Source organism: Streptococcus sanguinis (assembly GCF_020729765.1).
Taxonomy (GTDB): domain Bacteria; phylum Bacillota; class Bacilli; order Lactobacillales; family Streptococcaceae; genus Streptococcus; species Streptococcus sanguinis_Q.
Map to the genome: position 1 here is coordinate 1 of NZ_JAJEPD010000023.1, position 115,343 is coordinate 115,343.

Below are 115,343 nucleotides of genomic sequence, written 5' to 3' on the forward strand. Positions count from 1 at the left end.
ATCTAAGGATTCAAAATGATTTCTTTGAACAACTAAGTTAAGAATCTCTTCATCAAATAAAGGACTTATCTCTGAGCTGTAATTTAGTTTGCCGTTAGAATAAGTAACGGGAACAGTCTCTTCTTTATCACCGATTGTTATTGTGTAATCACCCTTAATATCAGCTTGAGTAATATCTAAATCCACTGAATATTTTTTGACTTCGTCTCCATGTTCTATATAAACACGACTTATGTAACCTTTTAATCCAGTAAAATCCTTTTTTTCTTCTTCCAAAAATTTAAACATAGGATCAAATGTTTTCTCAAATTCGTACTGTTCTTTTGTTCTATTTTTGGGGATAGTGTAATCATCCAAACGCCAGCCATTTATCAATGTTATTGATAAAACGGCTACACCTCCAAGAATAATGAAAGTAATATATTTTTTAATCTTTTTCATTTCTTTTATAGACTTTCCGCTTTCATTTATCCCTCTATTATAACATAAGAGCCTTTTTGCTGAGAATGAAAAAAAGTTCCCGAAGGAACTTCTTTTAAAAACGAATATTCTCGCGTGTTYTTTCGTAGGATGTCACAAAACGCTCTGTCACGCCTGGCTCGACAAGATCCAAAGCTTTTGAAATGATTTCCAAGGATTGAGCGTAGTCGTAGTCATGTTCAAAGACATACAAGGACTTGTTGAAAGCTGCTTGTACGTTATCATCAAAGGAACGATAGCGGTTTGAATACTGCAGCAACTGCTCAGTCAAGGTAGCATCTTGGACGATACGATAGGTTTCTTCTTCCAATTGCTCCATATCATTCCCTAGAATTTCCAGCCAACGGTTAACTGATTCGATATTGACTCGTGTAGCTTCCAATTCCTTCACCAACTCTTCAATATTGTTGCTGGTTGAGAAGAAAATTTCTAAGAAAGAGTCTGGAATACCTGGCAAATTGCGTTTTTCCATATATCTCTTAATGGTATGCAATTTGTTGGCATAGATATTGACTTTTTGGCGAGCATTAGCATCATCTTTTTCAATCTCTGCAAGTGCTTCACCAAGAGAAATCTGCTCATCTTCGATTTCTTTCAAACGCTCTTGGATATCTTCCAACTCTTCCTGAACCACTGAATAAGCTTGCTTGGTTTCAGAAGAATCTTCTACCGCGCTAAGAACCACATCTTCCTGGGCAGAAAGTTCAGCCTGCAACTCCTTGACATGAGAAGTTTCCGTATCAGAGATAAGGAAGGTTTGAGATAAACGTTCTATCTCTTTTTGGAGTTGCTGGTTGTTTTCCTTTGTATGAGCCAAATAGCTTGGTAAATTTTTAATCAGCTTCTCCACTACTTTGTGGGCTTCAATTTCCCGCGTAAAAATTTCATAAAGAGCGTTAATCTCTTCTTGCGCCTGCTCATTTTCATACTCAGCATTATCCAGCTCTAGGGCTGAAATATTGGCTTCGTTGCGTTTGAGACTTGCATGAAGCTGCTGGAAACGAGACTCTATATCTGTTTCGATAAAGTGATAACCAGATTCCAAGAGCTTACGATGACCAGATTCTAAGTCTTCCAACTGATCTGGCAGTTTAACAGTCAACTCTTCGACAATGGCAGGAACTTTCTCAACGATATGTGTCAGAGCAAGGATATGATCCTCAGCTTTATCCAAGATTTCAGCCGCCTCAACCGGGTCACCTGAAGAATTAAGGGTCACAAACTGAGAAAACTCTGACTGGATATTTTCCAGTTGCTTCTCAATCTCAGCAAGGGCTTGCCCATACGAATCTGCATTCTCTGCGACCTGGGTTTGCAGTTTTTCAAACAAATCCAAGGCATGGAGCACACGACCGCTGTTTTTAGACTCTTGCTCTTTAAGATCTTCCAAGGCAGCACGAATCATCTTGATATCTTCTTCAATCAAATCAATCTGACTCTCAATATTGCCGATGGCATGCTTGGCTTTTATGAAACGGAAAGAATTATTGTAACCTTCTGCTTCAAATAGATTATTTTCGATATCAGCAAATGAATTTAAGGACAGGTCTACCCATTTTTGATTCCATTCACGGAAGGCTACCTGACTCTGCCCAATCAAATGCATATTTTTTACTTCTTCAACTTCATCATTTACCGGGAGATTATAGAGTGCTTCTTTTCTCTCCTCTAAATTTTGAAGTAAAGCTTCATTTCTCTTTCTCATCAGAACTGCAGTACCATAGCCGACAACCAAAAGCAGAGCTACCACAGCAACGAGAATAACTAGTCCAATAGACATATAGAACTCCTTCACATTGTTACTATAAAGCAAACATAATGATTATATCATATTTTTGCCCATAATGGTTGATTTTTCTGATTTTTTTAGACGTCGAGCGTACTGTATACAGCATTTTCTTCGATAAATTCACGACGAGGTTCAACGCGATCCCCCATCAGCATGTCAAAAATCTTGTCAGCTTCCGCTGCATCATCCACTGAAACTCGCGCCATCAAGCGATGTTCAGGATTCATAGTTGTCTCCCACAGCTGATGGTCATCCATCTCTCCAAGACCTTTATAGCGTTGAATGGTTGGCTTGGAGCGACCTTCACTGTAGCGAGCCAAAGCAGCTTGAAGCTCTTCTTCCTGATTAGCACCTGGCTGAATATATTCTTTGACTTCACTTCCGACCTTGACGCCATAAATTGGCGGCTGAGCGATGTAGACAAATCCAGCTTCCAGAACCGGCTTCATATAGCGGTAAATCAAGGTTAAGAGCAGGGTCCGAATGTGAGCACCATCTACATCGGCATCAGTCATGATGACTAATTTTTGGTAGCGAGCCTTGCTGACATCAAAGTCAGCACCGAAACCAGTTCCCATAGCAGTAAAGAGACTGCGGATTTCTTCATTGGCCAATATCTTGTCCATGCTGGCTTTTTCAACATTGAGAATCTTACCGCGAATTGGCAGAATGGCCTGAAATTCACGGTTACGGCCGGACTTAGCTGAACCACCCGCTGAATCCCCCTCCACGATGAAGAGTTCGGTTTCCTGTGGATCGTTGGACGAACAGTCAGCCAATTTTCCTGGCAGATTGGAGATTTCCAAGCCAGACTTCTTGCGGGTTACTTCCCGAGCTCGCTTGGCAGCAATTCTGGCCTTAGAAGCCAAAATCCCTTTTTCAACGATTTTTCGAGCCACCGCAGGATTTTCCAAAAGGAAATCTGAGAAAGCTTCACTAAAGAGGCGATTGGTAATCTTGACCACTTCGCTATTGCCCAGCTTGGTCTTGGTCTGACCTTCAAACTGAGGGTTAGGGTGCTTGACAGAGATGACCGCTGTCAGTCCCTCACGGACATCTTCTCCAGTCAGATTGTCCTCGTTTTCTTTGAGAAGCTTATTTTTCTTGGCATAGTCATTGATAACCCGAGTCAGGGCAGTCCGGAAACCTTGCTCATGCGTTCCACCCTCGTGGGTATGGATATTATTAGCAAAGCTCATGACTGTTTCGTGGTAGCCAGTCGTATACTGCATAGCCACTTCAACCGTAATGTCGTCCATTTCGCCGTCGGTATAAATCGGCGTTTCAAAGATTACATCCTTGTTTTCATTGATGTATTGGACATAGCTGGCAATCCCACCTTCATAGTGGTAATCCTTGACCTGCTCCATTCCATCTCGCTTATCAGTGATGGAAATTCTGAGACCACGATTGAGGAAAGCCAATTCTTGCACCCGCTTATTGAGCTTTTCAAAGTCAAATTCTACTGTTTCAGTGAAAATCTCTGGATCCGGTGTAAAGTGAACTGTCGTACCAGTACGGTCTGTCTCACCGATGATTTCTAGGTCCGCGACTACATGACCGCGACGGTATTCTTGGTAATGAATCTGGCCATTCTTATAAACGCGGACATCCAGCTGAGTGGACAGGGCATTTACAACGGAAGAGCCCACACCGTGCAGACCTCCTGATACCTTGTATCCCCCACCGCCGAATTTTCCTCCGGCATGGAGCACGGTAAAGACGGTTTCTACGGCCGGACGGCCTGTTTTCTCCTGAATATCAACGGGAATTCCCCGACCGTTATCCACTACTGTTATGGAATTATCTTTTTCGATAAAGACTTGAATGTGGCTGGCAAAACCAGCCAGCGCCTCATCAATCGAGTTGTCAACAATTTCCCATACTAAATGGTGAAGACCTTCCTTGGAGGTCGAACCGATATACATCCCTGGACGCATACGAACGGCTTCTAAGCCTTCTAAGACCTGAATCTGACTGGCATCATATTCCTGGGCCTGTATATCTTGCTGCTTTTCTTCTGTCATAGTGTTCCTTTTCTAATCAATATCTATAAATTCTTCAAGATGCTGCATATTATCAAAGAGATAGGTGTCAAAGCCAGCTGCCTGCCCTGCTTCAATATCCAGCGGACGGTCACCAATGACCAAGCCAGAGGCAATCTGATACTTGTCTTTTAGATAGAGCATGGAGTCTGGTGAGGGTTTCCTTGGAAAGCCATTCGCCGATGTCACCACTTCTGTAAATGCTGATGAAATGGCAGTCTTTTCCAAGATTTCCAGCACTTGGTTGTCCCGGTGGGAGACCAGAAAATTCCGACCGCCCTTGGCCACAATCCGCCTAAGCAACTCTGCCGCGCCGTCAAATAAGACAGGATGAGTCAACTCTTCTGCTTCATTGGCCTTATAAAACTTTAAAAAGTCTTTTTCTTGGGGAGCAAACTGCTGGACGGCATAGTCCGTAGACACCTTGAGGGCCTTATAAACTTCGTCGTGACCAGCTTGCATACCAAACTCTTTCAAGGTTTGAACAAAAGCTGCTGTCGAAGTTTCATAATTATCCAAGAGTGTTCCACCTAAATCCCAGATGTAATCTTGATAATTCATACCTTTCATTATACCATAATTTTCATGAAAAAGGGGCTAATATTTGCCCGAATCCAGCACTTTTCCGACTTTTTTCAACCCTTTTTCTAAACAAAATATCTTAAAGAATCTAAAATTTAAAAATGGATGATGGTTTCGTCCTTTCCAATATCCCTAAACCCGTTCCATATAGAGGAGCGCTAAGGTAAATTAGACTTCAAAAAAGCTGGGAAACATTATGAATCCCAGCATCTTCTTTATTTTCCAAATACATCTGTATAAAGCATAGCATCAGCCAACTGCTCGGCGTCCCCTCCCAGCTGACGAACCAGCTCATAGGCGAAAGCCAAGGCAGTCGATGGACCACGGCTAGTAATCAGCTTCCCATCAACAAGAACTGTTTCTTTACGGTAAGTTCCATTTTTAATATTGTCTTGCGCACCATCATAGCAAGTGAAATACTTACCAGTCAAGATACCTGCACGGTCAAGAGCAATGGGAGCAGCACAGATGGCAGCGATGAATTTGTCCGCCTGCTGAAAGTCCTGCAAAAGCTGCATCAGGCGGTCATCATCACGGAGATTAGCCGATCCTGGCATCCCTCCTGGCAAGATGACCATATCGTAGTCATCCAGCCGCCCCTTCCAGACCTGATCCGCTTGAACAGTGATGGCATGAGACCCAGTCACTGATTCATCAAAACCAATCATATTACAGACAAGACCTGCACGGCGCAAGACATCCACAACTGTCAAGGCCTCGATTTCTTCAAAACCGGGAGCTAAGAGTAAAGCTGCTTTTTTCATGAAAATATCCTTTCTGAGATGAGCCAGTCACAAAATCGCATCTGATTTGTGAGTCAAAAACTTGCTATCTGTTTATTTTATTTTAATTTCTTCAGTACGACTTTTTTTCGGACTGCAGGAATTCGCTCCTTCTTTTCATCCGTCAGGCTGTTCTGATAGGAGACAGATAGCAGGAGACCAACACCGATAAGATTACTGATGATGGAAGAGCCACCCTGTGAAATAAAGGGCAGTGGAATCCCTGTCAGAGGCAGAATCCCTGTCACCGCTCCAATATTTTCAAAGATATGGAAGAGCAGCATCATGATAAAGCCAGTTGAGATATAGGTATAAAACTGGTTGTTGGATTTAATCGTAATCTTGAGCATGCGATAAATCAGCAGTAAATAGAGCATGATAACCAAGGTTGAACCTAAGAAACCAAAATCTTCTGCAATAACGGTGAAAATCATATCACTTTCCCGAACAGGCACCAAGAGATTCGAAACATTAAAGCCTTGACCAGTCAGACCGCCGCTTCCGACAGCGATTTGTCCCTGTGCTTGCTGGAAGGTGGTCGTCTGAGCGTAGTCAAAAGGATGAAGCCAAGCCAAAATCCGATTGATTTGGTAGGTTGGCATGCCAAGATTATGCAGAAAGGCACGACCGCCATCGGAAATAAAGATAAAGAGAAATCCTCCCAACAGCAGGACTCCCGTCAGAAAGACCGGCAGGATAATCTTCCAAGAAACACCTGACAGTAGAACAATGCCGCCGTATATAGCAACAAAAACCAGAGCCGTCCCCAAATCACTCTGAAGGGTTAACAGAACCAGAACAGGCAAAGTGTAGAGCCCAAGCTTCAGAATTAGAAAAAAGTCTAAAGCCAAGGTTCGCTCATCCTGCTTGTGCTGCTGGAGAAAATGAACCACCAGCCGCGACAGCATGAGAATATATGAAATCTTCATGAACTCCGAGGGCTGAAAGAGGGTCACCCCACGAATAGCAATCCAGTTTTTAGCACCAGTAGAGGCTACAAGAGATTCACTGTAAAAAATCAGAGGCAAGACCATGAGGCCAAGACCAAAAACATAGAGATAAGGCGTAATTTTCCAGAGAAACTTGGTGTTAAAAAACATGAGGATAAAGCTGAGCAGGAAGCCCACCGCAATCCAGGCAATCTGCTGACCAACCATGGGCCAGGCATTGTCAGGATAATCATGACTAACAGCAATGTAAATAGCCACAACTCCGATTGAAAGCAACATCAAAACGGGCAAAATTAAACTATAATCAATCCGAGACTCAAACGTCCGTCTTTGATAGGGCATAGTCCCTCCTTTTTAGAAAAAATACTGGATAATCAAGCTAGAAACAGCGACGCAGAACCAAGCAAAGGCACCAGTCAGCAAAGGCGCTGCTCCTGCTTGCTTAAACTGCTTAAAGGAAACCTTGGCGCCAATAGCTGCCAAGGCCATAGCCATCAGCCACTGAGAAATGAATTTTGTATAGGGGATAACAGCAGCCGGAAGAAATCCCAGACTGCTGATAAGTGAAGCTAGGACAAACCAAGCTATAAACCAAGGAAAAATCTGTTTCAAGTTTGTCTTTTGCGACGACTTCTTAGACTTGATATAGCGATAAGCTGCGAAGATTAAGCAAGCCGGTACAATCATCAGGGCCCGACTAAGCTTGACAATGGTCGCCAAGTCTCCAGCTGACGGGCTAAATGTATAACCTGCCGCCACTACTGACGAAGTATCATTGATGGCTGTTCCAGCCCAAGTCCCGAAAAATGCATCCGACATCTGCAGCAAATGCCCTAAAAAAGGGAAAATGAATACTGCTAAAATATTGAAAAAGAAAATAGTGGAGATAGACAGAGCGATTTCCTCTTCATCAGCTTCCAAGATTGGTGAAGCAGCCGCTATGGCAGAGCCACCGCAGATGGCTGTTCCAAAACCAATTAAAATAGTCAAGACACGATTCATCTTAAAGAAACGGCCAGCCAGATAGGCCGCCAGAAAGGCTATCAGAATCGTAATAAGACTGATACGAAGAGAAGAAATCCCTGTCTCAGAAACCTGACCAATGGACATGGAAAATCCCAAAAAGATGATGGAATACTGCAGCAATTTCTTCCCTGAATAGCTGAGTCCTTCCTGAAAAGCAGCCGGCAGCTTCATGCTGTTGTTCAAAACAATCCCAAAGATAATAGCCAAAACACTAGAGCCTATCAAGGGAAGCAAACCGCCTAAAAAGATAGAAACAGCTGCTATGCCAAAGGATAACAGAATTCCTGGTAAATATTTTTTCACGAGCACTCCTTCTTTCTTATGCCTCTCATTATAACAAATTCTTTCCCAAAAATCTGAATGGAACTAAAAAATCAGCCAATAAAACTCAGCTGATTTCAGATAGTTTCAGTCAAAAAATTCTTGTAATTCCTGCATAATGGCTGCCTCTGGTAGGATATCTAAAGAAGCCAATTGTGATAGATGATGCTGAATCTGCTTTCCATAGCGTTTACTAGAAATGCGATTGTCCAAAAGAATAACAGCTGATTTCTGATGCTCATTGCGCCGAGTCCGGCCAATAGCCTGCTTAAGCCGTAAGATGGCAAGAGGCAGTTGATAATCATAAAAGGCATTCTTACCTTCTGCTTTCAGGCGGCTGTTAATCTTCTGCACAAAGAAATCCTTGGGATTGTCAAATGGAATCCGAGTAATCAGCTGAATAATCTGATTTTGCTCAGCAAAATCCGCCCCCTCCCAAAAGCTGCCAGAGCCCAAAAGGATACCTGCCTCTCCTCTATCAAAACGGCGTTTGATATTGCCGGCATCGCCATTTTTATATTGGGCTAAATGCGGCAGAGCCAGCAAGACCGAAACAGTCAAAAGCAAGTCTTTAGAAGTGAAGAGGACGACGATAGGCAGACCAAGTTTTGCCACTTCTTGCAGACAAGCAACAATCTCTTGGGCAAATTCCTCAGTTGACAAATCCACTACTGCTGGAAAACTTTCATCTAAAAAGAGCTTCTGCAGCGGCTTCTTCTTGCTTTTCAGCTTGTAAAAGTGATAACTTTCAAAGCCTAGCAACTGCGCCAGATTGACCTTTGAGCTGATTTCCAGAGTGGACGAAACCAAGATAACCTTAGCATTTTCAGGAAGGAAGTCAGTAAAATGCAGCAATTCTGAACGACCAGCATGCAGAGTCATCAAGCGATGATCTGCCAAAACTTCATCAACCAACCAATAATACTGGTATTTGCCACTGAACAAGTGCTGCAGCTCAGGCAATGAACTTGTCTTTAACTCGGACACATCCTGAAGCAGTCGGGAAATCTTTTCCGGACTTAGCTCTGATGCTTTCTTGCGATGCTTCTCTGCGGCATCAGCCAGCTCAAACTGAATGCTTTGCAAAAGCCGTTGCTGCAGAAGTTTCCCTTCTTCCTGAAGGAGATGATTTATCTGCTGCAGCGTTTTAGTTAGATTTATACTGGACTGAGAGAAGCTTTCCAAGGCGAAAAACATCTTCTGAGCTTCATCAACTACCAGAATACGATTGTCCAGCAAAGACTGGTCATCCTCTAAACGCGTCAGCAGGTATGCATGATTGGTAACCACGACTCGACTAGTAGCTGACTTGACCTGTCCCAACCGCCAAAAATCTTCCTCATAAAAAAGAGAATGTTTGCTTAGCTTGCCATCATGACGGATTTCATTAAAGTAGCTTGAGAAGCGATGAGCCTGTCCGATTTCATTCAAATCACCCGTTTTGGTTTCTGTCAGCCAAACCAAGAGTTGCAGTTTGCAGCGATTAACCAAACGGTTGTCATATTCCCTGTCCAGTGTCTGATAGAAATGGTCCAGCTTGAGATAATTCTCCGGACTCTTGAGACTGTGAAAGGAAATACCAAATACTTCCTCCAACAATCGCCCTTCCTTTTGCAGCAGCTGGTCCTGCAGGATCTTAGTCGGAACCGTCACTAGTACTTTTTCTTGACCTCTAGATAGAATAGGCAGCAAGTAGCCAAAAGTCTTGCCCAAGCCTGTCTGCGCCTCTAAAAAACTAGGCTCCTGCTGGTCCAGAGCTTCCTCCATAAAACGAGCAAATTTGAGCTGTTCAGACCGCTCTTCTAAGCCCAGCAGGTATAGATTGGTGAGGAAATCCTGCGACAGCTTCTTTTCCGAAGTCAGCTTTTGGGAACGTCGCAGGAAAATACCATGCCAGGATTGCAGTTCCTTATCTTGCTGATCCGGCATCGTCTGATAAACTTCCTCGATAGCCAAGCGCGACTCATAGATAATGCTGTCAGCCAAAGTTAGCATTTTCTCAACCAAGGCCTTGGGCAGGCTCTTGATTTTGTCTTGTATTTTTAAAAATAGCTGAGCCGTTGCTTGAGCATCTGCCAGAGCAGTATGGGCGTTTTCCAAAGAAATATCCAGTAAATTACAGAGATTGCCCAAGGAATATTTATCAAAGGTCGGGTAGAAGACCTGAGCCAACTCTACCGTGTCCACACGTGGTGTCAGCAAGTCAAACCCTTCCCAGAAAAGGGCCTCTGCTAGTAGATTAGCGTCAAACTTGACATTATGAGCGACAAAAATCGCATCCTGAATCAACTCATATACCTCAGCTGCTACCTGAGAAAACTCCGGTGCTCGGCCAAGCCGCTCATCATCCAAACCTGTCAGCTCTTTGATATGCTCATCCAGTTCCTCATGAGGATTGACATCTGTTTCATAAGTCTTGGTAATGATTCCATTCTCAATCAGAACAATGCCAATCTGGATAATCTTTGCACTACTGCCCGTTCCTGTAGCCTCCAAGTCCACAACGGCATACTTATAATCATTTTGTGTCATACTGCTATGATTATATCATAAAAGCCATTCTGAGACATCTGAAAATTTTCAGCCATAGTCTATGAAGCAATTCTGTGCAAAAAATTTTCTTTTCTGTTACACTCAATAGCAGAATACATTTTCCGAGGAAATCAAATGAAGATTCATAAAATTATCAACCTTGTTGCATTTGAAAATACCTATATCTTAGAGAACGATCAAGGCCTCCTAGTCGTCGATCCTGGCAGCGACTGGAAAAAGATTGAGCGCAAGCTGGAGGAACTCACCAAGCCTGTGATTGCTATTCTCCTAACCCACACCCATTATGACCACATTATGAGTTTAGAAAAGGTCCGGGAGCACTATGCTGCCCCACCTGTCTATGTGGCTGAGAGTGAAAGCAGCTGGCTCTACACACCGACAGATAACCTATCTGGTCTGGCGCGCCATGCTGATCTGGATGATATTATCTGTCGACCAGCAGAAGAGTTTTTCTCCTACGAAACAGACTATGATATTGGAGGCTTTCACTTCTATGTGCTTGCAACACCTGGCCACTCCATCGGAGGTGTCTCTCTAGTCTTTCCTAATGACTGCCTTGTTTTGACGGGCGATGCCCTCTTTCGAGAAAGCATCGGACGAACGGATCTGCCGACAGGAAACATGGAGCAATTGCTGACATCCATTCGCGAGAAACTTCTGGTATTACCTAAAGACTACGCTGTTTATCCTGGGCATGGTCATGATACCACTATTTCACATGAAAAAATCTTTAATCCATTTTTAGCTCAGTAGCCATTAAAGCAATTAACTATAACAAAAATAGAGTTTGAAATTCTTCAAACTCTGTTTTTTTATGATTTGTTAAATCTTCAAGAAGCGTCTCATAGAGATGATAGATCCCAATGATCCGATAAGAATTCCCAACACAAAGAGTGCTGCTATCATAATCGGACTAAAGAGTTTTGGATCAATCATAGAAAGTCCTTGACCTACCAAGCTCTTATTCATAGTCTGGTAGGCTATACCATATGTCAAATACACTACAAGTGACGGAACTGTTGCTCCTAACAAGCCAATCCATGCTCCTTCAAACAGAAATGGACCGCGGATATAGCTATTTTTGGCACCAACCAAGCGCATGATTTGAATCTCACGACTTCGGGAAATAATGGTAATCCGAATAGTATTGGAAATGAGAAGGATAGCAATGAAAATCAGAAGCGCTGTCCCAATCAATCCCCATGTTTGGATGAAATTAGAAAACGCAAAGAGATTTTTGGTATTGGTACCACCATTTTGAACCTCTGATACACCATCAATCTTACGAGCATCTTTTGTAACAGATTCTACATACTTAGGTGCCTTGGTCTCAACAATATAAGCATCGTAAAGAKGATTATTTTCTTCATCAAAAACATCCCACTCACTACCCATGGTCTCTGTTAGCTTATTATACTGCTCTTGCTTACTAGAAAAAGTAACCTTCTCTACATTTTTCATAGAAGTCAGAGCATCATAGACCTTGTGATAGTCTTCATTCTGAACTGTTTGACCTTCTTTTACAATCGTTTCGCTATTATCGAAAACATCCTTACGCATGTATACCATGACGCGGACATTATTGGAAATATCATTTGCCAACTTGGCTGTATTTAAAATTACTGAAGCAAAAACAGCCACTAAGCTCAAGGTAATCATAACCGAGCTGACAGCCGCTACAGTCATCCAACCATTCCGCGTAAGACTCTTAAGCGACTCAATCAAATGACGAAAAAATCTTCTAATCATCGTATCCGTATTCTCCTTCCGCTTCATCACGTACCACACGGCCATTTTCAATAGCAATAACGCGGTGACGCAGAGTATTTACAATCTGGCTGTTGTGGGTTGCCATCAGGACAGTTGTTCCCTGAAGGTTAATCCGCTCCAGCAGGTTCATAATCTCCCAAGAATTATCTGGGTCCAAGTTTCCTGTCGGCTCATCCGCAATCAGGACTTTAGGGTTGTTAGCAATAGCACGCGCAATGGCAATCCGCTGCTGCTCACCACCGGAAAGCTCATTAGGGAATGAGCGGACCTTGTGCTTAAGACCAACTAGGTCCAGCACTTCCATAACCCGCTTTTTAATATTGCGGCGGCGCTCACCGATAACTTCCATGGCGTAGGCAATATTCTCATACACCGTCTTTTTAGGAAGAAGTTTATAGTCCTGGAAGACGACTCCAACCTGACGGCGCAGCATTGGAACATCTCGCTTCTTAATCTTAGCCAAGTCAAAATCAGCTACTTTCAGACTTCCCTTATCCAGCTTTATCTCCCGGTAAAGCAAACGAATAAAGGTTGACTTCCCCGCTCCTGAAGGGCCTACAATATAGGCAAACTCCCCAGGTTCTACGTTAATAGACACACTACGCAGGGCAGTGGTCCCGTTGCCATACTTCTTGACAACATCTTTCATTTCAATTATTGACATCTATTGAAATTTCCTTTCAATCTAATTCTAATCTCTTGCATTTCCTAGTTCAAACGCCATTTCAAATAAGCGTCGATGAAACCATCCAAATCTCCATCCATCACCTTGTCCACCTGTGCTACTTCGTAACTGGTCCGATGGTCTTTGACCATAGTATAAGGCGTAAAGACATAGGAGCGGATTTGGCTGCCCCAGGAAATCTCCTTCTTATCTCCCTTGAGTGAATCGACTTCGGCTGCTTGTTTCTCTTGCTCTAGCTGATAAAGCTTAGCCTGCAGCATCTTCATCGCCCGATCACGATTTCCATACTGGGTCCGGTCAACGGTAGACTGCACCACGATTCCTGTCGGAATATGCGTCAGTCGCACACCAGTCGAAACTTTATTGACGTTCTGCCCGCCGGCTCCTCCCGAGCGGAAAGTGTCCATCTTAATATCGTCATCGCGAATTTCCACCTCAATGGTGTCATCCAGCTCTGGCATGACCTCTACTGAGGTAAAAGAAGTATGGCGACGCTTGGCTGAGTCAAATGGCGAAATTCGAACCAAACGGTGGACTCCCATTTCTGACTTGAGCAGACCATAAGCGTGCGGCCCTTCAAATGAAAGAGTCACTGACTTGATGCCTGCTTCATCACCAGCTTGATAGTCCAAGACCTCTACTTTGAAGCCCTTGGCATTGCCAAAGCGTGTATACATACGCAGCAGCATATCTCCCCAATCCTGGGCCTCTGTACCACCAGATCCCGGGTGAATTTCAAGGATAGCATTATTATTGTCATAAGGCTCAGATAGGAGCAGGGTCATTTCATAACTGGTCATCATTTTCTCAAGTTCTGCCAGCTTTTCTTCCAACTCACCCTGAACCGACTCATCTTCAGCCAGAAAATCAAGCAAGATTTCCGATTCATCAAAAAGCTCAGTCATTTGATGAAAATTTTCATAGGTTTGCTTGAGTTCATTTAGCTCTTGAGAAGTCTTCTGGGCTGCAATATTGTCATCCCAAAAGTCAGGTTCTGTCATCTTATTTTCTAAGATGGCAATTTCTTCTTCCAGACCTTCTAAGTCAAAGAGACCCCCTGAAAGAAGCTAATTTTTCACGATTTGCGTCAATCTTTTGACGAATTTCTGAAATGTCCATAAATACCTCTTTTCACATATCGTTTAATTATAACATAAATTAAACAGTTTGCCTAATCTCACATTCAGCAGCTTACATTTTATCGGATTTTCCCTAGCTAGGCAAGACAAGCGACTCCTTGTCACCTAATTGTTAGAAAAGTAATATAATGACATGGGGTTGGAAGAACTATTTCAAGACTTCCTAGCCTACATTCATGGATAAACGAAATACATGGTTACGATAATTTATGAGGTATTCAGATAAAAGGGAGACTCTCCATGGGGGCTTAAGCATTTCCAAGTTTTGAAAAATATGCTAGACTAAAACCATGACAAGAATCGGATTTATGAGCGACCTCCATCTGGACTCCAATCAGTTTGGGGATTTTGAGCAACAAGCTCTTCTCCAGCTTTTAAAAAATGAAGGGATTGACCACCTACACATTGCTGGGGACCTGTCCAACGACCTGACCAAGATCAGTTTTCCCTTTATTGAAACTTTGAAGCAAGAGATTCCCCTTTCTTTTAATCTAGGAAATCACGATATGCTGGGACTTTCTGAGCAAGAAATTTCAAACTATGATTTTCAGGTCCAGCAGTTCGGCCAAACCAAGCTCATCAGCTTTTCAGGCTGGTACGACTATAGCTTTGTTCCAGAAAAAAGCAAGGAAGAGCATCTGAGAACCAAGACTAATTTCTGGTTTGACCGCAGATTGGAGCGTCAACTCGACGATCCTAGCATTACAGCTCAGACACTGCAAGACTTAGAAAAACTGCTGGCGACTTTAGATGGTCCCATTATTGTTGCTCTGCATTTTGTCCCCCATCAAGACTTTCTATACGACCATCCCTACTTCCAGCGCTTCAACGCCTTCCTAGGAAGCCAAGCTTTTCATCGACTCTTTGTCAAATACAGGGTGAAAGAGGTGGTTTTCGGCCATCTCCATCACCGCCACCAAAGCCGTATCATCGAAGGTGTCCGCTACCATATGCGTCCTCTGGGCTACATTCGTGAATGGGAACTGACTCGGAACTTTTTTAATGATTTTCCTCAGTATAAGATTCCCCAGATGTACCGCCTGCACAAGCGTTATAATGCTGTTAAAGATTTAGCCGAATTTCAAGACTATAAGAAAAAACACCTGGCAGCTGAACTGCGAGATGCTTTAACAGTGATTGAAGTTCAGTAATGGAAATGTTGAATTGCAGCTCTCAGCTCATCTGAGAGCTGTTTTTTGCTGTCCAACTGCACATAGACTTCTAATAAACAGGAACGAAAATTGGAAAAAGCAATGAAGTCTTGGTTACTTTCCAATGGAAAACTCTGTGATTGAAGCCACAGTCTAAGTTCATGCTGCGACAGTTTTTTCTTTAAGACAGCTTGATAGAGCACCTGGGCTAAGCGCCAATCCTCATCATTTCCGAAACGGACTGAAACTCTTTTAAAAACTTGATGAATGACCTCTAAAACCTCTGGCATCCTACTGGAGGGAAAGTCCGGATGACAAGCCACTTCTGTCAATAAGTCTGCTCCATGAGCGAAGGCATGAACCCAACCGTATTTCCTGGAGTAACCCCTTGTGTCTCTTTCTCCTGACAAGTAGGTTAGCCCCTTATTTAGTAAGTATTTTCTTCCTTGCACTGATAAAGCCTGATAATACGAAGAGTTTGGATTGCCATCACAGTTTAAGAGATTTGCATAAAGTAAAGCCGTGAAGGAACGTGTTAAGGTAGCTTGACCATTTTTATCACTCATATAAAAAAGTCCTTGTCTTTTGACTGCTTCTTGAGCCAAGAAACGAAACTGTTCAGCTGAAAACAGGTCAGCCTGAAGTCCCCTCGCTAAGGACGAAAAGACTAACTCATCACGGATTGTCGCTTCTGGATGACCAATATGATCCAGTAACCATAAGATTTCTTCCTCATAATATAAAGGAGAAGCTTCTTCCAACTTCTTTCGTAAGTTTTGATACATACTTTCACCGTCCTTTCGAGTTGCTTTCTTTAAATGTGATTATACCGCCTTGTACGCAAAAAAGCCATCCGTAGATGACTTTTTACTGTTAAATAGCATTCTTATCCATACCTAATTTACGTTGGATGAACTTAACAATTTCAACAATAACAATCATGGCAAAGCTACCAATCAGAACAACTGTCCATTGTGACAAGTCCAGCTTGGTCACATGGAAAATCTTTTCCAGTGGATCAATTACAATAGTTGAAATCAATAGGATGAAAGAAACCAGGATAGACCAGTTAAAGGTCTTAGACTTAAATGGTCCAACTGTAAAGATAGATTGGTAAACAGATTTCACATTATAAGCATGGAAGAGCTGGATGAGGCCAAGAGTTGCAAAGGCCATTGTCAGAGCATCCGCATGGATAGTCTTGATATCACCGACATGGACGGGATTAGAGATAGCATAACCATAAACTGCCAGAACCAAAGCCCCTTGCAGGACACCCTGATAGATGATAGAGCTCATAACTCCACCTGAGAAGAAGCTAGACTTACGGCCACGAGGCTTATGACTCATGACACCTGGCTCAGCAGGCTCAACCCCCAGAGCAATGGCAGGGAAGGTATCCGTTACCAAGTTGATCCAGAGCAGATGAACTGGCTGTAACACATCCCATCCAAAGAGGGTTGCCAAGAAAATAGTCAGTACCTCAGCTGTATTAGCTGAAAGGAGATACTGGATAGTCTTTTGAATATTAGAGAAGACCTTGCGTCCTTCTTCCACGGCTACAATGATGGTCGCAAAGTTATCATCTGCCAGAATCATGTCAGAGGCACCCTTAGATACTTCTGTACCTGTAATACCCATACCGATACCGATATCAGCTGTCTTCAAAGCTGGTGCGTCATTGACACCATCACCTGTCATGGCTACGACCTTACCTTGGTTTTGCCACGCTTTGACAATCCGTACCTTATGCTCAGGCGAAACTCGGGCATAGACAGAGTATTGGCCAACAACCTTTTCGAATTCTGCATCAGAAAGCTCATTGAGTTCAGCACCAGTCAGGACATGGTCTTCAGTATCTCCTTCTTCGATGATTCCCAAGCGATTGGCGATAGCTTCTGCTGTATCCTGATGGTCACCGGTAATCATAATCGGACGAATACCAGCTTCCTTGGCTACGCGAACAGCTTCTGCTGCTTCTGCACGTTCTGGGTCAATCATACCGATTAAACCAGTAAAGATTAAATCATTTTCTAGATTTTTAGATGTCAGGTCAGTCGGAACTGCATCAATAATCTTGTAGGCACCAGCCAGCACGCGCAGAGCTTGGTGAGCCATGTCTGAGTTGTTAGACTTAATCAGCTGTGAAGTAGCATCATCAATCGCTGCAACATCTCCATCCTTATCACGGGCAACACAGCGTTTCAAGAGTTGATCTGGTGCTCCCTTGACTGCCACAAGGAATTTCCCATCTGGCAATGGATGGACAGTAGACATGAGCTTACGGTCTGAATCAAAGGGCAGCTCAGCTACACGAGGATATTTCTCTAAAAAGGCCTTCACATCGTAGCCCTTGTCCAAAGCATACTGGATAAAGGCTGTTTCCGTTGGGTCACCAATCAGCTTCCCTTCTTGGTCAATCTTGGTATCATTGGCCAAAACAACCGAACGTAAGAGCGGCAGCTCCAGTCCAAGTTCAATATCTTGTCCAGCTTCATTCAGGACTCCGTCGTAAAAGACTTTTTCGACCGTCATCTTATTCATGGTCAGGGTACCAGTCTTATCTGAAGCGATAATCTCAGTTGAACCCAAAGTCTCAACAGCAGGAAGCTTACGGACAATCGAATTCCGCTTAGCCAGAACCTGAGTTCCCAAAGCCAGCACGATGGTAACGATAGCTGGCAGACCTTCTGGAATAGCGGCAACTGCCAAGGCTACAGAGGTCATTAGCTCATCCAGTGGATTTTTACCTTGAATGAAGACACCGACTACAAAGGTCACTGCAGCGATTACTAAGATAGCATAGGTCAGAACCTTAGACAGACTATTAAGATTTTGCTTAAGAGGTGTGTCAGTTTCATCCGCATCCTGCAACATACCTGCGATGTGACCGACTTCCGTATACATCCCTGTATTGACAACCAATCCAACCCCTCGACCATAGGTCACATTTGAGTTTTGGAAGGCCATATTGACCCGGTCGCCAATACCAGCATCTGCAGCTACCTCAACAGTCAAATCTTTCTCAACCGGCACAGACTCACCTGTCAGAGCCGCTTCTTCTATTTTCAGTGAATTAGCTTCCAAAAGCCGCATATCTGCTGGGACAACATCACCGGCTTCCAATCTAACGATATCACCAGGTACCAACTCCTTAGAATCTACTTCTGTGACATGGCCATCACGCAGGACACGCGCAGCCGGGCTAGACATAGACTTGAGAGCCGCAATCGCTTCTTCAGCCTTGCCCTCCTGATAGACACCGAAAATAGCATTGATGATTACGACAGCTAAGATGATTAAAGCATCTGCGATGTCTTCACCACCTGATGTGACAACAGACAAGACAGCTGCTACCAACAAGATGATAATCATCAAATCCTTGAACTGCTCCAAAAACTTCATTAAGAGAGATTTTTTCTCCCCTTCATCCAGTTCATTGCGGCCATAATCAGCTAAACGCTTGGCTGCTTCTTGACTGGACAAACCTTGCTCTGAAGCGTCCAAAGTTTTGAAAATTTCCTCAGGACTCTGGGTGTAAAAAGCTTGGCGCTTTTGTTCTTTTGACAATGTATTCCTCCTCTTGGCCTCTTTTATTTCTGAAATTTTCTGACCACTAGGACTCATCATCTCAAGTCGCACCAGCCATATCCAAAAGTCAGAAACAAAAAAGAGACCTGTTTATTAACAAGTCTCGCTATTTCATACAAGGCCGGAAATTTCTTTCGTATTGACGACCTTGTAACGGTTATTCCGTTAGCTACTCCCTTGAGTAAAAACTATTATACCAAATTTTCAAGCTTTTGCAAGGGGAAACATTATGATTTTCAAGAGTTTTCTTGGAGAATAGCAATTAACCCCAGCTAATCTCCATTTCATAGCTGGCAAAAATCTGCTCTCCATCAACAGTTTTCAGCTGATAATGAAGTTGCAGAATTTGCTTGGTAAAATCAACCTTGTAGAAAGGAGTATCGGTCACAAACTGCTGCAAGCCCACAGGTGTATGGATGCCAACCAGCGCCTGCCCTTGACTGATGAAACGCATGATGGACTTAGGCTTAGAAAAGCGCGTCATAACCAACTCTTTATCGTGAAACTTCAGAACCACTTTCTCTCCTTCTTCATTTTTGTATAGCAGATAATGATAGTCTCCTTTTTGCGTCCAGTCCGTATTGTAGACCTGATCGATTAGCTCGGTATGCCCGTCCAGCTGGATGTGATTTTTTATTCTGATTTGCATCTTTATCTCGTTTCTCTTTTTCTTTCCCTATTTTACCAAAAAAAGGACAAAATTGCTCTTCTTTCAGTTGCAGCTTTGATTTTTTTCCTACTCTGATTTGTGGTATAATGATAACATGATTGAAAAAGTATTTCGGGACCCGGTTCATAATTATGTTCATGTGGACCATCAGGTTATCTATGATTTAATCAATACTAAAGAATTTCAACGGCTGCGCCGCATCAAACAGCTGGGTACTTCCGGCTATACTTTCCACGGCGGGGAGCACAGCCGTTTTTCGCATTGTCTGGGAGCTTATGAGATTGCCCGGCGCATCACCAAGATTTTCAATGAAAAATACCAAGCCAACTGGGACAGCCATGAAAGCCTGCTGACCATGACAGCAGCTCTCCTGCATGACTTGGGGCACGGAGCTTATTCACACACCTTTGAGCGCCTCTTTGATACCAATCACGAGGACATTACGCGGCAAATCATCACCAGTCCTGAAACAGAGATTCATCAGGTACTGGTGCAGGTTTCGCCGGATTTCCCTGAAAAGGTAGCTAGCGTCATTAACCATACCTATCCCAATAAGCAGGTGGTCCAGCTGATTTCCAGCCAGATTGATGTGGACCGGATGGATTATCTCTTGCGCGATTCCTTCTTTACTGGCGCTTCCTATGGGCAATTTGACTTAACCAGAATTTTACGAGTGATTTGTCCAGTAGAAAACGGCATCGCCTTCAAGCGCAATGGCATGCATGCGGTGGAAGACTACGTAGTCAGTCGCTACCAGATGTACATGCAGGTTTATTTCCACCCGGCTAGCCGTGCTATGGAAGTTCTGCTGCAAAATCTGCTCAAGCGAGCCAAGTTTCTCTATCCGGCTCAGAAGGATTACTTTGCGCTGTCATCGCCCAATCTCATTCCATTCTTTGAAAACAGAGTGACACTGCAGGATTATCTGGCCTTGGATGATGGTGTTATGAATACCTATTTCCAAGTTTGGATGACTAGTCCAGACAAGATTTTATCTGACCTGGCTCAGCGTTTTATCAACCGCAAGGTCTTTAAGTCTATCGTCTTCTCTCAGGAAAACGAAGCGCATTTGGATATCATGCGAGACCTAGTTGGACAGGTTGGTTTCGACCCTGATTACTATACTGCTATCCATCGTAATTTTGATTTGCCTTATGATTTCTACCGGCCTGACGTTGAAAAACCCCGGACCCAGATTGAAATTCTGCAAAAAGATGGCAGCCTAGCAGAACTGTCCAGCCTGTCTCCTATCGTTCATTCGCTAGCCGGGACCAGACAGGGTGATAATCGCTTCTACTTCCCCAAGGAAATGCTGGCAGAAACCGGACTTTTCAGCGAAAAAAACCAGACCTTTATGCACTATATCAAAAACGATCAATTTACTTACGGAGAATAATATGTCTATCAAATTAGTTGCCGTCGACATTGACGGCACCCTTTTAAATAACCAAAAAGAAATCACTCCTGAAGTCTTCAGTGCTGTTCAGGATGCCAAGGCTGCTGGTGTCAAGATCGTCATTGCAACCGGCCGTCCTATTGCAGGCGTTCAAAAGCTTCTCGAGGAGCTAGAGCTTAATCAGCCAGACAACTATGTCGTTACCTTCAACGGCGGACTAGTACAGGATACTGTTACTGGCGAAGAATTAATCAAAGAAACATTGACTTATGAGGACTATCTGGATATCGAACTGCTCGGGCGAAAATTAGGCGTCCACATGCATGCCATCACCAAGGACGGCATTTATACAGCCAATCGTAACATCGGCAAGTACACTGTTTACGAGTCCAATCTGGTCAGCATGCCTATCTTCTATCGCACACCTGAAGAAATGGTCAATAAAGAAATCGTTAAGTGCATGTATATTGATGAGCCAGAAATTCTGGATGCGGCCATTGCTAAGCTGCCACCAGAATTAGCCGAAAAATATACACTGGTTAAGTCAGCTCCTTTCTATCTGGAAATTGTCAAAAAAACTGTCAATAAAGGAGCTGCTATCCTTCATCTGGCTGAAAAACTTGGCTTAAGTAAGGAGCAGACCATGGCTATCGGTGATGAAGAAAACGACCGCGCCATGCTGGAAGCCGTCGGCTCTCCTGTTGTCATGAAAAACGGCAAGGAAGAACTCAAGAAAATCGCCAAATATATCACCAAATCGAACGACGAATCTGGCGTAGCGCACGCTATTAGAGAGTGGGTTTTAAAATAATGTTTAGTTACAAAATTGGAATTTCAGCTCAGGAACACGACGATTTTGTCACGGCTCATCCGCAGGCCAATCTCCTGCAGAGTTCAGCCTGGGCTCAGATCAAGGATAACTGGGCCAATGAGCGCTTGGGCTTCTATAAAGACGACCGCTTGGTTGCGGCAGCCAGTGTCCTAATTAAACCACTGCCCTTGGGGATGACCATGCTTTATATCCCGCGCGGTCCCATCATGGACTATAGTGACAAGGAGCTGCTGATCTTTGTTTTGGCCTCGCTCAAGAAATTTGCCAAGGAGAAAAAAGTGCTCTTTATCAAGTTTGACCCTAGCCTCTTTCTGGCAGAAAGCAAGATGGGCGGTGAATTGCAAGACAAAGCAGAAACGATTGAGCTGATTCAACAGTTACAGGAAGCAGGAGCTGTCTGGGTCGGACGGACTGAGTCTCTAGATGAAACCATCCAACCTCGCTTGCAGGCCAATATCCATAAAGAAGATTTCAACGAGGAGCTGCTTTCTAAGAGTACTCGGCAGGCCATTCGTACAGCCCGTAACAAAGGCATTCAAATCCAATTTGGTGGAGCAGAATTACTGGATGACTTTTCAGCCCTGATGAAGAAGACAGAAAACAGAAAAAACATCCACCTGCGTGGCAAAGACTATTATCAAAAACTCTTGGATACTTATCCTGAGCACTCCTATGTCACCTTGTCCAGTATTGATCTAAAGGCACGATTGGAAGACTTGCAGGCTCAGCTGACTAAGACACTCAAGGAAGCAGAGAAATTTACTGAGAAAACCAAGCCTGGCAAGATTGAGAATAACCAGCAAGAACAGAAACGCCTCCAGGAAGAGATTGACTTCCTACAGGACAAAATCAGCCAAGGGGCTACTGTCGTTCCCCTGTCTGGCACACTGGTCTTGGAATACGGCAAAACCTCTGAAAATATCTATGCCGGAATGGACGAGGAGTACCGCCGTTACCAGCCAGCCATTATCACTTGGTACGAAACGGCCAAACATGCTTTTGAGCGCGGAGCGGATTGGCAAAATATGGGCGGAATCGAAAACGATCTCAAGGGCGGTCTCTACAGCTTTAAATCCAAGTTCAATCCGACTATTGAGGAATTCGCTGGTGAGTTCAACCTGCCAACCAATCCTCTTTACCACCTCTCCAATCTGGCCTACACTATCAGAAAGAAACTGCGCAGCAAGCATTAACAGAAAGGAAGCCTATGACCTTTAAACTTCTCAGCCAAGAAGAATTCATCCAGCATACCTCAGCTAGCTCCCAACGCTCTTTCATGCAGACCGTAGAAATGGCAGAGCTGCTGAGCAAGCGTGGCTTCAGTACCCAGTATGTTGGCTACACTGACCCACAGGGACAGGTAGTGGTGTCTGCTGTCCTCTACAGTATGCCGATGACTGGCGGCCTCCATATGGAAATCAACTGCGGCCCTGTCTCTACTGATGCTCAATACTTGACTCCCTTCTATCAAGCTTTGCAATCCTATGCTAAAAAAGAAGGTGCTCTAGAGCTCATCATCAAGCCCTATGAAACTTATCAGGCCTTTGACAGCAATGGCCAGCCAACTTCTGATGAAAAAGGCGAGCTTATCCAGCAACTGACTGATTTGGGCTTTGACTTTGACGGCCTACAGACAGGCTATCCAGGCGGGGAGCCTGATTGGCATTATGTCAAAAACTTAGCTGGTCTGACGGAGAAAGACCTACTCAAATCCTTCAGTAAAAATGGAAAGGCGACCGTCAAAAAGGCGAATACCTTTGGCATCAAGCTAAAAAGGCTAGAACGTGACCAACTCAGCGTTTTCAAAGACATCACAGCTTCTACTTCTGACCGGCGGGAATATGATGACAAGCCACTAGACTACTATCAAGATTTTTATGATAGCTTTGGACATCAGGCGGACTTTATGACAGCCAGTCTCAACTTCAAGGACTATCTTCAGAACTTACAAAAAGACCAAGAGAAACTGGGCCAGAAAATCCAGAAACTGCAGGCGGACTTGGAAAACAATCCTCAATCTGAAAAGAAGCAAAATCAGCTGCGAGAGCTTTCCAGCCAGTTTGATAGCTTTGAAACCCGTAAAGCAGAAGCACAAGAACTGATTGATAAGTACGGCGACCAAGACCAAGTCCTGGCTGCCAGCCTCTTTATCTATACTCCTCAGGAAACAACCTATCTTTTCAGTGGCTCCTATCCTGAGTTCAACAAATTCTACGCGCCAGCCCTGCTGCAGGAATACGTTATGACCGAAAGCATCAAGAGAGGCATTCCATTTTATAATTTCCTCGGCATTATGGGAATTTTCGACGGTTCTGACGGTGTTCTGCGCTTCAAGCAGAACTTCAACGGCTTCATCGTCCGAAAAATGGGGACTTTCCGTTATTATCCTAACCCTCTCAAGTTTAAGCTGCTTCAGCTCATAAAGAAAATTCTAAGACGTTAAAAAAACCAAGTTTTCCCTTGGTTTTTTTGTATGTTTATCTATAACGAGGTGTCGCAAAACCACGGATATTTCCATGACCGATGCGGTAAGTATTGCGTTTAACTACGTTATTGCTGTTGCCTTCAATCGTGTGAATGATGCCATTTTCAACTTTTTCGACAATACCGATATGATCAGCCCAGCCATCATTTTGCTGGGTATCTTTGTCCCAGTTAAAGGTGATGATATCACCTGCGCTAGGAGTCGAATTACCATCTTCATTCCAGATACCTAGTCTTTGGAAAATATGAATATGGCGCTCTACACCGCACTCACGGCCGATAAGATCGCTCAAGCCTTCTCTTTGGAAAATAACCGTCGTGAAAATGTCGCACCAGTCATCTGTGTTTTTTACAGCGTAGCCAACTGGCAGCGGTCTGACACTGTTATAATCGTTGACCAAGCGCTGATGCTCAGCACTACCTCCCCTGACACCTACCATAGCAGCTGCCGCCGCAAGAACACGGTCTCGCTGACTAGCTGCCTGAGGACGGTTTACAGAGATAGAGGTCTTTTCTCCACCAGCTCCCTGCAGCTGATTTTGATTATTTAAGTAATACAAGTGAACATTGTACTCGCCTGCATTATTCTTATGGTCACGCGCATATACATGCTTACGATAAGTACCATCAGCCTGACGATCCGCTGTGTACCACTTGACATCATCTTGGCCATTCGCTTCTGACCAAGTCGGCAGGTAAACTGTCTTGAGACCTTCTGGTGCCACAATACCTGATACTACAATATCAAACTCTCCAGTATCATTATTCTTATTTTGAATACTGATTTTACCCTGCGGCTTACTGATAGAAACATTGGTCTTGATGCCGCCTGCTCCTACCAGCCTGCCATCATTTTGCACATAGTAGAGATGTACATTATATTCGCCCTGAACGTTGTTATGGTCGCTCGCACGAACTCGCTTACGATAGGTACCATCCGGCTGACGTTCCGCGTTGTACCACTTGATATCATCCTGACCGTTGGCCTCTGACCAGGTTGGCAGGGAAACAGTCTTGAGACCGCCTGGCGATACAATATCTGAAACCACAATATCAAAATCGCCAGTTTCGCTGTTGCGATTCTGAATGCTGATTTTGCCCTGTGGTTTAACTGCTGACACATTGGTTGTAGTACCACCAACACCGACTAACTGCCCGTCGTTACGGACATAGTAAAGATGGATATGATACTTACCAACTGAGTCTTTATGTTTACTAGATTCAACAGTAACTTTATAGGTACCATTAGCCTGCTGAGTAGCTGTATACCAGATAATATCGTCTTGACCGTTAGCTTCAGACCAAACCGGAACACTGACAGCAGACACTTCATAAGGGGCAGAAACGTTTGAAATCACAACATCAAAACTGCCGTTGACATTATTCTTATTTTGGATACTGATGTTGCCCTTTGGCTTACCTAGAGAAACATTGGTCTTGATGCCGCCTGCTCCTACCAGCCTGCCATCATTTTGCACATAGTAGAGATGTACATTATACTCGCCCTGAACGTTGTTATGTTCACGCGCATATACATGCTTACGATAAGTACCATCAGCCTGGCGATCCGCTGTGTACCATTGGACATCATCTTGGCCATTAGCCTCTGACCAAGTTGGCAGGTAAACTGTCTTAAGACCGCCCGGTGATACGATATCTGAAACTACAATATCAAAATCGCCGGTTTCGCTGTTGCGATTCTGGATGCTGATTTTGCCCTGCGGCTTGCTGATAGAAACGTTGGTCTTGATACCGCCTGCTCCTACTAACTTACCATCATTTCGCACATAGTAGAGATGCACATTATATTCGCCTTGGACATTGTTATGATCGCTCAGGCGAACTCGTTTCCGATAAGTACCATCAGCCTGACGTTCTGCATTGTACCACTTGATATCATCTTGGCCATTGGCCTCTGACCAAGTTGGTAGGGAAACTTCCTTCAGACCGCCTGGCGATACGATATCTGAAACCACAATATCAAAATCGCCAGTTTCGCTGTTGCGATTCTGAATACTGATTTTGCCTTGAACTTTTGGTTTTTCTATAGAAATAGTCGTTTTAGTGCCACTTACACCGACCAACTGGCCGTCATTCTGCACATAGTAAAGGTGCACGTTGTACTCACCCTCAACATTTTTGTGATCGCTCAGACGGACACGCTTACGATAGGTGCCATCAGCTTGACGCTCAGCGTTGTACCACTTGATATCATCTTGGCCGTTGGCCTCAGACCAAGTTGGCAGGGAAACTTCCTTCAGACCGCCCGGAGATGAAATACCTGAAACTACAATATCAAAATCGCCGGTTTCTTTATTTCGATTTTGAATACTGATGGTGCCCTTAGGTTTTCCAAGAGAAACGGTCGTTTTAGTGCCGCTTACACCAACCAAGCGGCCGTCATTTTGGACATAATAGAGATGGACGCTGTACTCGCCCTGCACATTATTGTGGTCGCTTATGCGTACTCGCTTACGATAAGTGCCGTCAGCCTGACGTTCAGCAGTATACCATTTGATATCATCTTGGCCGTTGGCCTCTGACCAAGTTGGCAGAGAGACAGTCTTAAGACCACCTGGGGATGAGATACCTGAAACCACAATATCGAAATCACCAGTTTCGCTGTTGCGATTCTGAATGCTAATTTTGCCCTGTGGCTTGATGACAGATACATTAGTCGTAGTACCGCCGACACCGACTAATTGACCGTCGTTGCGGACATAGTAGAGATGGACATTGTACTTGCCAACTGAATCCTTATGTCTGCTAGAATCAACAGAAACTTTATAAGTACCATTGGCCTGCTGAGTGGCTGTGTACCAGATAATATCGTCTTGACCATTAGCTTCTGACCACACTGGAACACTAACGACAGATACTCCATAAGGAGCAGAAACGTTTGAAATCACAACATCAAAGCTACCGTTGACATTATTCTTATTCTGAATACTGATGTTACCCTTTAAAGGCTGCTTAGCAAAAGCAGACTGCTGGGTAAATCTCCCAGTGTAATCTACGCTATGGTCAAATACATGTTTGCCAGCTAAAAGCTGAGCCTGAGCTGTAAACTGCCATGCTCCAGCGCCACTGTTGTATTTGAGAGATTTAGCTCCATCAAGATTTAAATTAGAAGACGGATACTGGGCCACCCAGAAGTTACTATATCCAAATTGCGATGTATTGACAGGTCCCTTGCTGCGAAGATTATTTTGATCCAGCCAGCTGGCACTAGTATAATACATCAGGTTGGAATAACCCAGTCTGCACATCTCATCCGCCCAAGCCTGGGTATGCTGGTTAATCCCATTTTGCATTTTGGGATCTTCCATGTCATTGACCATGACTGTGTTTTTAGGCAAACCTAGTCTATTAGCAAAGGCAGCGTAATAACGAGCTTCGGCTCTCGCTTCTTCATCGTTAGTATAGTGCGAGAAGGCATAGGTCGATACTTGTAAACCAGCTCCCTGAGCATTTCTCACTTGAGACTCAGCAAATGGATTCGTGTAATGAGTTCCTTCTGTCAGTTTGACAACGACACCGCCAACCCCTTGCTGGGCTAATTTACGATAGTCGTCTACGCTGATATGGCCATTGTGGCTGCTGACATCTACAAAGGAAGTACCTTTAATCTCTGCTTGGGAATTCCCGCGGGCTGCCTGAGCCTTTGACCCAGCATTATAAAATACAGTTTTCCCAGCATTACTAGCTTTTGGTACTGATGCTACAGCAGGACTAGCCTTGGGCTCTGAGGCAATAGCAGAATCTGCAACAGAAGAACTTGCTTTTGCTGACTGATCAGCGGCAGTTTCATTCTGATTAGAAGCATTTGCATCTGGCTGACTTTGCCCTTCTGGCTTAGCAGAAGCTACCTGAGTTTCTACAGGAACTGATTGAGCTGCTCCTCCAGACTCAACAGCTGTTCCTGTAGCGTTCGTTGCTTCCTCCTCTTGCTTAACAGCTTGAACTGACTGTTCTGCAGATGATACTGCTACAGTCGGCTGATTAGACGTTTGTGATGCGGTCGCATTCACTGTTTGATTCTGGGAACTAACAGACCTTTCTGTTTTTAAAACTTCTGACTCAGCGATAGTATGTTCCTCGGCTTTTGCAACATTGGCAGTCGCTGCCAGCAAAATAGCCGTACTCGCTAAATAAACTAATTCTTTCGATTTCAACTTTTCTCTCCAACTTTTAAAAAACTTGTCACCTTTGGGAGGACAAGTCTTTTTTCAACATTTTTTATTTTACAAAATCAAGCAATGCCAAGAAGCTTTCAGCTTCAAGTGATGCACCACCAACAAGAGCACCGTCAACATCTGGACAAGCCATGTAAGACGCAACATTTTCAGGTTTAACAGAACCACCGTACTGAACACGGACCTTGTCCGCTACTTCTTGACCAAAGTCAGCTGCTACAACGTCACGAACTGCTTTACACATCTTTTGAGCGTCGTCTTGAGTTGCTGACTTACCAGTACCGATAGCCCAGATTGGCTCATAAGCGATAACCAATGATGCAACTTGCTCAGCTGTCAAGTCTTTCAAAGCAGCTGATACTTGAGCACCAACGAAATCTACAGCTTTACCAGCTTCGTAAGTTTCCAGTGATTCACCACAGCAGATGATTGGCACCAGACCATTGCGGAAGATAGCATGCGCTTTTTTGTTGATGTCTTGGTCTGTTTCATGGAAATAATCGCGGCGTTCTGAGTGACCGATAACGATGTAGTCAACTCCAACTTCTGCAAGAACTTTAGGGCTGTTTTCACCAGTGAAGGCACCTGCATCTTCAAAGTAAGCGTTTTGGGCTGCTACCTTAAGATTGCTTCCTTTAGCTGCTGCCAAAACAGTTGTCAAATCAAGTGCTGGAACAGCGATACCAGCTTCTACCAAATCTGAAGAAGGTAGCTTAGCAGCAACCGCTTCTACAAAAACCTTGGCTTCTTCAGGATTTTTGTTCATTTTCCAGTTACCAGCAATAAATGGTTTACGTGACATATTCACACACCTCTTCTATTTTATTTATAGTAACATTGTAACATAGTTGAATGAAATAATAAAGGTTATCCACAGAATTTCATCAAATTGAAACATCTTTATTTTAAGGGGATAAGATCTGTGGAAAATTCTTCTCATTATCATTTCCCACCCTCATCTTCAAGCCAGCTCTTTCTCCACCAGAGCACGCGCCTGAAAATCGTTTCTTTAGTCTGCTAGAAAAAAACAGAACCTAGTTTGAGACTAAGTTCTGTCGCTATTATTAACTTCAAAGAAAATCACTGTTTCTTCTCTTGCTTGTAAAACTCTTTTAAGGCATCCTGCCAAGTCGGAATGACAAAGCCTGTCGCCTTAGCCTTGGTCAGGCTCATAGTTGAGTTGAAAGGCCGCTTAGCCTTGGCCGGGAACTTGCTGGAATCAACCGGCTGGACTTCCACATCTGTATCTTTGAGAATTTCCACTGCAAAGTCATACCAAGTTGTGTCCTCTGCCGCATCATTAGACAGATGGTAATAACCAAATTCCTTTTGATTCTCAGCCAGATGAGTCATAAATTCAGCCAGCGTACGAGTCCAAGTCGGACGGCCATGCTGGTCATTGACTACAGTCAGAGTTTTGTGCGTCTTAGCAAGATTTTGCATGGTAAAGACAAAGTTTTTACCGTAGTTACCAAAGACCCAGGCAGTACGGATAATATAGAAACGGCTGGAATATTTCTCAACCAGCTCCTCACCCATGCGCTTGGTGCGGCCATACTCTGTCTGTGGATCCGGCCGGTCATCTACTTCCCATTCCTCTCCGACAGGCTTTTGTCCGTCAAAGACATAGTCTGTTGAGATGTAGACCAAGGTCGCTCCGTGTGCTTCTGCTGCTTTTGCCACATTTTCGGTACCGGTAACATTGATGGCATAGTCCAGCTCTTTTCCTTCGTCCTCAGCCGCATCAACTGCAGTATAAGCTGCGCAGTGATAAACCAAGCTTGGCTTAACTTCCGCAAAGACCTTGTCCACCATTTGGGCATTGGTAATATCCATTTCCGCCACATCAACAGCCACATACTCCTCATTGCGCTCATCCAAAAGATAGCGAAGCTCTGTACCCAGCTGTCCATTCGCACCTGTAATTAAAATCATTTGTCTTTCCTTTCACATCATAAACATTTAATGAGTTTATTATAACAAAAAAAGCAGAAAAAATCTGCTTGGTCGAATCATACCTCTAGTCATTTTTAGGAAAAAAATCTCATACTTTTTACACTCCATATATAAATGATGCAACATTATGCAAGTGATAATCAGAAAACTTAGCATCATTTCAAATTGACAGTATAAACTTTAACAATGCATAATCATATTAAAATGAATCTTTTCTTTATTTCTCTCTTAGGAAGATTCTACTTCATGATAACAAATAATTCATTATTTTCAAGATAAATATTATATAACTTTGTTTCTTCAAGTAATGTGTAATTTTCACTACTAAAATCTATATTAGCAATATCGATTAATTTGAAATCGACGTTTAAGTTCGTTATGCTATTAAATCTCAATGTCATATCCCAAGAAACATTTGTATTTGGCATAATCAAACTTTTTAACATTGGATAAACAGAAGCTGTATTGCTAAATACTGGCGAATCAGAAAGAAAGCGATTCACATTAATAACTGTTTTTTCGGGCGTAATGTACTTGTTTAGAGAGGAGGCTAGCAATATGCTCTGCGCTTTGAACATTTCATTTTGTTGTTTTAAACTGCTCACATAAGTAAAAGAGAAAGATAAGAAATAAAAAACTAATAATCCCGAGACGAAAGACTTCCCTCTACGTAGAATTTTACTCTTTTCAACGCACTCTAAGCTAACAATTAAGATAATCGCTAAAAAAATTCCGAAACCATATTCATATCTTGGTCTCATAAGATAATAAGGATTAGATAAAATCAAATAAGTTCCATAACTAAATACACTTCCTAAACTTAGCCAAATCAGCATGTAAACAAAGTTCAAAAGGAATTTAGTACTGGATAAGCGAATCACACTGATAGCTAAGAGAAATATAGCAATTATCGTTAATAAAACCCAGATAGTTGAACTTTGAAAAAATATGTTGTGCAAATATCCTGTAGCATTCACCCCAATTATTTTAATCATCTCTAATCCCTTTGGAATATCAGCTTGATCAGCAAAAATCGGTGGCTTTATAAAAATTTGTATACGATATAAAAGCAAACCAATTACATATGACAACATTGAGATGAAAATTTTAGGAATTTTTTCTTTAAAACAACTTCCTTGCAATAATTCTAAAAATATTAGCGTCATGGTTACAATAATGTACACTCCAGAAGAAGCTTGGTATGAATTGCACATTAAGAATATACCAACAACTGACATAACTCCAAATATTTTTTTATTATCCCAGAAAATAAATGGAATGATAGAAACTAATATACTTAAAGTCATAAAAGGATTGTCAAATCTAAAACTTAATGGCTCTAAAAACCACGGATTAATCCCTATAATAGTTGAAACAGATGCTGTTATAAAAGAAATTTTCTTATTGGGATATAAGACAAATAATAAAATTAAACTCGCTAAAGTTAAAAAACAAGCTGACAGAATATTTGAAGTCAAGCCTAGTTCTGTCAGATGATCCCCACCTTGTATTAAACGAGCGGAATACTCACTTAAATATCTTGAATAATGTTCAGAGAATTTTGAATAGCCTTGTAATTGTCTTCCAATATCATCAATATAGGGATACTCAGCTAAACCGATATTAATATTGACTACTGAATAAATAATAAAAATAACTAGGGCAGACGATTTATTTAAAAGAAGATAGTTTTTAAAATCAGAAAAACGTTTCTGGAAAATCATTTACTCTTCTCCTTAATCACATAAATCGGCCGATGCTTGGTTTCCATAAAGATTTTACCAATGTATTTACCCAGTATGCCGATGGTCAGCAGCTGGAAGCCTCCGATAAGGAGAATGACAGTCATAAGGGACGGCCAACCCGATGTCGGGTCACCAAAAACCAAGGTGCGAATAATAATCACTGCCATCAGGATAAAGGCTAAAATCCAAGACAGGATACCTCCTAAAAAGGCGATGTTGAGCGGCGCATCAGAGAAATTGACGATGCCTTCCAAAGAATAGTTGAAAAGAGACCAGAAATTCCAAGAGGTCTTGCCAGCTACTCGTTCGACATTTTTGTATTCCAAGTACTCGGTATTAAAGCCAACCCAGGCAAAAATTCCCTTGGAGAAGCGATTGTACTCTGAAACTTCCAGAATAGCTTCTACCATCTGGCTGCGCATCAGTCGGAAGTCACGCGCACCATCCACCATCTCTACCTGACTAATCTTGTTTATCAACTTGTAAAACAAATTGGCAAAAAAGCTTCGGATAGGCGGCTCTCCCTCGCGAGTAGTGCGACGGGTACCCACACAGTCCAGCTCAGGATTCGAGTCCAGCATAGCCTTCATCTCAACCAGGAGCTCTGGCGGATCCTGCAAGTCCACATCCATAACCGTCACAAATTCCCCACTCGCCTCTTGCAAACCAGCATATAGGGCTGCTTCTTTTCCGAAATTACGAGAAAAGGACAGATAGTGTACATCTGGACAGCGACTGCTAAGCTCTCGCAAAACAACCAAGGTTTGGTCTGTCGATCCGTCATTGACAAAAATATATTCAAACTGGTCACGGATTTGATATTTGACCGCTTCCATGGCTTCATGAAACAGAGGAATAGACTCTTCTTCATTGAAACACGGAACAATCACCGAAATTGTCATTTTAATCTCCTACTATTTTTATATATTTCATCCTATTATAACAAAAAACTAGGCGAAATGCACTGCACCCTAAAAGTTAGACACAAAAAATCTAGCTTTTGGGGTGCAGCTTATTTCCAACCTAGTTTTATTCTTATTTGCTCAGTCTAGAGGCATTGAAAATTAGATAGATTCCAAGGCTAGCTTGAGATCCTCTATCAAGTCATCCACATTTTCCAAGCCGATAGAGAGACGAATTTGATTTGGTGTAATGCCTGCTGCCAGCTGGTCTTCTGGCGACATCTGACCGTGAGTTGTCGTAGCTGGATGGACGACCAAGGACTTAGCATCGGCTACATTGGCCAAGTCAGAGAAAATCTCCAGGCTGTCAATAACCTTACGAGCTTCTTTCTCTCCGCCATTGACATTAAAGGTGAAGATAGAGCCCACGCCTTTAGGGAAATATTTTTCTGCCAAAGCATGATAAGGACTGTCAGCAAGCTTGGGATAATTGACCTGCTCGACCTTAGGATGCCCTGCTAGGAAATCTACAATCTTCTCGGCATTGGACACATGGCGCTCTACACGCAAAGAGAGAGTTTCCAATCCCTGCAAGAAGAGAAAGGCATTGAAGGGAGACATGGCTGCACCCGTATCGCGCAAGAGCTGAGTCCGGACAGCAGTGACAAAGGCTGCTGCTCCGACATCGCGCGTATAACTAATATCATGATAGCTCGGGTCTGGGTCCACAAACTGCGGAAACTTGCCAGAAGCTTCCCAGTCAAAACGACCGCTGTCCACAATTACGCCACCGATGCTGGTTCCATGACCGCCGATAAACTTGGTCGCAGAATGCACCGCAATGTCCACTCCATGAGAAAAGACATTGATCAGATAAGGCGTAGCAAAGGTATTGTCGGAAATCAACGGAATCTTGTGAGCATGAACCAGCTCTGCCAAAGTTTCAAAGTCAGGAATATTAATCAAAGGATTGCCCAGGCTTTCAATCAGAACCAGCTTGGTATTGTCCTGAATGGCTGCTTCTACTTCAGCCAGATTTTCAATATCGACAAAGGTCGTGGTAATTCCATAGCGAGGCAGGGTTTCCTTAAGCAGATTAAAGGTGCCGCCGTAGATGGTGGAGGCTGCCACTACATGGTCGCCAGCATGTGCCAAAGCTAGAACGGTATAGGTAAGGGCCGCCATACCAGAAGCTGTTGCCAGAGCTCCGACTCCACCCTCCAAAGCCGCTATCCGCTCCTCAAAAGCAGACAGGGTCGGATTGGTAATCCGAGTGTAGATATTGCCCGGTTTGCGCAGAGCAAAAAGATCTTCTCCCTCCTGAGTATCATCAAATACATAGGAAGTTGTCTGGTAAATAGGCAGAGCCCGAGACTTAGTTGTCGGGTCAACTGTCTGTCCGGCATGAAGCTGCAGGGTTTCAAATTTAAATTCACGTGTCATAAGGTCACCTCACTATAGTTATGTGATAAGTCTACCACTAAAAGCCCCACTTGACTAATAGAATTTCCTTATCAAAAGAAATAAAGAGAAGCTATATCTTATAGCTTCTCAGTTATAATCTCAAAAGTCGCCTGATTGCTGGGCCAGTACAACTGCGACGAAACTTTGTCTAAAGCTACCCACTGAGCTCCCACATGCTCATCTGAAAGCTGGATGTCCTTCTGTTCTGTCAGAACTAGAAAAAGATTTTTGTGGATGGATAGATTTTCATCAATCTTTACCATAAAATCTCCAAGACATGTCAGACTTGAACAAGCTAAGAGCAAGCCGGTCTCCTCTTTTATTTCACGAAGGCAGGCTTCTTCTGGACTCTCACCACTCTCAATCCCACCAGTAATGGGCTGCCAAAAGGAAACTTTCTTATCCTCAACTTTCAAAAGCAAGATTTCTCGTTCCTCTGGATGATAGATCCAGGCTTCAATCGACTGCCTCATCATGATTTTTTCTCAATCGGTGCTATGCTGGCCAGCACTTTCTTCAGACCGACTTCTGGGAAATTGATCTTAAGCTCTTGACTATTTCCACTGCCAGAGACTGCCAAAACTGTCCCATCGCCCCATTTCTTATGATGGGCAATATCTCCGATAGCCCAAGCAACGTCTGGCTTAGATGGCTGGCTCTGACTGCTTTTTCCAAAAGGCAGACTGCCTGTAGAAATCGAACTAGGAGCCGCCTGACGCTTCCGCTCTTGTAGAGCCTGGGCTAGACTCATGCCCTGACCGAATTTGCTAGTATCGCTATTGGTGTAACTGACCTTAAAGGAGCTATTTGCCGGCCGAGCCAGTCCCTGATAGTCTAGCAAGTCTGAGCTGATTTCTCTCAGGAAGCGAGTAGGATGATTATAGTTGGTTTTACCATAAAGCATACGGGAATTGGCGTTGGTCAGATAGAGAATCTTCTCTGCTCGGGTGATACCGACATAGGCTAGACGTCGCTCTTCTTCCAATTCATCCTCATCTTCAGATGCTCGGCTCAGAGGGAAGACGTTTTCCTCCATTCCAACCAGAAAGACGACCGGAAATTCCAATCCCTTGGCCGCATGCAGGGTCATCAAAGTCACTTCAGAACTCTCCGTATCTCCGTCATCTGTGTCTGCAATCAAGGCTAAGTCATTGAGAAATCTGCTGAGCTTATCAAGACCAGACTCATCAGTTGGATTATCTGGACTTTCATCAAAGTTCTTAGTTACAGACAGGAATTCTTCGATATTTTCAATCCGTGCTTGGCTTTCTATTGTTGCCTGGGCTGCCAAGGCTGCAGCATAACCTGTTTTTTCCAACACAGCCTCTACCAGCTCCGTCACTGTATAATCATTCAAGCACTCCCGCAAATCCAGAAGCATATTGGCAAAATCATAGACCGCCTGAGCCGCCTTACCCTTGACTGGCGAGAGCAGGATATTAGCCGATGCATCCAGCAAAGAGATTTCCTGACTGGACGCAAAATCCCGAATTTTCTCTACCGTTCCTGGTCCGACACCACGCTTAGGCTCATTGACCACGCGTTCATAGCTGATATTGTCGCTAGGATTGGCGATGAGATTGAGATAAGAAATAACATCTCGGATTTCCTTGCGGCTGTAGAACTTGGTTCCACCGACCATGGTATAGGGAATATTGGACTTGAGCAGGGCTTCCTCCACCGTCCGTGACTGGGCATTGGTACGATAAAGAACTGCAAAATCCTTATGACTATATCCTTCTCGGCTCAGCTGATCAATGGTCCGAGCGACGAAGAGGGCCTCGTCCTGCTCGTCATTAGCCCGATAGTAAACAATTTCCTCACCGTCTTCGTTTTGAGTCCAGAGATTTTTAGGACGGCGGTTGCGGTTGTTTCGGATGACTTCATTAGCCGCCTGAAGAATGGTCTTAGTCGAGCGATAGTTTTCCTCCAGTAGAACTACCTTAGTTTCTGGATAATCCTTTTCAAAGTCCAGGATATTCTGCATATCGGCTCCCCGCCAGCCATAGATAGACTGGTCAGCATCTCCGACCACGCAGATATTCTTAAAGCGGGAAGCCAAGAGCTTGACCAACTGGTACTGGGCATGGTTGGTATCCTGATACTCGTCCACATGGATATACTGGTAACGTTGCTGGTAGTAGGTCAGGACATCTGGATTTTGGTCAAAAAGCCGCAAAGTCAGCATAATCAAGTCGTCAAAGTCCATAGCCTCAGACTGGCGCAATTCCTTTTGATAGGCCGTGTAGCACTTGGCCACAATCTCCGTGTACATATCACCAGCTAGATTTGCATAGGCCACCTCGTCAATCAGGTCGTTCTTAGCATTGGAAATAGTACCTAGAATAGCACGCTCATTCCACTTTTTAGAGTCCAGATTGAGATTTTTAAGAATTCGCTTCATCAGAGTCCGCTGCTCACCCGGATCAACGATCGTAAAGTTACGGTTGTAGCCAATATGGTCTGCCTCTCGCCGCAGAATGCGCACACACATGGAGTGGAAGGTAGCGATTAAGCAAACTTGAGCTTCCGTTTTAAGTTTTTCAGCCCGTTCTCTCATCTCCCGCGCCGCCTTATTGGTAAAGGTAATGGCAAGGATATTCCAAGGATTAACCATCTTCTCATCAATCAAATAGGCGATGCGGTGGGTCAGGACACGGGTCTTACCCGAACCAGCTCCCGCCATAATCAGCAAAGGCCCTTCTGTTGTTTGAACCGCCTCAGCCTGACGGTCATTCATACCGTTTAATAAAGGATGCATTTTTCTTCCTCTTTCAAAGTCAATGCTACTATTATAACAAAAATCCTGATGAAGCTAAACCAGAAAGAAGAGGAATTTCTGATTTTAGATTAGATTTTAGGCAAAGTCATCTAAGGCACCCTAAGCCCGACGGAAATTGAAAATCAGGTCTATTTTTGCTATAATATGCCCATATGAGACTTAGAATATCTTTCCAGAGATGACTTTTTCACAAGTCTCTTTTCCATTCTGCTGCCCCACTCAGAAAGAAAGGCTGTCATGAAAAATCCTAGTAACAATCTGAAACTAGCGGAGAGAGGAGCCATCCTTTCCATCGCTACCTATCTGATTCTCTCCGCGGTCAAGATTATCGCAGGCTCGACCCTCCAGTCCTCCAGTCTGACGGCCGACGGCTTTAACAACGTCTCTGATATTGTGGCTAATATCGCCGTTTTAATTGGCCTGCGTATGGCTAGAAAACCAGCCGACCGTGACCATCGCTTCGGCCATTGGAAGATAGAAGATTTGGCCAGTCTCATCACATCTTTTATCATGTTTTTCGTTGGATTTGATGTCCTGATTGAGACCATTCAGAAAATCATCTCCAATCAAGAAACCAAGCTTGACCCTGTTGGTGCCGTGGTCGGGATTATCTCGTCAATCATTATGTTGGGTGTTTATTTTTACAATAAAACGCTAGCTAAAAAAGCCCACTCCAAGGCTCTGGATGCCGCAGCCAAGGATAACCTATCAGACGCTGTCACTTCTATCGGCACTTCAGTTGCTATCATTGCCAGCGCCTTTAACTTTCCAATAGTTGATAAGCTGGCAGCCATTGTCATTACCTTCTTCATTCTCAAGACGGCCTATGATATCTTTATGGAATCTTCCTTCAGCCTGTCCGACGGATTTGATGAAAGCCTGCTCCAAGACTATAAGCAAGCTATCCTGGAAATTCCTAAAATCACTCAGGTCAAGTCACAGCGCGGCCGGACCTATGGCAGTAATATCTATCTAGATATTATCTTGGAAATGAACCCAGATTTATCTGTTTTTGAAAGCCATGAGATTGCGGACCAAGTTGAGAATATGCTTATGGAGCGCTTCGGAGTTTTTGATATTGATATTCATATTGAACCTGCTCCCATTCCCGAAGATGAGAGATTGGAAAATCTTTATCCAAACCTACTCATGCGTGAGCAGCTCGTGGAGCAAGGCAGCCAATTGGATACGCTTCTGTCCGCCGAATTTCTCTATATTTCCCAAGATGGCCGACAACTGAACAAGGCTGAGTTTCAGGCAGAAAGAGCCTCAAAAACACCTATCAAAAACTTTGAACTGCTTTCTGTCAGCCAGAAAACCAAGCTCATCCGCTATGAAATGGACGGTGTTATCCATACCAGCCTTTGGCGCCGCCACGAAGTATGGCAAAATATCTTTCACCAAGAGACACGAAAAAACCAGTCTGATGATTAAGTCAGTCTGGCTTTTTCATTGCTACACATCCTTCATTTCCCTGTATAATAGATAACAGTAATACTATCTAGACTTTGCAAATTTGTTGGTTTCTCTTTAGCTTTCAGGCCGTCTCTTTCAGGATTGTCAGACAAATGATAGTTGTCATAGCTATCATTCAGGTAGGTATAAATCTTTATATTGTCATTAACAAGTAAAGCAGCATATCTTGCCTGTCCAAAAGGCTTTCTTGAAATCTTTGTAAATTCAATTTTTTCAACATTTTCATAGTGATTCAGTAAAAATAAAGCCAGCCCCTCTTCCTGGTTGCGCACCTTTACTTTTTCCTCAGTCGTCAGCCAAGCATTTTCTCCAGAGTACATAACATCCGCCTCACCCGTATCTTTAAAATTTGTGACCTTCTCTTTCTTTTTCAGACGAAAAGTCAATTCTGTCAAATCAGTGTGAGAACTATCATTTATATTATAGTTTTCATCTTTTGAGTCCAAAAAAACATGTGGGATATAACTGGTGTCATTTACAATGAGACTAACGGAATCACCTCTCCATAAATTTCCCTTGGAAAATTCATCAAATTCAATTTTTTGAACATCTTCATAATGATTAATGATATAAAGTGCAATCTTTTTCTCTTTCTTATGAAGCTCAGTCATTTCTGTATCTGACATCCATATTTTTTCACCATCTCTATTTACTATGCTGCTACATGCAGACAGAAAACTTAGAGTCAGTATAGCAAAAAATAATAATTTCTTCTTTCTTGACTTCAAGAGCAGTCTCCTTTAGCGGTCTTTTGATATTAGTATACCACATCAGGACAAGTATCTTTATGTTTACTTGTAACTTTAAAGTTGATTTTCAAAGAAAAAAACCAAGACTCACCCAGCCTTGGTTTAAAATAGACTTCAATTTATTTATTCTTAATAAAACCAAATTCATTAAGCGGTGAGAGTCGGAATTCCACCACTCCCTTGATTTGACTGGCTTTGATGAGTCCAAATTCTCGGCTGTCCTTCGTATTTTCACGTCGGTCATTAAGAATCAGATAAGAATCTTTAGTAATTTTATCAGACTTTGAGTCTTTTAAATCCATAATAGAGAAATCATGAGTGTAGTAACCCGAACTTCCTGCTGAAGCCAGATACTTTTCGCGCATTTTCTCGATGTATTCTTCAGACATGACTTGGCCGTTCAAATAAAGGAGATTGTCCATATAGGTCACTTGATCCTTTTCCAGGGCAATGACCCGGCCGACATAGTCTTTGCCATCCACTTCATAGAGGACAAAGTCTCCACGCTTGATGTCTTGCTTTCTCGTCGCCAAGACCAAGTCATTCTTTGCCAAGTAAGCATTGCTGTCTTGCTCAGTCACCCGATAAGGCGTATAAATAAAAACTCTCAGCCCTATAATGATAGCTGCCAGTACTGAAAAAATAATAATATTTCTTAATAAATCTCTCTTTAACATTCGTCTCCCCCATCTCTTTTATACCATTATATCATTTTTCGACAAAATAGACAAAGGGACAATCTTATTTCAAAAATCAAAACACTGGCGTGTCCTCCTTCTCAAGCAAGATAATGGTCATCACTTTGACAAGAAAAAACCGATGATTTTCCAATCAACGGTTCTTTTTTATTATCTTAGATTAACGTACTGTACGGATACGCATTGTGTTGGTACGAACTGCTTCACCAAGCGGCACACCAGCAACGATAACGATATCATCACCAGATTCAACCAAGCCTTGCTCAACCGCAATCTTTTCAGCGATGTCAAACATATCATCTGTGTTAGATGGAGTGTTTGTAGTCACTGGAATTACACCCCAGTTCAGCATAAGACCGCGTTGAGTCAATTCGTCAAAAGTGATAGCCAAGATATCAGCATTTGGACGGTATTTAGAAATCAAGCGAGCTGTGTGACCAGTCTTAGTAAGGGTAACTACCAACTTGATATCCATTGAGTTTGTAGCATCTTTAACTGCTGAAGCCATAACTTCAGTCTTAGAGTTGCGCTCAAAGTTATCAGTTGTCAAGCGGCCATATTCGTTAAGAAGGGTTTGAGCATTCTTATCGATAGTCGCCATTGTTGTTACTGACTCAAGTGGGTATTTACCATTTGCAGACTCGCCTGAAAGCATAGTTGCATCAGTTCCGTCGATAACAGCGTTAAATACGTCTGATACTTCTGAACGAGTTGCACGTGGTTTTTCAGTCATGGTTTCAAGCATGTTAGTTGCTGTGATAACCACTTTACCAGCTGCATTTACCTTAGTGATGATCATCTTTTGGTAAACTGGAACCATTTCGAATGGTACTTCGATACCCATGTCACCACGAGCAATCATGATACCATCAGCAGCTTCAATGATTTCGTCCAAGTTATCGATACCTTGTTGGTTTTCGATTTTCGCGAACAATTGAACATGGCCATTACCAGTTTCTTCACAGATTGCACGAACTTCGTTGACGTCTTTTGCAGTACGTACAAATGAAATCGCGATGAAGTTGATTCCTTGCTCAAGACCAAAGCGGATATCGTCATTGTCACGCTCAGCAAGTGCTGGGAAAGGGATCTTAGTGTTAGGAATGTTCACACCTTTTTGCTTAGCAATGATGCCGTCATTTTCAACTTCTACTTCAAATTCACGAGTAGCATCGTCTTTAGCGACAACACGAAGACCAAGTTTACCATCGTCAACCAATACTTGACGACCAACTTCAACATCATCATAGATGTCCAATCCACCAGCAACGTTCAAAGCAATTACTTCACGAGTAGATTTGATACCTTGCTTAGTAGCAACACGGATTTTTTCACCAGTTTTGTATGAATACTCTTTTGCATCGCCTTCGAACAATTCTGTACGAATTTCTGGTCCTTTTGTATCAAGAAGGAAACCAACTTTTTGACCGGCAATTTCTTCTGCACGCTTAACAGTTGCCATGCGCTCTCCTTGCTCGGCATGGTCACCGTGTGAGAAGTTGAAACGGAATGTGTTTGCGCCAGCTTCAATCAGCTTAGCAATGTTTTGAGCTGATGCTTCAACATCCAGCTTTTCTCCCCAATATCCGTCATCACCGAATTTTTTACCACCGCGGATTTCTACCGCAGGACCTAATGTTGCAACGATTTTTACACGTTTATTCATGATTGTATGAAACTCCTTCTTCTATTTGGCCTCTTGGCCTGAATAACAAATAATAATTAAATATTGATGCTGCGGTTCAAATCAGCCAAGTCCAGATCAGCCTTGTGCGGATTATTGACAACAATCTTGCCTTCAGCAGTCAAGCTAAAGAGTGCTCCTTCTTCAGCAGTTCCGAGGATTGGGCTTTCAACCATCTGCTCATTACGGATTCCAACAGCAACTCCGCCGATACCTTCTTTAAGCAGTTTAACAGCATGTGCTCCCATACGAGATGCAAGAACACGGTCACGCGCAGTTGGTGAGCCTCCACGCTGGATATGTCCGAGCTCTGTCACACGCAAATCGCTCATATCTCCAGCTTCTTTCAGCTTTTCAGCAAATTCATCCGCTGACATGACACCCTCAGCCAAGACGATGATGTTGTGTTTCTTACCCTTGGCATAGCCATTCTTAATGCTTTCAACAACTTCTTCGATCTTGAAACCTTCTTCAGGAACGATGATTTCGTCCGCACCAGATGCAATACCTGCCCAAAGAGCAATATCACCAGCATTACGGCCCATTACTTCGATAACGAAAGTACGGCGGTGACTGGATGAGGTATCCCGAATCTTGTCAATCGCATCCATAGCTGTAGTAACAGCAGTATCAAAACCGATAGTGAAGTCTGTTCCGACGATATCATTATCAATGGTTCCTGGAACACCAACAGCTGGGAAGCCATGCTCTGTCAAGCGCATCGCACCGTGGTAAGATCCATCACCACCGATAACAACGACACCTTCAATTCCATGTTTTTTAAGTTGCTCAATCCCTTTCAGCTGCCCTTCAACTTGGGCAAACTCAGGATAACGAGCAGAGTGAAGGAAAGTTCCACCGCGAGAAATAATGTCACCAACTGATGTCGCATCAAGTGGGTAAATCTCGCCAGCTACCATTCCAGCGTAACCATCATAAATACCGTAAACTTCCATTCCTTCGGAAATTGCTTTACGAACAACCGCACGGATGGCAGCATTCATACCAGGGGCATCACCACCACTAGTCAAAACAGCAATACGTTTCATTTCGCTTTTTGCTCCTTTTTCTTTTTAACATTCTTATAGATTATACCACAATCATCATGAAAATTCTCTTATTTTCCATATTTTTTAACGAAAAATCGTTTTCATAGTATAATTCTTTAATTCCTCTTGCAGCTGCTCCGATTTCTCCACTCGAAAATGCGGTGCATACATGGTTCGCTTCTCATCTTCATAACGCAGGACAACCGGAATATTACCGGGGTATTTCTGCAAAATCTGAGATATTTCCCGATCATGTTCATGGCCCGCAAGCTTTATCCAGAAGCGTTCTGTAGTGGTTTCTTCGATATCTGACAAGACCAACTGTAAGCGTCCATCCCGTTCCTGCACCTTGCCGGTCAAGTAGTAAATCCCTTTCTCCTTAATACGTTCGGCCAACTGACGATAGGTATCAGGAAAAAGGGTGACATCCAGTTTTTTCTTCGTATCTGAAACCTGCAAGAAAGCCATATTCTCGCCCTTTTTGGTCCGGATAGTCTTGATAGTCTGAACTTCAGCCAGAATCCTAGCTCGGCTATTTTCTGTCAGCTCACTAATCCAGCTAAAGGGCTGATCCGCTTCTTTGGCCAATTTAACCAAGGGGTGATCGCTAAGCCCCACACCGATAATGCTCTGTTCCAGCTCAAACTTTTCGGCATCGCTGAAATCCTGAGCCTCTGTCCAAGAATAAGTCGTATCCGCAAAGAGACTGCCCAACTCATCCGCAAATACAAATAGATTAGGCAGGTTGGCTAGAATTTTTTGGCGATTTTTCTCAAAACTGTCAAAGAGCCCCAGCTGAATCAGAGGAGTCAGCAGAGGAATTTTATGGTAATTCTGAGGCAGACGCAGAATAAAGTCTTCCACCCCAGTAAAGGCGGCATTTTGTCTCTCTTCGATAATCCAGTAGGCCAAATCCCTAGGCAGGCCTTTGATATTTTTCAGACCCAAAAAAATCTTTTTATCCTGAAACTTATCATGGTAGGGAATATTATTGATGCTAAGGGGTGCTGTTTCAAAGTCAAAACTCAGGGCATCGGTGATATAGTCACTGCTAGAATAATTGAGCATGACATCAAAGAAAACATCTGGATAGTGAGCCTTGAAGAAAGCCAACTGAAAGGCCAGAGCTGAGTAGGCATAGGCGTGGCTGCGGTTGAAGCCATAACCAGCAAACTTCTCCATAATAGCAAAGACTTCCTTGGCTTTGGATTCCGAATGCCCTAGCTTGAGAGCACCTGCAACAAAGTCCTCCTGCATGCGATGCATTTCAGCAGCATTTTTCTTACCCATTGCTCTTCGTAAAATATCGGCTTTCCCCAGACTAAAGCCACCAAAACGCTGGGCTACCTGCATAACCTGCTCTTGGTAGAGCATGATACCGTAAGTCGGAGCTAGAATATCAGCCAAACTGTCATCAATCAGCTCCACCTGCTCCAGCCCATGCTTTCTCTTGACAAAATTGTCGATGTAATCACTGGCTCCAGGACGATTGAGAGAAGTCGTGGCCACTACTTCCTCAAAGCAAACAGGCTGAACCCGCTTGAGCAGGCTGATAGCGCCAGGCTGCTCAAACTGGAAAATTCCCTTGGTCTGGCCAGCCGCAAAGAGTTTCAGAGTGCCTGCATCCTCCAAGTCAATCTCTGCAATCTCAATATCTACCTCATATTTTTTCAGGGTTGCTTCTTTCATCCGCTGAACAAAGGTCAGATTGCGCAAGCCCAGAAAATCCATCTTGAGCAGTCCATTGCTCTCCACACCGTGGGCATCATATTGGGTGATATACATGTCCTCACCGTATTTGAGCGGTATCTGGTCTGTCAGGTCATTGTCGCTCATCACAACGCCGGCTGCGTGGATAGAAGTCTGACGGGGATGACCTTCGATTTTTTTAGCAATATCAAAGGCCTTTTGATATTCCAGCTTGCTGTTGATAATCTGACGAAAGGCCATGTTTTTCTCATAAGCAGAGGTCAGACTATCGCCAAAGCGGATTTTCTTGGTAATATTGGTCAGCTCATACTCTGGCAGACCGAAGCGCTTGAAAACATCGCGAATGGCCTGCTTGGCTCCGAAAGTCGAGTAGGTTACAATCTGAGCCGCATGCATGCTGCCATAGCGATCCCGAACATAACGGATAAACTCTGGCCGGTAAACATCAGGAATATCGATATCAATATCGGGCATTGTATAGCGCTCTAGATTTAGAAAGCGCTCAAAGAGTAGGTTATTCTTGACTGGGTCAATCCCAGTAATCTCCAAAGCATAGGCCACCAGACTGCCAACAGCAGATCCTCGGCCCATGCCCATATAATAACCCTGACTGCGACCAAAGCGCAGCAAATCCCAGACAATGAGGAAATAATCATCAAAGCCCATCTGATGAATGACATCCAGCTCCTGATCCAGCCGTTCCTGATAAAGTTTACCTGTTAAACCGCGTTTTTTCAAGCCAGCTTCGGAGCGCTCCCGCAACTCTTCCACGGCTGGTCGCTCCCGATTAAAGCGGGGCAGTTTCAGCTCCCTATTGATATCATAGTGAACATGACGGACTAGCTTCTCAAGATTAGCCAAACTCTCTGGGAAAGTTTCCTTAAAAGCTCCTGCCAGAGCATCTGGTCCCAGCAAAAACTCATGATTGGGAAGGCTGCCAATCTCCCGCAGGCTGGCATTTTCTCGAATAGCCCGGAGCATCTGCAAGGTTTCCAAATCCCCCGTGTCAAAATATCGGACGGTATGCAGGGGCAGGGTTGGCCGACCGAACTCCTGCTTGGGCGTTGCTGGAAAGACACCAACATAAAAATCCAACCCCAAATCCAGATCTGCTACTCCGTCAAAAGCAGGAACAATCACAGCCAATCCCTTAAAGAGATGCTGGAAATCCTCCCAGTTTTTTTGTCCCATCATCTTGAGAGTCGAGACTTTCATCAGATTGCGATAGCCTTGACTGTCCAAGGCCAGCAGGCGGAGATGAAGCTCCTTCTCTGCCTTGATCAGACTCAGATCCAAGCCTAAAAGCGGCTGCAGTCCCGCAGATTCGGCTTCCTCTAAGAAATGATAGGCTCCATAGAGATTGTCCACATCCATCATGCCCAGATGACTGTATCCTAAGTCCTTGGCTTTTTGCACATATTTCTTTATCGGGATCAAGCTATCCATAAAACTGTAAACAGTCTTGGTATCAAGTTGTATCACCACATTTTTCTCCTTGAACACGCTTTGCTTCTTCTTATAACTATTATACCGCAATTCACTGAATGAGGGAAATAGGAGTTTGACTGAACAGAAAGATTCCATTCACCCTTTCCGGCTTTCTTTGCCATTTTCCTAAGGAAAAGGTATAATAATTGTAAATTGAAGAAAATAAAGGAGACATGTATGAATCAGTATCCTCTGGTCTATCTTGACCATGTCCATAAAAATTATGGCGACGCACCCGCCCTGTATGATGTGAGCTTAAACATCCAACCTGGCAGAATTATCGGACTTCTAGGTCCTAATGGCAGCGGCAAGACAACTATTATCAAGCTTATCAATGGTCTCTTGCAGCCCACCTCTGGCCATATCTATCTCAAAGGCGTCAAACCTTCTCCTGATACCAAAAGAATCGTTTCCTATCTGCCAGATACGACTTATCTGAGCGACAGCTCCAAAGTAATCGAAGCTGTAAAATATTTCCAAGATTTTTATGATAATTTTGACAGCGCGAAAGCTATGCAGCTTCTAAAGGATCTTCATATCGATCCTCAAGCGCGCATCGGAAGCCTTTCAAAAGGAAACAAGGAAAAAATGCAGCTCATTCTGGTCATGAGCCGCCATGCGGAACTCTATATCCTAGACGAGCCTATCGGTGGTGTCGATCCGGCTGCTCGTGACTATATCCTGCAGACTATCATCCAAAACCGCACACCGCAGTCTTCTGTCATCATTTCCACCCACTTGATCGCAGATATCGAGCCAATCTTGGATGAAGTAATCCTGATTAACCAAGGTCAGATCTTTTTGCATGAAAATGCTAATCAGCTGCGTCAGCAGTACAATCAATCCATTGATAATCTCTTCCGCAGCCAGTTTCGCTTTTATTAGGAGGACTTCATTATATGTTTGGAAAACTGTTTAAATACGACTTTAAGTCTAATTACAAATGGTATTGTATCACCTTTGCCATTCTTCTCACTCTATCAGTCTTTATGGGAATCATAGCTGGCAGCATCCTAAGACCTGAGGCGATGAATCGCTATAGTGAACATCCATTGTCTATTAGTGGTGTTATTATCACTTTCTATCTACTATTTCTCTTGCTGTTTTCTGCATCTTGCGCAGTCTTTCTATCCAATACCATCATTATTATCCGTCGATTTTATAAAAATGTCTTTGGGAGAGAAGGCTACCTGACTTGGACCTTGCCGGTCACCCCGCATCAGATTCTTCTGTCCAAGCTTCTTTCCGCATTTGTTTGGACCCTCTTGTGTATGCTGACCATGTTTATTAGTGGTTTAGTCATCTTTGGCATTGCTCTTCCCCTTGTAGGTTTTTCATTCAATGAGATTTTTAAATTTATTGGTGAAATACCAGATTTATGGCTATGGATTGTCAAATACGGCTTCCTTAATCTCCTTCAAATCCTTTCTGGTATTCTCTTCTTTTATCTAGCGATCTCAGTCGGACAGCTTTTCAAGAAGAATCGGATTATGATGGCTGTGCTCTTTGGATTTTTGATTTGGACTGTTCTGGCAGTCCTGTCACTCTTATTACCTAGTTCTTTTGATTCATATGGACTACTTAGTTTATATGATTACAGTTACTCCTCTTCGGAATTTGAACAGATGCTAGATGGCTTCATTATTATCAGAGTCGTCTTTGAACTGGTCAAAATTTTTGGTTTCTATTTTACAATCCATACCATTGTAAAAAACAAACTAAATCTGCAATAAGCAAAACAAGGTTGAAACAAAACGTTTCAACCTTGTTTATTTTTACTTCAGAATAATCGCTGCCACGATGGGGCTGACCAGAACGTACATGAGGCCGGTCACGCCAATCGCAAGTCCTGCCATAGCTCCTGCGACCTGGCCGTATTTAAAGGCGGTTCCCGTTCCTACCGCATGGCCGGTTCCACCTAAAGAAAGACCAATAGCTACCGGGTCTGTGATTTTTAAGAGCTTAAGAAGCGTTGGTCCTAACACACTGGTCAGAATGCCCGTCGCAACCACCACCACTAAGGTAACTGTAGCAAGACCTTGCAGCTTGTCTGTGATACCGACAGCCATGGCCGTTGTGACAGATTTCGGAAAAAGAGAAACAGCCAGAAAGAAATCCATGCCGAAAAACTTAGCCAGTAAAGCAGTGAAGCTGGTATTGACTACAACCGCCGCAAAGGTCCCAATCAAAATACTGCGTGCATGGTGCTTCATCAAATGAAAAGTCTTGTAAAGCGGAATCCCCAAAGCAACCGTAGATGGCACAATTAGGTTGTTTAAATAGGAGCCGCCGACATAGTAATCCTTGTAGGAAATACCGGTTAATTTCAAAAAAGCAATAACCAAAACTGCTGCAATCAGCAAAGGAGTTGTCAAGGGATGAGGAAATCTCCGAAAAATCAATAGGCCGAACAGATAGGCCAAGATAGACAAGGCAAGGCCAAAGAGAGGGTTGCTCCATAAATCAGACATTGCTGGCGTCTCCTTCCTCATAATCTCCTTCGAAACGAGTCTTAATCAGCTGCACCACAACTGCAATCACGCAGACATTAAGCACAATTGCTCCTAAAACAATCAAAATAATCGGCAGTAGATAAGGCGCGATGACCTGAAATTTATCCATGATACCAACTGCTGGAGGCAGAAAAAGAATGGTCATATTTGCCAAAAGAAAATTGCCAACCATGCTGATATGACGCAGGCGCAGGAGCTTAAACTGCAGAGCTAAAAACAGCAAAACCAGACCTATGATACTGCCCGGAACAGGCAGGTGGAAAACACTTGAAATTCCTTCTCCAACGAGGGAAATCATAAAAATAATCATCAACTGAACATATAATTTCATACCAAACCTCCATCACTTGTATATCCAGTTTACTCCTTTTCAGAAAAATATCAAGGTGCTTTCAGAAATTAAAACCTTTACATCCAAAATTTGCTTATAAAAATTCCCTCTATTGTCTGCAATAGAGGGTCTTTCTTATTTAGCAGTCGTCTGAGTAACTTCCTAAACAGATGCTAGATGGATTGAATCATAAAGAAAATCATGAGCATAATCAAGGCAAGGCTTGCCAAAAGAACGAGAATTTTCTTTGCGAGATGGGTTTCCCAGTAGCCTGACTTGCCGATTGATGTATTGATGTCTCTGTAAAATTGCTGGCTCTCTCTGGGAAGAAGACTAACCAGCAAAATCAAGACAAAGGCTGCTACAATGGTAAGTGTAATCAATATTGTTTGCATTTTATTTCCTCAAGGCTCCAATCAATGTAAAAATCAGGCCAATCAAGATCATCAAGCCCAAGACGATGACAAAGGCTTTGTTGAGGTTTTCACCCAAGCTGGCCTTTTCTTTCTTGGGCTTGCCATGCTTGAGCTCATCTAACCGTCCCTCAATATCCTTATGAAATAAATCTTTTTTAGCCATGCTGACCTCCTAACAAGCTTTGGAGAGTCTCCTGATAAAGACTGATTGGTACATCGTTGGCATGTCGACCTTGAGCTTGCAAAGCTGCTCGCATCTGCTCAACACCAGATAAGGCTTCTTCCAGAGTTGATGCTAGCTGAGCAGGCTGGCTGCTGTCAAAAATATGCTGTTGGGCAATGTAGTGCCTATCATGCAGGGTCTGCTCAAAGCCTAGAATCAAGAGATTGTTCTCAAAAGCCTTGCGCACTGCCTGCAGGACCTGGCCGCCGTGATTGATGTCCAGATAAATGTCCGATTCCAAGTAGAGCTGCTTGATCTGCTTGAGACTGGCATTTTGATAAAGGACGACATTCTTATAGGACAGCATAGACAAGAGCTTAGGCGACATTTCCGTAAGTGCTCCAATGCGAAAGACCAGCTGCGGCAGGGACTGAACCAAGGTCTCTAAGCCTTCAATCTGATCCGAATGGGTCAGGATTAAGGCATCTTTTCGTAGGTAGTTGTCCCGCTTGAAGTCATAATGATAGCCCAGATGCAGGAACTTCTGCTGCTGGTCAGTCGCTGCCAGACTCTTGGCCTTTTCATAAGTTGCTAAATCTGGAATGACAATGGTCTGCGCCCGCAGCTGACTATTTTCTAGAATCAGCTGCATATTGCCCGGAAGCTCGTCATACAGAGGTTCCTGCCAAAAGAGAATATCTTGCCCAGCTCGACCTGTCAAGCTGTGGGAAACCAGGAAAGAATAAGCCAGCGAATTAAAGAGAATGTGATCCAAATCCAAGTCTAGCCGCTCTAAAAAGAAACGGATAAAATCCACTCGGCTTTTAAAAATCCGCAAGGGCTCTTGGTCCAGAGTCAGGATGATGTCACCAGTGGCATGATTTTCCACGATGCGCTCCTGACCGTCTGTGCTATAGTAGGTTGTGTTGAAAGCTTCCTGGCCTGATTTATAGGCTGTTTTGGCAAAGCAGCGACCTTGCTTATTATAGCGCTCACTCAGTCGTAGCTGGCCTTTTTTATCCAGCCAGTCCACCTGCTTGACCAAGCGGCCCTTGGCCTGACTTGCATAGTGAATCCGTGCTCTTTCTTCTCCCATGTCACTGACACGCGCCGCCTGGTGGTCGCCTGTGATTTCCCAGAAAGGTGGCACTGGTACTTGATTGAAAAAGAGCGGGTGGTCTACTCCCTCTTCATCCCCTAAAAAATAAGTATAGGGGGAAATCATATCGTCCGGGAGAAAGCCATTGGCCTCAATGACAATGGTCGGACAGTCATAGCCAGCTGCAAGGAGGGAATCATGCAGATCCTGGGTTTCCTGATTGTAATAATCAAAGAGCTGAATCATCTCTGACCTCCTTTAAAAGCTGGGACCAAGCCGCTTCAACCCGGCTGGTCAAATAATTCTCGGCCACTTGATAAGAGTGTTGGCTCATCTCCTGCTGGCGTCCTTGGCTAAAGAGAGCTACTATTTTCTCCACAAAAGCAGCAATAATTTGGTCCTCGACCTGATTGGAACTGACCGGTATCAGATAACCATTTTTACCATCATCGATAAAAGTCTGATTGCCATAACGGACATCAAAGCCGATGAGGGGCAGACCTGATCCAACTGCTTCCATGAGCGTTAGACCAAAGCCTTCACTGGTTGAAGCCGTCAGATAAAGCTCATAGCCTGCATAAATCTGGCTTAAATCTGCATGCCCTTTGAGCCGAATATAGTCCTGAGCTCCTGCTTCCTCAATCCTGCGGCGTAGCTTCTCCTCTTCGCCCCCCTTACCGTAAATATCAAGAGTCAGTTCAGGCAGCTGGGCTTGTGCTTGGACAGTCGCTGCCACTAGCCAATCGATATGCTTTTCCGTAGCGAGACGCGAAGCCGTAATCATGGAGAAAGGCTTGCGAGGATCTTTGGGATAAGTCAGCTGGTCCAGACTTCCCACCGGTATGGTGACAATTTTGGGCTGCTTGTTCGAGTAATGCTGGAACTGCTGCTCTAGAATCGTTTTCTGAGCCTCTGTTGCCACGATGAAAAAGTCCACCTTGTCAGCATTAGTAAACTGGTAGTCATAAAAATTATTCCAGAGAATGTAGTCGTCGCTGCTGGCATTTTCACTGAAATGCTCGGCATGGACCACTACTCCCAGCTTAGCCTTCTGGCTTTCCTCAAAGACAACCTGACCAATCCCCGTCTCCCGATCCAAGATGACCACATCATCTGCTTGCAGCTGCAGGCATTGGAGGAAATAACGGACCAGCTCAGCCTTGGAATAGAAAATCCGGTCTGGAAAACGATAGAGCACTTCCTGACCATCATCAATCAGCATATCATAAGCGACACTACCGTCTTCATTGTAGAAGCGGCGCTGGTAGAGGGTTGCAGCGTCATTATGGGGTGCAAAGTACTCGCTGGCATAGCGGACATAGGAGAAATAATCCTTGCGAATCAATCTCCCCCGCGAGACATACTCCACATGCTCGACAAAGTCCTGGTCTTCCTGCCGCAGATAGCAAGTGATAAACTGATCATCCTGCGGATAGAAATAGCGGGCAATCTTGCCCTCTCTCTCCGAGCGCTCCGGCTGACCTGCGACTTGAGCCAGCACCTGATCTAGCGTCATCGTCGTCGGTGCAATCTTGATATCAGTAAAGTAATTATAAAGCCAGATAACTTCCTCATCCAGAAAACCAATATTTTCCGTCAAATGCTGGATATTATCCGCTAAAATCATATCCATAAAGATAAACTTAGCCGGCTGCTGGATCCTGCGCAGAAGCTGGGCCCGATAAGCTTGGGCGTATTCTACACCGCTGCTGGCCCAGCCAATGCCTAAGTTGATGTTATATACTGTCATATTCTCCTCGTCTTACGGGAAGTACATAATGACTTCTCCTTTAGGGTTGAGTGCCAATTCACTCATCAAAAGATTCTTGACAATCTGCTGTTTCATGCGCTCCTTCATATATTCAAAGCCATCGTAAGCCTCTTGATAATATTCTACCAGTGGATTTTTCATAGAGAAATGCTGACCGCTCAAGGCTGTCTTGAGCTGCTGCAGATAGTCCACCTGCTCGACCCAGTTCTCATCAATAGCCTTGAGAACGGACACACGCTGAAAATGGGTAAAGAGCTTGTCAGACTTGAGATAGGCTTTCTTTGCCTGCAATTCCTGCTCGGCGATATCATGCAAGAGCTCTGCAATTTTCTCCGGCGAATAAATATCGAAATCATAAGGAATACGCTCAGCATGATAGCTGAAATGGTCTAAAATAAAGCGATAGAGGTCAGCTCGCGTCTCATAGGACTGCTCATAGGCCGCCTGATGAATGACCTGACTGAGGACACGGCTGATTTCTTCGTCAATCCGCTCCTCAGCTTGAATCAAGCGATTGCGCTCAGCATAGGTAATCTCCCGCTGAATCTTCATACACTGGGCATACTCCAGCGTCATTCGACGGGATATCTTGGCGCTGCTTTCGCTGGCTCTCTGAGCCTTGGCCACTAAGCGTCTAAAGCGGCGCTGTCCCAGCTGGACTGGATGCTGCTCAACCTCTTCAGCAGAGTAGTCCTTGTAGAACTTCTTGAGCCAGTCTGGTCCCCACTTCCTGAGCAGATCATCCTCTAGCGAGATGAAAAACTTACTAATTCCCGGATCGCCTTGGCGGCCTGAACGGCCACGAATCTGTAGGTCAATCCGCTGGTTCTCCATCCGCTCAGTACCAATCACCACGAGACCGCCTAAATCTGCGACACCTGGACCCAACTTTATATCCGTACCGCGGCCGGCCATAGATGTAGCCACCGTCACCGCACCTTTCTGCCCAGACTCAGCGATGATTTGCGCCTCACGAGCCGCATTGTTGGCATTGAGCAGATTGTGGGCGATGCCTTCTCTCAGCAGTAGGGAAGAGTAAATCTCTGACATCTCCACTGATCCGGTGAAAATCAAGAGTGGATTGCCTTGAGCATGGTAGTGCTTGACCTCGTCCAGAGAAGCAAAGACTTTTTCTGGCAGGGTTTGGTAAAGCTGGTCTGGCAAATCCTGTCGAATAACTGGCTGGTTGGTCGGAATCTTGATGACAGACATGGAGTAAGTTTCCATAAACTCGCTCTCCACCACCTTGCCGGTCCCGGTCATACCAGAGATTTTCCGGAAGAGCCGGAAGAGATTCTGATAGGTGATGGAAGCCATGGCCCGCGTTTCCTCCGTCAGCTTGACATGCTCCTTGGCCTCAATGGCCTGGTGCTGGCCTCCCTGAAGCCGGGTCATTTCCAGCAGACGGCCGGTTGCGCGGTCCAGAAGTACAACTTCTGCTTCTTTGTCACCCTGGCGGACAACATAATCCTTGTCCTTCTTGTAGAGCTTGTGGGCCCGCAAGGCTAGATTGAGATGGCGGACCAACTCTTGATTTTCCTTAGAAAAAAGATGCTCCAAGTCAAGAAAAGACTCTGCCGCTAAAATACCTTTCGATGTCAGCCAGACTTCATTCTTCTCGTCATCGTAGTGGTAGTCCTCGTCTTCTTTCAAAGTCGTAATGAAGGTATCCATGATACTATAGAAGTTTGACTGAACCCGAGGAGCACCAGAGATAACCAAAGGCACCTGAGCGCTGTCTAAGAGGATGGAGTCAATCTCATCTATGATGACATAGTTGAAAGGACTAAGATATTGGCTATCCTTATTCTCTGCGAGATTCTCAATCAAATAGTCAAAGCCCAAGGCACTATTGGTCGTATAGACAATATCCGCCTGGTAAATCAGCCGCTTCTGCTTGGGCGTCAAATTTTTAGTCTCATCTGCTACCACCGCTGCCTCAATAGTCAGCCCCAGAAAACGATAGACCTGCCCCATTTCCTGAGCGTCCCGCAGAGCCAGATAGGTATTGGTGGTCACTAGCATAGCCCCTTGACCAGACAAGGCATTAAGATAGAGCGGCATGGTAGCCGTCAGAGTCTTGCCCTCTCCCGTAGCCATCTCAGCGACATTACCTTCATGGAGAACAATCGCTCCCATGACCTGAACATCGTAGGGAAACATGCTCAGCACCCGCTTGTCCGCTTCCCGCACCACAGCATAAGCCTCCGGCAGTAAGTCGTCTAAAGTCTCACCTGCGGTCAGTCTCTCCTTAAATTCCTGAGTTTTCTTCCGCAGCTCAGCATCTGACAAGCCAGCCATTTCTGACTCAAAGCTTTTGACTTTGGCTAAGATTTTCTTTAAGCGCTGAATTTGAAAATGATTTTTAATCATCAGACTCCTCTATGATTTGGTCAATGTTTAGGCAATGAAACTCTAAAGACTCAACTCCTGCACTCAGCAGCTGAATCTTATAGCTATAGGCTTCGTTTGGGTAGGTAAAGATCATACTCTCCGAACGCTCCACTTGATTGCTGATTTCTTTATCATAGCGGTCAAAGAAGATGATCTTCAGAAAGACGCTGGCTTCAGGATAGGTGGTCATATCTCTAGACAGGCAATAGCGAGCACCTTTTTTGAGCAAGGGGAGAGCAGGTACCTGACGGTCTCGCTGATAGTTCCATTTGGAAGACCATTCATGGATGGTCTGGCCGGAGGCCATCAGTTTATTTTCAAAAAATACATGTGAAGGGGAATGAATAATAAGGGTAGTGCCATAGAGATAGGTAAAGTCAGTCATTTTACCAGCTGCCGAAACCCCTCTCAGCTCTCCCCAGTATATGCCCTTTCTTTTTTGAATTTTCATTTCTTTCTCCCAAATTCCTTTTCCAATATCATTCGATAATAATTCATAAACCAAGACACAGACACAGCTAAGTCGTCATTATGCCGTCCTGGGACTCCTCTGCTAATCAGCTTAGCCTCAGTCAGATGAAGAGCTGCCACCAAATCCTCATAGGCCGTCGGATCATAGTCCTCTTCTTTCATATAGGCGATACCAAAGGTCGTCCGACTGAAATCAGCCTTCTCAAACTTACGCCAGTAGCGGCGATTCAGCTCCTCTACATGCTCCTTATCTTTGCCACCCGTGTGACGGTGAAGGACATCTAGAGCCGTCGGAAAGACCTCGGGCAGGCGTAAGCGACCACGTTGGGCAATAGTGCCTAGATTTCCCAAGGGCTTGGACAAAACAATAGCTCGCGGACGAAACTCTGATCCGTAATAAACCGCACCGTAGGTCCCCATAGACATCCCCGACAGGATTAGATCCCGCTCGGTAAAGCCCAGATAGTCCAGATGCTCTTGGATAATCTTATGAATACCGCTCTCTAGCTCCTGACTGCCTAGATAAAACATACCGCCATCCACGCGCGGATCTGAAAACAAGAGAAAAGGACAGCCCAAACTCCGCATCATCCCAAAGCCCTCGAAGCCTTCCGCCCGACGGTAACCAGAAAAATAAACAGCCAAGGGCGGCTTCAAATCTCCCGGATAAAAGAAGTAATTAATCTCCTGACGGTGGCTGTCGCGGAGAATCTTTCCACCCAGGACATACTTGCCAAACTCATAGCGGGTTAAGCGCTGATGCAGAGCCCCGACCTGAATCCGCCCCTCGCCTCTAGCCTCCAGACTGACACCCAGATAGGAAGTAAAGTCATTGTCCAGAACCATGGATTCCCGCATGTCCTCTTCTGTGAAAATAGTCTCGCGAGCAATATCTGCAGTCGAGCCTTCCTGGATATTATAGAGGCGCAGCCGCAGCTCACAGCTGCCGGACTTTTCATATTCAAGCCAGAGTTCAACTGGATTGAACTTATTGGCAATAATATTGTATTTCCAAGACAGGATTGGCTGAAAGTCCTGACCAAAGTCACCTTCCAGCTCCAGATTTTCATAGCCATTGTAGCAAATCTTGCCCCGAAATCCGGGACTGACCACCATATCAAGCGGGGTCATCTTATCGCCATACTGGCCGGAAAAGAGAGCCTTAGACAGCTTGCGGAGCAGGTCAGCTCGATCGCTCATATCCGTTGGCTGAGCACAGTGACGCTTAAGGAAGTACTCAATATCCGCTTCCTGGGTTTCCTGTTCCTGATCATAGAAAACTGTATAAGGAATAATCTTGGACTCAATCATAAACAAATCTGGGATCCGACGCAAATCGTCCACCAGAATCGCATCAAACTTGCTAATCTTATCCATCTCCATGACCTTTTTGATAGCTAGATTGGAGTTAGGAAAGAAATAATACCAGTTCATATTGTCTGGAATGGCAAGCTCCTTGCTCCAGTCGCTTGAGCCAATCTGTAAGATTTTCAGCTTATTTTGCATTCTCAGCCTCCTTGAGCCACTGCTCCCACCGGCCAATCAGCTCCAGACCAGTATTATGATGGATTTTTTCAATGGAATAAATCAGGGCCTGATTCCAATTTTTCAAACCTTCCAAGTAATAGTCTGCAGCAGTCGGAACATCAGAGATAGAGTCCAAGATATAGCCATTTTGCAGATGGGTCACATATTCCGAGCCCACCAGATTGATCTGCGGAATCCCGGCAGAAATCCCAGCAATCTGCGTATAGAGATTGGGCTGCTCACTCAGGTCGATGATTAACCGCGTATCATCCAGCTCCTGAATCAAGCTGAGCTCGTCTGTGATATTTTTAATGGTGAAACGGAGGTCCTGCTCCTGATTTTCCAGCAGGGCATTCTCAGCCTGCTCACTGCGCCGGTAGTTCTTGACAAATTCATATTGATTCAGATACTCATCAATAACCTCCTGCACCTTGGTCTCCACCTTTTGGATTCCTTCCTGCCAAGCATTGTAAACACCGATAGTCAGCTCTGTATCCGGATGCTTGGCCACATAGTGGAGAACCTTGAAGATAGCATAGTCATTAAGCCCTTCTTCCAGATTAATCTGATAAAAAATCTTGGATTCACGACGACGCTGGCTCTTGCCCAGCTGCAGACGGGTATCAAAAGGCGACAGGTAATGCACCTTCTGAGCCTGCCTAGGCAGGTAGCGCTGAATAGCCTTCTTGAAATCCATACGATCAGTCAAGACTAAATCTGCCTGCTGCAAATCTGCTTCTAAAGCTGACCAATCCACTGTATGATTTCGCTCGTGGAAAAAGCTGAGAATGATTTGAACATTCTTGGGCAATAAGCGCAAAATGGCTTGAGTATATAAGGGATGCGCTGCCAGGACGAACCGGCTGTCCGCTCCTGCATTGCGCTCGATATAATGGCCCAATTTCTCCAAGATTAAGTCTGGCATCCTCTCATACTCCAGCTTATCAAAGTCCAGTAAGTAAGCAGGGTTGACCTCTACCCGACCGTCGTCAGGCTTGAGATGCTCACGAATCCGCCAGTCACCATCCGGCTGCAGGTAGTCCTGATACAGAGGCTGACCTGCTTCATAATAGGTGATACTGGAAACAAAGCCCCGGTCATCAAAGATATAAAACTTGTCCAGCTGGTCATCCTTGAAAAACTTGATGAAGCTGATAAAGCCTTCTACTCCAAACTCGACATGGGCATAGAGCTGTCCCTGCCTGCGGACCATTATTAGAAAGGGCGTATAGACAAACTCGCAGTCTGGCTCCCAGTCCAGATCCTTGATTTGCAGTACTTGCATTTCTTTAGACTGGATTCCCTGAATCTCATCAAAGACCGAGTAATAGTCCGTCTCAAAAATATCCTGCCGATGCAAGAGGTAGCGGGCATGCGGCATATAGGCTGGCAAAAGCAGCTGGACTGGCAGATTTTCACTTTGAAAAATCCGAATCTGATGAATCGAGTCATCAAACTCCAGTCGTTGCATGGAGCGATACCAAGGGACAATATCCCGGTGCCAAACCCGATCCCCACTGCCACTCCATGAAGGAATAAAGTAATACATAGTTTCTCCTACAACAATGAACGATAACGGTCATTAAGCGTCAAGGCATCTACCTCGTCCTTAATAGAAAAGACCATCCCGATAAAAATCATAAAAATCCCCGGAATCATGCTGAGCCGCAGATAGCGAATGTCCAGAAGTACCACTATCATAGGCAGACCAGAAATCAGGATAAGATAGAAAGCCCCCACTAGTGCAAAATAGGTCACCAAACCATTGATATACCGGCGGGTTGCTCCTCCCGGATAAACATTTTCAATATACTCTCCACTCTTCTGCATCCGCTCAGCAATCTGGTCGCCACTGATATTGATAAAGGCGAAGGCCAGTGCCAGGATGAAAATAGTCAGCAGATAGAGGATAAACCAAGCTGGACTTCCCATAGACAGTGCTTCTATCCAATGGTCAATCAACTGGTTGTCCGGCTGGAGAAAGTGGATTATCAAAAGGAAATACTGGGGAATGCTGACCAAGGTCATAGCGTACATAATCGGCATCCCACCAGCAGGATTCAGACGAATATCCAGATAAGAGTATTTCTTGAAACGGTTATGGATATTGATCTTATTGACTGGAATTCGGTACTTGGACCGTTCAACTGTAACAGCCAGATAGAGAAAGACTAGACTGAAAACCAGCATCAAGGCCAGCCAAAGTGAAGAAATCTTCAGCTCCTGAATGGAGTTCCAAATATCCTGCGGAATGTAGGCAATCATGCTGGCCATGACAATCATGATGGAGCCGCCAAGTCCCATGGCAGCATTCAAATCCGTCAGCCAGATGAGAAAGTAAGTCCCAGCCATCAAGACCAAGGTATCTAAGACCATAATCGTAGTCATATCCACCCCACCTGCTTCTTGCAATGGCAGATTTAGGACCAGCGCTACTGACTGAATCAAGGCAATGACCAAGGTCAGCAGCATCCGCCGCCTTTCCTGCACTTCCAGAGGGAGCTTACTCAAGCCTAGGCGCTTGGACACAGCAAACATCTGCCAGATCAGCATAGAGGACATCCAAGGAGACAAGCCGACAGAAAAGAGCGACATACTGCGCAGATTCCCCCCCATCAGGGCTGTCGCATAGTTCAAGGTCGTAGAGGTTCCGTCCATGGCAGCTGCCTTACTCATATCGACGAAAGGCAGGGTCAGCTTGGTTCCCAAGACATAGATAAATAAGAAAAATAAGGTCCACAGAAACTTCTTGATAATGACCGATTTAAAAAATGACTTCACACTGACTCCTCATGACGATGGCTGGAAAAGCTCTAAGATAAGACTTCCATCACCGCATCTACTAAGACTTTTTTGCTAAAATAACCTTCCTTGAGCAGGAAAGAGAATTTTCTAACCCGCTCGACCATAGCCTGATATTCCTCTGCAGTCAGATTTTCAACAATCCGACTGGCCTCTTCCAGACTATCTACAACAAAGCCCAGACCGCGCTCGCGGATCAGCTCTGCATTGGACAGGTAAGAAGGGACGATGACCGGAATCCCAGCTGCCAGATAAGTGGCAGACTTATGAGAGATATTGAGACCGTAGTATTCCGGCTCGTCTGCTGGATTTTCCTCAACACCCCAGACCAGACCCAGACCGCCCTTGGACAGCTCCAAGAGCAATTCTGGCCGGCTGACCCAGCCGCGATAGCTGACATTGGCCTCTGGATTTGATTCTTCCTCAGGCGAAAAAATCTCCAGTGGCGTTGCATAAGACCAATTAATCAGATGTGGAAAACGCTCCACACTTCCGGCAAAATACAGCTTAGGTGCAAACTGAGGCTGGTGCAGGGGCAGATCATAGGGATGATCCCACATGCGCTGGACCAAAATCTTGTCCACAGTCAGCCCCTCTGCCAGAAGTTTGTCCCGCATCTGCTCAGAAGGAACGATGACTACATCTGACTGATTGTACATATCGATATACTCCGGCATCAGATAGTAGTTTGACGGGAACATCAGCGGCGGCACATCATGGATAAAGGTAATCAGCTTAGCCTGCAAAATCTTCAGTTTGCTGATAAAGGCCTGGTCAAACTCCCGGCCATTCCAAGTCGGCGACTGATAGATAACCACATCGCCATAGCCCACACTAGCCATGATACCGTCCAGACGACGACTGAGCTCCGACTGGCTATCGCTGTAAATATCGTAAAAATAAAAACTCAGTTCATTGAAGCCCAGCTGCTTGGCTAGCTTGGTCACATCATTCTGGGCAATCAAAGCCGTACTCTGGCCAGACATACCGTATAGATTGGTAATATTAACTTTCATATTCTTTTTCTAATCTTCATTCCTGAGCCAGATTGGCAACAATCTGACTGTCATAAGCTTGGTCGTCTCTAAACTCAATATCCTGATCAAAGTTGTGCTCAGCCGTATGCTTGTGCGACAGCTTGACCTTGTGGCTAGCTCCCATCTGGAACCATTCATACTCTGAGTCAATATGCCCAATATCCAGCGCTCGATAACCTTCCTGAACCAGATCATAGACCAAGACCTTGGCCGTCGGACCCAGCATGGTCAAAATCAGACGATTATCCGCATGCTCTCGAACAGCCTGCTTAATCGCCTCCAGCTTGCTGTAAGCATTGCGCGAAGGACAGATAATCCGCTTGATGGATTTAGCCCCATCAAAGAGGTCATTGCCCACACCAGAGCGGGAAGTCAAGCCCTCTACGATCAAGAGATCCTTGTCCTGCCAAAGCTGCTTAAGCTTTGCAAAATAGCCCGCAGACGGCGTCTTATCTTCCAAGTCAATATAAGGACGGGAAATAAAGGTCGATCCATACCAAGGTGCTCGGCAAATATTTTTATATTTCTCAAGAAAATGTGGCAAATGATTTAGACTCCAGAAATTCTGGGCATCGATGGAATAGCGCTCTAGCCCTGTAAAGACATCGGGCAGACAAATCATCAAACGCTCATTGCTTTCCATAGACATAATCTCTCTCAAGCGTGATGACAGCTCTGGATCAAAGTCTTGATAGACGATACTACGGCCCGCAATCAAATCCATCTCCCCATCTCCAAAACGAACCACTGAAGCACCTTTCTCCAAGAGATAATCCAGCGATTGGTCAATAGAGAGTACAGAAATCTGCCGCTCCTCAGGCTCGGCCAAGGCTAGTTTCTCAATAGCCTGCACCATGGCTTCAGGATTATCAGCTGGAAAGACTTCCTGCCCCTGCTGGCCATGGACTATACTATCAAAGGCAAAGACTGGCTTGCCGGCAGACTTAAAGCGAGCAATAATGTCCCCTACCTCATCACCAGCATTGATATCCAGCAACAGCTGAGACTTGGTTTCCAGCGACTCCAAGAGAGCCGGAATGCCCGCAATATCTGAACTGACGCTGACATTAGGATACTGGAGCAGACGCGTGATTGGCTCTGCTACCACTACCGGTGCAGCGATGTAGAAATGACAGGCAGGCAGGGATTGAATCAGATAGTTGATATGCATCAGGTCACAAGAGTAGGTGTAGACTAGGCAGGACAGACTTGAGCCCCTTTCACCTTCCACCATCTTTTGAGTCAGGGCTCCGACAGGCTCCTGCATATCCGACCAATCCAGTCCCTGATAGAACCACCAGACCTCACGATAGATAGACTGGGTATACTCTTTCCAAGGCTTGCGCTCGGTCAGATAGTGAATCACAGGCGGATAGAGACCTTTTTCAGGTTCATAGTCCGAAAAGGTCGTGTGTAGCGTAATGCAGTTATAAGCAAAAGGCAGCTCCAGCCAGCGGTTTTCAAAGAGCATATTGAGAATGCTTTGATCATCCTGAGTAACTTTATCATGTAAGTTATCAGTCATCTCAATCAATTGACCCGCAATATCGTTTTCTCTCCAGTAGTTCACATTAATCAGTAAAACACCTGAATTAAAAATCTGTTCGCCAAAGTAAACTTCTCCACCCAGATCTCTTACCGCTCCAAGCGGATAGGAACCTAAATCGACTGCAAAAATTTCCGATAAATCACGTGTTACTACAATATCGCAATCCAAATAAAGAGCTTGATCTTCCTCTACAAAAGTAGCCGTAAAATATCTCAAAAAAACTGAATAATGGATATTTGTCTTATATTGACTAATATGACTGCCATCCACCCGAGCATTGACGATTTGGCAGTCCAGCTTGGCCAGTTTTTTTTGCATGCTGATAAACCACTCTGTCGGAAAGTCACTATTGATGACATAAAACTTGATAAAGCGATTGTGGCAAACGATGGACTTAATGGTGGTTAAGACCTGCTCACTATAGGCAGCATTAGCCGCCAACACCACAGCTCGAAAGGCTTGCGGCTTCTCTTTTTTCATCAGACTGCGCAGCTTTATCACCATCTCCTGAGGGTGCTCATGGGGATAGACCAGTTCTTCCTTTTCATTTTTCTTAGTATTGTCAAAAGCCAGAACCGGCTTGCTAAGTGCCTTGAAACGACGGCTCAGTTCATAGTGCTCGTTCCCATGGTGAATATCCAAATAGACCTGACACTTATCAATGAGCTCATCCAGTACTGCATGAATAACCTGGGGATAGAGATGAATATTTTCATAGCGATCCAAAGAACGCAGATAATCTCCCATATCTGTGTAACAGGCTATATAAAAATGAACGTTAGGCAGGGACTGGGCTAAAAACTCTATCTGCTCCAGCTCCTGTACATCTGTCAGGAGCATGCAGTTCAGAGCTGCCTTCTCCCAACGGTCTTGCATCTCAAACTCTCCCCGATGATGGGCTGAAATCTCCGCCAAGCTCAAGGCCTGAAAGTCCCACCAAAGCTGACGATAGCGATAGCTAACTTCCGAGTTCCATGGCTTGCGGAAGGTCGTATAGTGGATAATCAAAGGTTCCTGATCTAGCTCAAAATGACCATTCCAGCCGCTGTAAAAGGCCACCAAGTCATGGCCTACCTGCAGATTGTAAATCTTATCCAGGGGCAGCCAGTCCTGAGCCAGCACATGATTTAAAACCGTCTGATCGCCGTTGAAATCCTCCATCTGGCCAGACTGGACCAAGCCCATGATGCGGTCCGTTTCCTCGATAAAGGTCTCCTGCAGCTGCTTTTCTTTCCATGCTCGATTATCAATTAGCAGAACTCCAGAGTTAAATCCATAACCACCAGCATCTCCAACCGCAGCCACAAGCTTGCCCTCCAGAGGAATATCAAATAAAAGCTGCAAATCTCTATTGACCACCATATCACTGTCCAGATAAAGGACCCGCTCCTCTGCTACAAACTGCGGAATGAAATAGCGAGCATAGGCTGCTGAACTGATATGGTCCTGAGTCAGCCACTCTGGACTGATAGTCACTTGGTCCAAGCTGATATTGACCAACTCACTATCCAGCTGCTCAGCCAGCTCATTAAAATCACGAAACCATTCGTCGCTCAATCCCTGATTGAAAACATAGATTTTTACATTTTTATTGTAATATAAAATCGACTTAATTGCAGTCGAAACTTGCTCTTGATAGGCCTGGTCCCCAACCAAAACAATCGTTTTCATTTTTTCCCTTACTCTTTCATTTCATAAACTCTAAAACATCATCTCTATACTTGATATTATATAAAATATTGTCCAAAAAATCTATATTCTCAAGGACTTTCCTGCAGAATAAAGAACACTTTTTTTCTACTAAATTGTCAAAAAAACAGGAAGTTGTCAAAACTTCCTGTTTCTATTGCCTCTCGGTTTCTTTTACTATTTCCTAGTCTAGGATTTTAGGAACCAAGCTCCAGAAATAATCAAACTATTTCTTTACGAATTGCTCTATCCATTACTTCCGCAGCTCACTAACAGAGTGGACTTTTGACGGACTAAAAGATAAACTGATTGGCTCTATTTACTGCTACTCCTCAGAGTCGCTTTTCTTTTTACGTCTCTTGAAGGCCAAGCCCAACGCTCCTAAGCCCAGAGCCAGGATGGAAGCCTTGCTCTCCGTTTCCCCTGTCTGAGGCAGACGGCCTCTGGAAATCAGATCCAGCTCAGACTGTCTTGCTGAAGCGGACAGGCTTTCAGATGTGCTCTGACTAGCTGACAGGCTCGTAGACAGGCTTTCCGATACAGACTGACTGACACGGGCAAGCTCACTAAGGCTGACTGCTGCTGACAGTGACTCGCTGGTAGAAAGGCTGAGTGAATAGAATTCCTTCTCATGAACCAGATCCAGCTGACTATGCAAGACTGAGGTGCTGGTGCTTACTGAGGTAGACTCACTTATTGACTGAGAATCGCTAATCGAAGCACTTTCCGAACCAGACAGGCTAGCCGAAGTACTTGCGGATTCTGAAGCACTTACTGAAGCGGATATACTTGCCAACGCTAAAGCAGATGCCCGTACTGAAGTGGATTCACTTGCTGACGCTGATGCGCTGGTTGAAGCTGATTCGCTCGCAGATACAGATGCACTCGTTGAGGTGGACATGCTGGCACTTACGGATGCACTGCTCGATGCAGATTCACTCGCAGATACAGACGCGCTGGTAGACGCAGACGTACTTGTACTTACGGATGCGCTCGTCGATGCTGATTCACTCACAGATACAGAGGCACTCGTCGACGCAGACTCGCTTGCGCTTACAGAGGTGCTCGTTGAGGCGGACTCACTTGCACTTACTGACGCGCTGGTGGACGCAGACGTGCTGGCAGATACAGATGCACTCGTGGAAGCTGATTCACTCGCTTTTGCAGATGAGCTAGTTGAAGCTGACTCACTTGCACTCACGGACGCGCTGGTGGACGCAGACGTGCTGGCAGATACAGAGGCGCTCGTGGACGCGGATGTGCTTGCACTCACTGACGCGCTAGTCGAAGCTGATTCACTTGCGCTTACGGAGGCGCTCGTGGACGCTGAGGTACTTGCTGAAACTGACGCACTCGTTGAGGCTGACGTACTTGCGGATACCGACGCACTTGTCGATGCGGACGTGCTTGCGCTTACTGATGCACTCGTCGATGCGGACTCACTCGCTTTCGCAGATGAGCTAGTTGAAGCTGACTCACTTGCACTTACCGACGCACTCGTTGAGGCTGACGTACTTGCTGAAACTGACGCACTCGTTGAGGCTGACGTACTTGCGGATACAGAGGCACTTGTCGATGAGGACGTACTTGCGCTTGTGGACGCGGACGTACTTGCACTCACTGACGCACTCGTCGACGCTGACGCACTCGCAGATACAGACGCGCTCGTGGACGCGGAGGTGCTTGCACTCACTGACGCACTCGTTGAAGCGGACGTACTTGCACTTACTGACGCGCTCGTGGACGCGGACGTGCTGGCGCTTACTGACGCACTTGTCGACGCGGACGTACTTGCACTCACTGATGCGCTCGTTGAGGCTGACGTACTTGCACTCACAGATGCGCTAGTGGACGCTGAGGTACTTGCGCTTACAGACGCACTCGTCGATGCTGAGGTACTTGCGCTTACAGACGCGCTCGTGGACGCGGACGTGCTGGCGCTGACTGACGCGCTAGTAGACGCTGAGGTGCTTGCACTCACAGATGCACTCGTGGACGCGGAGGTGCTGGCTGAAACTGACGCGCTAGTAGACGCCGAGGTACTTGCGCTTACTGAGGCACTTGTTGAAGCTGAGGTACTTGCGCTTACTGAGGCGCTAGTAGATGCAGATTCACTTGCTTTCGCAGATGAGCTAGTTGATGCGGACGTACTTGCGCTGACTGACGCGCTCGTGGACGCTGAGGTGCTTGCACTCACGGACGCACTCGTTGAAGCGGACGTACTTGCACTTACCGACGCGCTCGTGGACGCCGAGGTGCTTGCACTCACAGATGCACTCGTTGAAGCGGACGTGCTTGCAGATACGGATGCACTGGTCGACGCGGACGTACTTGCACTTACTGAGGCGCTGGTTGACGCTGAGGTGCTTGCAGATACGGATGCACTGGTTGAGGCTGACGTGCTTGCAGATACGGATGCACTGGTCGACGCGGACGTACTTGCACTTACTGACGCGCTAGTTGAAGCGGACGTGCTTGCACTCACAGATGCACTCGTTGAAGCGGACGTGCTGGCGCTTACTGACGCACTGGTCGACGCGGACGTACTTGCTGAAACGGACGCACTTGTCGACGCGGACGTGCTTGCAGATACGGATGCACTGGTTGAGGCTGACGTGCTTGCAGATACGGATGCACTGGTCGACGCGGACGTACTTGCACTTACTGACGCACTCGTCGACGCGGACGTACTTGCGCTCACTGATGCGCTCGTCGATGCAGATTCACTCGCAGACACAGACGCACTCGTCGACGCGGACGTACTTGCACTTACTGACGCACTCGTTGATGCAGACGTACTTGCAGATACTGACGCGCTTGCGGACGCAGATGTGCTTGCTGATACTGATGCACTGGTGGACGCGGACGTGCTTGCACTCACTGATGCGCTCGTCGATGCGGACGTACTTGCTGAAACGGACGCACTGGTTGAAGCGGACGTACTTGCTGAAACGGACGCACTGGTCGACGCGGACGTGCTGGCGCTTACTGACGCACTGGTCGACGCGGACGTACTTGCACTCACTGATGCGCTCGTTGAGGCTGACGTACTTGCACTCACAGATGCGCTAGTGGACGCTGAGGTACTTGCGCTTACAGACGCACTCGTCGATGCTGACGTGCTTGCACTCACTGACGCACTCGTCGACGCGGACGTACTTGCGCTCACTGATGCGCTCGTCGATGCAGATTCACTCGCAGACACAGACGCACTCGTCGACGCGGACGTACTTGCACTTACTGACGCACTCGTCGATGCTGACGTGCTTGCACTCACTGACGCACTCGTCGACGCGGACGTACTTGCACTTACGGATGCACTGGTGGACGCGGACGTGCTTGCACTTACTGACGCGCTCGTTGAGGCTGAGGTGCTTGCTGAAACTGATGCACTCGTTGAGGCTGACGTACTCGCACTCACTGACGCACTCGTTGAGGCTGACGTACTTGCGGATACAGATGCACTCGTTGAAGCAGACGTACTTGCACTTACTGATGCACTCGTCGACGCTGAGGTACTTGCACTTACGGATGCACTGGTGGACGCGGACGTACTTGCACTTACGGATGCACTGGTGGACGCGGACGTACTTGCACTCACTGACGCACTCGTTGAAGCAGACGTACTTGCTGAAACGGATGCGCTCGTTGAGGCTGACGTACTTGCACTCACAGATGCGCTCGTGGACGCTGAGGTACTTGCACTGACTGACGCGCTCGTTGAAGCCGATGTGCTTGCGCTCACTGAAGCACTTGTCGAGGCTGAGGTACTTGCACTTACTGAGGCACTCGTTGAAGCTGACGTACTTGCGCTCACTGACGCGCTCGTCGACGCGGACGTACTTGCTGAAACTGATGCACTCGTTGACGCTGAGGTACTTGCACTTACGGATGCGCTTGTTGACGCGGACGTGCTGGCAGATACTGATGCGCTCGTGGACGCGGACGTGCTTGCGCTCACGGACGCGCTCGTGGAGGCAGACGTACTTGCTGAAACTGATGCACTCGTTGAGGCTGACGTACTCGCACTCACTGACGCACTGGTCGATGCTGAGGTACTTGCACTCACTGACGCACTCGTTGAGGCTGACGTACTTGCGGATACAGATGCACTCGTTGAAGCAGACGTACTTGCACTTACTGATGCACTCGTCGACGCTGAGGTACTTGCACTTACGGATGCACTGGTGGACGCGGACGTACTTGCACTCACTGACGCACTCGTTGAAGCAGACGTACTTGCGGATACAGATGCACTTGTAGATGCCGATGTACTTGCACTCATTGACGCGCTCGTTGAAGCGGACGTGCTTGCACTCACAGATGCACTCGTTGAAGCGGACGTGCTTGCAGATACGGATGCACTGGTCGACGCGGACGTACTTGCTGAAACGGACGCGCTCGTGGACGCGGACGTGCTTGCAGATACGGATGCACTGGTTGAGGCTGATGTGCTTGCACTCACTGAAGCACTTGTGGAGGCTGACGTACTTGCGCTCACGGATGCGCTTGTTGAAGCAGACGTACTTGCACTTACGGACGCACTTGTGGAGGCTGACGTACTTGCACTTACTGACGCGCTCGTTGAAGCGGACGTGCTTGCACTTACGGATGCGCTTGTCGACGCTGAGGTACTTGCACTTACGGACGCACTCGTTGAAGCCGAGGTGCTTGCAGATACAGATGCACTTGTGGAGGCTGACGTACTTGCGCTCACGGATGCGCTTGTTGAAGCAGACGTACTTGCACTTACGGACGCACTTGTGGAGGCTGACGTACTTGCACTTACTGACGCGCTCGTTGAAGCGGACGTGCTTGCACTTACGGATGCGCTTGTCGACGCTGAGGTACTTGCACTTGCGGACGCTGAGGTACTTGCTGAAACGGATGCGCTAGTTGAAGCAGACGTACTTGCACTTACGGAAGCACTTGTGGAGGCTGACGTACTTGCGCTCACTGAAGCACTCGTTGACGCGGAGGTGCTTGCAGATACTGACGCGCTCGTGGAGGCTGAGGTACTTGCACTTACTGACGCGCTTGTCGACGCAGACGTGCTGGCACTTACCGACGCACTGGTGGACGCGGACGTACTTGCACTTACCGATGCACTGGTGGACGCGGACGTACTTGCTGAGACAGAGGCACTCGTTGATGCTGACGTACTTGCACTTACTGACGCACTGGTCGACGCCGAGGTGCTTGCACTAGTCGACGCGGACGTACTTGCTGATACAGAGGCACTCGTTGATGCTGACGTACTTGCACTTACAGATGCACTGGTCGATGCGGACGTACTTGCACTTACGGATGCACTCGTTGATGCTGATGTGCTGGCACTTACTGACGCGCTCGTGGAGGCGGACGTACTTGCGCTTACGGACGCACTGGTTGAAGCCGACGTACTTGCGCTTACTGACGCACTGGTTGAAGCCGACGTACTTGCGCTTACTGACGCGCTCGTTGAGGCGGACGTACTTGCGCTTACGGACGCACTCGTTGAAGCTGATGTACTTGCTGACACTGACTCACTCGTCGACGCGGACGTACTTGCAGATACGGATGCGCTAGTTGAAGCGGACGTACTTGCTGATACTGACGCGCTAGTTGAAGCTGATGTACTTGCTGACACTGACGCACTTGTGGACGCCGATGTACTAGCAGACACCGAAGCACTGGTCGATGCGGATGTCGAAGCTGATGTTAAAGCTGAACGACTTGATGCAAGATCTTTTACTACTCTATTCGCAGGAATAGTATCTGTAGATTTGTCAGGATAAGTAATGGTAACCGTTCCGTTTGCAGAAACGGTAATTCTCGCAGCTGCTGGAATCTCAGGATTGGCTGCTCTTACTGCCGCTTCTACAGCATTTTTCTCAGTTGGTGATAAGTTGGAAAGACTATTTACATAAGTTACCGACGGATCAGCAGGATCATATTTATCAGTTTGCGCCCTATATTTAATTACAAAAGTAAAATTTGAAGAGACATTACCAGCAGCATCCCAAGCCCTAATAGTCCGAGTAAACTGAGCCTTGTTTTTATCAGCGGGAATCGGTTCAGTTAGTGGAACTGTACCATATGCTCTAACTCTCAAGGGATTATCCGAAGTGGCATTGCCAGGTATATTGAAATTATCCTCTGAATATTTTAACCAATCAAAACCCAGTGGTTTACCAAAAGTACTTAATTCTATATTTTTAACTTGACCGCTATCATCTGTGATTTCAAAATAAAATTCAAACTCCTCACCACGATATGCAATAATATCACTTGGAACTGTAATGGTAGGCGGGGTTGTATCTGTAGCTCGACGTTTCCGAACACGGGCAGTTTCACTTGAGGTACTAGCTGAGCCATTATTAGTCGAAGACCTATTGGTTTCAGATGAAGCGCTTTGACTGTTTACAGTGGATTCTGACTTGGAGCTAGCTGAGGTCGATGCTAGCTGAGATGCACTCACTGAATCAGACGTACTTGAAGACACTGAAAGAGACTCAGATACACTTAAGGAATCTGAGACTGCTTGAGATGTGCTGGCACTGATAGAGGCAGAGCTAGACTGTGACATTGACTCTGAAGCTGAGATGCTGGCAGAGATAGATGCACTGACAGAAGCACTGGCACTGGCTGAGGATGTATCTGATACAGACTCTGACTCAGTATGTGAGCTTGCCGTTGCAGTTGCTGCTTCAGTAGCACTGCTTTCTTCTCCTAAAACTGTTTCACCACGTGTCGCTAAAACGTCTGTCGTATCAATGACCTTTTCCAGAGCCTGACCTTCTTCTGCATGGACAGTTGCGCTTGTCACAACAGCTCCACCCAGCACAGCCCCCGTGGCGACAATGCCTCTCAAAAAGTCTATGCCGCTCTTCTTATCGGTAACTTGTTCTTCCGTTACCTTGAGCTCGATCGATGAAAGGCCTCCCCCCTTCATTGATCTAAAAAGGCCGAACTGTGATGTCGCAGCACGGAGCCAATGCTTACCCGATTTAATCAGCTTAAAACGAGTCACACGCTCTACTTCGTGGTACTTACCTTTTTGACGTTTAAAAAACATAATTCTCCCTTTAATTTATATCCTTTTTAAAAATCCATTAATCCCATTTTACCACACTATTATATAAAATGAACAATAAATTACTTATTTTTTTTGCTGAAATTGTTTTCAAGCATTTCCAAAAAACTCATTTTCAAAAAGAATCACCTTACTTTCATGCCTCTTTTACAAATAGAAAAAACGCCAAACAGCGTTTCTTGCAACTTATGACGGAAGACATGGGATTCGAACCCACGCACGCTTTTACACGCCTACTGCGTTTCCAACACAGCCTCTTAAGCCTCTTGAGTAATCTTCCACAAAAGAGAAAGCCCAGCTTTCTCAAAACTTTAACCATTATACCACATTACAGCCCCAACCGCCATAGTTTCCGTTAAATTTTTTCACAAATTCAACCAAAGTCCAAACATTTTGGTTTAAATCAAAGATTTCTGTCGTATCCATACGAATCACATGCAGCTGATATGGTTTGTCAGCATTTTCTATCTTTTCAGCGGATACGAGGCTATAGCCCAGTTCTTCGACTTCCTTTAGGAAACCATCTCGGTCTTCCTCAGACGCAAAATAGGCCCAATGGTCAATCTCGCGCTCCTGACTATGGTCATCGCCGTCCTGCTCCAGCTGATACCAGACCCGCTGGTTGATAATGGTCTGATACTCGTATTCATTGGGATAGAGAAAGTCAAAGTACTGATCCCATTCCTCGTCTTCTAAGGTTGCCGAGTCATAGCGACGGTCTGGAAAGTCGCGCATCACTTCGGCAATTGGCTCCAGATGGCTTTTCTTGTCTTGCAGATAGTAGTAAAACTCAATATTTCCATCTGTTGTAATCACACCAACATGAATGCCACCGACCTGCCCTAAAGCCTCAGAAAGCCGGTCCTCAATCACATTCAGCTCTTTAAACTCATCACTAGATGGAAAACCTGTCTCCCCATCGTACTGGAGGAGCGTTACCTTGAGCCTCATAGCATAGGCATAGAGAGGATAGGGTGCCTCATCAGCAAGAGCTAGATTCAGACGGATGCTAGCCAACTTGTCATCAATATAGGTTGAGAAAGATCCCCACTCACTCGGAAAAGGATCCTCAGTAGGCACATCAAGTTCTGCTTCTTCTATATTTTCTACTTTCTCTTCCTCTTGCTCTCGCTTCTTACCAAACAGATTCTTAAAAAAACTCATATCCAACTTCCCTTAATACTTATGAAATTGACCAACTAGAAATACCAATATTTCCTTTGTCATCACTAACATCATTGTATTACTTTTTCAGATAGAAATCAAGATTTCCTGAAGATCGTAAAAGCAAAAAACGCTGATTTCTCAGCGTTTTAGAAAGACTTTAAAATAATGGAGCCGGTGGGAGTCGAACCCACGTCCAAACACCTGCTAACACATTTGTCTACAACCATAGGCTATGTATTGATTTAACTTCACTTTGACACATAGCTCAAGCCCAAGTCAAGCGAGTCTATCAATCTCTTGCAAAACCCCTAGACCAGATTTTACCGTAGCTTGCTTATAATAAGACCTGTCATCAGACACAAGCAATCCGAATCGGGTCACGCTGGCTGGTTTTTAGGCAGCTAAAGCGTAAGAATTGTTATTTTTTGCAGTTATATTTAACTGGCGTTTTACATCCGCTAGATGGGTTGCAAAATGTACCGCATAATGCCTGTCGAATCCGTAACGACCCCAAGACAATAGGAACATTATAACAGAATCTGCTAAAAAAAGCAAAAGCCTGCAAACAGCAGGCCAGCACTTACTATCAGTTCTTAGCGAATCCCCAAAGCGATTCGAGCATAGCGGCTCATCTTTTCCACTGTCCAAGCTGGGTACCAAACCAACTTAACATCCGTCTTGGTAACCTCTGGAACATCTGACATGGCATCATAGATCTGGTCAGTCAGAAGATCCGCCAGAGGGCATCCCATGGTTGTCAGGGTCATATCGATTTCCGTTTCCCCATTGGTCTCGTCAAAACGGATTTCATAAATCAAGCCTAGATTGACAATATCAATCCCCAGCTCTGGGTCGATGACCTGCTCCAAGCTCTCCAAAATACGTGTTTTAATCTTTTCAACTTCTTCAGGGCTGTATTTTTTTTCTGACATGCAATATCCTCCTTATAGATATAGTAGAAATTTCAAGTTAGCTCGAGGAGGCTTTTCTTTTCAGCTAGGATTGCCGGCTTGATGCTTCCTGCTGAAAGATTTTTCCCCCTCGCTGCTTTTCATTCCTTAATCTTCGATAAAGTCTCTGAGTGGTTTGCTGCGGCTTGGATGGCGGAGCTTACGCAGGGCCTTAGCTTCAATCTGGCGGATCCGCTCGCGAGTGACATTGAAGACCTTGCCGACATCTTCCAGCGTCCGCATTTTTCCATCGTCCAGACCAAAGCGCAGACGCAAGACGTTTTCTTCGCGGTCTGTCAGCGTATCCAATACTTCATCCAGCTGCTCACGAAGGACGACACGAGTTGTATAGTCGACTGGGTTTTCAATCACTTCATCTTCAATAAAGTCTCCCAGATGACTGTCATCTTCCTCACCGATAGGTGTCTCCAAGGAAACTGGCTCTTGAGCAATCTTGAGAATCTCACGAACTTTGTCAGGCGTCATATCCATGCGCTCAGCGATTTGCTCTGGTGTTGGGTCTTGACCCAATTCCTGCAAGAGATTGCGTTGCTCACGGACTAGCTTGTTAATGGTTTCCACCATGTGGACCGGAATCCGAATGGTCCGAGCTTGGTCAGCAATCGCACGGGTAATGGCTTGACGGATCCACCAAGTCGCATAAGTTGAAAACTTAAATCCTTTGGTGTAGTCAAACTTATCAACGGCTTTCATCAGCCCCATATTTCCTTCTTGAATCAAGTCAAGGAACTGCATGCCACGGCCGACGTAGCGCTTGGCAATGGAAACAACCAGACGAAGGTTGGCCTCAGCCAGACGCTGCTTGGCTTCCAAGTCTCCCTGCTCTACCAAGATAGCCAGCTCCTGCTCTTCTTCATTGCTGAGAAGGGGCACAACCCCGATTTCTTTCAGATACATGCGGACTGGGTCATTGACCTTGGCTGAATTGCTGCCTAGGAGTTCTTCATCCGTCAGTTCTGCTTCTTCCTCTTCGTTATTTAAGACGCGTGCGCTGGGATTTCCTTCCTTATCTGTAATTGAGATGCCAGCATCCTGGATGCGCTGCAGCAAATCCTCAATTCCATCAGCGTCCAAAGTGAAAGGGATGATCAGCTGGTCATTGATTTCATCATCTGTCGCAACCCCTGTCTGCTTGTGGTTGCGGATAAATTCTGCAATTTGAACGTCTAATGTTGTTACTTCTTTTTGTTTTGTAGCCATTCCTACTCCATTCTTCTTTTTTGCTCAATCAAGCGCTCTAGCTCGGACAGGGCTGTATCCGTATCTCCGCTGTGAGAGGCTTCTCGAATCTTCTTACTAATAAACTGATTATGCTTGCGCAAAATCTCCCGCTCTCTGGTTTCTTCCACTTCTTTCAACTCATCTTCCAAAACCTCATCCGGCAAGTCTTCTTCCAAGACGCGGTACCAAGCCTGCTGGACATGATCTGGTAGCTGGGACAAATCCTGCGGTGTCACTTCGCCATTTGCCAGTAAAATCTCATACAAGATCTGCAATTCTTCCGAGTCAAAGGCAAAGTCTTCTCTCAGCCGGTATTGGTTCAAAATCAAAGGATGATGTATCATGCGGTGGAAGATATGATTTTCCGCCCTCATGAGCCGACTCAGCCGGTTCGAAGGCGAAAACTGCATGACGGCTGGTTGAGACTGCTGAATCGGCGCCTCCTGACTGCGACTAGAGCGCTCAGCCAGCCGACTGTTATTTACCGTCTGCTCCACCTGCTGATAGTCAAAGTCCGGCAGCAACTCAGCCAGCATGTAAATATAGGAGTTCTGAGCTGTGATGGACTTGGTCTTCGCAATAATCGGCGCCATCTTCTCTACAAACTCAATCTGAGCCTGTAGATTTTCAATATTATCTGGTTTCAGATGATGCAGCAGAAACTCCACATTACTTATTCGCGTTTTGCTCAGCAAATGCTGCAAATCTTCTTCAGAATTTTTAGCTAGAAATTCATCCGGATCCAAATTATCTGGAATCCGAACAATTTCCACCGTCATATCTCTCAGCTCATCTAAAGCCTTAGCAGTCGCTGCCTGCCCAGCCCTATCTCCATCGTAAGACAGGATAATCTTCTTGCAATACTTGCTCAGGTGCTGGACATGCTCAGGTGTCAGAGCTGTTCCCATAGAAGCTACAGCATTTTCAATCCCGGCCCGATAAGCCGCAATCACATCCATAAAGCCTTCCATCAGATAGACCTCATGGCTCTTCTTGATAACCGGCTTGGCCTTATCCAGATGATAGAGCTCGTAGCTTTTATTGAAAATAGCAGTGCTGCGACTATTTTTATACTTGGCCTGATGACCATCTGAAGCCGCCTCTTGCCAAATCCGCCCGGAAAAGGCCACAACCTGCCCACTGTCATTGGTCAGGGGAAACATAATCCGGTTCTGAAAGGCATCATAGACCAGATTATTCTCCGCCAGATTAAAGAGTCCCGAGTTCATGATGGTATTCTCATCAAATTTGCCAGCCATACTCTTATGAAGATAATTCCCCTCATTAGGAGCCAGCCCGATTTGAAAATGCTTAAGAACATCATCTGTCAGACCCCGCTGGTAGAGATAAGCCCGCGCTTCCTCTCCCATCTTGGTCGTCATCAGAACCGCATGGTAAAACTTAGCTGCCTCGGTATGGATATCGTAGAGAGCCTGGTGCGGATGGCTTTGTCTCAGTCGGTCATTGCCCGCTGTCTCTACAGCCAAGGGAATCCCTGCCCGATCTGCTACAATCTGCACAGCATCCATAAAGGAAACGCCTCGATAATCCTCAATGAATTTGAAGACATCGCCCGACTTGCCGCAGCCAAAACAGTGATAAAACTGCTTGTCCTCTACAACGTTAAAAGAGGGCGTCTTTTCGCCATGAAAGGGACAGAGTCCCAGGAAATTCCGCCCAGCCTTGGTCAAGGCCACCGTTTCTCCTATGACATCGACGATATTGACGCTGTTTTTAATTTCAGAAATGATTTCTTTATCAATCAAGAGACAATACCTCCAATTTATCATAGAATATCATTCTATATTTTATACTAAAATGATGCAAATGTAAAATATTTGACAAACAAATATCTTGTAGATGTCATATAAATAAGCTATAATATAATCTCATTAATAAATTCTTGAAAGGAAAGAAAGAATGTTAAAGGATCTTAAAGAATTCTTGCTGCGTGGGAACGTGATTGATTTGGCAGTCGGTGTGATCATCGCCAACGCTTTTGGAGCAATCGTCACTTCATTGATTACTGACGTAATCACTCCCCTCTTCCTCAACCCAATTTTGAAAGCTGCAAACTTGGAGCAAATTTCTCAATTGAAATGGAACGGGATCGCTTATGGTAACTTCTTGAGCGCTGTAATTAACTTCTTGGTAATCGGTACTGTTCTCTTCTTCATCGTTAAGTCTGCTGAAAAAGCACAAAGCCTTGCTAAGAAGAAGGAAGAAGCTGAAGAAGCGCCAGCTGGACCAACTGAATTGGAAGTCCTGCAAGAAATCAAAGCTTTGTTGGCTGAGAAAAAATAAAGAGAATTCACTGATGAAAATCAGTGTTTTTTTCTTGCCTATTGCTCACAATCATCCCCTTCTCTCCAAAGAGTGAAAACAAAAAACAGACCGGAGTCTGCTTTTTTGTTCAATTAGAATTTTTTACGTTTACGAGCTGCTTCTGATTTGCGTTTGCGTTTTACAGAAGGTTTTTCATAGAATTCACGTTTGCGTGTTTCTTGAAGAGTACCAGCTTTAGTAACCGCACGTTTGAAACGACGAAGTGCATCATCAAGTGATTCATTCTTGCGTACTACTGTTTTTGACATTTTTTTCACTCCCTTCAAGTCCAAAATCTATATARTCATACCACATATAGAAAAGAGTGTCAAGTATTTTCTGTAAGTATGATGTATCCCCTTTTTATGATACAAACAAGAAGACCAACTGCTCTGATGCAGCTGGTCTTCTTTTGCTTAGAGGGTTTTACGCTTCTTAGCGGCTTTGGAAAGGGAAATATCCTGTACCTTATCATAGAACAGGAACTGCTGAATGAGCTCTCTGTCGCTCATGTCAGGATTCAAGTCAACAACATAGTCCAGCTTGATAGACTTCTTTTCAGCCGACTTGAGAGATGTCAGTTCGGCTGATTTACAAGTCGTTTCAAAGATAGCATCAAAGAGTACTTCGTAGTCAAAATCAGCTGGAACCTGAACCTGGACATAACGTCTGGTCGGACTGACTGAAGTAAAGCTCATCTTTTCAAAGAGCATCCAGATGCCTGAAATAGCTAGAGTAAAGACAATTCCCAATGCTACAAAGCCCATCCCCGTTGTAATCCCGATAGCTGTCGCCATAAAGATGGCTAGAAGCTCCTTGGAGCCACCTGCGGCCGACCGGAAGCGAATCAAGCTGAAAGTCCCTGCTACGGCGACACTGGTACCCAGATTTCCATTAACCAAGAAGATGATAATGGAAATAATGGCTGGCAAAAGGGAGAGGGTGACGACAAATTCCTTGGTATAAATGGTTTGGCGCTTATAGACCTTGGCCAATATAATTCCTAAAACCACACTAGTTGCTAGTGAAAAAATCAATGCTAAAGGATTTATCTTGACTTCCGTGGAGGAGTAGATACTGTTAAATAACTGATTGAGCATAGACTACCTCCTCAGGCCTTGACTGTTCGAGTCAGCCTTTCTTTAGTTTTCAGGTAGGCATTGCCGTATTTTGAGAAGGACTGGTCTTCAAGACCGTATTTATTCAGAATATCAGCCAACCACTGAGGATATTGACCAGGAACCTTGATTTCCATAATCACCTTGTCGTCATCCAGCAAGGGCAGTCCATAGCGGCCTAAAGCCAAGTCTACATCATAATCACGGTAGCGGATGTTGGAATCAACTGTCACACGGACTTTTTTATCTTCCAAGCCTCTCATAGAGTAGCGATCATAGCTAATCACCATTTTTGGCTTCAAGTCTATATAGCGCTCCTGTAACTGCTCCACTTCTGCCTTGACCCGATCATCAGAAATAGTATGGTCTGCCACACCGTTCACAATATAGTTGGTCACAGAGAGAGGATTCGAAACCAAACGGTATTTGAAGCCTACTTCATCACGTTTCTTCTTGATTTCTAAGAAAACTTGACTATCATCATTTGGCTGCTCAGCATAAGTCCGCATCCGCATTTTTTCGCGACCACCTTTTCTAGCAATGGAATCCTGAATCATCTGGAACTCATCATTATCAAAATACACATTGGAAATGGTTGATGTCGCATAATCATCTGCGGTGAGGTGAGGCCTCATGTCAGCTTCAAGACGAGCTAGCATTGCTCGGTCAAGAATATACTTCGTTTCGATTCGTTGGAAATTTGTTTGGATTTGCTTTTGTTTCATTTGAATTCTCCTTTGATTCTACAAATGTAGTTTGTGCTTTTAAAAGAAATAGAGCTTCCGCTCTGCATCCTACAAGCGTCTGGATAAGCTTTACTTTCTTCTCCYTTCCAAGCAGTATTTTTCAAAAACATTCTACAAATGTAGTTTATAARTATATTCTACAATTGTCGTTTGTGAATGTCAAGAAAAAAGATAAATAATCTTTCAGCTTTTTTAGCATTAGGAAACGAAGTGCAAACTGTAAGCAAAATCGTCCTAAAATAAAGATAAACTGATGACTAACTGCTCTTGGAGGATTTCTAAATCTCCCTTTGAGAAGATAATAAAATTCTACCAGTCTAAGCTTTTAAGAAACTTAAACTGGCAGAATCCTTTATTTAATCGTCATCATGGTCATCATCATCTTCCGAATCATCGGTGTCTGTCGTATGAGAGGAACTGTTCTGAGACGGAGTTTGAACTGTCGCTGTACTAGCCCCTGTAGAGCCCGCTGCTCCCGTATTTCCTGTACCTGCAGTAGAGCTGTTATCAGCTGGAGTTGATGCAGCAGACGAGGATGGACTGACTTCTTTTTCAACCGTTACCGTCTTTTCGACAATGGTATGCTGCTTGGATTGGATTAGTTTTCCATCCTTAGCATTGACAATGGTTTCATGAGCTGTTTGACCGTGTGAGAAGCGAATGTTATAGGTATCTTTTTCACGCGAAATTTGTAAATCTTTAATATCTTTTTCAGAAAGAGACAGCTCTTTTAAGACGGACGCTAGAGCCTGACGTTGACTGAGCCCTTGAGACTGTTTTTGCCCTTCAACAGGTCTGCTTTGTTGAGCAGCTGGACTTTCTAGAGCAAAGACCGAGCTAGTCAAAAGCAAAAGGAGAGGAACGGCCACTACAAAAGCAGCAGACAGAAACCTCTTAGGCAGGCGGTTATCCATAATACCAACAATCCGCCGCTTGAGATTAAACTTGTCAGAGTAAAAGCAGGTCGTCAGAGCAATTGGGGTCTTCTTACTGCGGTCTATCATGGTCAAAATCGTTTCACCGTAGAAAGTCCGATACTCTGTATCTCTACTGCTCAGAACATCGTAGTCACAGTACATTTCTCCTGCTTCCTGGGTTTCCCGGCAGGCAAAGCGGACAACCGGGTTAAACCAGTGCAGACTCTTGGCAAAAATTCCCAAAAGATTAACTAAAACATCGCGGTGCTTATAGTGAGTCAGCTCATGCTTGAAAATCAGCTGCAGCTCTTCTTCTGTGTAGTCCAACTCTGGCAGCACGATTAAAATATCTCTGAAACCTAGCAGCATAGGACTTTGGGACATAGGATAGTGGAGCAGACGAATCCGGCCCTTAACTCCCATCTCCTGCTGAACAGCCCGCAGCTGAGCCATCGCTTCTTCGTCCTGAAACTCCGTGCCCCAGCGCTTCAGCATCTTTCTGAAGCGAATATAAGAATAGGCGTATCTTCCTATGCTAAAGACAAAGCCAATCAGCCAGATGGTAAAGAGAATTTCAAACCAAGGCAGGTTTAGAAAAGCCTCCCACAGATTTGTCTGGGCAGCCTTTTCAACAGTTTGAGAGGCGCCCTGCGTTCCACCTGTCTGGGTGGCAGTCACTGCTGTCTGAACTACCGATCCTGTATTCAGCCGAATCAGGCCTGAGCCAAATTGGGGACGGAACGGAAACAGAAAACTCAGCAATATCAGAAACCAAATAAAATACTTCACTCTGACCGAAATCTTAGTCTTAAAGGCCATAAAAAGCAGACTAAGCAAAAGCACCAAAATGGAAGTTGACAAACTGGTCAGCAGAAAAGAAAGAAGGAATTGTTTCATGCTTATCCCTCCATCCTACTTTCCTTGGTTGAGCAAACTACGCAGCTCATCCAATTCATTTTCCGAAAAGGAGTTAGAAGAAAAGAGTGTTTTGACAAACCCGCCCATAGAACGGCCGCTGTGACGCTTCAAGAAATCCGAAGCCTCAACTTCCAGATACTCATCTTCTGAGATCAAGACTGTATACTGCCTTTCACGCCCCTTGCGGACACTTTCTAAAAAGCCCTTTTCTGTTAAGCGAGCCAAGACTGTCAGCAAAGTCTGGGGCTTCCAGTGATTGTCTGGTCCCAGCTTTTCCATGATACGGGCAGAGGTCGTCGGGGTAGGCAGCTGCCAAATTACCTTTAAAATAGTAAATTCCCCGTCTGGCAAACGTTTAATAGATCTTTTCATCGTTCCCACGCGCTTTCTAAATTAATGCTATTTCTAATTTCATTCTACACTTGTCTAACACAAAAGTCAATCATTATATAAAAAAAGAGTGGGAAATCAATTTTCCTCACTATATTTAGAAAAATAAACTAAGCAGGGTCAGCATAGCCAGCCCTCCCTGTTTGAACAGGATTTTGGGATCACTGGTCACTGCACCGTAAGCTGCTACCAAGATAATATAAAGCATAAAAATTCCCAGCCAAACCGGACTAGACTGCACAAAGGCCGCAATCAGCACTAAAACAGCTATCAGCCCGTTGTATACTCCTTGATTTTTGAAAAGAGTATTGACTGACTGCTGCTCCAACTCCTCTTGTGACATACCGAAAACCCGAGCTGTCGCTGCAGAAGTCGTTGCAATGGTCTCCAGGTAGAGGATATAGAAAAATTCCAAGGCAACCAAGCTTGCCAAAATAAGTGTAATAATAGACATTTTAACCCCCTAAAATATATAACGAAACTCAGTATAACACAGACTGACTGGAACTGCGAAAATCTTGCTCAAAAATGGACATTCTGTATAAAAACAAGACTAAAAATACTGAAGAAAAAAAGCGTAGCAGAAATCAGCAATTTCTGACTAGATATGATACAATCTTTTTTGAAAAATGGAGGTAAATTATGTTAACCTATGATTTAATTGTCATCGGCTTTGGGAAGGCCGGTAAAACATTGGCAGCCAAAATGGCGGCTCAAGGAAAAAAAGTTGCTTTGATTGAGCGAAGCAAGGCTATGTACGGGGGAACCTGTATCAATATAGCCTGCATCCCAACCAAGACCCTGCTTGTCGCAGCTGAAAAAGGCCTGGATTTCGACCAAGTCATGGCTGAAAAGAATGCTGTAACCAGCCGTCTCAACGGGAAGAACTATGCAGCAATCAGTGGTGCTGGTGTTGACATCATCGATGCGGAAGCTCATTTCCTTTCCAATAAAGTCATCGAAATCACAGCTGGCGATGAGAAAGAGGAACTGACTGCTGAAACTATTGTCATCAATACTGGTGCTGTTTCCAATGTCCTGCCAATTCCAGGACTGACTGAGACCGAGCATGTCTATGACTCAACTGGCATCCAAAATCTGAAGGAACTTCCTAAACGTTTAGGAGTTCTGGGCGGCGGTAACATCGGACTAGAATTCGCTGGACTCTACAACAAATTGGGCAGTCAGGTGACTGTGCTGGATGCTGCTCCTGTCTTTCTCCCTCGAGTTGAGCCTTCTATCGCTGCTCTAGCTAAGCAATACATGGAAGAAGACGGAATCCAGCTCTTACAAAATGTACGCACCACACAGGTCAAAAATGATGGTGATGAAGTTGTCGTTGTGACAGAGGATGGAGAGTTTCGTTTTGACGCCCTGCTCTATGCTACCGGCCGTAAGCCCAATGTTGAGCCATTGCAGTTGGAAAATACAGATATCGAGCTGACAGAGCGCGGAGCTATCAAGGTCAACAAGCACTTGGAAACATCTGTACCTGGTGTATTTGCAGCGGGCGATGTCAATGGCGGTCTGCAGTTCACATATATTTCACTGGATGACTTCCGTATCCTTTATAGCTATCTGGCTGGCGATGGCAGCTACACACTGGAAGACCGTAAAAACGTCCCTACCAGCATGTTCATCACACCACCTTTGGCTCAAATCGGATTGACTGAAAAGGAAGCCCAAGAGCAAGGACTGCCGATTGCAGTGAAGGAGATTCCTGTCGCAGCAATGCCTCGTGGACATGTCAATGCTGACTTACGCGGTGCCTTCAAGGCTGTTGTCAACACTGAAACCAAGGAAATCGTCGGAGCAACTATCTTCTCAGCTGGAGCTCAGGAAATTATCAATATCCTGACTGTAGCCATGGATAATAAGATTCCTTACACCTACTTGAGCAAACAAATCTTCACTCATCCAACTCTGGCTGAAAACCTCAATGATTTATTTGCTATCTAATTTTAAGCCCCTAATGGGGCTTTTAAGATGCCTTTAAAACATTTACTTACATTTCAATCCCTTTTTGTGGTACAATAATGCTAGTTTATTTTAAAAAGATTGAGGAAGATTATGTCTGAACTGTATGATATTACGATTGTCGGTGGCGGTCCAGTTGGCCTATTCGCAGCTTTTTACGCTCATCTGCGCCAAGCCAAGGTTAAAATCATTGATTCCCTGCCTCAGCTGGGCGGTCAGCCGGCCATTCTTTATCCAGAGAAGAAGATTCTGGATGTCCCTGGCTTTACCAATCTAAGTGGCGAAGAGTTGACACAGCGTCTGATTGAGCAGCTGGAAACTTTCCAGACTGAGATTTGCCTCAATGAAACAGTGCTGGATATCGTCAAAGCGGATGATGGCTTTACCATCACGACTTCTCAAGCTCAGCATCAGACCAAAACCATCATCATCGCCATGGGAGGCGGCGCCTTCAAACCGAGAGCTTTAGAGCTAGATGATGCTGAAAGCTACAGCAACCTTCACTATCACGTTTCAAACATCAGCCAGTACGCAGGCAAAAAGGTTGTTGTTCTGGGCGGCGGCGACTCGGCTGTTGACTGGGCACTAGCTTTTGAAAAAATCGCAGAAACTAGCCTGGTTCATCGTCGGGACAACTTCCGGGCTTTAGAGCATAGTGTGGAAGAACTCAAGGCTTCTAGCGTTGAGATTAAGACACCATTTGTACCGAGTCGATTGGTTGGTGAAAATGGCAAGATAACCCACTTGGAAATCAGCCAAGTTAAAGGAGAGGAAAGTCAGCTTCTGCCTCTGGATCACCTCTTTGTCAACTACGGTTTTAAATCCTCTGTCGGCAATCTCAAAGATTGGGGCTTGGAGCTCAACCGTCACAAAATTTTGGTCAATAGCAAGCAAGAAACTTCCGTGCCAGGTATCTATGCAGCTGGTGACTGCTGCAGCTACGAGGGAAAGATTGACTTGATTGCGACTGGGTTAGGTGAGGCACCTACTGCTGTCAACAATGCCATTAACCATATCTATCCTGAGCAAAAAGTCCAACCCAAACATTCTACAAGCCTATAAAAAAACAGCTGCCGAGCTCAAGCTCAGCAGCTTTTATAATTCATCTGCGATTTTATTGATTTTTCTCAAGCGATGATTGACGCCGCTCTTAGTCAGTGGCCGGCTCAGACTATCAGCTAGCTGCTGGATGGAGTAGTCTGGATGTTGGATACGAAGCTGGGCTACCTCCTGCAGGTCTACAGGTAAACTCTCGATACCAATATTGTCGCTGATTTTGGCAATATTGTTGATGGTTTTCATACTGGCTGTAACCGTGCGAGCGATGTTCGCTGTCTCCGCATTATTAGCACGGTTGAGGTCATTGCGCGCTTCCCGCATGAGCTTAAGAGACTCAAACTCAGCCATGGCTTCCATAGCACCGATGACAATGAGAAAATCCATGATGTCCTCAGCCCGCTGCAGATAAGTGACAGCCCCCTTCTTACGCTCAATGGTCTTGGCATCCAGCAGAAAACGCCGCATCAAGGCAGCCAAATCTTCAGCATGATCCAGATAAACGGACAAGATTTCCAGCTGGTACTTGCCTGAGTCTGGCTCTCGCATGCTGCCATTTGAGAGAAAGGCTCCCCGGAGGTAGGCTCGGCTAGCTTCGTCATCTGACAAAATGGTCTGATCAATCCCGGCCTCGATACCAAAAAAGGAGTCAGCCAAGTGCAGGTCAGATAGGATTTCTTCCACTTTCTGATCCAGAAATACTGTGTATACACGGTTCTTGCGCAGATTAGTCTTCTGATGGTGGCGGATTTCTGACTTGACCTGATAAAGGTCCGACAGTAACTCATAGAGATGGCGGGCAATCTTGGCATTTTCTGTTGTGACAGACAGGGTCAAACCACTGCTGGCCAAGCCCAGACTGCCAGACATCTTGATCATGGCTGACAGCTCATTTTTATCTCTGTTTGCCAGACTCAGCAATTCTTCTTTTACTTTTACTGTAAAGCTCATTTGCGTACCTGTATAATCTGCATCAATTCGTCAACAACCAACTCACCATCATGGAAAGCTCCGCCATTTTCCAAACGCAGGAAATTCGAAGAAATGACTCGCGGAACCTGCTCTTGCAACCCTTGAAAATCATGCTCTACCTGTACCAGATATTCGTCAAACTGGTTGCTGTCCATGTACTCATGAGGGACAGGTTCAATATTGACCAAGACTGTATCTACAAAATTCCTGCCTAAATGACGATGCAGGACTTGGACGTGATCGCTGTCTGAAAAATGCTCTGTTTCGCCTCGCTGGGTCATAATATTGCAGACATAGGCCACTTCTGCCTTGGTGTCTAGAAGAGCTTGGCCAATTTCCTCGATAACGAGATTAGGCAAGATAGAGGTAAATAGCGAACCCGGCCCCAGAACCACCATATCGCTCTCTAGGATACTTTCAACCACCTTTTTACTGGCAGCAGGCTTCTTGTCATCATAGGTATTGGTCACATAGACTCGCTCAATCATCCCGCTCTTGCTGGTCAGATTGCTTTCACCGACAACTTCCGTCCCATCTGCAAACACAGCATGCAGAGTTAGGGGGGTGTCGCTAGAAGGGTAAATTTTTCCTGTCGTATGGAAAAACTTGGTCAGAAGCTGCATGGCATTATAGGTTGAGCCCTGCATTTCGGAAATACCGGCAATAATCAGATTGCCCAAGGGATGCCCCGCTAGAACGCCATCTCCTTCCGCAAAGCGATACTGGAAGACCTTCTCATAGAATTTTGGCATGTCAGACATGGCTACCAGAACATTTCGAAGGTCACCTGGCGGAGTCAGCTGCTGGATGTTTTTCCGCAGCTCACCAGAACTGCCTCCATCATCTGCTACTGTAACAATGGCTGTAATTTCTACGTCCTTTTTACGCAGGCTGTCTAGAATAACTGAAATTCCTGTCCCACCGCCAATGACTGTAATTCGTGGCTTTCTCATGAGCGGTTCACCGTTTCTTTCCGACGGTTTTTGTCGCGGTGACTAGCATTGACCGGCCAATTTTTAGCCAAATCATCTGCTAAGCGCTGAGCAAAGGCTACACTGCGGTGCTGACCACCCGTACAGCCCACAGCAATAGTCAGGATAGACTTTCCTTCCTTCTGATAGCCCGGCAAAATGGGCTCAATCAAGCCCAGCAGATGCTGGTAAAATTCTTCTGACTCGGCATGGTTCATGACATAGTCAAAGACATCCTTGTCCAAGCCTGTCTGATTGCGTAGCTCAGGCTTATAGTAGGGATTAGGCAGAAAGCGCACATCAAAAACCAAGTCAGCATCCAAGGGCAGACCGTATTTGAAACCAAAACTCATGACCTCAATGCGGAAACTATGCATGTCAGCCTGATTTGAAAATTGCTCAGAGATGGTCTTTCTGAGCTCCCTTGGTGTCAAATCTGTTGTGTCCACAACATTTTGGCTGAGATTCTTCAGAGGGGCTAAGAGTTCACGCTCCAGTTTAATTCCATCTAAAATCCGTCCATCAGCTGCCAACGGATGGCTGCGACGCGTTTCCTTGTAACGAGCCACCAACTCCTTATCCGCCGCATCTAGGAAAAGAATCTTGAAATCAATGTTCTCATTTTGCTCTAATTCATCCAAAACGTTCTGAATTTGCAAAAAGAAGGAACGGCTGCGCATATCGACAACCAGAGCCAATTTATCATTGTCAGTAGTCCCTTCGACCAGCTGCAAGAACTTCGGCACCAGAGTTGGCGGCATATTGTCGATGGTAAAATAACCTAAGTCTTCAAAGGACTGGATGGCTACGGTTTTCCCCGCCCCGCTCATTCCAGTCACAATGACAAGCTGAATTTTCTTCTCAGACATAATAATCCTTTCATCAGATAGAATCTGTCAAAGAGTGGTTTTCCCCCGCTCTTTTTTAGAGAATCTCGGCAATAACCTCGATCTCAATCTTCACATCCTTAGGCAGGCGAGCCACTTCGACTGCTGAACGAGCTGGAAATGCTTCTGTAAAGGCCGTTTTGTAAACTTCATTAAAGGCCACAAAATCATTGATATCACTCAAGAAGCAAGTAGCCTTGACTACATGGTCAAAATCTGTTCCAGCGGCTTCCAAAATGGCTGAAACATTTTTCAGCACCTGCTGGGTCTGCTCTTCAATAGTCGTCCCAATGATTTCTCCAGTTTCAGGAGACAGGGGAATTTGCCCGCTCGCGAACAAAAGATTGCCGACAATTTTTCCTTGAACATAAGGTCCAATCGCTGCTGGTGCTTTATCTGTATGAATCGTTTTTGCCATAATTATCACTTCTCCTACTTATTTTTTTCATTATACCATAAAATAGCAATCAATGGCCACGACAGATTGATAAGCCTTGACTTTTTCCATTTTTTCATTGATGAGGTCCTTAGAAGCTAAAAGGAAATCGACTTACCTATCAGAACCCATTTTTTAAGATTTAAAAACGCTGAGAAATTTTTCCCAGCGTTTATAGTTTCAAAATCAGAAGTCTTATTCCTCTTCTGCTTTCGCTAATGCTTCTCTTTCCAGACGCAGCTTGCGTTTGGGGTTGAGTTTGTTAAAGAGCTCTTCTAGCTTTTCTGCATTCCAGACGTCGGCTGCAGAAACAAAGTTTCCATTTTCATCGCGGAAGGATATTGGTTTATCACCCATTGCAAGCCTCCTTAGTCAACGAATTCAAACTCAAACTTGCCGATGCGGACCAGATCCCCATCCTTGGCTCCGCGAGCACGAAGGGCTTCATCAACTCCCATACCACGAAGTTGACGGGCAAATTTCATAACTGCCTCATCACGGTCAAAGTTGGTCATATTAAAGAGCTTCTCTAGCTTATCGCCCGACAGCACCCAAGTCGCATCGTCATCACGAGAAATTTCAAAGGCTGGCGCTTCTTCATCAAAGCCATAGTAAGCTTCTTCTTCCATTTCAGACTCATCATAAAGCAAGAACTCTGGTGTCTTATCCAGTAACTCTGCGGTCGCATCCAAGAGAGTCGCAAGTCCCTGCTTGGTCAGACTGGAAATCGGGAAGATTTGCGGTAATTCTGCAAACTCATCATAATTAGCTGATAATTTCTCTTTGAATACCTTGAGATTTTCAGCACTATCTGGCATGTCCATCTTGTTAGCAACAATAATCTGCGGACGCTCCATGAGACGAAGATTGTAGGATTCCAACTCTTTATTGATAGCCAGATAGTCCTCATAAGGATCACGACCCTCACTAGCTGACATATCGATGACATGCAGGATGACTCGTGTCCGCTCAATATGACGGAGAAACTGGGTTCCCAGTCCAACCCCTTGGCTAGCCCCCTCAATCAAACCCGGCAGATCTGCCACCGCAAAGGACTCTCCAGAATGAGTGCGAACCATGCCTAGATTGGGCACGATTGTCGTGAAATGATAGGCACCAATCTTAGGCTTGGCTGCTGTAATAACACTAAGCAAAGTGGATTTCCCGACAGATGGGAAGCCGACCAGACCAACGTCTGCTAGGACCTTGAGCTCCAACAAAAGCTCCCGTTCTTGACCTGGTTCTCCGTTCTCAGAAATCTCCGGAGCAGGATTTTTAGGCGTTGCAAAGCGAATATTTCCACGACCGCCTCGGCCACCACGCGCTACGATAAATTCTTGGCCATTTTCTACCAAGTCCGTCAGCACCTTACCCGTCTCCGCATCACGAACCGTCGTCCCCTGTGGCACTCGAACAATCAAGTCCTCAGCCCCTCGTCCATGCATGCCCTTGGTCATGCCCTTTTCACCAGACTGAGCCTTGAAGTGGCGATTGTAGCGAAAATCCATCAGGGTACGCAGGCCCTCGTCTACGACAAAAACAACATTGCCGCCACGACCGCCATCACCGCCCCAAGGACCGCCATTAGGAACATATTTTTCACGGCGAAAGGCCACCATGCCATCGCCACCATTGCCAGCCTTAACTTGAATCTTGGCCGTATCTAAAAACATACTCATTTTTTCTATTCTCTTTTTCTAGTCTAAAAAAACGCCCTGAAGCGTTTGGATTAAAAGATTGCGCTGAGAGCAGAAGCAAAGATCGCTCCGACTGTCACGATAAGCATGATAATCACGACCAGCATCGTCAATTTTTCAAATCCTGTTTTTTTGCGTTGTCCGTTATCTCCAAAAGCCACGATAACACCTCTATCCTTTAAAAATTACTAGGTCTATTCTAACATGATTGCTCCGTTTTTTCAAATGGAAAAGTATGCAAAAAGGCTTTAAGAGAAAACTCTTAAAACCTTTGAATTTTATCTAGTCTTTTTTTGAAGAAAAACATAGCTTCCAAAGCCAACTAAGATTGCCAAACCTGCAACTGACAGCCAAAGTGTAGTTTCTTGACCAGTCTTAGGCAGAACTTTTTTGTTGCCTCCTGCAGCACCCGGATCGTTGGTACCATTGTTTGAATTGTTATTTCCATTCCCTGGATTGTCTGTTCCACCCTTTGGATTGTCGGAACTGTTACCAGGGGTATTGTTACCATTGCCTGGGGTATTATTTGGATTATTGTTTGGATTATTATTTGGGTTGTTGTTTGGATTGTTGTTATTGCCAGGAGTTGGCGGCTGAACTGCCTTGCCTGGATCATTACCTCTATAGGTATTTGTAAAGACTGGATCCAAATCATATTTAACAGAGCCTAAAAACTCACCATTCACATCTTTAACAGTAACTGTTAGCTGAGCTTCCTTGTCATCATAGACATAGTTAGCATCATTGCCCGGAATTTCCTTAATGCTGTAGCGGTAGTCACCAGCTGCATTGTAGTTCAAGGCTTTAAAATTGATAGAACCGTCAGCTTCATTGGTAGCTGTTTGAAGCAAAGCACCATTTTCATCAAAGAGACCAAAGGTAAATTGACCCTTCTCTAACACTTTATTGACAAGTTTTTTCTGTGCCTGAATCTTCACATCTTTTGCTAGCACAGCGCTTCCTTTACCAGAGCCCTCTTCCAAGCGTACTGACTTAGTAATAGTGCGTTCTGGGAAGCCTTTTGCTGTCCAAGACAGGGTGTTGTTAACCACATCCCCCACTTTAGTACCTTCTGGTACACGAGTAGAGTACTCGATGTACATTGGCCAGTTGTAGTTATCGCCAAAGTTAATGGTAAAACCGTTAGCATCGCCATTAGCGTTTTGAGTTAGAACTGCCTTGTTAGTAAAGTTATCAACTACTGGCAGAGTCAGGATATGAGCTTCATTGCGAATACCACCTGCAACAGGAGCATAACGAACTGCACGTAGAGTACCCGGTACCAGTGTCAGACCATCACCAAAGTTGTCTGAAATTACCATGTTGCGAAGCATGTCCTGTCTTGCATTCAGGATAATGCGCCATTTAACAATACTCGGATCAGTGCTGTCCTGGTAGCCATATTTCATTTCATACTCACCAGCAGTTCCTTCTTCTTTCTGGTATTGGAAAGAAAAGTCTGTCTGGCCAAATTTGAAGGAAACAGGACCTGTTTCTTTGACTTTTTCGTTATTGATGCGAACGTTAAAGCCCAAAGATAGCTCTTTCTTTTGGGTATAGTTTGTAAAGTAGTTACTGAAAGTCACTGTAACTGACTGAGTCGCCGGGTCAGTTTGAGCTGTACCGACTAACTCTCCCGTATGATTAACAACATCATAGACATCGAAGTTTAAGGCAGTAATCAGACTTAATTCTTCCGGAAGTTTAAAAGTCAGGGTATCCCCTTCAGCTATATTTTGAGCCACTGGAAATGTGAAGTTGGTTGTTACAGACAAGGTTTCATTAGTCTTAACAGTTGAGTCACTTGTTAATGGCTCACCATCCTTAGTAATGCTGGTTTGCTGACTGTATTCAGTTACTTCAGAAGCCTGAGTTCGAGCAGCAAAACCTAAACCTGTAACAATAGCTGTTAATAAGATAAGAATTTTAAAAATAATTGTATTTTTATTTTTCATCTTTTTCTCCTTTCGTAGCTTATTATACCAAGAGTATTGCAATTTATCAACATTTTTATTCGTAGTGTTTAAAAATTCATAACAATGTAAAAAAACCAAGACGTTGTGTCTCAGTTTCTTTACGTTTTATTACTCAATTCCAATTTCATCTCGAACAACATTAGCAATGGTATCTACATAATAATTTACTTCTTCGTCAGTTGGTGCTTCAGCCATGACCCTCAGCAGAGGCTCTGTTCCGCTCGGACGAACCAAAATCCGGCCATTGCCGGCCATTTCAGCTTCCATTTTCTCAATGACCGTCTTAATAGCTGGAACTTCCATCGCCTTATCCTTCATGCTGTTTTCCACACGGATATTGACTAGTTTCTGCGGATAGATGGTTACTTCAGCGGCCAATTCGGATAGTTTCTTACCTGTTTCCTGCATGACCTTGGTCAATTGCACAGCTGAAAGCTGACCGTCACCTGTTGTATTGTAGTCCATGATGATAACATGTCCAGACTGCTCGCCACCTAGATTATAACCATTCTTGCGCATTTCCTCTACTACATAGCGGTCACCAACTGCTGTCACAGCCTTTTGGATGCCTTCCCGCTCCAAAGCCTTATGGAAGCCTAGGTTAGACATGACGGTCGTAACAATGGTATTCTGCGCCAGCTCGCCTTTTTCAGACAGGTACTTACCGATGATGTACATAATCTTGTCACCATCTACCAGCTCACCATTTTCATCCACAGCAATCAAGCGATCGCTATCTCCATCAAAGGCCAGACCAATCGCTGCACCAGACTCACGGACAACCTCCTGCAAAGCTTCAGGATGCGTAGAACCAACATTCAGATTGATATTGAGGCCGTCTGGATTTTCTCCGATAATGGTCAACTGTGCTCCAAGGTCTGCAAAAATCTGACGGGCGCTGGTAGAAGCCGCACCGTTGGCCGTATCTAAGGCTACATGCATTCCTTCTAGTTCTAAGCCAGTTGAAACTAAGTATTGTTGGTACTTGCGCAGCCCTTCTGGATAGTCCACCAAGTCACCTAAACCTTCGGCGCTTGGACGTGGCAAGGTGTCTTCCGCTGCGTCCAGCAAAGCTTCGATTTCCAACTCACGCTCATCATCCAGTTTATAGCCGTCACCACCAAAGAATTTGATACCATTATCCAATGCTGGATTGTGGCTGGCAGAAATCATGACTCCGGCGCTGGCTTTCTCTGACTTGACCAGATAAGCCACACCAGGCGTTGCAATGACACCCAATTTATAGACATGAATCCCAACGGACAAAAGTCCTGCAACCAAGGCGCTTTCCAGCATTTCTCCTGAAATTCGAGTATCCCGGCCAACAAAGACCCGAGGAACTTCACTTTCGTGCTGGCTCAGAACATAACCACCAAAGCGGCCAAGTTTAAAGGCCAATTCCGGCGTTAATTCCACATTTGCTTCTCCGCGAACACCATCAGTTCCAAAGTATTTACCCATTATAAATAGTTTCCTTTCATAAGACCTGGATGTAAAGATTTAGGCTGCAAGCAAGGCAGACCGCTTTAATCCAAGTTTATTTTCAAAATTTTATTTAGTTTTTATTTGATGAGCTCGTATTTGAGCTACTGTTAGAGGAGGACGAGCCAGAGCTGTCTGCTGTTTTAGTGTTGACACGCATAGTCGTTTCAAATGGTGTCACCACGCTTGGCATGACATTTCCCTGTCCATCAACCGCCTGCAGCGGTACTGTCCCGCTGTAGTTGCCAGTGATAATGACATTGGTCGGGAGAATAGCTACGACAGACTCAATCTTAGATAAGGTCTCCTCATCACTAGTTACTGTGGCTTCCTTATTTTCCAAGGTCACACCACTGATAGACACATTTTCAGCCACCTGACTGTCTGTGATGAGGTAGCGGACCTCAACCTTCTTGCTAGCCTTTTTTCCAATCTTAACAGAAATCTTCTGCGGAGTGACTGTAGCAGTCAGACCACTTGGCAGGTTTTCCACTTTCAGAGGGATTTCGACTGTGCCTTCTGTAGCCTTGGAAAGATCAGCTACAACTCGAAACTTCCGAGTACTTTCCTGCATTTCACTGGCTAGATTGACACGGTTGGAGCCTGTCAGGGCGACGGAAACTTCAGAAGTGAAGCCGCTGATAAAGTAATTCTCGCTATCATATTTGATGTCAATTGGCACATTGGAAACCGTATTGGTATAAGTTTCAGATGTGACCTGTCGAACTCCAGTATTGTTTTGATAACTGCTTGAGGTTGCATAGACAAAAAGCACTAGGGCAAAGAAAAACGAAGAGATGATATAAAGAATTTTTTTACGTTTTTTCATTTCTTCCATCCTCCCATGAAGCGTTTTTTCAAACCTGCTGGCTTGTCCTGCTCTGATAAGAAGACCTTTCTCAGCTCTATCTCAAACTCATCCAAAGTCAAATCATGCTTGAAAATTCCATTGTGCGTGGTAGAAATACCACCTGTTTCTTCTGAAACGACAAAAGTAAAAGCATCGGATACTTCAGACAGGCCAATAGCTGCGCGGTGTCGAGTTCCAAACTCCTTAGAGATACCACTGCTTTCTGTCAGAGGCAGGTAGGCACAGGAAGCCGCAATCTTATTATTTTTTATGATGACAGCTCCATCATGTAATGGCGTATTGGGGATGAAAATGTTGATTAGCAGCTCTCCGGATACATCAGCATCCAAAGGAATCCCTGTTGCAATGTACTCCTGCAAGGTGCGGGTTCCTTGAATGGCCACCAAAGCCCCGATTTTCCGCGGACTCATATAGGCAACAGAATTGACAAAGGCCTGAACCATCTTTTCCTCGTTACTGATGGGCGTTGTAGAAAAAATATCTGTTGCTCGACCCAGCTTTTCCAATCCTGCACGAATCTCAGGTGAGAAAATCACCACGGCCGCAATGACCCCGTAGGTGATGACCTGATTAATCAGCCAAGAAATGGTGGTCAAGCCGATGATATTGGCAAAAAACTGTGCCAAGATAAAGAAGAGCACCCCGCGGACCAGAATCATAATCTTGGTACCAGCAATGGCCTTGATTAGATAATATAGAATCCATGCGACGATAGCGACGTCAATAATATTAATTACAATCCTCCAAGGGTCCGAAAACAAACTGGCCCAATATTGGAGATTGGTTAGTTGTTGAAAATTCATACTTAGACTTCCTACTCCTCTACAAACAAAATCAAACAGCTGTAGTAACAAATCGAACTTATTAAATCTAGTAACAGCCTGATTTTACCTTGTAATAAGAGTTTACTCAATTAACTTCTCTCTTTTTATTTTACAGTGGGTCTTAATGCTTAAAGACTTACCAACCCATTATATCACGTTTGTCAATATTTTTCTGTAACCTTCTTTACTTTTTTATGATAAAATATTTCTTATGAAGATAAATACAGCCTTGGGCCTCTTGGCAGGCAAGTCCTCCCACTTTGTTCTCAGCAAAATGGGACGCGGCTCTACTCTGCCGGGGAAAGTTGCCCTGACATTTGATAAGAATATTTTACAAAACCTAGCGAAGAACTATGAGGTCGTGGTTATTACCGGAACCAATGGGAAAACTCTGACTACAGCTCTGACAGTAGGCATTCTCAAGGAAGCCTTCGGACAAGTGGTGACCAATCCCAGTGGTGCCAATATGATTACGGGGATTACGACAACCTTCCTGACAGCTAAAAAAGGCAAATCTGGCAAGAATATCGCTGTGCTGGAAATAGACGAAGCCAGCCTATCTCGGATTTGTGATTATATCAAACCCAGCCTCTTCGTCTTTACCAATATTTTCCGCGACCAGATGGACCGCTATGGTGAGATCTACACGACCTACCAGATGATTCTGGATGCTGCAGCTAAAGTGCCTGAAGCAACTGTACTGATGAATGGCGACAGCCCTCTCTTTAACTCGGTCAGCCTAAAGAATCCTGTCCGCTACTATGGATTTGACACCGAGAAAGGTCAGGCTCAGCTCGCTCACTACAATACTGAGGGCATCCTCTGTCCCAAGTGCGAGCATATCCTCAAATACGAACTCAACACCTATGCCAATCTGGGGGCTTATATCTGTGTGGACTGTGGCTTCAAACGTCCTAAGCTTGACTACAGCCTGACCGCTCTCAAAACGCTTGAGCATAACCGCTCTGCCTTTACCATTGATGGTCAAGACTATCAAATCAATATCGGCGGTCTCTACAATATCTACAACGCTCTAGCAGCAGTATCAGTAGCTCAGTTCTTTGGCGTTGAGCCGGCTACTATCAAGGCTGGCTTTGACAAGAGCCGAGCTGTCTTTGGCCGTCAGGAAACCTTCAAAATCGGCGACAAGGAATGTACCTTAGTCTTGATTAAAAATCCGGTTGGGGCGACCCAAGCACTGGATATGATTGGACTTGCACCCTTTGACTTTAGCTTGTCGGTCCTACTCAACGCCAACTATGCGGACGGCATTGATACCAGCTGGATTTGGGATGCTGACTTTGAGAAGATTTTAGAGATGGAGATTCCTCATGTCATTGCAGGTGGTGTCCGCCACTCAGAGATTGCACGTCGACTTCGGGTAACGGGCTATCCAGCAGATCAGATTACTGAAGTCAAAGATTTGGAAGCAGTCTTTAAGACCATTGAGCAGCAAGAAACCAAGCATGCCTATATCTTAGCAACTTATACCGCTATGCTGGAATTTCGCGAATTACTGGCAGAACGACAAGTGGTCAGAAAGGAGATGAACTAATGGTATACAGTTCCCTCACTTCTCCTGAAAATCAGGACTATTGCTATGATATAAAGATTGCTCACCTCTATGGCAATCTCATGAATACCTACGGCGACAACGGCAATGTCCTCATGCTCAAGTATGTGGCTGAAAAACTAGGCGCTAGGGTTAAAGTCGATATCGTCTCTCTAGAAGATGACTTTGACAAGGACAGCTACGACATCGTCTTCTTTGGCGGAGGTCAAGACTATGAGCAAACGATTGTGGCTCGTGACTTGCCGTCTAAAAAAGAAGCTTTGGAAAGTTTTATCAATGAAAATGGCGTTGTGCTAGCTATCTGCGGTGGTTTCCAACTCTTAGGCCAATACTATATAGAAGCTTCTGGCCGACGAATCGAAGGTCTGGGCATCATGGGTCACTATACCCTCAACCAGACCAATAATCGCTATATCGGTGACATCAAGATTCATAACGAAGAATTCGATGAAACCTACTACGGCTTTGAAAATCACCAAGGACGGACTTTCCTCGCTGACGATGAAAAACCTCTGGGCAAAGTCGTCTATGGAAATGGCAACAACCAAGAGGATGGGTGCGAAGGTGTTCATTATAAAAATGTCTTTGGCTCCTACTTCCATGGTCCCATCTTGTCCCGCAATGCGAACTTGGCCTACCGTCTGGTGACCACTGCTCTGAAAAACAAGTATGGCTCAGATATTAAACTGGCTGCTTATGAAGATATCCTTGCCCAAGAAATCCCAGAAGAATACGGAGATATCAAAAGTAAGGCTGAGTTTGAATAGACAAACAGGAGAATCACTATGAAAGAAAAATTACACTATATCCTGCTTTTAATTACCATTCTATTGGTTGCCAGTATTTCCTTGGCCAATATGCAGAGCGTCAATGTTAGCTTTATCCTATTTAGCTTCAAACTTCCCTTAATCATATTGATTTTGGTCTCAGTGCTCCTAGGCTCTGTCACGACCTTTCTCATCAGCATGCTAAAAAACTTCTCGCTGAAAAAAGAGCTAAAGAAAACCAAAGAAGCACTTAAAAATTCCCATACAGAAAACTAGGTTGGAAATCACTCCAACCTAGTCTTTTTGTATTTTCTTTTGATAAAGGTAGGAAATCAAAGCCAATCCCATCACTCCGAAACCAATCAGGAGAAAGGAAAAGGTATGGACACTCTGCAGAACAGTCATCAGAAAAGTCGCAGGAGGCATGAAAAGAATTGCCAGCGTGTAGATTGTTGAGAAAACGCGGCCTAGATACTGCTTGTCCACCTTGGTCTGAACCTGGCTGAAGAAATGAATATTGAAAACAGTCATAAAGAGCTCGCAGATAAGATTACCAGAATAGGAGAAATATGGATGAACCGGTAGCAAGGCAGAGATGCCCATGACTGCGACTCCAACACCAGTCAATAGCAGAGCTAGGAGTAGATTTCCCATAGTGGCCTTAACCTTGCTGGCTAGAATGGCTCCGATGATTGAGCCTATAGCACCCAAACTCAGAATGCTTGCATAAGAGCCGGTCTTACCGTAGAGCTGATTGGTGAAAGGCAATAGATAATTAAAGGCCGCAAAGAAAAAGTTGACTGCAGAAGCTACCAAAAGCAGAAAGAAGATTTCTTTTTGCTGACGGATATAAACTAAACCTTCCTTGATATCTCTCAGGATATTTCCAAAATTGATGGGAGACTTCTGCTTGCTTGGCTCATGATTAGGCAGAAAGTAAACCAAGGCAAAAGCCAGAAAGAAGCTAAGAGCATCCAGCTGAAGAGTCACGCGCAGATTTGCATACTGCATCACGATAAAAGACAAAACTGGAGCTGAGACACTGATAACCTGCAAGGCCAATTCCAGATGAGAATTGTAGGTTACAATGTCTTCCTTGTCCACAATTTCGGTAATATAAGACTTATTAGCTGGCCGAGAAAAAGCAAAGGCTATAGCCTGAACCACATTAGCAAAAATCAGCGCTCCAATCATGAGCTGGTCATTTGAAATAAAAGAAATCAATAGACAAAGACCGGCACAAATCAAATCTGCTACCATCAGCACCTTACGTCTGGAAAAGCGGTCCGTAATGGCCCCACCCAAAGGATTAAATAAGATAGAAGTGACTAGCTCCGATATCTGGTAAATGCCCAAGACCGTCTGTCCCAGAGCTCCCAAAGAAGCAAGCCAGATGCTATTCCCATAATCATAAAGCATATTCCCAATTTTATTAATAGCAGCCCGTGTAATCAGCTGCGCTGCCTGTCGATTCATAAAAATACCTCCTTCCATTTCTGAAACTATTGTATCAGGAATGGAGGGAGGTTCTATATTTTTCCCATATTTGGGAAATTATACTTTTACAAACTTTTCGAAATGCTCTTGATAATAGGCGACTTGCTCAGGTAGTTCCAGAACTTCAAAGATGTGCATGGCTTCCTGCATTTGCTTGATTCCCTGCTTCTTCTGTCCCTTCTGATAAGCCGCAAAACCCTTGAGATAGAGGAATACATTGCGTTCATAGAGTTTGATGCCCTTGCCAATGATTTTCTCCACGTATGACTCAAAATAACTAGCCTTATCAAAAGAACGACTTTCCAAACAATGCTGGTAGCAATTGAGCGCTAGAATCAAGACTAGTCTCTTATGGCGACCGATTTCTTTGTAGTAGTCCTCCCGCTCCATAACTTCCTTGCCCAGACGGTAGACATAGTCCACATCATAAAAACTATAGAGATTGCCAAAGAGAATCAGCTCATACATAGTCCAGTCTTCCACTTGGAAAAGATAATCAGCCACCTTATCTAAATCCTCTTGCCTCATACGAAACTGGCTGTCTCGCTGACAAATCAAGCCCTGCATCAAAATCCAATTCAGTTCATAGTAAAGAGGCGCACTGCTGGCCTTGGCCTTTTCCAACTGCTCCGCTTGCAAGTCCTGAAATCCCTTGATGTCATTTGAGTAGTAAAGAGGGATAATCTTACCCATCATAGCCACGTGCTCATGCTGCTGGAAATTCCGTGCCTTGTCTATAAAATTTTCAAGAGTCACATGAATATTATCCAAGAGATCTAAAAATTTCGAGAAGGTCATGTCCGACTCACCCAGCTCAAAACGAGACAGCTGAGAGGTAGAGCAAACCTGACCCGCCGCTTCCTTCAAAGAATAATGCCCATTTAAACGAAAATCACGAAAAACTTTGCCTAAATCTTCCATTTGTTTACCACTTAAATTCTTTCAGTTGCTTTTCCAAATCCTGTAAATAGGCTTCATCCAAGCCATTCCGGTCTTTTGCTGGGGCTTCTAGACTGGCCAGATAAAGCAAGAACTGGTCCGCCAGTATCTCATATTGATGGAAAGGCAGGCGCTTCATCTGGGCCTGAACGAAATCAGCAGCCTCTGCAAAATGCTCGCTTTCCAGCAGCTCTTGCAAATAATCAGCTCCATCAAGCTGCCGGCCTTGCTCATCTTCAAACTGCCCCAGATCTAAATGCTGGATTGTTAGGCGCAGAGCCGAACCAAGCATATTGGCCGCTCCCTTGATCTGCCGCATAAACCAATCGTTTTCTGTCGTCATCAGTAGCTCCTTTCAAAGCGGGCGGACTGACTGCCCCTAAAAATACTACACCTTCTCCGCAAGTTCTTCCCATTCTAGCATGGCTTCTTCTTGGGCGGCAGTCAGCTGGTCGATTTGCTGCTGGCTCTCCATGAGTTCGGCGGCGTCATTAGTAGCCTGCATGGCTTCCTGAAGCTGACTGATCTGAATGTCCAAGTCCTCGATTTGCGCTTCCAATTGCTCTAGGCGGCGGGCCAGCCGGCGCTGTTCTTTCTGGTTTTCCTTTTGAAGCTGATAGTCATTGGTAGATGATGGCTTATCAGAATCAACCTGCTCCGTCTCCTCACGCAAGGCTTCCTGCTCTGCCTTTTTCTCCAGATAGTAGTCATAATCACCTAGATAAAGGGTAGAGCCTGTTTCAGAAAGCTCGATGATCTGGGTGGCTACGCGATTGATAAAGTAACGGTCATGGCTGACAAAGAGCAAGGTGCCGTCAAAGTCAATCAGGGCATTTTCCAGCACTTCCTTGCTGTCAATGTCCAGATGGTTGGTCGGCTCGTCTAGGATGAGGAAGTTGTTGTTTTCCATAGACAGCTTGGCTAGAAGCAGTCGCGCCCGCTCTCCACCCGACAGCATGCCGACAGACTTCTTGACATCGTCTCCCGAGAAGAGGAAAGCGCCTAAGCGATTGCGAATTTCGACCTCTGGCGTTAGCTTGAAGTCGTTCCATAGCTCATCAAGTACCGTATTGCTGGCAGTCAGTTTACTCTGGGTCTGGTCATAGTAGCCCACTTCCACATTAGACCCCAGCTGCTCCTTGCCTCTGATGAAGGGCACTTGCCCGATTAGTGATTTAATCAGAGTCGTCTTTCCAATCCCATTTGGCCCGACAATAGCTACCGCATTAAACTTGCGAATATCGAGGTTAATTGGCTCCGATAGGACTTCCTCGCCATAGCCAATAGCCGCATCTTCCAGGGTCAGAACAACATTGCCCGAAACTTTATCAGATTTGAAGGTCATATTAGCCGAGCGGCTGCCGGTCTCCGGCTTGTCCAAACGCTCCATCTTTTCCAGCTGCTTACGACGGGACTGAGCCCGCTTGGTTGTGGAAGCCCGAACCAGATTGCGATTGACAAAGTCCTCCAGCGCAGCGATTTCTTTCTGTTGCTTTTCATAGTTCTTGGCTTCAGTGGCCAGCTTTTGCTCCTTTTGGACCACGAAAGTAGAGTAATTGCCCACATAGCGATCCAAGGAATGCTTGGTCAAGTCCAGCGTGATGGTCGCAACCTTGTCTAGGAAATAGCGGTCGTGGCTGACGATGATCAGGGCACCGCTGTAGTTGATTAAGTAAGTCTCCAGCCAGGCAATGGTCTCGATATCCAAGTGGTTGGTCGGCTCGTCCAGTACCAGCAGTTCTGGCTTTTCCAAAAGCATCTTGGCCAGAGCCAGACGGGTATTCTGACCGCCTGACAGTTCAGAAATCTTCATCTTCCACATGGACTGGTCAAACTTGAAGCCATTCAAAATAGCTCGAATATCGGCCTCGTAGGTAAAACCACCTTTCTGGCGAAAATCCTCTGAAAGCTCGTCATACTGGGTCATGAGAGCAGTCAGATCTTCCCCTGACAATTCTCCCATTTGCAGCTCCATCTGCCGCAAGCGCTTCTCTTGCTGACGCAGACTATCAAAGACCAGCAGCATCTCGTCGTAGATAGTATTCTCCGACTCAAAGCGGCTATCCTGAGCCAGATAGGACAGAGACAGGTCTCGTTTTTTATTGATCTGACCAGAAGTAGGCTCTTCCTCGCCCACCAAAATCTTGAGAAGGGTTGACTTCCCAGCTCCATTTTTACCGACGAGGGCAATCCGGTCACCCTCATCCACCTGCAGGTTAATATTGTCAAAAAGAAGCTCCCCTGCAAAAGAGCGCTCAATCTTGCTTGCTTGTAAAATAATCATAAGACCATTATAGCAAATTTCCAGAAGCACAGCTATCAGAATTCAAGAGAAAGCGAACTCAGCTCCCCCAAAAGAAAAAAGACAGTCATACCAGACCGCCTTACATAAAACTATTGAGAATAGATTGATTCTGCAAAATCAGATAAATTCCCAGCAGAATCAGAACTGCAAAGACAACAAATTTAATCATTCCCTTAATCAGACGAATAACCAGAAGGATAATCATGGACCCGACTAGCCACATAAAGGCGGAATTGTGAAAAAATCCCTGAACTGCTTCAATATTCTGGCCGAAGAAGACCTGAATGGGCGCCGGAACATGATTTTCCCAAGCCGCTGTCACTCCTATCTGGTTGGCAATCTCATTGCCGCTTTTCCATAGCCAGACAAAGATTCCCGAGTTAAAAACAAAGAGAAAAACTTGCTCTGGAAAGTGTCGAATCAAGTAAAAAATAGATTTTAACATAGGCTTACGATTGATACAAGTCTTTTACAGCCTGGATATCTGTCGGCTGGATACTGTAAAATGAGCCTGCTGACTGCATCACTGATTCCTCCTCATTATGGTCTAATCCGATAGCATGGCCCAATTCGTGCGCCGCTGTATTGACAATCCGCTCATGAGAATAAGCATAGCGACTGTCCAGCAGGTAGTAACTATTCAGGCGAACCGTGACATGGGTAAACCGCTTGGTTAGGAGATTGGTCTGCGACTCAGCTTCACCAGCTGCACTGATGTTGCCATCGTTCATCTCCGTTGCAACAATGTCCGCCTTGTCTTTGTCATTGATGATTTGAAAGGTGAAGGCACCTGTTTGATTCCAAGAATCAATGGCCTCCTTATAGGCTGAACGGAAGGTTTCATTATTTGTATCGATATAAATCGTGGCACTTGGCTGATCCCAACGAGCCTCTGTTGTTGCATGCTCATCTGTCAGCTGATCCGTCTGCGTCTCCTCACTGCTGTGAAGCCCTGTGGAAATGCCTTGGTGATTTAAAAATTGATCCACTCTGCCAACAGCTGTCTGAACAGCCTGCGTCAGTCCCTCTGTACCCGATTCTGTCGAAGTGGTAAAATAGAAAATTCCGACAATAACCATAAAGCTCAGGACAAAGGACCAGGCAAGTCCCCAAACCACGCGCCCAATCAGACGCATAAGGAACCGGATACTTTTAAAAATAAGTCCCATTGCAACCTCCTTTACTAGATTGTAAGAGAACGTTGATTTTACCACCGCTTTCTTAAAAAAGGCTGAAAAATTAGCCTTCTTCTCATCTATTAGTATAAAAGAAAATGACTACAAATCTGCAACCATTTCTTTTCATACTATTGAATACTCTTTGCAAATCCATTTTTGAGTATAAAATCAAGAACCCTTGTCCAGACTGACCCTTCCACTATTATAGTCCAGGCGAATCCCTTTTTGCACATTCGGGATAAAGACATTGAATTCCAGACTACCATCGCTGGACTTGGCCTCTAGATGAGAACCAACCGGCACTAAATCCGTCTCCGTAGCATAAATCAAGGTTACCCGGTAGCGCACCCGCTTGTTCTTATCCAAAGCCTTACGGATCTTTGTCTCGTAGTAATTCTGCCCTGTCGAATCCGCTTCATTGGCTTGGTTGGACCAGGCCGTCTGCACAGCGATATTGGCAGGATTGCTGGTAGAGGCATCAAAGCCCTTCAAACCACCAATCAGAGAATAGGCCAAAAGATGTCCCCGGTCCACAGCATGATTGTACTCACCAGGGAGCTTCTTGAGTTGATGCCAGCCAGCTGGAACCCATGAAGTGTTGGCATTTCCAGTTTCTTCCCGTTTTTTGTACTGGCGGGTAGACTTGGATAAAAAGGCATTCGCCACCGTCGGAAGGGTTTTCCCTTGAACAAGCTTGGTCTTATTGTCAGCGTAGGGCTTACTCGAAATCCCTGCATCCAAGTCTGTCTTATTTCCATTCACGATAAAGGCACCAGCTCCGTTCCATTCAATGCTGCCTTTGAGCTGAGCTCGGACAGCATCCGTCAGAACGCTCTCAGCCAGTTCCTGACTAGGGGTGCCCTGATCTTGGACTTGCCCAACTCTGATTTCTGAATTTGGACTTTGAAGCAGCTGCTGACCATCCTGTCCCCAGAAATAGCCAGCCAGAGCCAAAATCAAGGCCAGAGTCAACCCAGCCCAGCCTTGCAGGCTCTTAGAATTCCTTTTCTGACTAGTCTTTCTTTTCATCTTCTTTCTTTCAACTTAGCAAACTGGAATCATTTCAGCCAGTCTTTTCGACTAGGAGCTAGTTTCCAGTAAACTTCCCGATTAATTCTTGCCAGGTTTCTGGCGACCAGATAGATCCCTTACCATTTCCGATAACATTATAGCCAATCATCAGAGCCACGAAAAAGAGAATCACGGCTACCAAGAGAACCAGTAAAACAAGGCCAATCTGCCGGCCTAAATATTTAAGATTTTCACTCATCGTCTTCTTCCTTTACACGCTTCACTTTGGCTCCCAAGGCTGCCAATTTCTCATGGAATTTGTAGTAGCCTCGGTCTAAGTGTACCAGCTTGCTGACCTTGGTCTCGCCTTCGGCAATCAAGCCCATCAGAATCAAAGTCGCACTGGCCCGAAGGTCAGTTGACATGACTTCAGCTCCCTGAAGACTGCCACCGCCCCAGATGCGAGCTGTGTCACGCATGATATCAGAGTGCAGCCCCATCCGACGCATTTCCTCCAGATGCTGGAAGCGGTTCTCAAAGACGGTCTCAATCATCGTAGACTCGCCCTTGGCCATAGCCATGAGCGCCGTAAACTGAGCCTGCATGTCGGTAGGGAAGCCCGGATAAGGAAGGGTCTTGACCGAAACTGGTCTGAGCTTCGAAACATCGGAACGAACCCGAATCCCTTCATCTTCCTCTGTCACTTCCACTCCCATTTCCTGCATTTTGGAAAGCAGGGGACGGTTGTGCTCCCAAATGGCATCCTCAATCAGCAAGTCACCGCTGGTCATAGCTGCAGCAACCATAAAAGTCCCTGCTTCGATACGGTCTTGAACCACATTATGCTTGGCCCCTCGCAACTGATCCACTCCGACAATAGTCAGAGTCTCAGTACCTGCTCCTCTGACCTTGGCTCCCATTTCATTCAAAAAGAGAGCTAGGTCAACGATTTCAGGCTCCCGAGCAGCATTTTCAATCACTGTCGTACCTTGAGCCAGCGTCGCAGCCATCATGATGTTTTGTGTTGCTCCTACACTGGGAAAGTCCATGTAAATGTGAGCACCTTTGAGCCGATCGGCTTTAGCTTCGATGTAACCCGCTGTTTGAGTAATCTGAGCTCCCATGGCTTCAAGACCTTTTAGGTGCAAGTCAATAGGCCGACTGCCAATCGTACAGCCGCCAGGCATGGAAACCTTAGCATGACCATTACGAGCCAGAACTGGCCCCAAAACAACGATAGACGCCCGCATTTTGCTGACGTATTTGTAAGGTGCCTCCTCAGACAAGGGCTGGGTGGCATCCACAACAACTGTATTTTCTTCCTGATTAAAATCCACCTGAGTGTTTAAACCGCGGACCACATTGTTCATGGTAAAGACATCAGACAAGACCGGAACATTTTTCAAAACAGACTGGCCCTCGCTAGCCAAGACTGTTGCTGCCAAGAGAGGCAGCACCGCATTTTTTGCTCCTTCAATCTTGACCTTTCCAACTAAACGATTATCTCCACCTTGAATAATAATTTTTTCCATACCGATTCCTTACTCTAAATTTTTAAAATCATCCATACTATCATACCATAAAATCAAAAATATGACCTTATAAAGTACCGTTAAAAATCGCCCGGCTCATATCGTAAATACCAATGAAGAAAAGGCTAACCAGATAGCCCAAGGCGATGCTGAACAAGAGAATCAAAAAGCGAATCTTCATGGCATTATCGGCATTAACCTTGAAAAATCTCTCCCACTCAACAACTGTTGACAGCAGATGAAAGGCAAAGAAAATAAAGAGCAAATGACTGCATAATTTAAAAATAACTTCTACCATAACTTTTATTATACCACAAGACCCGAGTGAGAGACGAACTAAACAGTCCTGTCCTTTTTTTGGAAAAGAAAACTGAGACAGATCTGCCTCAGTTTTGCATATTCATTTTGTATTCATGAAAGCATCTTACCAGATGATCAATGACTTCCATCAATCTATGTAAAATAGCTTCTTATAATCTTGTTCCGACATTGATCCGGTTGATTGCCCGCTGCAGGGCAATCTTAGCCCGGCGTTCTTGGTCAATCAAATGCTTATCATGTGCTTCTTCGATTTCTTGCTCAGCTCGGAGCTTAGCTCGCTCAGCCCGACTAATATCGATATCTCGCGCACGCTCAGCTGAATCCGCCACAATGGTAATGACATTGTCTGCAATTTCAATGATTCCGCCGTTGACCGCAATCCAGTCGATATGCTTGTCATCATCAACCCGGCGTACTTTGACCTGATCTACTTCTAAAACAGCAATGGTATTGATGTGGCGGGGCAAAATCCCCAGCTCACCATCAATGGTCTTTACGGAAACAAATGCAGCATGGTGATCATAAATAAGACCATCCGGTGTCACGATTTGTACTGTCATTTGAGCCATCATTCACCTCTTAGAATCCCATTTTCTCAGCCTTGGCCAATACATCCTCGATGGATCCCACACCACGGAAGGCGTCTTCTGGCAGCTTATCGTGCTTACCTTCAAGGATTTCCTTGAAACCACGAACCGTTTCAGCTACTGGTACATAAGAGCCTGGCTGGCCGGTAAATTGCTCCGCCACATTGAAGTTCTGTGACAGGAAGAACTGAATCCGACGCGCACGTGCAACCAGCGTCTTCTCATCATCTGATAACTCATCCATACCAAGGATAGCAATGATATCCTGCAATTCATGATAACGTTGCAGAACCCGCTTAACCTCTGCTGCCACTGCATAGTGCTCTTCTCCGACAATCTCAGGAGAAAGGGCACGAGAGCTGGAAGCCAATGGATCCACGGCTGGATAAATCCCAAGCTGAACCAATTTCCGCTCTAGGTTGGTTGTAGAGTCCAAGTGAGCAAAAGCTGTCGCTGGTGCTGGGTCAGTATAGTCATCCGCTGGTACATAAATAGCCTGGATGGAAGTAACGGAACCTTTCTTGGTTGAGGTAATCCGTTCTTGTAACTGTCCCATTTCTGTCGCAAGTGTTGGTTGGTAACCAACGGCTGACGGCATGCGGCCCAAAAGGGCAGATACTTCCGAACCAGCCTGCGTAAAGCGGAAGATGTTGTCAATAAAGAGCAGCACGTCCTGACCTTCCACATCACGGAAATATTCCGCGATAGTCAGTCCGGTAAGAGCAACCCGCATCCGAGCTCCTGGCGGTTCATTCATCTGACCAAAGACCATAGCCGTCTTTTCGATAACGCCAGACTCTTTCATTTCCCAGTAGAGGTCATTCCCTTCACGCGTCCGTTCACCAACACCTGTAAAGACAGAAATCCCACCGTGCTCTTGGGCAATGTTGTGGATCAATTCCTGAATCAGGACTGTTTTCCCTACTCCGGCACCGCCAAAGAGACCAACTTTCCCACCTTTCAGATAAGGTGCCAGGAGGTCGATAACCTTGATCCCTGTTTCCAGGATTTCTGATGAAGTTGATAGTTCATCAAAGGTCGGTGCCTTCTTATGAATCGGCTGGCGCTCTGCATCAGCAGGAAATGGCGCATCCAAGTCAATAGTATCCCCAAGGACATTGAACACCCGCCCCAGAGTTTCCTTGCCGACTGGCACAGAAATAGGACGACCAGTATCCAAGACCTCTAAACCACGCGTCAAACCATCGGTCGACTCCATGGCAATGGTCCGCACCACACCGTCACCAAGCTCAAGAGCTACTTCAAGGACGATTTTTGATTTTTTCTCATCATTTTTATAGACTACAAGTGCATTATTTATCTCAGGTAGTTTGTCTCCGGCAGCAAACGCAACGTCTACGACCGGCCCGATAACCTGAGCAATTTTGCCTGAGCTCATGTTTTTTCCCTCGTTTAATTTCTAATTCATTTGTGGCCTTATTCTAGGGCACTTGCACCCGCCACGATTTCAGTAATTTCCTGCGTAATGGCAGCCTGCCGAGCGCGGTTGTACTGAATAGTCAAATCACTGATGACCTTTTTAGCATTGTCTGTCGCTGTCTGCATAGCAGTCATGCCGGCAGCATTCTCAGCCGTCTTGGCATCAATAATAGCACCGTAAATCATGCTCTCTGCAAACTGGGGCAGCAGTTGGTCCAAGATAGAATCCCGACTGGACTCCAGTTCCAGATTCAGCGTATAATCTTCATCAGCTTCATTGGGGTCCAAGTCAATAATTGGCAGCATCTGCTCCACCCGCATCTGACTGGTCAGACTGTTGACATGGTGGTTATAGCAGACATAGAGCTCATCAAAGAGTTCATTCTGATACATCTCAATGGTTTTGCTAATGATTTTACGAACCTCATCAAAGCTAGGCTGGTCGGCTAGACCACGCAGTTCATAAACTGGCTGAATGCCCCGAGCTCGGAAGAAATCCGCACCGACGCTTCCGATACAGATGACTTCAAAGTCCTCTCCAGTCGGATGGTACTCAGCTTTCAGCTCCATCAAAGCCTTGAGAATGGTTGCGTTATAACCGCCTACCAGACCGCGGTCAGAAGTAATGACAATATAGGCTGATTTCTTGACTGGCCGACTGATTAACATTGAGTGATGACGGGCATTTTCTGCCTCGTGGCCATGCAGCATATCCGTAACTAACTTACGCACTTTCTGGGCATAGACCTGAAAGTTCTTAGCTGCTTCCTCAGACTTTCCCAACTTAGCAGCAGAAACCATCTGCATGGCATTGGTGATTTGACTGGTGTTTTTCGTGGATGCAATTTTATTTTTAATATCATTTAATGAAACTGCCATCTGACACCTCTATTCTTATTTGAAGCTAGACTGGTCAATAAACTCAGTAATGGCAGCATCCAAGACTTCTTCGCTTGGAAGATCTTTCGTTGTCCGAATGGTTTCATAAATGCTTTCTTGATGTGCATCAAAGTAGGCAAATAGTTCTGACTCAAAGCGCAGAATATCGTCTACTGGCACACTGTCTAAGAAACCATGGGTCAAAGCATAGAGAATCACGACCTGCTTTTCAACCGGCAGCGGCTCATGAATCGGCTGTTTCAAGACTTCTACAGTCCTGCGTCCACGATTGAGTTTGGCCTGCGTTGCTGCATCCAAATCACTACCAAACTTAGTAAAGGCCTCCAGCTCCCGATAAGAAGCCAGGTCGATACGCAGGGTTCCAGCTACTTTCTTCATAGCTTTGATTTGGGCAGAGCCCCCAACCCGTGATACAGAAGAACCTGCATCAATAGCTGGACGTACCCCAGCATTGAACAGGCTGTCGCTGAGGAAAATTTGTCCGTCAGTGATTGAAATCACGTTGGTCGCGATATAAGCTGAAATATCTCCTGCCTGCGTTTCAATAAATGGCAAAGCTGTAATCGAACCACCGCCCAGCTCATCAGAAACCTTGGCTGAACGTTCCAGGAGACGGCTATGCAGATAGAAAACATCTCCTGGAAAGGCCTCACGGCCTGGCGGACGACGGAGCAAGAGGGACAGTTCACGGTAGGCTACAGCCTGCTTAGACAAGTCATCATAGACAATCAAAACATGCTTGCCATTATACATGAACTCTTCTGCCATCGCTACACCAGCATAAGGCGCTAGGAAAAGCAAAGGCGACGGCTGTGAAGCAGAGGCTGTCACGACAATGGTATAGTCCAAAGCACCATACTGACGGAGCGTTTCTACCTGCGTACGAACGGTAGATTCTTTCTGACCAATCGCCACATAGATACAAATCATATCCTGACCTTTCTGGTTCAGGATGGCATCAATGGCAATGGTCGTCTTCCCAGTCTGACGGTCCCCGATAATCAGCTCCCGCTGGCCGCGGCCAATCGGAACCAAGGCATCAATAGCCTTGAGACCTGTCTGCAAAGGCTCAGATACTGACTTACGCTGCATAACACCAGGAGCCGGTGTTTCAACCGGACGTGTCTTGTCCGTGACAATGTCACCAAGTCCATCAACAGGACGACCCAGCGGATCAACAACCCGTCCAATCAAGGCCTCTCCCACAGGAACTTCCATGATTTTACCAGTCCGACGAATGGTATCTCCCTCACGAATGTCTGTAAAGTCTCCCAAGATGATAATCCCAACATCGGTCGACTCTAGATTTTGCGCCATACCATAAGAGCCATTTTCAAAGATTAACAGCTCTCCGCTCATAGCCTTATCCAGACCATGAGCACGCGCAATTCCATCACCAATATAAGTGACGACCCCTGTTTCTGTGACGTCAAAATTTGGCTGGAAATTTTCAATTTGTTGCTTAATTAAAGCGCTGATTTCTTGTGCGTTAATCGCCAAAATTCACACCACTTTCTATTTCAATTTTTCTTTTACGACTTGTAATTGACGTTTTATGCTTGCATCAATTGTTTTGTTATTGGCAGAGATGACAAAGCCACCAATCAAGCTGCTGTCCAATTCTTCCTTGAGCGAACGGACTTTTAGGCCCATCTTCTGCTCAATAATCGGCCGAATCTTCTCCTTCTGACTGGCTGTCAAAGGCTGAACAGAGCGTAGCGTCACCTCAAACTCATTGCTAATCTTTTCAAGCTGGTGCTGGCTCTCCAGCACAATCTCATAAAAGAGGTCCTCACGATGATTGAGAATGACGATTTCAATCAGATTATCAAGCAATTGCGAACCAGAGTTTTGAAAGAGTCTCAGACTCTTCTCTTTCTCATGGTCACTGATGCCGATATGTGACAAAAAGTCAGCAAGGCCGGTCTCCGCAAAAACAGCCTTAATCTGACTCAGTTTTTCAAAAACATCTTCTTGCTGACCTTTTTCAAAGACCGTCTGAACAAAAGGCAAAGCATATTTCTCAATGATTGCATATTGCTTCTTATCCATCAGGCATCTCCTAACTGTTTGATATAGCGGTCGATGAGCTCGCTCTGAGCTTCCTTATCCAGTTCCTGGCTCAAAATCTTACTAGCCAGAGCCACTGTCAAGTCAGCCACTTCTCCTTTGATGCTGCTCATAGCCTCTGCCTTGTTTTGGGCAATTTCCTGATTGGCTTTAGCCTTCAAGCGCCCTGCTTCTTCTGCTGCATTAGCTAGGATTCCAGCCTTATTCTTCTCAGCTGTCTCCTTAGCTGTCTCAACGATAGAAACTGCTTCGACCCGACTGCCTGCCAGAGCTTCCTCACGCTTTTGCGCCAAGTCTTCAGCTTTCTTACGGGCAGCTTCTGCACCATCAATATCGTCTGAAATCTTTTGAGCACGCTGATCTAAAATCCCGATAATATTGCCCCAAGCAAACTTCTTAATGAGAAATACTAAAAGAAGAAAGGAGCCGGCAATGAAGATAAAGTTGCCAATAATTTCACCTACGGTTATATTCATTTTATCTATCCTTTCTTTTTATTCTACCTCACCATTAATCTTTTTACCAAGATACATAGATGTTAGCATGGTAAAAACATAGGCTTGGATACAGGAAATGAAGATGGAAAAACCAGTCCAAACCATGTTCATAATAAAGGCAATTGGATACCAATACGCTGCTTGATGTGCCCAAGTCAAGAGCAAACCAGCCAATACTTCACCTGCAAAAATATTCCCATAAATCCGCAAGGCTAGCGAAGCAAAATTGGTAAATTCTTCCAAGATATTCATGGGTGTCATGATACCTGGAGTCACAAAACCTTTCAGATATCCTTTTATACCTTGACGACGGATTCCTTCTACATGACAGAATACCGTCACTAAAAGAGAGAAGCCTAGGTCAAAAGCGAGATTGGCTGTCGGCGATGTCCAGAGATTGAAACCATTGGTTGTCTGAACCTTAGCCATTAACCCCAAGTTATTTGCCACAGCAACGAAAAGAAAGAGGGAGAATAGAAAAAGCGAGTAATTCTTCATATAATGCTCGCCAACGTTTCCCTTGGTAAAATCTATGACAAAGTCATAGATATATTCCAAAGCATTCTGCTTTCTTGACGGCTTAATCGTCATCTTTCGACTTGCCCAATAAACAAGTCCAAAAGTTACAAACACCGTCAGCAGAGTCATGGCCAGCAGGGTCAAATCAAAGGTCACAGGACCTATATTGATAGTTGGATTAATACTTTCTTCCAACAGATGACACCCCCTTTTCTAAAGAGAATCCTTTCTTATTTGATAACAAAGGACATAGCCAGCGTTACAAAGAAAGTACCTTCAACAAAGGCTACTCCCAAGATTAGGAGGCTTCGTAATTGACCGATAATTTCTGGCTGACGAGCTGCCGCCTTAAATAGATTACTCATAATCATACCTTCAGCAATTGATACGCCCAAGCAGGCCAAACAAAGTCCTAAATATGTTAAATTCATGATGACTTCTCCTTTATATTTTAAAATTTACTTCCTTAGTTTACTCCTAAAATATCAAATAGTCAATCTTTTGCCACCGTTGTAAGCGTTTTTTGTTTCATTCTTTTGATTTATAAATTTTCCTGTCAAAACAATTGAATTATTATTGAGATACAAACTATTCTGCTATATAAATAAGAAGAAAGTGATTAAAATTTCACTTATTTCATATATTTTTTAAAGAAAAAAGAGCAAAGTGATTATTTGCTCTTGATTTTTCTATAATTATGGATGGCTGACAATCAGCTGCAAATCCCCAGACAAGGTCCATTCAGTGACGTCGCTTGGCAGGATGAAATGCTCCCCTTTTTCAAGAGGATAAACTGCCCCACCAACTTCTAGCTCACCGACACCTTCCAAGACACTGACCAAGCTGTAGTCTGCTGTCTTTTTAAAATTGACTGAACCAGCGATATCCCACTTGTAAACAGCAAAGAAGTCATTGGCCACCAAAAGAGTAGAAGTCAAACTATCTGCCTGAATGGTAACAGGACGGCTATTGGCAGGCTCACCGATAGTCAGAACGTCAATCGACTGCTCCAAATGCAGTTCACGAAGATTGCCAGCATCATCCTTACGATCAAAGTCATAGACACGGTAGGTTGTGTCACTGGACTGCTGAGTTTCCAAAATCAGAATACCTGAGCCAATGGCATGCATGGTACCGCTTGGTACATAGAAGAAATCGCCAGCCTTGACTGGGATTTTGGTCAGGAGACGGTCCCAGTCCTTGCTCTCAATCTGCTGGCGCAACTCTTCCTTGCTCTTGGCATTGTGACCATAGATAATTTCTGCTCCTTCGTCTGCAGCAATGACATACCAGCATTCAGTCTTACCAAGCTCCCCTTCGTGCTCTAGTCCATAAGCATCATCAGGATGGACCTGAACACTAAGCCAGTCATTGGCATCTAAAATCTTGGTCAAAAGTGGAAAGACAGGTTCCGGACGATTGCCAAAAAGCTCACGGTGCTCGGCATAGAGAACATCTAACTTCTGGCCGGCAAATCGTCCGTTCTTGACGGTTGACACACCATTAGGATGAGCCGAGATAGCCCAGTACTCCCCTACATGGTCGCTGGGAATCTCATAGCCAAAGACATCGCGCAGTTTGGTCCCACCCCAAATCTTCTCCTGCATCACAGACTGTAGAAATAATGGTTCTGACATAGTAGACTCCTTAAATATTTTTTACATCCAGCAAGGAATAACCCTTGGTATCGAAACGGTTGTTACTGCTTTCATTATAATATAGCATAGGCACTTTGTCTACTATCTGCTGAAAGCAATTCCTTTATAATAAAAAGAGTAAAGCTCCCCAGCAAATGCCGCAAAGATAACCGACCAGCACATCCTTTGGATAGTGTACGCCGCCAATCACGCGCACTGCGGCCAGTCCTGCTGAAAGCAAGAGGCAGATAAGCCCCGGCAGCCAGAAAAAGTAGAGCAGGCACATGGAAATCACTGTCGCCGAAAAGACATGGCGGCTGGGCATGGATTTACCTGATGTATCCTTGGCCAACAAGGGTTGAATAGCCCATTTTTCGTAAGGTCGTGGCTGATTCAGCCATTTACGAATAGCTGACAACAGACCAAATCCGATAGCTGGTAAGAAGAAAAAAGTAAGCAGCCCTTTCCAGTCTTCCGTCAGAAAGGCACTGATTAGAACGAGGCCATAAACAATAGGTATGAAGAGGGTCATTCCCCGATTGAAGTAAACCAGCCCTTTCAGCCACTGAGGGCGACTGCGAAAGGGAGTCGTTAATTGTTGATAAAAAATCGTGTAGTCTTTCATGCTTGCTTACCCTGCTTTTCTAAAAATTGGACACTCATACTTTCTCTACTATAGCATATTTCTAGACAAGATGGTAGTTTGATAGCAAAAGAGACTGAGACCCAGGCCCCAATCTCTTATTGTTTATGTTTTCTCAGGAGTATTATTTCTCCAAGTTCCAGATTTCCTTGGCATATTGCTCAATGGTATCGTCTGAGGTAAACTTGTCAGATGTAGCGATATTAATCAAGCTCATGCGAGCCCATTTTTCTTTGTCACGATAGAGAGCATCAATCTTCTCTTGAGCTTCTACATAGGAGTGGAAGTCTTCCAAGAGGAAGTATTCGTCATTGTGGGTGATGAGGGCTTCGTAGATTTCAGAGCCTTCTTCACGAACATTTGGAATGGTGCCGTTGACAAAGGTATCGACCACTCGGCGAATATCTGGATTGCTTTCATAGACACCTCGTGAGTAATAATCATGGCGGGCATAGTGCTCGTAAACTTGGTCCTTGTCCATCCCGAAAATAACAATGTTGTCGTCACCGACCTCGTCCTTGATTTCGATATTGGCTCCGTCCAATGTAGCCAGAGTAATGGCACCTGTCATCATGAACTTCATGTTGGAAGTACCAGAAGCCTCCTTGGAAGCCAGAGAAATCTGCTCTGATACATCTGCTGCAGGAATGATTAACTCAGCTAGGCTGACCCTGTAGTTTTCTAGGAAAACAACCTTGAGTTTACCTTGCAGACTTTCATCCTTGTTGACCAGATTGGCTACTTCATTGATTAGCTTGATAACCGACTTGGCAAAGTGGTAGCCTGGAGCAGCCTTGGCACCGAAGATAAAGACGCGTGGCACCATATCCTTATCAGGATTGTCCTTGAGGTCCCAGTAGAGCTTGATGATATGAAGCAGGTTAAGAAGCTGACGCTTGTAGGCATGGAGGCGTTTCACCTGGACATCAAAGATGGCTTCTGTAGAAACTTCCACTCCTGTTGATTCCTTGATGAAGTCAGCCAGACGAGCCTTAGCTTCTTGCTTCACTCGATAAAAATCGCCCAGCACTTGCGGATCATCCTTGAATTCCAAAAGCTTACGCAGCTCATGGATATCACTTCTCCAGCCCTTACCAATCAGCTTATCAATCTCAGCTGACAGAGGCTGGTCCGCAATTTGCAGCCAGCGGCGCTGGATAATCCCGTTGGTTTTGTTATTAAACTTCTCTGGGTAAATGCTGTAGAAATCACGCAAGGTGTCTTCTTTGAGCAGTTCGGTGTGGAGTTTGGCAACACCATTGATTGAATGACCACCGATGATAGCCAAGTGAGCCATGTGGATTTGATTGTCCTTGACGATCCGAGTGTTTTCGATGACTTGCGGATCAAGGCCGCGCCCAGCCATTTCAGCTACATAGCGGTTGTCAATTTCAAGGATAATCTGATAAACCCGCGGCAGGACATTCTTAAAGAGCTCTGCATCCCATTTTTCCAAGGCTTCAGACAGGATGGTATGATTGGTATAGCTCATAGTTTTAACCGTAGCATTCCAAGCGTCTGCCCATTCCAGGTCGTACTCATCCACCAAGAGACGCATAAACTCAGCCGGTGCGACAGCTGGGTGGGTATCGTTGATATGGACAGAGACCTTCTCATGAATATCCTTGAGCGGGCGACCTTGCTTGAGGTAGGATTTGATAATGGTCTGCAGACCTGCACTGGTCATAAAGTATTCCTGAATCAAGCGTAGCTCTTTTCCTTCGTAGCTAGAATCGTCTGGATAGAGAATGGCAGTGATGTCTTGCACACGGCGACGAGCTTCAATAGTCGGATAGTCCAGTTCATACTCTTCTGGAATTTCAACATCCCAAAGACGGAGATTGTTGACATTGTCATTGCCAAAGCCAATCTGCGGCACATCGTAAGGCACCGCACGCAAGGTTTTGGAATTCTCATAAAGAGGCACAATCCGGCCCTTTTCATTGGCGTGGAGGGAAACATTTCCGAAGATTTTAACATCAACAATATCATGGTCCTTACGGGTTTCCCAGACATTGCCCAG

At 45.0% G+C, this 115,343-nt stretch carries 98 protein-coding genes, 1 tRNA gene and 1 other RNA gene (1 of these 100 running past the window's edge); 15 read left to right on the top strand and 85 right to left on the bottom strand.

The genetic code is table 11. The annotated features are described in order from the left end of the window. From K4H96_RS01785 to K4H96_RS01820, 8 genes are all read right to left on the bottom strand, one after another. A partial coding sequence (locus tag K4H96_RS01785) for a hypothetical protein (protein ID WP_227956335.1) occupies window positions 1–441 on the bottom strand: 441 nt, incomplete at its 3' end. A gap of 94 nt (window positions 442–535) precedes the next feature. Next, window positions 536–2,260 (bottom strand): septation ring formation regulator EzrA, encoded by a 1,725-nt coding sequence (ezrA, locus tag K4H96_RS01790; protein ID WP_227956336.1) that lies wholly within the window; start codon window positions 2,258–2,260, stop codon window positions 536–538. Window positions 2,261–2,346: 86 nt separating this feature from the next. Then, window positions 2,347–4,296 (bottom strand): DNA topoisomerase (ATP-hydrolyzing) subunit B, encoded by a 1,950-nt coding sequence (gyrB, locus tag K4H96_RS01795; protein WP_002895870.1) that lies wholly within the window; start codon window positions 4,294–4,296, stop codon window positions 2,347–2,349. Between the two features lie 12 nt (window positions 4,297–4,308). Continuing rightward, window positions 4,309–4,875 (bottom strand): HAD-IA family hydrolase, encoded by a 567-nt coding sequence (locus K4H96_RS01800; protein ID WP_317627989.1) that lies wholly within the window; start codon window positions 4,873–4,875, stop codon window positions 4,309–4,311. A gap of 236 nt (window positions 4,876–5,111) precedes the next feature. Continuing rightward, window positions 5,112–5,660: a DJ-1 family glyoxalase III gene (locus K4H96_RS01805; protein WP_125337830.1), complete on the bottom strand. Its 549-nt coding sequence runs from the start codon at window positions 5,658–5,660 to the stop codon at window positions 5,112–5,114. A gap of 77 nt (window positions 5,661–5,737) precedes the next feature. Continuing rightward, entirely contained in the window at window positions 5,738–6,970 is a 1,233-nt protein-coding gene (locus tag K4H96_RS01810) for an FtsW/RodA/SpoVE family cell cycle protein (protein ID WP_004187444.1), read from the bottom strand. Window positions 6,971–6,982: 12 nt separating this feature from the next. Then, window positions 6,983–7,963 (bottom strand): YeiH family protein, encoded by a 981-nt coding sequence (locus K4H96_RS01815; RefSeq protein WP_125337831.1) that lies wholly within the window; start codon window positions 7,961–7,963, stop codon window positions 6,983–6,985. Between the two features lie 99 nt (window positions 7,964–8,062). Further along, the gene (locus tag K4H96_RS01820) at window positions 8,063–10,507 is read right to left on the bottom strand and encodes a bifunctional DnaQ family exonuclease/ATP-dependent helicase (protein WP_223336707.1); all 2,445 of its coding nucleotides are present in this window, start codon (window positions 10,505–10,507) and stop codon (window positions 8,063–8,065) included. A 135-nt stretch (window positions 10,508–10,642) separates the two neighbouring features. Between K4H96_RS01820 and K4H96_RS01825 the strand changes: the two genes are divergently transcribed. After that, a complete protein-coding gene (locus K4H96_RS01825; protein ID WP_223336706.1) occupies window positions 10,643–11,281 on the top strand; it encodes an MBL fold metallo-hydrolase in 639 nt (212 codons plus the stop codon). A 69-nt stretch (window positions 11,282–11,350) separates the two neighbouring features. On the opposite strand, the gene ftsX is transcribed toward K4H96_RS01825, so the two are convergent. The 3 genes from ftsX to prfB form a co-directional block, all read right to left on the bottom strand. After that, window positions 11,351–12,277, bottom strand: a complete 927-nt coding sequence (ftsX, locus tag K4H96_RS01830; protein WP_227956338.1) for a permease-like cell division protein FtsX — start codon at window positions 12,275–12,277, stop codon at window positions 11,351–11,353. Further along, window positions 12,270–12,962 carry a cell division ATP-binding protein FtsE gene (gene ftsE / locus K4H96_RS01835; protein ID WP_002895890.1) on the bottom strand — a complete coding sequence of 231 codons (693 nt, stop codon included), beginning with the start codon at window positions 12,960–12,962 and terminating at the stop codon, window positions 12,270–12,272. The genes ftsX and ftsE overlap by 8 nt, the downstream gene beginning before the upstream one ends. A gap of 44 nt (window positions 12,963–13,006) precedes the next feature. After that, window positions 13,007–14,102, bottom strand: a protein-coding gene (gene prfB, locus K4H96_RS01840) for a peptide chain release factor 2 (RefSeq protein WP_097677707.1) whose coding sequence is annotated in 2 segments (ribosomal slippage) — window positions 13,007–14,029 and window positions 14,031–14,102 — 1,095 coding nt in all. Because the reading frame shifts where the segments join, the coding sequence is not laid out codon by codon here. 310 nt (window positions 14,103–14,412) lie between these two features. Here prfB and K4H96_RS01845 point away from each other — a divergent pair. Then, window positions 14,413–15,273 carry a metallophosphoesterase gene (locus tag K4H96_RS01845; protein ID WP_223336705.1) on the top strand — a complete coding sequence of 287 codons (861 nt, stop codon included), beginning with the start codon at window positions 14,413–14,415 and terminating at the stop codon, window positions 15,271–15,273. Here K4H96_RS01845 and K4H96_RS01850 read toward each other — a convergent pair. The 3 genes from K4H96_RS01850 to K4H96_RS01860 all read right to left on the bottom strand — a co-directional run bounded on the left by K4H96_RS01850 (window position 15,267) and on the right by K4H96_RS01860 (window position 19,513). Then, on the bottom strand, window positions 15,267–16,058 hold the full coding sequence (locus K4H96_RS01850) for a DUF2785 domain-containing protein (protein WP_223336704.1): 792 nt from the start codon (window positions 16,056–16,058) through the stop codon (window positions 15,267–15,269). The genes K4H96_RS01845 and K4H96_RS01850 overlap by 7 nt on opposite strands. 88 nt (window positions 16,059–16,146) lie before the next feature. Further along, complete coding sequence (locus K4H96_RS01855; RefSeq protein ID WP_223336703.1) at window positions 16,147–18,843, bottom strand: cation-translocating P-type ATPase; 2,697 nt, start codon at window positions 18,841–18,843, stop codon at window positions 16,147–16,149. Between the two features lie 283 nt (window positions 18,844–19,126). Next, on the bottom strand, window positions 19,127–19,513 hold the full coding sequence (locus K4H96_RS01860; protein WP_223336702.1) for a DUF1934 domain-containing protein: 387 nt from the start codon (window positions 19,511–19,513) through the stop codon (window positions 19,127–19,129). Between the two features lie 115 nt (window positions 19,514–19,628). On the opposite strand from K4H96_RS01860, the gene K4H96_RS01865 reads away from it, so the two are divergent. The 4 genes from K4H96_RS01865 to K4H96_RS01880 are packed head-to-tail and all read left to right on the top strand — an operon-like array spanning window position 19,629 to window position 24,205. Beyond that, window positions 19,629–20,930 (top strand): HD domain-containing protein, encoded by a 1,302-nt coding sequence (locus tag K4H96_RS01865; RefSeq protein ID WP_002915501.1) that lies wholly within the window; start codon window positions 19,629–19,631, stop codon window positions 20,928–20,930. 1 nt (window position 20,931) lies between these two features. Beyond that, the gene (yidA, locus tag K4H96_RS01870) at window positions 20,932–21,741 is read left to right on the top strand and encodes a sugar-phosphatase (protein ID WP_223336701.1); all 810 of its coding nucleotides are present in this window, start codon (window positions 20,932–20,934) and stop codon (window positions 21,739–21,741) included. Beyond that, on the top strand, window positions 21,741–22,955 hold the full coding sequence (locus K4H96_RS01875; RefSeq protein ID WP_223336700.1) for an aminoacyltransferase: 1,215 nt from the start codon (window positions 21,741–21,743) through the stop codon (window positions 22,953–22,955). The genes yidA and K4H96_RS01875 overlap by 1 nt, the downstream gene beginning before the upstream one ends. Window positions 22,956–22,969: 14 nt before the next feature. Then, window positions 22,970–24,205 carry an aminoacyltransferase gene (locus K4H96_RS01880; protein WP_161543322.1) on the top strand — a complete coding sequence of 412 codons (1,236 nt, stop codon included), beginning with the start codon at window positions 22,970–22,972 and terminating at the stop codon, window positions 24,203–24,205. 34 nt (window positions 24,206–24,239) lie between these two features. On the opposite strand, the gene K4H96_RS01885 is transcribed toward K4H96_RS01880, so the two are convergent. The 8 genes from K4H96_RS01885 to pcrA form a co-directional block, all read right to left on the bottom strand. Continuing rightward, window positions 24,240–28,421 (bottom strand): GBS Bsp-like repeat-containing protein, encoded by a 4,182-nt coding sequence (locus K4H96_RS01885; RefSeq protein ID WP_223336699.1) that lies wholly within the window; start codon window positions 28,419–28,421, stop codon window positions 24,240–24,242. Between the two features lie 64 nt (window positions 28,422–28,485). Beyond that, window positions 28,486–29,244: a triose-phosphate isomerase gene (gene tpiA / locus K4H96_RS01890; protein ID WP_002917440.1), complete on the bottom strand. Its 759-nt coding sequence runs from the start codon at window positions 29,242–29,244 to the stop codon at window positions 28,486–28,488. A gap of 278 nt (window positions 29,245–29,522) precedes the next feature. Beyond that, window positions 29,523–30,377: a dTDP-4-dehydrorhamnose reductase gene (rfbD, locus tag K4H96_RS01895; RefSeq protein WP_002919290.1), complete on the bottom strand. Its 855-nt coding sequence runs from the start codon at window positions 30,375–30,377 to the stop codon at window positions 29,523–29,525. Between the two features lie 260 nt (window positions 30,378–30,637). Continuing rightward, window positions 30,638–32,122 carry a glucosyltransferase domain-containing protein gene (locus K4H96_RS01900; RefSeq protein ID WP_223336698.1) on the bottom strand — a complete coding sequence of 495 codons (1,485 nt, stop codon included), beginning with the start codon at window positions 32,120–32,122 and terminating at the stop codon, window positions 30,638–30,640. Then, on the bottom strand, window positions 32,119–33,045 hold the full coding sequence (locus K4H96_RS01905) for a glycosyltransferase family 2 protein (protein WP_223336697.1): 927 nt from the start codon (window positions 33,043–33,045) through the stop codon (window positions 32,119–32,121). The genes K4H96_RS01900 and K4H96_RS01905 overlap by 4 nt, the downstream gene beginning before the upstream one ends. A 162-nt stretch (window positions 33,046–33,207) precedes the next feature. After that, complete coding sequence (locus tag K4H96_RS01910; RefSeq protein ID WP_223336696.1) at window positions 33,208–34,488, bottom strand: O-acetylhomoserine aminocarboxypropyltransferase/cysteine synthase family protein; 1,281 nt, start codon at window positions 34,486–34,488, stop codon at window positions 33,208–33,210. A gap of 98 nt (window positions 34,489–34,586) precedes the next feature. Then, a complete protein-coding gene (locus K4H96_RS01915; RefSeq protein ID WP_223336695.1) occupies window positions 34,587–34,985 on the bottom strand; it encodes an NUDIX hydrolase in 399 nt (132 codons plus the stop codon). Next, window positions 34,982–37,270, bottom strand: a complete 2,289-nt coding sequence (pcrA, locus tag K4H96_RS01920; protein WP_223336694.1) for a DNA helicase PcrA — start codon at window positions 37,268–37,270, stop codon at window positions 34,982–34,984. The genes K4H96_RS01915 and pcrA overlap by 4 nt, the downstream gene beginning before the upstream one ends. Before the next feature lie 258 nt (window positions 37,271–37,528). On the opposite strand from pcrA, the gene K4H96_RS01925 reads away from it, so the two are divergent. Then, a complete protein-coding gene (locus K4H96_RS01925; protein ID WP_223336693.1) occupies window positions 37,529–38,725 on the top strand; it encodes a cation diffusion facilitator family transporter in 1,197 nt (398 codons plus the stop codon). 32 nt (window positions 38,726–38,757) lie between these two features. Here K4H96_RS01925 and K4H96_RS01930 read toward each other — a convergent pair whose 3' ends face one another. The 5 genes from K4H96_RS01930 to K4H96_RS01950 all read right to left on the bottom strand — a co-directional run bounded on the left by K4H96_RS01930 (window position 38,758) and on the right by K4H96_RS01950 (window position 46,142). Next, window positions 38,758–39,495 (bottom strand): hydrolase, encoded by a 738-nt coding sequence (locus K4H96_RS01930; RefSeq protein ID WP_223336692.1) that lies wholly within the window; start codon window positions 39,493–39,495, stop codon window positions 38,758–38,760. Between the two features lie 140 nt (window positions 39,496–39,635). Further along, window positions 39,636–40,193, bottom strand: a complete 558-nt coding sequence (gene lepB / locus K4H96_RS01935; protein WP_223336691.1) for a signal peptidase I — start codon at window positions 40,191–40,193, stop codon at window positions 39,636–39,638. Window positions 40,194–40,374: 181 nt separating this feature from the next. Continuing rightward, complete coding sequence (gene pyk / locus K4H96_RS01940; protein ID WP_125331454.1) at window positions 40,375–41,880, bottom strand: pyruvate kinase; 1,506 nt, start codon at window positions 41,878–41,880, stop codon at window positions 40,375–40,377. A 56-nt stretch (window positions 41,881–41,936) separates the two neighbouring features. Further along, a complete protein-coding gene (pfkA, locus tag K4H96_RS01945; RefSeq protein ID WP_002895919.1) occupies window positions 41,937–42,947 on the bottom strand; it encodes a 6-phosphofructokinase in 1,011 nt (336 codons plus the stop codon). A gap of 84 nt (window positions 42,948–43,031) precedes the next feature. After that, window positions 43,032–46,142 carry a DNA polymerase III subunit alpha gene (locus tag K4H96_RS01950; RefSeq protein ID WP_317627988.1) on the bottom strand — a complete coding sequence of 1,037 codons (3,111 nt, stop codon included), beginning with the start codon at window positions 46,140–46,142 and terminating at the stop codon, window positions 43,032–43,034. Between the two features lie 180 nt (window positions 46,143–46,322). Here K4H96_RS01950 and K4H96_RS01955 point away from each other — a divergent pair, with 180 nt between their 5' ends. After that, on the top strand, window positions 46,323–47,030 hold the full coding sequence (locus tag K4H96_RS01955) for an ABC transporter ATP-binding protein (protein WP_002900663.1): 708 nt from the start codon (window positions 46,323–46,325) through the stop codon (window positions 47,028–47,030). Window positions 47,031–47,044: 14 nt separating this feature from the next. Then, on the top strand, window positions 47,045–47,878 hold the full coding sequence (locus tag K4H96_RS01960) for a lantibiotic ABC transporter permease (RefSeq protein ID WP_223336689.1): 834 nt from the start codon (window positions 47,045–47,047) through the stop codon (window positions 47,876–47,878). Window positions 47,879–47,920: 42 nt separating this feature from the next. Here K4H96_RS01960 and K4H96_RS01965 read toward each other — a convergent pair whose 3' ends face one another. The 20 genes from K4H96_RS01965 to dnaG form a co-directional block, all read right to left on the bottom strand. After that, entirely contained in the window at window positions 47,921–48,616 is a 696-nt protein-coding gene (locus K4H96_RS01965; RefSeq protein ID WP_223336688.1) for an LrgB family protein, read from the bottom strand. After that, the gene (locus K4H96_RS01970) at window positions 48,609–48,989 is read right to left on the bottom strand and encodes a CidA/LrgA family protein (protein WP_002900667.1); all 381 of its coding nucleotides are present in this window, start codon (window positions 48,987–48,989) and stop codon (window positions 48,609–48,611) included. Before K4H96_RS01970 ends, K4H96_RS01965 begins: the two co-directional genes overlap by 8 nt. A gap of 173 nt (window positions 48,990–49,162) precedes the next feature. Next, on the bottom strand, window positions 49,163–49,384 hold the full coding sequence (gene asp5 / locus K4H96_RS01975; protein WP_125377557.1) for an accessory Sec system protein Asp5: 222 nt from the start codon (window positions 49,382–49,384) through the stop codon (window positions 49,163–49,165). 1 nt (window position 49,385) lies between these two features. Next, the gene (asp4, locus tag K4H96_RS01980) at window positions 49,386–49,568 is read right to left on the bottom strand and encodes an accessory Sec system protein Asp4 (RefSeq protein ID WP_125377559.1); all 183 of its coding nucleotides are present in this window, start codon (window positions 49,566–49,568) and stop codon (window positions 49,386–49,388) included. Then, the gene (gtfB, locus tag K4H96_RS01985; RefSeq protein ID WP_223336687.1) at window positions 49,561–50,913 is read right to left on the bottom strand and encodes an accessory Sec system glycosylation chaperone GtfB; all 1,353 of its coding nucleotides are present in this window, start codon (window positions 50,911–50,913) and stop codon (window positions 49,561–49,563) included. Before gtfB ends, asp4 begins: the two co-directional genes overlap by 8 nt. Continuing rightward, window positions 50,897–52,417 carry an accessory Sec system glycosyltransferase GtfA gene (gene gtfA, locus K4H96_RS01990; RefSeq protein WP_223336686.1) on the bottom strand — a complete coding sequence of 507 codons (1,521 nt, stop codon included), beginning with the start codon at window positions 52,415–52,417 and terminating at the stop codon, window positions 50,897–50,899. Before gtfA ends, gtfB begins: the two co-directional genes overlap by 17 nt. A gap of 12 nt (window positions 52,418–52,429) precedes the next feature. Then, the gene (gene secA2 / locus K4H96_RS01995) at window positions 52,430–54,811 is read right to left on the bottom strand and encodes an accessory Sec system translocase SecA2 (protein WP_223336685.1); all 2,382 of its coding nucleotides are present in this window, start codon (window positions 54,809–54,811) and stop codon (window positions 52,430–52,432) included. Beyond that, window positions 54,804–55,283, bottom strand: a complete 480-nt coding sequence (gene asp3, locus K4H96_RS02000) for an accessory Sec system protein Asp3 (RefSeq protein ID WP_223336684.1) — start codon at window positions 55,281–55,283, stop codon at window positions 54,804–54,806. Before asp3 ends, secA2 begins: the two co-directional genes overlap by 8 nt. Continuing rightward, window positions 55,280–56,809: an accessory Sec system protein Asp2 gene (asp2, locus tag K4H96_RS02005; RefSeq protein WP_223336683.1), complete on the bottom strand. Its 1,530-nt coding sequence runs from the start codon at window positions 56,807–56,809 to the stop codon at window positions 55,280–55,282. The genes asp3 and asp2 overlap by 4 nt, the downstream gene beginning before the upstream one ends. Further along, the gene (gene asp1, locus K4H96_RS02010; protein ID WP_223336682.1) at window positions 56,799–58,379 is read right to left on the bottom strand and encodes an accessory Sec system protein Asp1; all 1,581 of its coding nucleotides are present in this window, start codon (window positions 58,377–58,379) and stop codon (window positions 56,799–56,801) included. The genes asp2 and asp1 overlap by 11 nt, the downstream gene beginning before the upstream one ends. 8 nt (window positions 58,380–58,387) lie before the next feature. Further along, on the bottom strand, window positions 58,388–59,611 hold the full coding sequence (gene secY2, locus K4H96_RS02015) for an accessory Sec system protein translocase subunit SecY2 (RefSeq protein WP_223336681.1): 1,224 nt from the start codon (window positions 59,609–59,611) through the stop codon (window positions 58,388–58,390). Window positions 59,612–59,643: 32 nt separating this feature from the next. Then, window positions 59,644–60,648: a sugar transferase gene (locus K4H96_RS02020; RefSeq protein ID WP_002895938.1), complete on the bottom strand. Its 1,005-nt coding sequence runs from the start codon at window positions 60,646–60,648 to the stop codon at window positions 59,644–59,646. Window positions 60,649–60,664: 16 nt separating this feature from the next. After that, window positions 60,665–63,889 carry an SP_1767 family glycosyltransferase gene (locus K4H96_RS02025; RefSeq protein ID WP_223336680.1) on the bottom strand — a complete coding sequence of 1,075 codons (3,225 nt, stop codon included), beginning with the start codon at window positions 63,887–63,889 and terminating at the stop codon, window positions 60,665–60,667. A 343-nt stretch (window positions 63,890–64,232) separates the two neighbouring features. Beyond that, window positions 64,233–70,964 carry an accessory Sec-dependent serine-rich glycoprotein adhesin gene (locus K4H96_RS02030; RefSeq protein WP_227956350.1) on the bottom strand — a complete coding sequence of 2,244 codons (6,732 nt, stop codon included), beginning with the start codon at window positions 70,962–70,964 and terminating at the stop codon, window positions 64,233–64,235. Window positions 70,965–71,174: 210 nt separating this feature from the next. Next, a tRNA-Ser gene (locus K4H96_RS02035) sits at window positions 71,175–71,262 on the bottom strand. A gap of 38 nt (window positions 71,263–71,300) precedes the next feature. After that, a complete protein-coding gene (locus K4H96_RS02040) occupies window positions 71,301–72,146 on the bottom strand; it encodes a DUF695 domain-containing protein (RefSeq protein ID WP_223337587.1) in 846 nt (281 codons plus the stop codon). A gap of 166 nt (window positions 72,147–72,312) precedes the next feature. Next, window positions 72,313–72,661: a transfer-messenger RNA gene (gene ssrA / locus K4H96_RS02045) on the bottom strand. Window positions 72,662–72,742: 81 nt separating this feature from the next. After that, window positions 72,743–73,081: a metal-sulfur cluster assembly factor gene (locus K4H96_RS02050; protein ID WP_002895943.1), complete on the bottom strand. Its 339-nt coding sequence runs from the start codon at window positions 73,079–73,081 to the stop codon at window positions 72,743–72,745. 126 nt (window positions 73,082–73,207) lie between these two features. Next, complete coding sequence (gene rpoD / locus K4H96_RS02055; protein WP_223337586.1) at window positions 73,208–74,320, bottom strand: RNA polymerase sigma factor RpoD; 1,113 nt, start codon at window positions 74,318–74,320, stop codon at window positions 73,208–73,210. A gap of 2 nt (window positions 74,321–74,322) precedes the next feature. Then, a complete protein-coding gene (gene dnaG / locus K4H96_RS02060) occupies window positions 74,323–76,107 on the bottom strand; it encodes a DNA primase (protein WP_317628002.1) in 1,785 nt (594 codons plus the stop codon). Between the two features lie 154 nt (window positions 76,108–76,261). Between dnaG and mscL the strand changes: the two genes are divergently transcribed. Beyond that, window positions 76,262–76,645, top strand: a complete 384-nt coding sequence (mscL, locus tag K4H96_RS02065) for a large conductance mechanosensitive channel protein MscL (RefSeq protein WP_002895947.1) — start codon at window positions 76,262–76,264, stop codon at window positions 76,643–76,645. A gap of 113 nt (window positions 76,646–76,758) precedes the next feature. On the opposite strand, the gene rpsU is transcribed toward mscL, so the two are convergent. The 6 genes from rpsU to K4H96_RS02095 form a co-directional block, all read right to left on the bottom strand. Beyond that, window positions 76,759–76,935: a 30S ribosomal protein S21 gene (gene rpsU / locus K4H96_RS02070; protein ID WP_000048054.1), complete on the bottom strand. Its 177-nt coding sequence runs from the start codon at window positions 76,933–76,935 to the stop codon at window positions 76,759–76,761. Between the two features lie 147 nt (window positions 76,936–77,082). After that, a complete protein-coding gene (locus tag K4H96_RS02075; protein ID WP_002895949.1) occupies window positions 77,083–77,766 on the bottom strand; it encodes a DUF4956 domain-containing protein in 684 nt (227 codons plus the stop codon). 11 nt (window positions 77,767–77,777) lie between these two features. Beyond that, window positions 77,778–78,509 (bottom strand): polyphosphate polymerase domain-containing protein, encoded by a 732-nt coding sequence (locus tag K4H96_RS02080; protein ID WP_002895950.1) that lies wholly within the window; start codon window positions 78,507–78,509, stop codon window positions 77,778–77,780. A 377-nt stretch (window positions 78,510–78,886) separates the two neighbouring features. After that, the gene (locus K4H96_RS02085; protein WP_002912122.1) at window positions 78,887–80,344 is read right to left on the bottom strand and encodes a M56 family metallopeptidase; all 1,458 of its coding nucleotides are present in this window, start codon (window positions 80,342–80,344) and stop codon (window positions 78,887–78,889) included. Window positions 80,345–80,359: 15 nt separating this feature from the next. Further along, entirely contained in the window at window positions 80,360–80,737 is a 378-nt protein-coding gene (locus K4H96_RS02090; RefSeq protein ID WP_002912120.1) for a BlaI/MecI/CopY family transcriptional regulator, read from the bottom strand. 115 nt (window positions 80,738–80,852) lie between these two features. Beyond that, window positions 80,853–81,209 carry a DUF1304 domain-containing protein gene (locus K4H96_RS02095; protein WP_002912119.1) on the bottom strand — a complete coding sequence of 119 codons (357 nt, stop codon included), beginning with the start codon at window positions 81,207–81,209 and terminating at the stop codon, window positions 80,853–80,855. Between the two features lie 188 nt (window positions 81,210–81,397). Here K4H96_RS02095 and K4H96_RS02100 point away from each other — a divergent pair, with 188 nt between their 5' ends. Together K4H96_RS02100 and K4H96_RS02105 are read left to right on the top strand one after the other, a co-directional pair. Then, window positions 81,398–82,714 (top strand): FAD-containing oxidoreductase, encoded by a 1,317-nt coding sequence (locus tag K4H96_RS02100; RefSeq protein WP_002912118.1) that lies wholly within the window; start codon window positions 81,398–81,400, stop codon window positions 82,712–82,714. A gap of 111 nt (window positions 82,715–82,825) precedes the next feature. Then, on the top strand, window positions 82,826–83,794 hold the full coding sequence (locus K4H96_RS02105; protein ID WP_002933013.1) for an NAD(P)/FAD-dependent oxidoreductase: 969 nt from the start codon (window positions 82,826–82,828) through the stop codon (window positions 83,792–83,794). A 33-nt stretch (window positions 83,795–83,827) separates the two neighbouring features. Here the strand turns inward: K4H96_RS02105 and whiA are convergent, their stop codons facing one another. From whiA to cdaA, 11 genes are all read right to left on the bottom strand, one after another. Next, window positions 83,828–84,739 carry a DNA-binding protein WhiA gene (gene whiA, locus K4H96_RS02110; protein ID WP_223337583.1) on the bottom strand — a complete coding sequence of 304 codons (912 nt, stop codon included), beginning with the start codon at window positions 84,737–84,739 and terminating at the stop codon, window positions 83,828–83,830. Next, window positions 84,736–85,713 carry a YvcK family protein gene (locus K4H96_RS02115; protein ID WP_125348477.1) on the bottom strand — a complete coding sequence of 326 codons (978 nt, stop codon included), beginning with the start codon at window positions 85,711–85,713 and terminating at the stop codon, window positions 84,736–84,738. Before K4H96_RS02115 ends, whiA begins: the two co-directional genes overlap by 4 nt. Beyond that, window positions 85,710–86,600 carry an RNase adapter RapZ gene (gene rapZ / locus K4H96_RS02120; protein ID WP_002906915.1) on the bottom strand — a complete coding sequence of 297 codons (891 nt, stop codon included), beginning with the start codon at window positions 86,598–86,600 and terminating at the stop codon, window positions 85,710–85,712. The genes K4H96_RS02115 and rapZ overlap by 4 nt, the downstream gene beginning before the upstream one ends. Before the next feature lie 55 nt (window positions 86,601–86,655). After that, window positions 86,656–87,036 carry a RidA family protein gene (locus K4H96_RS02125; protein WP_002895964.1) on the bottom strand — a complete coding sequence of 127 codons (381 nt, stop codon included), beginning with the start codon at window positions 87,034–87,036 and terminating at the stop codon, window positions 86,656–86,658. Between the two features lie 213 nt (window positions 87,037–87,249). Then, window positions 87,250–87,411 (bottom strand): hypothetical protein, encoded by a 162-nt coding sequence (locus tag K4H96_RS02130; RefSeq protein ID WP_002895966.1) that lies wholly within the window; start codon window positions 87,409–87,411, stop codon window positions 87,250–87,252. 11 nt (window positions 87,412–87,422) lie between these two features. Beyond that, a complete protein-coding gene (obgE, locus tag K4H96_RS02135; protein ID WP_061589209.1) occupies window positions 87,423–88,733 on the bottom strand; it encodes a GTPase ObgE in 1,311 nt (436 codons plus the stop codon). 50 nt (window positions 88,734–88,783) lie between these two features. Then, on the bottom strand, window positions 88,784–88,912 hold the full coding sequence (locus tag K4H96_RS02140; RefSeq protein WP_002895969.1) for a DUF4044 domain-containing protein: 129 nt from the start codon (window positions 88,910–88,912) through the stop codon (window positions 88,784–88,786). A 117-nt stretch (window positions 88,913–89,029) separates the two neighbouring features. Then, window positions 89,030–90,706: an Ig-like domain-containing protein gene (locus K4H96_RS02145; RefSeq protein WP_223337582.1), complete on the bottom strand. Its 1,677-nt coding sequence runs from the start codon at window positions 90,704–90,706 to the stop codon at window positions 89,030–89,032. A 129-nt stretch (window positions 90,707–90,835) separates the two neighbouring features. Then, complete coding sequence (glmM, locus tag K4H96_RS02150) at window positions 90,836–92,188, bottom strand: phosphoglucosamine mutase (RefSeq protein WP_223337581.1); 1,353 nt, start codon at window positions 92,186–92,188, stop codon at window positions 90,836–90,838. A 94-nt stretch (window positions 92,189–92,282) separates the two neighbouring features. Beyond that, window positions 92,283–93,047: a CdaR family protein gene (locus K4H96_RS02155; RefSeq protein WP_185760129.1), complete on the bottom strand. Its 765-nt coding sequence runs from the start codon at window positions 93,045–93,047 to the stop codon at window positions 92,283–92,285. Beyond that, window positions 93,035–93,883: a diadenylate cyclase CdaA gene (gene cdaA / locus K4H96_RS02160; RefSeq protein ID WP_223337580.1), complete on the bottom strand. Its 849-nt coding sequence runs from the start codon at window positions 93,881–93,883 to the stop codon at window positions 93,035–93,037. The genes K4H96_RS02155 and cdaA overlap by 13 nt, the downstream gene beginning before the upstream one ends. Before the next feature lie 232 nt (window positions 93,884–94,115). Here cdaA and murT point away from each other — a divergent pair, with 232 nt between their 5' ends. From murT to K4H96_RS02175, 3 genes are read left to right on the top strand one after another with little or no spacing between them, the layout of a single operon-like run. Continuing rightward, complete coding sequence (murT, locus tag K4H96_RS02165) at window positions 94,116–95,459, top strand: lipid II isoglutaminyl synthase subunit MurT (RefSeq protein WP_168956149.1); 1,344 nt, start codon at window positions 94,116–94,118, stop codon at window positions 95,457–95,459. After that, window positions 95,459–96,244 carry a lipid II isoglutaminyl synthase subunit GatD gene (gene gatD, locus K4H96_RS02170; RefSeq protein WP_223337579.1) on the top strand — a complete coding sequence of 262 codons (786 nt, stop codon included), beginning with the start codon at window positions 95,459–95,461 and terminating at the stop codon, window positions 96,242–96,244. Before murT ends, gatD begins: the two co-directional genes overlap by 1 nt. Window positions 96,245–96,262: 18 nt before the next feature. Then, the gene (locus K4H96_RS02175) at window positions 96,263–96,520 is read left to right on the top strand and encodes a LapA family protein (protein ID WP_006267878.1); all 258 of its coding nucleotides are present in this window, start codon (window positions 96,263–96,265) and stop codon (window positions 96,518–96,520) included. Window positions 96,521–96,538: 18 nt separating this feature from the next. Here K4H96_RS02175 and K4H96_RS02180 read toward each other — a convergent pair whose 3' ends face one another. The 21 genes from K4H96_RS02180 to K4H96_RS02280 all read right to left on the bottom strand — a co-directional run. Beyond that, entirely contained in the window at window positions 96,539–97,720 is a 1,182-nt protein-coding gene (locus K4H96_RS02180) for an MFS transporter (protein WP_317628001.1), read from the bottom strand. A gap of 78 nt (window positions 97,721–97,798) precedes the next feature. After that, entirely contained in the window at window positions 97,799–98,662 is an 864-nt protein-coding gene (locus tag K4H96_RS02185) for an Rgg family transcriptional regulator (RefSeq protein WP_223337577.1), read from the bottom strand. A 4-nt stretch (window positions 98,663–98,666) separates the two neighbouring features. Next, a complete protein-coding gene (locus K4H96_RS02190) occupies window positions 98,667–99,023 on the bottom strand; it encodes a hypothetical protein (RefSeq protein WP_045773717.1) in 357 nt (118 codons plus the stop codon). 45 nt (window positions 99,024–99,068) lie between these two features. Further along, complete coding sequence (locus K4H96_RS02195; protein ID WP_223337576.1) at window positions 99,069–100,964, bottom strand: ABC-F family ATP-binding cassette domain-containing protein; 1,896 nt, start codon at window positions 100,962–100,964, stop codon at window positions 99,069–99,071. A 100-nt stretch (window positions 100,965–101,064) separates the two neighbouring features. Further along, a complete protein-coding gene (locus K4H96_RS02200) occupies window positions 101,065–101,430 on the bottom strand; it encodes a hypothetical protein (protein WP_223337575.1) in 366 nt (121 codons plus the stop codon). A 4-nt stretch (window positions 101,431–101,434) separates the two neighbouring features. Next, window positions 101,435–102,154 (bottom strand): matrixin family metalloprotease, encoded by a 720-nt coding sequence (locus K4H96_RS02205; protein WP_223337574.1) that lies wholly within the window; start codon window positions 102,152–102,154, stop codon window positions 101,435–101,437. Between the two features lie 177 nt (window positions 102,155–102,331). Then, a complete protein-coding gene (locus K4H96_RS02210) occupies window positions 102,332–103,192 on the bottom strand; it encodes a DNA/RNA non-specific endonuclease (RefSeq protein WP_223337573.1) in 861 nt (286 codons plus the stop codon). Between the two features lie 58 nt (window positions 103,193–103,250). Next, on the bottom strand, window positions 103,251–103,433 hold the full coding sequence (locus K4H96_RS02215; RefSeq protein WP_002917490.1) for a DNA-directed RNA polymerase subunit beta: 183 nt from the start codon (window positions 103,431–103,433) through the stop codon (window positions 103,251–103,253). Continuing rightward, a complete protein-coding gene (gene murA, locus K4H96_RS02220) occupies window positions 103,426–104,706 on the bottom strand; it encodes a UDP-N-acetylglucosamine 1-carboxyvinyltransferase (protein ID WP_223337572.1) in 1,281 nt (426 codons plus the stop codon). The genes K4H96_RS02215 and murA overlap by 8 nt, the downstream gene beginning before the upstream one ends. Before the next feature lie 67 nt (window positions 104,707–104,773). Next, the gene (locus K4H96_RS02225) at window positions 104,774–105,004 is read right to left on the bottom strand and encodes a DUF1146 family protein (RefSeq protein WP_002897901.1); all 231 of its coding nucleotides are present in this window, start codon (window positions 105,002–105,004) and stop codon (window positions 104,774–104,776) included. Between the two features lie 172 nt (window positions 105,005–105,176). Next, window positions 105,177–105,599, bottom strand: coding sequence for a F0F1 ATP synthase subunit epsilon (locus K4H96_RS02230; protein ID WP_223337571.1), 423 nt, complete (start codon window positions 105,597–105,599; stop codon window positions 105,177–105,179). Window positions 105,600–105,606: 7 nt separating this feature from the next. Continuing rightward, window positions 105,607–107,013: a F0F1 ATP synthase subunit beta gene (gene atpD / locus K4H96_RS02235; protein ID WP_002897903.1), complete on the bottom strand. Its 1,407-nt coding sequence runs from the start codon at window positions 107,011–107,013 to the stop codon at window positions 105,607–105,609. A gap of 38 nt (window positions 107,014–107,051) precedes the next feature. Next, the gene (locus K4H96_RS02240) at window positions 107,052–107,933 is read right to left on the bottom strand and encodes a F0F1 ATP synthase subunit gamma (RefSeq protein WP_002895995.1); all 882 of its coding nucleotides are present in this window, start codon (window positions 107,931–107,933) and stop codon (window positions 107,052–107,054) included. Between the two features lie 15 nt (window positions 107,934–107,948). Continuing rightward, window positions 107,949–109,454 (bottom strand): F0F1 ATP synthase subunit alpha, encoded by a 1,506-nt coding sequence (atpA, locus tag K4H96_RS02245; protein ID WP_002895997.1) that lies wholly within the window; start codon window positions 109,452–109,454, stop codon window positions 107,949–107,951. Window positions 109,455–109,469: 15 nt separating this feature from the next. Continuing rightward, window positions 109,470–110,006 carry a F0F1 ATP synthase subunit delta gene (locus K4H96_RS02250; RefSeq protein ID WP_002904151.1) on the bottom strand — a complete coding sequence of 179 codons (537 nt, stop codon included), beginning with the start codon at window positions 110,004–110,006 and terminating at the stop codon, window positions 109,470–109,472. Continuing rightward, the gene (gene atpF / locus K4H96_RS02255) at window positions 110,006–110,500 is read right to left on the bottom strand and encodes a F0F1 ATP synthase subunit B (RefSeq protein WP_223337570.1); all 495 of its coding nucleotides are present in this window, start codon (window positions 110,498–110,500) and stop codon (window positions 110,006–110,008) included. The genes K4H96_RS02250 and atpF overlap by 1 nt, the downstream gene beginning before the upstream one ends. An 18-nt stretch (window positions 110,501–110,518) precedes the next feature. Next, window positions 110,519–111,235 (bottom strand): F0F1 ATP synthase subunit A, encoded by a 717-nt coding sequence (atpB, locus tag K4H96_RS02260; RefSeq protein WP_002896002.1) that lies wholly within the window; start codon window positions 111,233–111,235, stop codon window positions 110,519–110,521. 35 nt (window positions 111,236–111,270) lie between these two features. Next, the gene (locus tag K4H96_RS02265) at window positions 111,271–111,471 is read right to left on the bottom strand and encodes a F0F1 ATP synthase subunit C (protein WP_002896005.1); all 201 of its coding nucleotides are present in this window, start codon (window positions 111,469–111,471) and stop codon (window positions 111,271–111,273) included. A gap of 264 nt (window positions 111,472–111,735) precedes the next feature. Continuing rightward, window positions 111,736–112,677 carry a mannose-6-phosphate isomerase, class I gene (manA, locus tag K4H96_RS02270; protein ID WP_223337569.1) on the bottom strand — a complete coding sequence of 314 codons (942 nt, stop codon included), beginning with the start codon at window positions 112,675–112,677 and terminating at the stop codon, window positions 111,736–111,738. Window positions 112,678–112,801: 124 nt separating this feature from the next. Beyond that, a complete protein-coding gene (locus tag K4H96_RS02275) occupies window positions 112,802–113,302 on the bottom strand; it encodes a phosphatase PAP2 family protein (RefSeq protein WP_223337568.1) in 501 nt (166 codons plus the stop codon). Window positions 113,303–113,444: 142 nt separating this feature from the next. Continuing rightward, window positions 113,445–115,343, bottom strand: partial view of a glycogen/starch/alpha-glucan phosphorylase gene (locus K4H96_RS02280; protein ID WP_223337567.1) — the 3' portion only. 498 nt of this gene lie beyond the right edge of the window; 1,899 of the gene's 2,397 nt are visible here — the last part of the coding sequence; its start codon lies off the right edge, out of view; its stop codon occupies window positions 113,445–113,447.

Bases quoted from the DNA above. Each gene is read 5' to 3' on its own strand.
- gyrB (WP_002895870.1), bottom strand. From the start codon at position 4,296: ATGACAGAAGAAAAGCAGCAAGATATACAGGCCCAGGAATATGATGCC.
- K4H96_RS01800 (WP_317627989.1), bottom strand. From the start codon at position 4,875: ATGAATTATCAAGATTACATCTGGGATTTAGGTGGAACACTCTTGGAT.
- K4H96_RS01805 (WP_125337830.1), bottom strand. From the start codon at position 5,660: ATGAAAAAAGCAGCTTTACTCTTAGCTCCCGGTTTTGAAGAAATCGAG.
- K4H96_RS01810 (WP_004187444.1), bottom strand. From the start codon at position 6,970: ATGCCCTATCAAAGACGGACGTTTGAGTCTCGGATTGATTATAGTTTA.
- K4H96_RS01820 (WP_223336707.1), bottom strand. From the start codon at position 10,507: ATGACACAAAATGATTATAAGTATGCCGTTGTGGACTTGGAGGCTACA.
- K4H96_RS01825 (WP_223336706.1), top strand. From the start codon at position 10,643: ATGAAGATTCATAAAATTATCAACCTTGTTGCATTTGAAAATACCTAT.
- ftsE (WP_002895890.1), bottom strand. From the start codon at position 12,962: ATGTCAATAATTGAAATGAAAGATGTTGTCAAGAAGTATGGCAACGGG.
- K4H96_RS01845 (WP_223336705.1), top strand. From the start codon at position 14,413: ATGACAAGAATCGGATTTATGAGCGACCTCCATCTGGACTCCAATCAG.
- K4H96_RS01850 (WP_223336704.1), bottom strand. From the start codon at position 16,058: ATGTATCAAAACTTACGAAAGAAGTTGGAAGAAGCTTCTCCTTTATAT.
- K4H96_RS01860 (WP_223336702.1), bottom strand. From the start codon at position 19,513: ATGCAAATCAGAATAAAAAATCACATCCAGCTGGACGGGCATACCGAG.
- K4H96_RS01865 (WP_002915501.1), top strand. From the start codon at position 19,629: ATGATTGAAAAAGTATTTCGGGACCCGGTTCATAATTATGTTCATGTG.
- yidA (WP_223336701.1), top strand. From the start codon at position 20,932: ATGTCTATCAAATTAGTTGCCGTCGACATTGACGGCACCCTTTTAAAT.
- K4H96_RS01875 (WP_223336700.1), top strand. From the start codon at position 21,741: ATGTTTAGTTACAAAATTGGAATTTCAGCTCAGGAACACGACGATTTT.
- K4H96_RS01880 (WP_161543322.1), top strand. From the start codon at position 22,970: ATGACCTTTAAACTTCTCAGCCAAGAAGAATTCATCCAGCATACCTCA.
- tpiA (WP_002917440.1), bottom strand. From the start codon at position 29,244: ATGTCACGTAAACCATTTATTGCTGGTAACTGGAAAATGAACAAAAAT.
- rfbD (WP_002919290.1), bottom strand. From the start codon at position 30,377: ATGATTTTAATTACAGGTGCGAATGGACAGCTGGGTACAGAGCTTCGC.
- K4H96_RS01900 (WP_223336698.1), bottom strand. From the start codon at position 32,122: ATGATTTTCCAGAAACGTTTTTCTGATTTTAAAAACTATCTTCTTTTA.
- K4H96_RS01905 (WP_223336697.1), bottom strand. From the start codon at position 33,045: ATGACAATTTCGGTGATTGTTCCGTGTTTCAATGAAGAAGAGTCTATT.
- K4H96_RS01910 (WP_223336696.1), bottom strand. From the start codon at position 34,488: ATGACACGTGAATTTAAATTTGAAACCCTGCAGCTTCATGCCGGACAG.
- K4H96_RS01915 (WP_223336695.1), bottom strand. From the start codon at position 34,985: ATGATGAGGCAGTCGATTGAAGCCTGGATCTATCATCCAGAGGAACGA.
- pcrA (WP_223336694.1), bottom strand. From the start codon at position 37,270: ATGCATCCTTTATTAAACGGTATGAATGACCGTCAGGCTGAGGCGGTT.
- K4H96_RS01925 (WP_223336693.1), top strand. From the start codon at position 37,529: ATGAAAAATCCTAGTAACAATCTGAAACTAGCGGAGAGAGGAGCCATC.
- lepB (WP_223336691.1), bottom strand. From the start codon at position 40,193: ATGTTAAAGAGAGATTTATTAAGAAATATTATTATTTTTTCAGTACTG.
- pyk (WP_125331454.1), bottom strand. From the start codon at position 41,880: ATGAATAAACGTGTAAAAATCGTTGCAACATTAGGTCCTGCGGTAGAA.
- pfkA (WP_002895919.1), bottom strand. From the start codon at position 42,947: ATGAAACGTATTGCTGTTTTGACTAGTGGTGGTGATGCCCCTGGTATG.
- K4H96_RS01955 (WP_002900663.1), top strand. From the start codon at position 46,323: ATGAATCAGTATCCTCTGGTCTATCTTGACCATGTCCATAAAAATTAT.
- K4H96_RS01960 (WP_223336689.1), top strand. From the start codon at position 47,045: ATGTTTGGAAAACTGTTTAAATACGACTTTAAGTCTAATTACAAATGG.
- K4H96_RS01965 (WP_223336688.1), bottom strand. From the start codon at position 48,616: ATGTCTGATTTATGGAGCAACCCTCTCTTTGGCCTTGCCTTGTCTATC.
- K4H96_RS01970 (WP_002900667.1), bottom strand. From the start codon at position 48,989: ATGAAATTATATGTTCAGTTGATGATTATTTTTATGATTTCCCTCGTT.
- asp5 (WP_125377557.1), bottom strand. From the start codon at position 49,384: ATGCAAACAATATTGATTACACTTACCATTGTAGCAGCCTTTGTCTTG.
- asp4 (WP_125377559.1), bottom strand. From the start codon at position 49,568: ATGGCTAAAAAAGATTTATTTCATAAGGATATTGAGGGACGGTTAGAT.
- gtfB (WP_223336687.1), bottom strand. From the start codon at position 50,913: ATGATTCAGCTCTTTGATTATTACAATCAGGAAACCCAGGATCTGCAT.
- gtfA (WP_223336686.1), bottom strand. From the start codon at position 52,417: ATGACAGTATATAACATCAACTTAGGCATTGGCTGGGCCAGCAGCGGT.
- secA2 (WP_223336685.1), bottom strand. From the start codon at position 54,811: ATGATTAAAAATCATTTTCAAATTCAGCGCTTAAAGAAAATCTTAGCC.
- asp3 (WP_223336684.1), bottom strand. From the start codon at position 55,283: ATGAAAATTCAAAAAAGAAAGGGCATATACTGGGGAGAGCTGAGAGGG.
- asp2 (WP_223336683.1), bottom strand. From the start codon at position 56,809: ATGCAAAATAAGCTGAAAATCTTACAGATTGGCTCAAGCGACTGGAGC.
- asp1 (WP_223336682.1), bottom strand. From the start codon at position 58,379: ATGTATTACTTTATTCCTTCATGGAGTGGCAGTGGGGATCGGGTTTGG.
- K4H96_RS02020 (WP_002895938.1), bottom strand. From the start codon at position 60,648: ATGAAAGTTAATATTACCAATCTATACGGTATGTCTGGCCAGAGTACG.
- K4H96_RS02025 (WP_223336680.1), bottom strand. From the start codon at position 63,889: ATGAAAACGATTGTTTTGGTTGGGGACCAGGCCTATCAAGAGCAAGTT.
- K4H96_RS02030 (WP_227956350.1), bottom strand. From the start codon at position 70,964: ATGTTTTTTAAACGTCAAAAAGGTAAGTACCACGAAGTAGAGCGTGTG.
- K4H96_RS02040 (WP_223337587.1), bottom strand. From the start codon at position 72,146: ATGAGTTTTTTTAAGAATCTGTTTGGTAAGAAGCGAGAGCAAGAGGAA.
- K4H96_RS02050 (WP_002895943.1), bottom strand. From the start codon at position 73,081: ATGTCAGAAAAAAAATACAGCCCTGAAGAAGTTGAAAAGATTAAAACA.
- rpoD (WP_223337586.1), bottom strand. From the start codon at position 74,320: ATGGCTACAAAACAAAAAGAAGTAACAACATTAGACGTTCAAATTGCA.
- mscL (WP_002895947.1), top strand. From the start codon at position 76,262: ATGTTAAAGGATCTTAAAGAATTCTTGCTGCGTGGGAACGTGATTGAT.
- rpsU (WP_000048054.1), bottom strand. From the start codon at position 76,935: ATGTCAAAAACAGTAGTACGCAAGAATGAATCACTTGATGATGCACTT.
- K4H96_RS02075 (WP_002895949.1), bottom strand. From the start codon at position 77,766: ATGCTCAATCAGTTATTTAACAGTATCTACTCCTCCACGGAAGTCAAG.
- K4H96_RS02080 (WP_002895950.1), bottom strand. From the start codon at position 78,509: ATGAAACAAAAGCAAATCCAAACAAATTTCCAACGAATCGAAACGAAG.
- K4H96_RS02085 (WP_002912122.1), bottom strand. From the start codon at position 80,344: ATGAAACAATTCCTTCTTTCTTTTCTGCTGACCAGTTTGTCAACTTCC.
- K4H96_RS02090 (WP_002912120.1), bottom strand. From the start codon at position 80,737: ATGAAAAGATCTATTAAACGTTTGCCAGACGGGGAATTTACTATTTTA.
- K4H96_RS02095 (WP_002912119.1), bottom strand. From the start codon at position 81,209: ATGTCTATTATTACACTTATTTTGGCAAGCTTGGTTGCCTTGGAATTT.
- K4H96_RS02100 (WP_002912118.1), top strand. From the start codon at position 81,398: ATGTTAACCTATGATTTAATTGTCATCGGCTTTGGGAAGGCCGGTAAA.
- K4H96_RS02105 (WP_002933013.1), top strand. From the start codon at position 82,826: ATGTCTGAACTGTATGATATTACGATTGTCGGTGGCGGTCCAGTTGGC.
- whiA (WP_223337583.1), bottom strand. From the start codon at position 84,739: ATGAGCTTTACAGTAAAAGTAAAAGAAGAATTGCTGAGTCTGGCAAAC.
- K4H96_RS02115 (WP_125348477.1), bottom strand. From the start codon at position 85,713: ATGAGAAAGCCACGAATTACAGTCATTGGCGGTGGGACAGGAATTTCA.
- rapZ (WP_002906915.1), bottom strand. From the start codon at position 86,600: ATGTCTGAGAAGAAAATTCAGCTTGTCATTGTGACTGGAATGAGCGGG.
- K4H96_RS02125 (WP_002895964.1), bottom strand. From the start codon at position 87,036: ATGGCAAAAACGATTCATACAGATAAAGCACCAGCAGCGATTGGACCT.
- K4H96_RS02130 (WP_002895966.1), bottom strand. From the start codon at position 87,411: ATGGGTGATAAACCAATATCCTTCCGCGATGAAAATGGAAACTTTGTT.
- obgE (WP_061589209.1), bottom strand. From the start codon at position 88,733: ATGAGTATGTTTTTAGATACGGCCAAGATTCAAGTTAAGGCTGGCAAT.
- K4H96_RS02145 (WP_223337582.1), bottom strand. From the start codon at position 90,706: ATGAAAAATAAAAATACAATTATTTTTAAAATTCTTATCTTATTAACA.
- glmM (WP_223337581.1), bottom strand. From the start codon at position 92,188: ATGGGTAAATACTTTGGAACTGATGGTGTTCGCGGAGAAGCAAATGTG.
- K4H96_RS02155 (WP_185760129.1), bottom strand. From the start codon at position 93,047: ATGGAAGAAATGAAAAAACGTAAAAAAATTCTTTATATCATCTCTTCG.
- cdaA (WP_223337580.1), bottom strand. From the start codon at position 93,883: ATGAATTTTCAACAACTAACCAATCTCCAATATTGGGCCAGTTTGTTT.
- murT (WP_168956149.1), top strand. From the start codon at position 94,116: ATGAAGATAAATACAGCCTTGGGCCTCTTGGCAGGCAAGTCCTCCCAC.
- gatD (WP_223337579.1), top strand. From the start codon at position 95,459: ATGGTATACAGTTCCCTCACTTCTCCTGAAAATCAGGACTATTGCTAT.
- K4H96_RS02175 (WP_006267878.1), top strand. From the start codon at position 96,263: ATGAAAGAAAAATTACACTATATCCTGCTTTTAATTACCATTCTATTG.
- K4H96_RS02180 (WP_317628001.1), bottom strand. From the start codon at position 97,720: ATGAATCGACAGGCAGCGCAGCTGATTACACGGGCTGCTATTAATAAA.
- K4H96_RS02185 (WP_223337577.1), bottom strand. From the start codon at position 98,662: ATGGAAGATTTAGGCAAAGTTTTTCGTGATTTTCGTTTAAATGGGCAT.
- K4H96_RS02190 (WP_045773717.1), bottom strand. From the start codon at position 99,023: ATGACGACAGAAAACGATTGGTTTATGCGGCAGATCAAGGGAGCGGCC.
- K4H96_RS02195 (WP_223337576.1), bottom strand. From the start codon at position 100,964: ATGATTATTTTACAAGCAAGCAAGATTGAGCGCTCTTTTGCAGGGGAG.
- K4H96_RS02200 (WP_223337575.1), bottom strand. From the start codon at position 101,430: ATGTTAAAATCTATTTTTTACTTGATTCGACACTTTCCAGAGCAAGTT.
- K4H96_RS02205 (WP_223337574.1), bottom strand. From the start codon at position 102,154: ATGGGACTTATTTTTAAAAGTATCCGGTTCCTTATGCGTCTGATTGGG.
- K4H96_RS02210 (WP_223337573.1), bottom strand. From the start codon at position 103,192: ATGAAAAGAAAGACTAGTCAGAAAAGGAATTCTAAGAGCCTGCAAGGC.
- K4H96_RS02215 (WP_002917490.1), bottom strand. From the start codon at position 103,433: ATGAGTGAAAATCTTAAATATTTAGGCCGGCAGATTGGCCTTGTTTTA.
- murA (WP_223337572.1), bottom strand. From the start codon at position 104,706: ATGGAAAAAATTATTATTCAAGGTGGAGATAATCGTTTAGTTGGAAAG.
- K4H96_RS02225 (WP_002897901.1), bottom strand. From the start codon at position 105,004: ATGGTAGAAGTTATTTTTAAATTATGCAGTCATTTGCTCTTTATTTTC.
- K4H96_RS02230 (WP_223337571.1), bottom strand. From the start codon at position 105,599: ATGATGGCTCAAATGACAGTACAAATCGTGACACCGGATGGTCTTATT.
- atpD (WP_002897903.1), bottom strand. From the start codon at position 107,013: ATGAGCTCAGGCAAAATTGCTCAGGTTATCGGGCCGGTCGTAGACGTT.
- K4H96_RS02240 (WP_002895995.1), bottom strand. From the start codon at position 107,933: ATGGCAGTTTCATTAAATGATATTAAAAATAAAATTGCATCCACGAAA.
- K4H96_RS02250 (WP_002904151.1), bottom strand. From the start codon at position 110,006: ATGGATAAGAAGCAATATGCAATCATTGAGAAATATGCTTTGCCTTTT.
- atpF (WP_223337570.1), bottom strand. From the start codon at position 110,500: ATGAATATAACCGTAGGTGAAATTATTGGCAACTTTATCTTCATTGCC.
- K4H96_RS02265 (WP_002896005.1), bottom strand. From the start codon at position 111,471: ATGAATTTAACATATTTAGGACTTTGTTTGGCCTGCTTGGGCGTATCA.
- manA (WP_223337569.1), bottom strand. From the start codon at position 112,677: ATGTCAGAACCATTATTTCTACAGTCTGTGATGCAGGAGAAGATTTGG.
- K4H96_RS02275 (WP_223337568.1), bottom strand. From the start codon at position 113,302: ATGAAAGACTACACGATTTTTTATCAACAATTAACGACTCCCTTTCGC.